Genomic DNA, 91,982 nt, shown 5'->3' on the forward strand with positions numbered 1-91,982 from the left:
CGGCTGTCACAGGGCGACGGCTGTCACAGGGCGACGGCTGTCACAGGGCGACGGCTGTCACAGGGCGACGGCGCGCGGGCGGTACGGCTCCGCCAGGAAGCCGACCTCCTTGTCCGTGAGATCCACCTCCACCGCCGCCACGGCGTCGTCCACATGCCCGGCCCTGGTCGCGCCGATGATCGGGGCGGCCACCCCGGGCTGCTTGAGCAGCCACGACAGCGCCACGCTCGCCGGGGCCACACCGCGCTCCCGGGCCACCTCGGCGACCCGGTCGAGGATCCGGGAGTCGTTCTCGGCGTCGCCGTAGAGGGCGCCGATGCGCGGGTCGCTCCCGGCGCGCGCGGTGCCCTGCTCCTCCTGCCTGCCCGCACGGGCGAGCAGGCCCCGGGCCAGCGGGCTCCACGGGATCATCCCCACACCCTGGTCGAGGCAGAGCGGCACCATTTCCCGCTCTTCCTCCCGATAGAGAAGATTGTAATGATTCTGCATCGCTGCGAATTTTGTCCAGCCGTTGGTCTCGGCGACGTGCTGGGCCTTGGCGAACTGCCAGGCGCTCATGCTGGAGGCGCCCAGATAGCGGGCCTTGCCGGCGCGGACGACGTCGTGCAGGGCCTGCATGGTCTCCTCGATCGGGGTGTCGGGGTCCCAGCGGTGGATCTGGTAGAGATCCACGTGATCGGTGCCCAGGCGGCGCAGTGAGGCGTCGATGGCCGACATGATGTGCTTGCGCGACAGGCCCCGGTCGTTGGCGGCGCCGCCCTTCTTCGAACCCGGGCCGACGGGGAAGAAGACCTTGGTGGCCAGCACGTAGTCGTCGCGCTGGGCGAAGATCTTCGACAGCAGACGGCCGGTGACCTCCTCGCTGCTGCCGGCCGAGTAGGTGTCGGCGGTGTCGAAGAACGTCACCCCCGCCTCGGCCGCCTTACGCACGATCGGCTCGGCCGCCTCCTCGTCGAGGATCCACTCACTGCCCCGGGCCGGGTCTCCGTAGCTCATCATGCCCAGGCAGATCCGCGACACCTTCAACCCGGTGGACCCCAGGCGCGTGTACTCCATGGTGAAACCTCCCGTAAATCCCCTACGCCAGCCCACCCTACGACCGGCACTTCAGACGGAGATCACGGGGGAGGGGGACCACCCACTATCGTCCCAGTTTCTCTGCGCTAGATATGATCGATTGGTTATATTGCGGCGATGAGCTGGGAGATCGTTCTGCATCCGGAGGTGGAGGCGTGGTATCTGGCGATCTGCGGCAGCGACCCCCGGACTGCCGATCTGATCCAAGACGCCATCGACCAACTCGCGGAGGAGGGGCCGACGGCACGGCGGCCGCTGGTTGACCGGTTGTGTGGAAGCCGCTATCACAACATGAAAGAGCTGCGGCCGCCGTCGTCGGGCAACAGCGAGGTCCGGATCATCTTCGCCTTCGACCCCGCTCGGAAAGCCGTCTTCCTGGTAGCCGGTGACAAGGCGGGCAACTGGGAACGGCGGTACCACCGGGCGATTCCGCTGGCGGACGAGCGGTTCGAAGAGCACCTGATCGCGTTGAAGGGGGGAGGGCCGATGAGCGGCGGATATTCCACATGGGCCGACGTCAAGGCGAAGGCGCGGGCGCTCGACCCACGTTCGGACGCCGAGCGGGCGGCAGGACAGGAGGCCGCCCGTCAGCGGCGAGAGGCGTATGTCCGCGGTCACCAGCTCGCGGAGATGCGTAAGGCCGCCGGAGTCACCCAGGTGGAGCTCGCCGAAGTCCTGGGGGTGACACAGGCGCGGGTCTCCAAGATCGAGAGTGGCGAGGTGTCGGGCCTCGACGTCATACGTGCCTACGTCACGGCGCTCGGGGGCACGGTCGACCTTGTCGCGACCCTGGGTGACCGTACCTGGAAAGTCGCCTGACAAGGACGACCCAAAGGCGTGAGGTTACGCAGGGTTGCGGGGCGGTGAGTGCATGGGCACGGCTACCAGGGCCACTTCTCACCAAGCGCCGCTCCGGGAGCCCTACGGCAGGCACGCGCCGACTACCGGGCCGGGCAAGCCCGCTCGATCCTCGTTCTTCCCGCCCTGAGCGGGGATGCGGGGGAAGCTCCAGCACCGGAAGCGGGGCGGCAGCTCTGTCTTCTCCGTAGAGCGCTGCCGCACCTGACTCCTGACACCCTGTCCTTGCCGTGACCGCCAGAGTTACGGCCGCTCAGCGGCGGTCTTGATCGAGCCGAGCCAGCGCGTCAGCTCGGCATGCAGTTTCGCGCTGTTGTAGAAGAACCCGAGCAGGGTGCCGGCCATGGACTCCTCGGTTCGCAGGAGCGTGGTTCCGTCCTGCCGGGTGGTGATGAGGTGGCGGTGCGCGGCGCGCGAGCCCATCGTGCTGCCGGTCCAGGTGATCTCGCGGAGCGGTTCGACGACGGCGAACCGGGAGGTGATGGCGGTACGGCCGTTGACCCAGGTGAACGGCGTATCCACCGTGACGTCGCCGTCGCCCGCGATGCGCACGTCGTGGATGGCCTGGTCGAATGCCGACCATGCGGTGGGGTCGGCGAGCAGGCCCCAGACCCGCTCGGCCGGTGCGTCGATCACCACCTCGTGCGCGGAGCGAATGGGCGCCTCCTCGTCGATCCGGTGCCGCTTGGCGTAGTCGTTGTGCAGCTCATCCAGCGACGGTCCGCGGTAGCGAATCTCCCGCAACATCTGGGCCCCTTATATGTGATCACGAACGGGCTGGGCGTTCGCCAGCCGTTTACTCCGTCCACTCTCGTCAAGACCCTGGCTTGGATCAACGTAGACTTCACGCCCGTGCCGATAACGCACGGATTATGACTAGAGGCGGGGCTTGTGGAACTTCGAGACATCGAGATCTTCCTGACGCTGGCCGAGGAGCTGCATTTCGGCCGGGCGGCCGAACGCCTGCACGTGTCCCAGGCCCGTATCAGCCAAGCCATCAGTCAGCAGGAACGCCGGCTGGGCGGGGAGCTGTTCGACCGCTCCAACCGCCGCCAGACTCGCCTCACCCCGCTGGGCCGGCAACTCCGCGACGACCTTCAACCGATCTACACGAGCCTGAACGACAGCTTGGAACGTGCGCGAATGGCCGCCGAAGGCATCGCCGGTGTGCTCACGCTCGGCAGCATGGGCCCGCAGGGCTGGATGATCCGCGAGATCGTCGATCGGTTCCGCAGCCGACGTCCGGCCGTCCGGTTCGTGCATCGCGAACTCAACGTCGTCGACCCGCTCACATCGCTTCGGGCCGGTGAGGTCGACGTGGCCCATCTGTGGCTGCCGGTCGGCGAATCCGACATCATCACCGGTCCGGTCACCCACACCTCACCGGTCGTCGTCGTCATGGCCGCCACCCATCCGTACGCCGGCCGGGAATCGCTGAGCCTGGAGGACTACGGAGACCTGACCTTCATGGGACACCGATCACCGATCCCGGCATCGATGGAAGAGGTGTTCCAACCCTTCCAGACCCCGTCCGGGCGCCCGGTCGCCCGCGGCCCGGTCATCTCCAACTGGGAGGACGAGCTCAAGGTCATCAGCACCGGACAAGCCGTCGGCGCCGCCGCCGCCGAGGCCACCCGCTTCTATCCCCGGCCGGACCTCGCCTATGTCCCCGTGACCGATGCCCCGCCCGTTCGATGGGCCTTCGCCTGGCGTGCCACTGACACCAACCCGCTCATCCGCGCTCTCGCCGAGGCCGTCGACACCCTGCCGCGTCCGGGCTCGCGACGCTGAAGTTCATCCTGCTACGCCGAGTCCCGAAGCACCCGTCACAGGTAGTCCCGCCAGAAGGACCGACCGCTGGCCGCAGCCGGAGAGGCCGAACGACCGTTGCCGGCCGCCGTGAGCGCCTATCGCCTCGGCCACGTGTTCGTCCGTCTCCGCGAGCCGACGAGCACCGGGAGCGGGACTGCTCGTTGTGATCACGCTCCCGCGCCAGGGTATGGCGGGAAACGAAGATGCCGGGCCTTCGCCGGGGCGCGCGTACGGCACTGGCGGGGCCGTTTCCGCGGCCCGGCGAAGGCGTCCGTCATGGGTCGTGATCTGGTGTGGTGATCGGCGGGCGCGATGCCGCCGGTAGAACGCCGCCGGCGGTCAGCTTGCGACGGCCTTCCAGGTCCAGGTGAGTCCGTAGGACGCGCTCAGCGCCAGCAGACCCGGGCCGACAGCGCCGAGGTTGAGGAAGCGGCCCTGCGCGTCGTACTGGCCCACCGCCGTCAGTTGCGAGGCATGCCTGTCGGACGGCGGGGTGCAGAACATGTAGCCGCCGTCATTGGGACGGAATTCGTTCAGCGTGAGCTGGTTGCCGTCGCCGACCGCGGGGTTGGTGGCCGTGGAATTGACATACAGTCCCTTATGGACCAGGTAGTAGCAGTAATAATCCTCGGTCTTGTCGGCGTATATGGGCATGAACTCTTCTTCGGAATCGTCGCTGTCGGGTTCGAGCGCCACCGGCGTGCCGGGTTCCGGATCGGAGTCCTGTACGGTCATGGCCGATCCCGCGCCGGTGACGATCTCATCGACGTCCAGCGCCTCGTTCTCGGCGTCCTGAAGGAACCAGCGCTGGTCGGGATCGAATTCGTCGGCGAGGTCACGACCCACCAGTTCTTCGCCGTCAGCGCGATCCAGGGCGGTCAACGCCTGGCCGGTGGCCTTGTTCAGCAATATCCAGGTGCCGTCTCCCATGTCGAGCAATCGCCACAGCTGGGAGTCGCCGTCATCGGAGCCCTGGAGAATCGCCGGCGCGTCGGCGAGTCCGGATTCCTGGCCCAGATAGGTACGCGTGAAGCTGTGCAGCACGCGATAGTGTCCCGGGTCGTCACCGGCGGCCAGGAACCGGAAATTGTGCGCGCTCTGCTCGGACCGGGCGAACGTCCTGGTCTTGAGGCGACTGCTGCCGGGCCGCGTCCCCGCACCCGAAGGGTAGGGAGAGCGGGTGCTGGAGGCGCTTCTGAGATTCTGCGTTGTTCGCGGAACGGCCTTCGCCTGCCGCGCCGGTTGGGACGTCGTGCACCGCTGGTCCTCGGTGAGATAGGAGAAGTCGTATTCGACGGGAAGGTGGTCCGACATTTCGAAGTCGGTCATCGGCGTCCCGAACCCGTACCCCCTGTAGAGCGCCGGGGTGACGCCGTTCTGGGTGACGGCGTAGTCGATGGTGCGTCCCGTGACGGGCCGGGTGGGCCCGCTCGCGGGCAGTACGTCGAAATGGCGGGAGTCGTCGCCGAGGGCGGTCAACAATCCTGTCTGCCCGTAAGCCTCCATATTGAAGTCGCCGAGGACCACCCAGGGCAGCGGTTGCCCGTTCGGGCCGGCGGTCTGCATATGACTCCTGATGTTCCGCAGCATCGTGACGTTGTCCGTGCCGCCTGCTGCGGCCCCGTGCCAGGTGAAGTAGACGACCCCGCAATAGTTGACGCCGAGCGCGGGACGGGACTTGCCCTCGTGAACGCCGTTCCGGGTCGCTCCGGGGACGACGAATATCTCGTCCCTCTGGACACTTCTCCGCGTCCAGACGGCCAGATTGATCTTCTCCGGGTTGCCGGAACCGGTGTCGACGTTCGTGTTCAGCCAGTAGAGGTAACCTCCGCCGCGGCCTCCACTGGTTCGGCTGAGCCAGATCTCCTCGACGGGAGGCGTGTTCGTGCTGCCGTCGCGCATCCTCTTGACGTAGTCGGTCTGCGCGATCGTGTCTTTGCCCCAATAGTGCCGGTCGATGGGATAGCCGGTCTCCTGCAGGGCCAGGATGTCGTTCTCTCTGGGAGGACTCTCCCGGGTGTGCAAAGCGGGCAGCGCGGTCGCGTACCTGTCGCCCTGTTGTTGAGAGGACGCGCCGGCCATGTTCCAGGTGGCCGCCTTGATCTCGACGAGCTTCGGGTCGCGTGGGGGAAGCTCGCCGCCGGTGTCGCGGAGGAACAGCGACTGCCGGTGTCCCACGTCGAGGGCGGCCACTCCGTTGCCCTGGTAGTTCAGGGTCTCTCGTCCGGTCCAGTCCGTGATCGCCTGCCCGTTCTGGCTCAGGGGCAGGAACGCGCGTGGGTCGGAGTCGTCCGATCCGAACTGGAAGGCGGTGCCGGTCTGGGCGCCGTACGGCCTGTACGGCTCGAACGGGCCGCCGGCGGTGGTCTGCTTGCTCAGCGTGTTGTCATAGAAGACGTTCTGCGGCCCGGAGGAGCCGGCCCACTTGCCCGCCTTGGGGCCGGCCGCCCACCAGATCGGATACCAGGTGCCCGCGTCGATCTCGCCGCCCTCGCCACCGCAGTTGGCGGAGCAACTGGCCGAGCGGTGCTCGTAGGGGACTCGCACCGTGTTCTGCTCGAACAGATTGTCGTGCTCCCAGCCGCCGTGCAGGTTCAGGTCGGAGTCGAGGTCGTTGCGGAAGGCGACGTTGCCGCCCGCCGACCACTGGAAGGTGAAGTGGCGCAGGTTGCGGCTGAGGTTGTGCGCCCACAACGAGTCCCATACACGGCTGCCACGCACGTAGCCGTTGCCGCCCTTGCCCTTGTTCCAGGCGCCGTCGAAGCTGTTGCGCTCGATCTGCAGGTTGCGCGCCACCTCGGTGACGATCGGGTGTGAGCCGGTCATCGTGGCCTTGAGCCCGCGCGCCCAGCTGTTCGCCGCCCACTTGAACACGATGCCGTGCATGGCGTACTCGGGCGCCAGGTTGCCGTAGTTGTGCACGGCCTGCTCGGGAGTGAGCGAGTACGTCTCCTGGCCGCTGATCTTCGGCAGGCCGTTCATGTCCTGGGTGAAGGAGAAGTCCTCGAATCCGACACCCTCGACCACCTTCAGCGGCGTGACCTTGCTGGCGTACAGGCCGCCGCCGTTCAGCGGTTCGGAGCCGTCCGATTCGGAATCCACCGGCAGGTCCCACCTCAGCGGCCGATCCAGCGTGATCGTCTTGGCCGTGGCGTCCATACGGCTGAGCCGGAACATCTCCTGCCGCATGTGAAGCGCCTCGATCATGCTCTGATCGGTGATGCCCTGCTGCGCGTAGAACTTCCTGCTGTTGGCCGCGCCCACCCAGACATAGCCGCCGGGCCTGAACCTGGTCATGTCGGCCTTCGCGTCCAGCCGCACGACCGTGCCCCCCGCTCGTGCCGAGAAGCCCGGGTCATCGGCCGCGGCGGCCACCTTGAAGCCGGAGGCCCAGTGCTGGTTGACGCTGCCCTCGTAGAGGTCTTTGCGCATGGGCAGGCTGGAGGCCAGCTCCCAGTCGTCCTTGTACCGGGTCGCCACCTCCCGGGTCTGGACGCGGAACATGCCACGCCCTGGCCAGATCCAGCCACCGTTGCCGATGTCGGGGGCGGTGCCGGCAATCATGCTCTCCTGGTCCCACCGGCCGTTGATCACCTGGTCGTAGCGGGTCTGGAGGCCGGGCCTGAACACCAGCCGGGTGCCGTCGTCGCCGGAGCCCTTGCCACGTACGATCAGAAATCCGGCATCTACGTAGATCTGCCGGGTGATGTCGATCCGGCCTGCTGGTAGCTCGATGAGCGAGAGCCGGTTGAAGTTGGCGTTCGGCGAGCAGTCGCTCTTGATGTGGTCGATCGCCTTCTGCAGTCCGGCGGTGTCGTCGGTCCCGTCGTCCGCCGTCACCCTGTAGGAGGAGGCGAGCTCTTCCGGCGAGATATGGCAGGAGGCGTCGTCGGTCAAATCCGTATCGCCCTCAGGCAGCTTCTGGCCGCCTCGGTATCCGGCGCGGGACCAGTCCGGTAGTCCGGCCGGCGGGGCTGTTCGGTTGGTGTTACTCAGGTCGGGGCCGGACGCTCCAGGCCCGGCCCACGGCGGGTCCTCCGCCGTGACAGGTGCGGTCACGGACGTCGGGGAGGCGGACGCCCCCCATGCCGCCGGGGTGATGCCCGGCGACGATAACGAGAGCAGCAGGACGCACGCCATGGCCGCCGCTGGTCGGACCATTCTCACGTGATCTCTCCGAGAAGGACGCGGACGCCGGGAGCCGGCGTCGGTGACGATGACGTCGTCCGGCTGCGTGTTCGCCGGCTTCACCACTGCGGGGCCGACGGCGTGGGCATCGCCGCGAAGTCGTAGACCTTCTTCCACAGCACGCCGCTCTTGCCGCCGGCCGAACCGTTGATGACGTAGTAGAGATCGGTACCGGCCACCACGGCCAGCGGGGTCCTGCCGGGTGAGAGCGCGAAGCTGTTCTCCTCGTAGTAGCCGCTCCACCCGCCGTCGCGCGAGATCATGTAACTGCCGATGGTGTTGTCACGGTCCTCGGTGATGGTGATGACCCCGTAGCCGCTTCGGGAGAGCGCGACGGACGGGCCGTTCCTCGTGTAGCCCGGGGTGCCTGTCGCATAGACCCGGAACGGATTCGTCCAGTTGCCGGTCCCGTACCGCTGCCGCGACATGTACACGTAGTTGTCGGTGCCCGTGAAGGCGAGCACGACCTGGTTCCAGGGAGCGGGGTCGGCGTTGGTGCCCACCTGGGCGGCCAGTCCCGGGGCGTCCTTGCTCCGCGCGCCCGGCACGACGCTGGGTGAGCTGTAGGTGCCGGTGTCGCCGTTGTAGTACATCGTCCAGATGTCGTCGGTGGACTGGCTGTTCCAGGCGAGCATGAAGGAGTTGCCGGGGAGCGCGGCAGCCGCCACGGGCTCTGTGTCGGTGGTGCGCGTGTCGTTGGGGATCCTGGTCCAGCCGGGCAGGGTGGCGGGTAGCTGGTAGCTCGGGCTGAGCTGGACGCGGTGCTGGTAGACGTGGCCCTCGGTGCCGGTGTGGAAGATCCGGAAGTTGCCGCGGCCCCCGTCGTCCGTCCAGATCACCCGCGGAGGCGTCCATGTCTGCGCGTTGGGCAGCGAGTAGGCGGGCCCGTTGTTCAACGAGATCCAGATGGAGTCGTTGTCCGCGCCGCGCCAGGCGTGCAGGATGTTGCCGCGGTCGTCGCGCGCCTCTCCCGGAGTGGACCTGCTGGTGATCTGCCCGCCGGCGTAGGTCACCGGCTGCCAGTCGGACCCCTCGCCGGGGAAGCCCCAGGAGCTGATCGAGGCGCCGCCGTCGTCGGCCGAGGCCGGCGCCGTCATTCCACCGGCAGAGGCGATCAGCGACACGGCCGCGATGAACGACCTCTTCTTGATGAACATCTCTTCTCCCGCATCGTCTCTCGAATCGACGACCATCGCGCCGTTGGCCCGGCGGTGACTCATGGACCGTCGTTACAGAGACAAAGTGCGGGGGGCCGCTCGTGACATGACGCTCGTCACATCACCATCCCGCTCGCGGGCGACGGCGGGCCGCGGATCCTCAAACCGTGAGCGCCGCGCCTTCGAGCAGCGTGGTGCGGATCTGCTTGCGTGATGCGATGCCGAGCTTCGCGAAGACCTTGCGCAGATGCCATTCGACGGTGTGCGGGCTGATGAAGAGCTGAGCGCCGATCTCGGGGTTCGTCAGCCCGTCGCCGGCCAGGCGCGCTATCTGCGCCTCCTGGGCGGTGAGAGTGGCGCGTGCCTCGACGGTGCGCTTGCGTACCGTCTCACCGGTGGCCTGGAGCTCGCGCCGGGCGCGTTCCGCGAACGCCTCGGCCCCCATGTCGCCGAGCAGCTCGTATGCGATGCCCAGCTGCTCGCGTGCGTCGAGGCGGCGGTTCTCCCGGCGCAGCCACTCGCCGTAGAGCAGCCGGGTGCGGGCGAGCGTCGTCCGGACCTCGGTGCGGCCGAGCCGCTCGATCGCCTCACGGTAGAGAACGTCGGCGTCCGCTCCGTCGCTCACCTGGGCCCGTACGCACGCCGAGGTCCCGAGGGCCCAGTCGGTGCCGCTGGCTCGGGCCATCCTGTCGAGTCGCCAGGCGACCTCGGCCGCCCGGGCGGGCCTCCCGCTCCGGACGGCGGCCTCGACGAGTTCGACCGTGGACCTGATGGCCGTCCCGCCGAGCTCCTGCGGATGCTCGAAGGCTCGCTCGGCGGCGACGTACGCCTCCTCATACCGGCCGAGGCCGTTGCAGAGCACCGCGCTCGCCCATTGGGTGGCGGTCACCACCTTGCCTTCCCCCTGAATGACCGGGTCTCGCATGATCGCTGCGCTCACCTGACGTGTCGCGGCCTCTCGTCCTCTCCACGGCTCGAGTATCAGGGCCGCGTACTGGGCCAGGTAGCGGCTGCCCGTCACCTCGCCGATCGTCACCGCCTCGGCGACCAGCGCGTCGGCCAGGGCGAACTCACCGGCGAGGACCCTGTTCGACACGAGCATGTGGAGGGCTGAGGGCAGCACCGACAGTGCGCCCGCCTCGCGTGCCAGATCGACCAGCCTCGCGGAGAGCACCGACCAACTGTCGAAGTCCCAGACGTTATGGGCCATCCGGGACGCGAACGGCAGCCAGCCAAGGCCCTGTTCCCTGGAGACCCCTTCGGCGCGGAAGGACTCCAGGGCCCGCAGCACCATCGGCACGCCCGCGGCGGAACCCTCTGTGAGCGCCACGCCCACGCCGTTCAGGAGCAGGTCGTTGCGCTCCGGCGGCGGCCCCGGCGGTGCGGCGAGCAGCGCCTCGGCGATGTCCGCCACCTGGGCGCCGCTCGGCAGCCGGCCCGCGTTCATGGCCGCGTTCAACGTGTCGCGGTAGGTCTCGCGGGCCAGCCCGGCGTCCAGCGGTGCCAGGCGCTCACCGGCTCTAAGCAGCAGCGGGAAGGCGGAACCGGCGCTTTTGGAGGCGAATGCGATCTGACCGCGCAGCAGGCCGGCCTGAGCGAGTTCGCGTTCGTCCAGAGGGCTGAGTTCGGCCGCGTCCAGCAGTTCGAGCGCGGCGTCGTACCCGCCGGCCTGGTATTTGGCCCGGGCCGCCGCCAAGGCCCTGGCGCCGCGGCGCGCGGGATCGGGGGTCAGCTCGGCTGCCCGCTCGCGGAACGCCGCCGCCGCGGCGACTCCGCCGCGCGCCTGCGCCCGATCGGCCGAGCGCTCCAACTCGGCGGCCACCGTCTCGTCGGGGCCGGCCGTCGCGTTGGCGAGGTGCCACGCCCGGCGATCGGGGTCCGCTTGGGGATCGGTCGCGTCGGCCAGCGCCCGGTGGACGTCCTGCCGGTCCTGCGGGGACGCGACGCGGTAGGCCGCTGATCGCATGAGCGGATGGCGGAAACGCACCCGCGTACCGATAGCGATCAGCTCCGCCGCCTCGGCTGGCGACGCGGCGGACATTTCGATGCCCAGCAACTCCGCCGCGCGAGTCAGCAGGGTCACATCCCCGACCGGCTCGGCCGCCGCGATGAGCAGCAGCCGCTGTGTCTCGGCCGGCAACGACCGGACCCGCCCCAGGAAGCCCTGCTCTATCTGACTGGCCAGCGGTCGTGCGTCGGGCCGCCCGAATCCACCCGCTAGCTCCGCCGGCGCCAGCCCCCGGGGCAGTTCGAGCAGGGCCAGCGGGTTTCCCTGCGTCTCGACGACGATCCGGTCCCGGACCTGCTCGTCGAGCCGTCCAGGAGTCACGGAGTCCAGCAGGGCGCGGGCGTCGCTGTCGCTCAACCGTCCCACGTCGAGCTGGGGCAGCCCCTTCAGCTCCTGTCCGAGGTGGTGCTCGCGCACCGCGAACACCAGCCCGATCGGCTCCGCGAGCAGGCGCCGCGCGACGAAGGCGAGGGTCTGCGCGGAGACCTGGTCGAGCCACTGCGCGTCATCGACGAGGCAGACCAGCGGCCCTTTTTCGGCTACGTCGGCGAGCAGGCTGAGCACCGCGAGCCCGACCAGGAAGCGGTCCGGAGGAGTTCCCGCGCTCAGTCCGAACGCCGTCCCGAGCGCGTCGCGTTGCGGGCCCGGCAGGCGACCCAGATGCTCCAGGAACGGGGAGCACAGCTGATGCAGCCCGCCGAAGGCCAGCTCCATCTCGGATTCCACACCGGTCGCTCTGATGATCCGGCAGCCGGACGCGCTGTCCCGCACGTACTCCAGCAGCGCAGTCTTGCCGATGCCGGCCTCGCCGCGCAGAACCAGGGCCGAGCTGCGGCCGTCCTGCACCGTCGCCACGAGCCGATCCAGCGTCTCGCACTCTGGCTGCCGCCCGCGAAGTTGCGACCCGGGACCTCTGCTTGCCATGGCACTGCCCCCGACGATCATCTGTTCGTTGCCCCATGACTGCCGAACATGGGGAGAAACCGGCGCTAATTCCTAGATGGACCCGTAACCTACCGTTCTGCCATTAAGCCCAGCAATCTGCTGGTGACACCGGCCGCAGGGTGAGCCGGGCGGTCGCGGAGCATCCCACTGTCCGAAGCGCCTCCGCTGCCCCGACGCCCGCCACGGTGCGGGCCAGGGTACCGACCACGGTGTTCCCAGGGCGCGATGGAGCAGCACGGGTAGCGACCGTGATCGCAGTGGCATCACCGGATGCCAGCTGTCGAACGGAGCCGCCATCGTGACCATGAGCCTGTTGGAGTCGTACGAAGACCACGCAGAGCAGACCCATGACCGGTCGATCACACGTGGGTACGGAGACGATTCGGCGTTCGTCAGCGCCGCGCCCCGGCTTCTCACGATCGGTCTGCGCGTCCTGCAGGACGTGGGCGAAGCCGAGGACGTGGTGCAGGAGACGTGGCTGCGTTGGGCCCGTGTCGATCGGTCGGTCGTCATCAGTCCGCCGGCGTTCCTCGCGCTGACCACCACGAGGCTCGCCATCAACGTCGCCCGGTCCGCCCGCAGGCGCCGAGAGACCTCCGCCGGCTCCTGGCTCCCCGAGACGGCGGACCTCGCCGCCGGACCCGAGACGGCAGCCGAACGACGAGAGGCGGTCGACACTGCGATCCGGCTGCTGCTGGAGAGGCTGACACCCGCCGAACGAGCCGTCTATCTCCTGCGCACGGCCTTCGACTACCCCTACCGCCAGATCTCCGATCTCCTCCACCTTGGCGAAGACCATGCGCGGCAACTCCTGCGACGCGCCCGCAACCACCTCGCCGCCGAGCGACGCCACCAGGTGAGCACCACCGCGCACCGGCGCCTCGTGCGGACGTTCGTCGCCGCCGCCCAGTCCGGCGACCTCGCCGAGCTGGAAGAAGTGCTCGCCGCCGACATCGTCCGCTGAGTTCGATCGCTGTTGCGGCGATCTGTCACAGATCACGACGCCGCCCGGTCTTTCGGGTGAATCGGACGCCGAAAGAGCGACAGGAGCGTGAGTGTGCCCTCGACCATGACCATCATCCGGATCCGGGTTCCAGATGCTCACTCCACTGGTCGACGCGGACTCCGTCATCCCCCGCACTGCCGTGGCAGGGTACGTCGGCGCCGTCGTGTTGTCGCCGCTCGCGACGCCGTGGATCGGGGTGGCCCCCGTGGTCGCGCTGGTCGCGGCCGCCCGCGTCGCGCTGGTCGCCGTCGCCATCTGGGCGGCACGTAGCTGAAGGAGCACCATGTACGCGTCAGAGAACAGAATCGCCACGTCCGTCCTGGTCATCGGGACCGGAGGGGCCGGGCTGCGGGCGGCCATCGAACTCGCCGAGCGCGGGGTGGATGTCCTCGCGGTCGGCAAACGGCCGAAGGCGGACGCACACACCTCGCTCGCGGCAGGCGGCATCAACGCGGCCCTCGCCACGATGGACCCCGAGGACACCTGGCAGCAACACGCGGCCGACACTCTCAAGGAGAGTTACCTGCTGGCCAACCCCGAGACGGTGCGCATCGTCACCGAGGGGGCCGCGCGTGGCATCGAGGACCTCGTGCGGTACGGCATGCCGTTCGCACGCGAGCGGGACGGGCGGATCTCCCAGCGCTTCTTCGGCGCCCACACCTTCCGGCGCACCTCGTACGCCGGGGACTACACCGGACTCGAGATCCAGCGCACGCTGATCAACCGGGCGGCCCGGCTCGACGTCCGCGTCCTCGACACGGTGTACATCACGCGGATTCTCGTGCGCGACAACGTGGTCTTCGGCGCGTACGGGTTCGACCTGACCGACGGCGGCCGCTACGTCATCCATGCCGATGCGGTGATCCTGGCCGCGGGCGGCCACACCCGGATCTGGCGGCGCACTTCCTCCCGGCGTGATGAGAACACCGGCGACTCCTTCCGCTTGGCCGTCCTGGCCGGCTGCCGCATCCGCGACCCCGAGCTGGTGCAGTTCCACCCCTCTGGTCTCATCGCGCCGGAGAACGCGGCGGGCACGCTCGTCTCCGAGGCGGCACGGGGCGAGGGCGGGGTCCTGCGCAACCGGCTCGGCGAGCGGTTCATGTCCCGGTATGACCCGGAGCGGATGGAGTTGTCCACGCGCGATCGGGTCGCGCTGGCCGCGTACACAGAGATCAAGGAGGGTCGCGGCACCCCGGACGGCGGCGTGTGGCTGGACGTGTCGCATCTGCCGCGCGAGACGATCATGACGCGGCTGCCTCGCGTCCACCGGACGCTCCTGGAACTGCAGATGCTCGACATCACCAAGGAGCCGATCGAGGTCGCGCCGACCGCGCACTACTCGATGGGCGGCGTCTGGGTACGCTCCGAGGACCACGGCACGGGCGTCGAGGGCCTGTACGCGATCGGGGAGGCGGCCAGCGGCCTGCACGGTGCCAACCGCCTGGGCGGCAACTCCCTCATCGAGCTCCTCGTCTTCGGCCGCATCGTCGGCCAGGCGGCGGCGGAGTATTCCGCGGGTCTCGACGCGCAGCGCCGCTCCACCGAGGCGCTCGCCGCAGCGCGGGAGGAAGTGGACGAGCTCCTGTCCGCCGACGGCCCGGAGAACGTGCGGTCGCTGCAGCGAGCGCTCCGCGACATCATGACGGAGCACGCCGGAGTGGTACGCGACGAGGGTGGCCTGCGAAAAGGCCTCGCCGAGCTGGCCGCGGTCGAGGCGCGCATCAGCGGGATGGGCGTGCACCCGGACATCGCCGGCTTCCAGGACCTGGCCCACGCCTTCGACCTGAAGTCCGCGGCGCTCGCCGCGCGCGCGACCATCGAAACCGCGATCGAGCGCCGCGAGACCCGCGGCTGCCACAACCGCTCCGACCACCCGGAACTCGACCCCGCACTGCAGGTCAACCTCGTGTGGTCCGGCCCCGGATCGGTGGAGCGGGAGAGCATCCCGCCGATTCCCGACGAGATCGCGGCGCTCATGCGCGAGATCTCAACCGTGGGAAAGCTCGTCGAATAGCCGGATCTTGTCACAAATGCCGAGGCTGCCCGGTCTTAGCTGGTGATCGGACCACATGGGCGCGGGAGTCGGCGGGCCGGCGGGCCGAGCGGTTCGGGGTCCGGCCAATCCTGATCGAGTCGATGCCGACCGCCGGCCAGATCGCCGTGTAGATCCCCTGGAGGAGACATGAGCACCCCGAACAGTGAGAACGAGTTCCTGTACGAGCTCCACGTCGAGATCGAGGAGGAGCTGATCATCGCCGAGGCCGGCCACCCGGAAGAGAAGGTGGGGCAGCCGGTCACCGAGTGGCTGTACGACCCGACGGACGTCGAGCGCGAGAAGATCGCTCTGCGGGGGCTGCGCAACGCGGTCGAGGTGCTGGAGGACGGCTCGCGGCCGGGTGACGACGTTGCCTGAACCGCGGATCGGCACGCTCGGCAGCCTGCGTGAGCACCTGCAGTGGGCGATCGAGCTGGAGCACGCGACGCTGCCGCCGTACCTGACGGCGCTGTACTCGTTGGATCCGGAGCGTAATCCGGTGGCTGTGGAGGTGGTGAGCGGCGTCTTCGTGGAGGAGATGCTGCATCTGGCGCTGGCGGCGAACCTGCTCAACGCCGTCGGCGGCACGCCGCGTCTGGACATGGCGGAGATGTTGCCGCCGCACCCGCGCAAGCTGCCTCACGGTGATCTGGAGGTGTCGCTGGTGCCGTTCGGCGTGGAGGCGCTGGAGATGTTCTTGCGCCTGGAACAGCCTGCACCGCCCGGCGCGCCGCCGGAGGACGACGACTACGAGACGATCGGGCAGTTCTACGCCGCGATCGAGCAGGGATTGCGCTACCTGTGCGAAACGCTCGGTGAGAAGGAGGTGTTCTGCGGCGACCCGGCCCGGCAGGTGAGCGGCGCCCACTTCCGCCACACCGGCGGCAGGCTCATCGCCGTCACCGACCTCGCCTCCGCGCTGGACGCGCTTGAAGAGATCGTCGAGCAGGGAGAGGGTACCGCCCGCGGCGAGGTCTGGGACGGTGACCAGGACGAGGTCGCCCATTACTACCGTTTCATGGAGCTGAAGCTCGGCCGTCGCTACCGGCGCGGGGACACCCCTGAGTCCGGGCCCACCGGTGAAAAGCTCTCGGTGGATCTCACCGGGGTGTTCCCCATGACGCCCGACCCCGCGGACCGCGCCGCGCGGGAGGAGTTCAACCACACCTACTGCGCCATCCTCCATCTGCTGGAGCTGGCCTTCAACGGCAGCCCCAGGATGCTCGCCGTCGCCACCGGCCAGATGTACGCGCTCAAGGCCCAGGCACAGGGGCTGATGCGGCGGGGCGGCCTCACCTTCGAGTACGTCCCGCCTGAGCTGCGCCACTGGAGCGCGGGCGACCACCAGCGGATCGTCGTGCTCCGGGACGGGCCGTACGTCGTGTACGGTCGCGTCCCCCTGCGGCGCAAGCGGAAGATCGTCTCCGCCGAGCAGAAGAACGCGCTCACCTGGAAGACCGGCGAGCCGCTGGAGACCGAGGAAACCTATGCGCTGTGCCGCTGCGGCCGTTCGGGCGCCAAGCCGTTCTGCGACGGGACTCACGCCGTGATCGGTTTTGACGGCACGGAGGCCGCGCCGCTGCGGCCCTACCAGGAGTTGCAGCATGTGCACGACGGCGTCGGCATCTCCGCGCAGCGGGTGGGCGAGCTGTGCGTGCACGCCGCCTTCTGCATCGGCCGGACCAGGCCCATCGCCAAGATGCTCGACGACACCGCGGACAGCGACGTGCGCTCCGACGTCATGGGCCGCATCGATCACTGCCCCTCCGGCTCCTACAGCTATGCCCTCGAACGCGGCGGCGAGACGATCGAGGCCGACCTTCCGCGCGCCGTCTCGGTGCTGGAGGAGGAGGACGGGCTGGCCGGCGCGCTGTGGGTGACCGGTGGAATCCCCGTCACCCGATCGGACGGCCTGCCGCTGGAGACCAGGAACCGGATGACGCTGTGCCGTTGCGGTCACTCCGGCAACAAACCGCTCTGCGACGGCACCCATCGTGAGATCGGCTTTCACGAGTGAACAACCAGAGAGGCAATCCTATGAACCAACCAGTCGTTCTCCTCGTCCACGGCGCCTTCGCCGAGTCGGCCAGCTGGAACCGCGTCATTCAGCGCCTGCGGGGCAACCAGCTCACCACGGTCGCCGTCGCCAACCCACTGCGCGGCGTGGAGGGCGACGCCACCTACCTGCGGGACGTGATCGACGGCATCGGCGGCCCTGTCGTCCTGGTCGGCCATTCCTACGGCGGCATGGTGATCAGCCAGGCGGCGGCGGGCAACCCGGCCGTGCATGCCCTGGTCTACGTCGCCGCCTTCGCCCCCGAGCCCGGCGAGAGCGCGCTGCTGCTGTCGAGCAAGTTCGAGGGCAGCACGCTCGGCCAGGCGCTGCAGGCCTACCCGGTGGCTTCCGGCGGCAACGAGTTCCGCATCGACCCCGCCAAGTTCCATCGCCAGTTCTGTGCGGACCTCGACACCGAGGAGGCCGCGCTGATGGCCGCGACCCAGCGGCCGGTGACCGAGCGCGCCCTGTCCGACGGGCTCGCCGTCGACGAGGCGCCCTGGCGCACCGTCCCGTCCTGGTTCGTCCATGGCGACAATGACCTCAACATCCCGGCCGCCGCACTGCGCTTCATGGCCGAGCGCGCGGACTCGCGCGGCACCCGCGAGATCGCCGGCGCCTCCCACGCGCTCGCGGCCTCCCAGGCCGACGCCGTGACAGCGACCATCCTCGACGCTGCGGACCACGCGCGAGGCTGACGAACCCCTGTTCAGGCCGACGGGCGAATCGATGTGGGGCACATGAACACGGAATCCCTGGAACAGGCGGACGCTCTCGATCGGGCGGCGTCCGCCTTCGTCGAGCTGCGCCCGCGGCTGTTCGGCATCGCCTACCGGATGCTGGGCAGCGCGGCCGAGGCCGAGGACATCGTCCAGGAGGTGTGGCTGCGCTGGCAGGACACCGACCGCGAGACCATCGAGAACCCGTCGGCCTTCCTGGCGCTGGTCACCACCCGGCTGGCCATCAACCTGGCGCGGTCGGCGCGCGTGCGGCGGGAGTCCTACATCGGCCCCTGGCTGCCGGAACCCGTGGACACCAGTCTCGACCCCACTGTCGGCGCCGAACGCGGCGAAGCGCTGGAGCTGGCCTTTCTGCTCCTGCTGGAGAAGCTCAACCCCACCGAGCGCGCCGCTTACGTCCTGCGCGAGGCCTTCGACTACCCCTATCCGCAGATAGCGGAGATCCTGCGGCTCACCCCGGTCAATGTCAGGCAGATCGTGAGCCGTGCCCGCAGGCGCGTGACCGCCGTCCGCCACGAGCCCATCGACAGGCTCCAGCACCGGCGCCTCCTGGAGACGTTCCTCGACGCCGCCCAGACGGGAAATGTCGGCGCCTTGGAGAAGCTCTTCGCCGCCGACGTCGTCAGTTCCTCCGACGGAGACGGCATCAGGGGATCGGCCAAGTTCCCCGTGCTGGGCAACGAGCGGGTGGCCAGGTTCGTGGTCGCGTTCTCGCCGCGGTTCTGGCCGGGCACCGCCATCACGTGGGTCGAGATGAACGGGCTGCCAGGCGTGCTCGTCACCCGGGACGGCAGTGGCGTCGCCCTGCTCGCCATCGAGGCATCCAGGGAGGGGATCCACCACCTGTTGTGGATCCTCAACCCGGCCAAGATCGAGGCTTTCGAGCGGTCTCGCAGCCGCTTTGTCACAACGTAACGGGCTGTCCGGTCTTATCTGCCGGCAATGAAGGAGGCGGCAGACCATGACCGAGGCGGGCGCCGAGTCGCTGGCGGAGATGCTCGACGAACGGCAGCACCTGCTCGAGATCGCTCTGTGCATGTTCGGCTCGGACACCACGGCCGACCACGTCGTCCAGGAGACCTATCGCCGCTGGTACGCCCTCGACCAGGAGGAGCGCGCCGCCATCGCGGTGCCGCGCGCCTGGCTGACGCGGACAGCGGGAAGCATCTGCCTGGAGCTCCTCGCCGACCCCGACCCCGGCCCCGACCCCGGCCACGTGCCCGGCGGACGGGTGACCCGGGCCCAGCCCGTGCCGTACCCGGCCTCGCGCCAGGCCGAGTACGGCCCGGAGACGCTCGCCAGGCACGAGCGGGTGGCCCGCGGGTTCGCCGCGGCCTGCCAGGCGGGCGACGCCGAGGCGCTGCGGGAGGTCCTGGCGGCCGACGCGATCGTCGTCAGCGATGGCGGCGGCAAGGTGCGCGTCGCCGTACGGCCGACTTACGGTGCGGACGCGGTCGCGCGGGTCGTCACGGCGCTGCTGATCGACCAGCCAGGAACCGAGCCGGCCATCGGGTCGGTGAACGGCAGGACGGGGCTCGTGCTGCGACGGGCGGGCAAGGCCGTGGCGGTGGTCAGCGTGAGCGTGGCCGGAGCCGAGGTCACGGCGGTATGGATCATCCTGAACCCCGACAAACTCCAGCGTTGGCACTGAAGGGCATACCGGCGGCAGCTCCTCCCACGGGCGGCCCAGTGGCCACGCGGCCCGCCGTTTTTGGAGATGCAGATCATCAGGCTCGTCGCCGGCGGCGCCACCACCGAGCAGGTCGCTGATCGGCTTCACCTGTCACCGCACACGGTCAGCACGCACCTCTGGCACGCCTTCACCAAGCTCGGGATCGGCTCGCGCGTCGAGCTCACCAGGCTCCTCCTCGAACACGAGGCCACCTGTCACAACCGAGAGGGCTGCCTTGTCTTAGCTGACGACAGGGGCGCACCACAGCGCCCAGAGAGCCAGAAGGGTGCCAGCAATGAAAATCGTGGTGATCGGCGGGACCGGGCTCATCGGGTCGAAGCTGGTGAAGAAGCTGGGCGGGCATGGCCACGAGGCCGTGGCCGCGTCGCCGAACACCGGCGTCAACACGCTGACCGGGGAGGGCCTGGCCGAGGTGTTGAAGGGCGCCGAGGTCGTGATCGACGTGTCGAACTCGCCCTCGTTCGAGCGCGAGGCCGTCATGAAGTTCTTCCAGACCTCCACCGGCAACCTGCTGGCGGCCGAGGCGGCCGCGGGGGTGGGCCATCACGTGGCGGTGTCGATCGTGGGGACCGAGCGGATGCCGGAGAACGGCTACTTCGCGGCGAAGATCGCCCAGGAGAAGCTGATCGAGAAGTCGGCCATCCCGTTCTCGCTGGTGCACTCCACCCAGTTCTTCGAGTTCGCTCGCGGCATCGCCGACGAGGGCACGGTCGACGGCAAGGTGCACATCGCGCCGGTGCTGTTCCAGCCGATCGCGGGCGACGACGTGGCCCAGGCCGTCGGCAGGACCGCGGTGGGGACGCCGCTGAACGGCCGGATCGAGATCGCCGGACCGACCCAGTACAAGATGGACGAGTTCTTCCGCAAGGCGCTGGCCGCCTGGGGCGACACCCGCGAGGTCGTCGTCGACCCGCAGGCGCGCTACTTCGGCAGCGTGCTCGGTGAGCGGTCGCTGGTGCCCGCTGACGGTGCGCAACTCGGCACCATCACTTACAAAGACTGGCTCGACCAGTCCAACGCGAAGTAGGGCGGGGCGATGGACAAGCCGCGATCGACCGCGTGGCAGACGGCGTTGACCGTGCTGCAGGAGGCGCAGCCTCCGTTCATCCCTGAGGGCGCGCACGCGATGACCGTGGTCATCGAGTACCCGCCCGGAGACCCTGGCGCGCCGCCGCACCGCCACCCGGGTCCCGCCTTCGGCGTCGTTCTCGAGGGCGAGATGCTGATGGAGCTGGAGGGAGAGCCGGAGCGGGTGATCCGCGCCGGCGAGGCGTTCTGGGAGCCGGGTGGTGACGTCATCCACTACCAGGACGGCAACAATCGCGACGATGTCCCGGTACGGTTCACGGTCACCATGCTGTGCGAGCCGGGCAAGCCGATGTTCACGCTGGTGGAAGAGGCCGAGCTGGCCCAGCGCAAGGACCGCCGCGCGCCACGCCCGTCCTGAACCCCGGCGAAGTATCCGCAGTGTGACGGCACCGGCTGCCGTCGTCTCTGCCTGATCCCAGGATCGAACCAGGCCGCCGGCCCACCGGTCGGCGGCCCGATCCGCCATGCCGACAACCCGAGGTATGACACGAATGAACCACGAACGACCGGTTCGGATCGGCACGCTCGGCAGCCTGCGTGAGCACCTGCAGTGGGCGATCGAGCTGGAGCACGCGACGCTGCCGCCGTACCTGACGGCGCTGTACTCGTTGGATCCGGAGCGTAATCCGGTGGCTGTGGAGGTGGTGAGCGGCGTCTTCGTGGAGGAGATGCTGCATCTGGCGCTGGCGGCGAACCTGCTCAACGCCGTCGGCGGCACGCCGCGTCTGGACATGGCGGAGATGTTGCCGCCGCACCCGCGCAAGCTGCCTCACGGTGATCTGGAGGTGTCGCTGGTGCCGTTCGGCGTGGAGGCGCTGGAGATGTTCTTGCGCCTGGAACAGCCTGCACCGCCCGGCGCGCCGCCGGAGGACGACGACTACGAGACGATCGGGCAGTTCTACGCCGCGATCGAGCAGGGATTGCGCTACCTGTGCGAAACGCTCGGTGAGAAGGAGGTGTTCTGCGGCGACCCGGCCCGGCAGGTGAGCGGCGCCCACTTCCGCCACACCGGCGGATCGCTGTTCGCCGTCGAGGATCTGGAGTCCGCGCTCGGCGCGCTGAAGGAGATCGTCGAGCAGGGGGAAGGCAATGCCCGCGGCGAGGTCTGGGACGGTGACCGGGACGTCCTCCACCCCGAGCGGAAAGAGGTCGCCCACTACTATCGCTTTCAGGAGCTCAAGCTCGGCCGCCGTTACCAGCGGGGCGACACCCCGAAGACCGGCCCGACCGGGGAGAAGGTCGGCGTCGACCCGGACGGCGTGCTACCGATGACACCCAACCCGCGGCCCGCCGAGCCGGGCAGTGCCGTACGGGCGGCGCAGGATCTGTTCGACACCACCTACAGCACCCTGCTGAACCTGCTGGAACAGGCATTCAACGGCGACCCGAAGCGGCTCACGGACGCCACCCGCACCATGTTCACGCTCAGGGCCCAGGCGCAGGCCCTGATGGCGTTGCCCGGTGGCGCCGGTCCCACCTTCGCCTACGTGCCTCGCGAAGCACGTAACTGCTCCGTAGCGAAAGAAGGCGCGGCATGAACGGGCACACCCTCGAGCCCGCCGCGTGGGAACCGGCGCGGGTCATCTCGAACCGGTGGGGGAGCGGGGTCAGGCGGCCAGGGTGAACTTCCCGCGTGAAGCGAACCGCTTGTCGTAGTGATTCTGCATCGCTGCGAACTTCGTCCAGTCGTTGGTCTCGGCGATGTGCTGGGCCTTGGCGAACTGCCAGGCGCTCATGCTGGAGGCGCCCAGATAGCGGGCCTTGCCGGCGCCGCCCTTCTTCGAACCCGGGCCGACGGGGAAGAAGACCTTGGTGGCCAGCACGTAGTCGTCCCGGTCGGTGAAGATCTTCGACAACGGGCGGCCGGTGACCTCCTCGCTGCTGCCCCGCGAGTAGACGTCGGCGGTGTCGTCCGGCTCGGCGGCCGCGACCGATCGTGGGTTCGTCGGCTGCGCCAGGTTCGGGTCGGACCAGTCCGGGCCTGGGGCCGGTGCTCTGAGGGTGTCGCAGAAGGGCGGAACCCGCCAAAGCATTTACATAAACTATGAATATAAAACTGTTATGCTTCGAGCATGAGTCGTCAAGACACCGCTCCTGGCGCGTCCGCCGCCATCGGGGCGGCCCTCTACGGCCTGGCCACCAGGGCCGCGAGACGCCTTCCCCGGGACATGAGCCTGACGTCCGCCGCCACCCTGGCCACCCTGGACCGGACCGGCCCGCGGCGCATCACCGATCTGGCCGCGGTCGAGGGCGTCACCCAGCCCGCGATGACCGCCCTGATCCGGGTGATGGAGGAGTCCGGCCTGGTCGAGCGGCGGGGCGACGCGTCCGACAAGCGGGTCACGCTGGTGTGCCTGACCGAGGCCGGCGCCTCCTACGTCCGGACGCGGCGCCAGGCGGGCGTCCACGCGTTCGAGCGGTTGATCGGCGAGCTCACCGGCGACGAGGTCGAGGCGCTGGTGGCGGCCCTTCCGGCGCTGAAGCATCTGGCGGAGCTCGAAAGCCAGGACCGCGAAGGGCCGAAGCAGTGACCGGGCAGCCGGTCGGCGGGGCCGCGGCGAAGGTGTTCCCGGTGGCGCGTTCCGAGACGCGGCTGCTGGTCCCCGCCCTGATGTTCATCGCTCTGGTCGTGGCGGCGGTCGCCAGCCTCGGGACGCCGCTCATCACCAGCGTGGCGACCTCGTTCCACGTCTCGCTCGGCAGCGCGCAGTGGACGCTGACCGTCGCGCTGCTCAGCGGCGCCGTCGCCACGCCGGTCCTGGGCCGGCTCGGAGCCGGCCCGCACCGGCGGGCCGCGATCCTCGCCACGCTGGCGGTCGTCGTCGCCGGCAGTGCGCTCACCGTGCTGCCGCTGCCGTTCGCGTGGCTGCTGGCCGGCAGGGCGGCCCAGGGCGTCGGGCTCGGTCTGACGGCGCTGATGATGGGCGTGGCCCGGGACCACCTCCCCGAGGAGCGCAGCGCGGCCGTGATCGCCCTGATCTCGGTGGTATCGATCATCGGGGCCGGCGTCGGCTACCCGCTGGCCGCACTGCTCGCCGAGCTCGGCGGGGTACGGGCCGCCTACGGCCTCGGCCTGGTCGTCACCGCCGCCGCCCTCCTGACCGCGTGGCGCTCCATGCCCGAAGCCCCCGAAGGCCGCTCCGCCCGCGTGGACGTGGCAGGCGCGGTCGTCCTGGCCGCTGCGCTGCTCCTGGTGCTGTTCCTCGCCGGCGAACGGAATCTGTGGAGCCGGCACCTCGCCGTGGCGACGGGCCTCGCCGTCGTCGCGGTGGTGCTGCTCTGCGTCTGGGCCGTCATCGAGCTGCGCAGCACGACGCCCCTGGTCGATGTGCGGGCGGTGCGGCACCCGGCGGTCGCCGGGGCGAACCTCGCCATGTTCGTCGGCGGGATCGGCATGTACCTCCTGCTCACGCTCATCACCCGGTACGCGCAGACGCCGCACGGCGCCGGCTACGGCTTCGGGCTGACGACCTTCGTCGCCGGGCTGGTCCTCATCCCGTTCTCGGTGCTGGGGTTCGTCGCCGGCAAGCTCACGCCGCGAGTCCGGACGCGGATCGCCGACCCCCTGCTCCTGGCCGGCAGCGCAGTCGTGGTCGGCGGCGGGTTCGCCCTGTTCGCGGCGGCCCGGTCGGACCTGGCCGAACTGTTCGCGGCGATGGGCGTGCTCGGCTTCGGGGTCGGCGGCTTCTCGGCCGCGATGCCCGGCGTCATCCTGGCCGTCACCCCCAAGAGCGAGACGTCGAGCGCCATGAGCTTCAACTACGTCGTCCGCAGCGTCGGGTACTCCCTGGGCAGCGCCGTCGGCGGCCTGATCCTCGCCGCGGGCACCGGCCCCGGCCACCTCTTCCCCGACGACGGCGCCTACACCACCGCGGCGCTGGTCGGCATCGGCGCCATGGCGATCACGACGCTGACAAGCCTCGCTCTCGCCCGCCGGCGCTCGTCCGAGACCAACCCGTAAGCCAGATGCACTCGTCGGTGAGCGCGAGGAAGTGCAGGCCGTGGCGCTTGTGCTTCCCCGAATGGTTCTTGCGGTCGTCCTTGCCGCTGCGGTGGCGGGTGGGGATGAGAGTGCCGTCGATCAGCACGGCCTCCCCGCCGCGTCCGGCGACCTTGACCAGGGCGCGGTCCAGGCGCGGTGGAGTCGCATCGGCAGGACCGGGCGTCAGAACGACCGGGGAGTCTGCCTGAAACTTACAGCGGCGTCCGTCGCGGACCAGCGGTTCGAGCACGTCGTCTCCCTTTTCCGTTGACGCGCTCCCGCCTCCTTCTTAGCGTGAGGCCCTCCGCCGCGTTCGTTTGTTAGCGCTAACAATAAGGCGCAGGCGAAAGTCCGGCCCGGCGGTTCAGGTCTAGTGATGGGACGTTCCATGACACTGAGCATCGCGTCCGATGGTCACTCATCAGGGTCATCGCGGAGCAACCGGTCGTTGCGCCGGTTGCTGGTCGCCCTCGTGGTGACCGCGCTCACCGCAGTGGCGGCCCTCGTCCCCGCGTCGTCGGCCAAGGCCGCCACCAACCAGTTCCGAGGCATGAACTGGGCCGTGCTGGGTGACAACTTCAGCACCGGCGCGCTCGTCGTGCAGGGCCTGAGCAAGTCCGACAGCAACGCGACGGTACGGGCCAAGGCCAACGCCCTCTACGACAACATGGAATACGTCATGGGGGTCAACACCGTCCGGTTGCCCATCAACACCCACACCGTGGCCGACACGACCTGGTGGAACTCCTACCGCGGCGCCATCGACGCCGCCGCCGACCGTGGATTCAAGGTCATCCTGGCCTACTGGGAGGACGGCGCGGCCTCCGGCGGCAGGATCACGAACCTCGCCGCGTGGAACGCGATGTGGTCCAGCGTGATCAACACCTACGGCTCGAACGGCAACGTCTACTTCGAGCCGATGAACGAGCCGCACGGCTACACCTCGGCGGAATGGCGCAACGTAGCGGCGAACTGGCTCGGCTCCCACCCCTCGGCGGTGCCCGGCCGGGTGCTCATCGGCGGCACCGGCTTCAGCCAGGACCTGCGGGACATCTGCAACGACAGCCGCTTCAACTCGACGCTGCTGTCCTTCCACTACTACGCCTTCTTCTACGGCGCGATGACCTACGACGCCTTCCGGAGCCACATTCAGACGCGTCTGGGCGACTGCGCCTCCCGCGCGGTCGCGACCGAGTTCGGCGCGCCGATGGCCACCGGCCTCAACTACGGCGACGCGAACAGCACCGACAACTTCGTGCGCTACCTCCGCGCCGTGGCCCAGGTCATGCGGGACAACCAGATGGGCGGCACCTACTGGCCCGCCCTCGGCGGCAAGGTAACCGCAGGTCTCGGCTACGACCACTACTCGATGTACGCTCTGGGCGGCAGCGGCACCAACCTCACCCTGGCCATCCGCAACCAGTCCGGCGCCGACCGGGTCCGTTACGGCTGGGGCGACACCGTCCGCGACTCCACCCCTTCGCCGCAGCCGGAGACGTTCTACCGGATCGACGCGCGCCACAGCGGCAAGGCCATGGACGTCCAGCAGGCGAGCACCGACAACGGTGCGCGCGTCGACCAGTACACCTACGGCGGCAACCCATGGCAGCAGTGGCGGTTCCAGGACGCCGGCAGCGGCTACTGGCGCATCGTCAGCCGCCACAGCGGGAAGTGTCTCGATGTGGTGGGCGCTTCGACCGCCGACGGCGCCGAGCTCATCCAGTACACCTGTGGCACCGGCGCCAACCAGCAGTTCCAGATGGTCGCAGGCGGCGGCTACTTCCAGCTCCAGGCACGACACAGCGGCAAATGCGTGGACGTACCGTCCGCGTCGACCGCGGACGGTGTGATCCTCAAGCAGTATCCGTGCAACGGCGGCACCAACCAGCAGTGGTCGCGCACGGCCGTCTGACGGTCGTCTCGATCGGGTGAGGAGAGTCCTCGCCGGGTCGGCTCTTCCGTGACGGCCGTCATGTCTTCGGCGGACGCCGGCACCCCGGGCGGAGAACGCTGGGGTGCCGGCGCCCGCGGGCACGACGTTCAGGCGATCGTCACGTCACAGCTCGGACGCGTAGATCCGCGTCGTCCGGCCCTGGTACGTCGCCTCACGTTCAAGGGCCAGCCCGATCTTCTCGGCGACGCGCTGCGAAGGAACGTTGTCCGGGTTGATGATCGCGATGAGCCGGTCGAGCCCGAGGACGTCCCGGGCGTGGTCGCGGCATGCCGTCGCCGCCTCGGTCGCGTAGCCGTTGCCGTGGAGTTCCGCCCGCAGGAGGTACCCGATCTCGGTGTGGACCGTACCTTCGACGTTCTGCAGGGTCAGGCCGCAGTTCCCGGCGAACTCGCCGTTGCTTCGGAGCGTGACCAGCCAGAGGCCGTGACCGTGTTCCCGGTAACCGCGCTGGTTCCACTCGATCCAGCGCAGGGCCTCGTCCCGGCTCATCGGCTGCGGATAGTGGCGCATGACCTCGTCGTCGCCCAGGAGCGCGGCCATGTCGTCCAGATCGGCGGCGGTCATCTCCCGGAAGGCCAGACGCCGCGTCGGCCCGGGAATTCGACGGTCCAAGCTCTCACGACTCCTTCTGAGCGGTCCAACCGGCGGGCCGGTCGCATGCCCGCCGACGCGGGGGATACGGGGATCAAAGGATCCTACTGCCGGCGTCGCGTTCGGACGGGAGCCGCCGTACCAGGAGATAGGTCCGGTGGCTGGGGTGCTCGTGTCCGGGGTGTGGCGCCCGGTCGAGCCGTGCGGTGAGGGTGAGGCCCGCCTGGGCGAGGGCCGCCGTCTCGGCGACCGGGTCGAGGAACCGGAAGGTGAGATCGACGGGGTGGTCCCACCATTCGGTGAGGTGGCTGGCCTGTCCGGGACGGGTGTCGTCGTCGCCGGTGTGGAAGGCGAGGAGCGCATGGCCCGCGGGGCGCAGCACCCGGGCGAACTCCGTGTAGGCGGCGGCCCGTTCGGACGGGCTCAGGTGGATCACGGCGTACCAGCACAGGATGCCGCTCACCGACCGCGAGCGGATCGGCAGCGCGGTCATGTCCGCCGCGGCGAACGGCAGGGCGGTGGCGCGGTGCGCGACGGCGCACATGGCGGGCGACAGGTCGGCTCCGAAGGTACGGGCTCCACGGCGGGCCAGGTGGGCCGTCGCCTGGCCCGGACCGCAGCCGACATCCACGACCGGCCCGTCCGAGGTCAGTTCGGCGAAGGCGTCCAGCAGGGCGCGGTCGAGGGGCTTGCCCTCGAGCTCGTCGCCGATCTCGGCGGCGTACCGTTCGGCCACCGTGTCGTAGCTGCGGCGTGTCACGGCGGACGCCGCCGCACGGGGGCGCGGTGCCGTCATGCCCGGCTCCGGCCGGGCCGTACGGGCGCCTCGGCCCCGATCGGAGCGGACCCGGCGGCGGGTGAGCCGACATCTCCGGAGCCGACGCCGTCGGAACCCACACTGCCGGAACCCACATCGCCGGAGCCGACGCCGCCGGAACCCGCACTGTCAGAGCCGGTGCCGCCGGCACCGGCACTCAGCCGGCTCCGGGCCAGGTCCCGCGCCGCCTGCGCCGGGGTGCGGCCATGGCGCTCGGCGGTGTCCAGCAGGTCGCCGACGGTGTCCTCGATGGCGTCGACCCGCGCGCGGGCCTCCTCCGCGCCGACCTGGTGGAGTTCGGTGCTGACGGCGTTGATGACCCCGCCCGCGCCGGCGACGAAGTCCGGCACCCAGATGATGCCCCGCCGGTGCAGCAGTTCGGCGACATCCGGCGTGGCGAGCTGGTTGTTCGCCGGTCCCACCACGGCACGGCAGCGGAGTTCGGTCGCGGTCCGCCCGGTCAGGACGGAACCGAGGGCCGCGGGGACCAGTATGTCCACGTCCGCGGAGAGGATGTCGTCGGGAGCCCGCCAGGCGGCCCCGAGTTCGTCACCGAGTCTCCGCTTGTCCGGGTCGATGTCGGTCACCGTCAGGACCGCTCCCTCGGCGGCCAGCAGACGCGCGAGGCCGGCGCCGACACGGCCCAGGCCGACGACGGCGACGCTGCGGCCGTTCAGTTCCGGGGAGCCGTACAGCCGTCGGCTGACGGCCCGTAGCGCGGCGAGCGCCCCCAGCGCGGTGTGCGGTGACGAATCGCCGCTGCCGCCCAGGTGAGCCGGACGGCAGAACACGTGCGGGGTGGTCTGCCCGATCACCGCCATGTCGTCGGGGCCGGTCCCGACGTCCGGGCCGGTGGCGTACACGCCGCCCAGCGAGTCGATGACGTCCGCCACGTCGCGCAGCACGTCGCGGCGCTCGCCGTCCCCGAGTTCCCGTCTCTCCGGCAGGGCCACGACGGTCTTTCCGCCGCCGCAGGGCAGCCCGGCCACGGCGAACTTCGATGTCATCGCCGCCGACAGGCGAAGGGCGTCGGTCAGGCCGTCCCGCCAGTCGGGGTAGTGCCAGAGGCGGAGGCCGCCGGCCGCCGGGCCGAGCGTCGTCGAGTGGACGGCCACGATCACCGGCAGCCGGGAGCGCCGGCCGGTGCGGATCGCGACCTGCTCATGATCGAACATGGGTTCATCAGTCCTTCGTTCGCCGTGTTGGATGGCACCATGCTGGACGAATGACTCCCGTTCCGGGAGATTGATCGAACGTTTGGCTGAAATAAACTACGGTGGCCGACCATGGATGAACTTGATTCGGAGATCGTACGGCTTCTCCAGACAGATGCGCGGCAGTCCAACCGCGAACTCGCCCGGCAGTTGGGCATCGCCCCCTCGACCTGCCTGGAGCGGGTCCGGGCGCTCCACCGCCAGGGCGTCATCCGCGGCTACCACGCCGACATCGATCTCGTCGCCCTCAACCGCGGCGTTCAGGCGCTCGTCTCGGTTCAGGTGCGCCCCCTCAGCCGTGCCGTCATCGACGCCTTCAAGGATTTCGCCAGCGGCCTGCCGGAAGTCCTCCACACCTTCGTGCTCTCCGGAGGCGACGACTTCCTGCTGCACGTCGCCGTACAGGACCTCGACCACCTGCACGCCTTCCTCATGGACCGGCTCAGCAAGCGCGGCGAGATCATCGGCTTCCGCACCTCGGTCATCTTCCGGCAGGTGAGCAACAGCGCCCCCTCACGGCTTCCCGTGTCCGGCTAGGGACGGCTCCTCCGGCTGACGGCCCGGTCGATACTTAGCCCTTGCGCTAACCATGGCGCCCTGCAATGCTTAGCCGCATGGCACAGTATTCGGCGCAGCTGGACGGCGTGTTCATCGCCCTCGCCGACCCGACCCGGCGCGCCGTCGTCCGGCGCCTCGGCCGCGGGCCCACGAGCGTCGGCGACCTCGCCCGCGAGTTCCCCATGACCCTTCCCTCGTTCATGAAGCACGTGCGGACCCTCGAGTCGAACGGGCTCATCCGCACGGTCAAGTCGGGCCGGGTGCGCACCTGCATGCTCAACCGGGAACGGCTCGCCCTCCTGGACGACTGGCTCGCGGAGCAGCGCCGGATCTGGGAGCTGCGCACCGACCGCCTCGAACAGTTCGTCACCGATCCCGAGGAGAACACCCAGTGAACCCCGACCTCGACCTCGCCCTGGAGCGGGTCATCCGCGCCCCACGCGCCACCGTATGGGCCGCCTGGACCGACCCGTCCCGGCTTGAGCGGTGGTGGGTGCCGGCTCCGTCCCGCTGCCGCGTGGACCGCCTGGACCTGTGGCCCGGAGGCGCGTTCGTGACGCGGATGAGCGACGACGGGTCGGAGTTCGTCCCGCATCTGGACGCGTGTTTCCTCGCCGTCGACGAACTCGAGCGGCTCGTGTTCACCACCGCCATCGACAGCAGCTGGCGTCCCGCGAACGCCGGCCCGATCACGATGACCGCCACGATCACGCTGGCCGACCACCCGGACGGCACGGACTACCGGGCGATCGTCCGGCACGGCGATCCGGAGACCCGCGCCCATCACGAGAAGGCCGGCTTCGCCGAGGGCTGGGGTACGGTCGCCGGCCAACTGGCCGCCTTCACCGAAGGGACGGCCGCGCGATGAAGATCACCATCACCCGGTTCGTCACACTCGACGGCGTCAGCCAGGGGCCGGGCTCGCCGGACGAGGACACCACCGACGGGTTCGCCCGCGGCGGCTGGCTCGTGCCCCACATCGACGCGGCGTTCGTCCGGCGCACCTCCGACTGGCTCGACCTCGCCGACGGCCTGCTGCTCGGCCGGCGCACCTACGAGGCGTTCGCCCGCGACTGGCCGGAGATCACAGACCCGGCCGACCCCTTCACCGGGCGGATGAACACGCTGCCCAAGTACGTCGTGTCGAACACCCTCACCGAGTGCACCTGGCACCCCGCGACCGTGCTCAGGGGCGACCCGGTCCGGGCCGTCGCCGAGTTGAAGGCGCGTCCGGGGCGAGAGCTCCAGATCCACGGCAGTGCCCGCCTGGGCGACGCGCTGCTGTCGGCGGGCCTGATCGACACGCTCCGCCTCGTGGTCGCGCCCACGGTGCTCTGGACCGGACGGCGCTTCTCGGCCGGGCCGGGCGCCGCGTCCGGTCTCCGCCTGGTCCGCCACGACGCCACGCCCGCCGGTCTGCTGTTCCTCGAATACGCGACCACGGGAGAAGCGCCACGGGGCGAGTACGAGGGGGTCGCCGCCTTCGTCTGACGGAACGCCGGGGCCCGGGTGGCCCGGAGGCGCCGGCCGACATGACAGGCTCCGGTCGCCGGCGCCGCGGCGGATGAGGAGGAAGGCCCTCCGCCTAGCCGATGTCGACCACCCGCGCCCACGAGGGCGGCCTGTCCGGCACGTGGACGGGATCGCTCTCGTCCGACGGCCCGACCCGGGAGAACAGCCCCACCACCATGCGGCACGCGGGCCGTTCCCGCGGCCACGGGGTCTGTCCGTCGGTCAGGACCACGACGACGTCCGGCCGCGGGCTCGTCCGCAGCGCCCTGGCGATGCCCGCACGCAGGTCCGTGCCGCCGCCGCCCACCAGCGTCATCCCCTCCGCCCGGCACAGCGGCCGCACGACCCGGGCCGCCGCGTCGCAGGACAGCACGCCGACCAGGTCGCGCCGGCCGCCCACGGCGCGGACGATCGCGGAGACCTCCAGCAACGCGCTCCCCAGTTCGGCGTCGCTGACCGACCCGGAGGTGTCGATGACCACGCCGACCCGCGGCGGCCTGCGCCGCAGGCTCGGCAGGACGACGCCGGGCAGGCCGGCCGAGCGCCGCGACGGCCTGCCGTAGGTGTGGTCCTCACCCACGCCGGGTCCCGACACCGCCGAGCGGATGGCCGTGCCGAGCAGTTCCCGCCACGGCTGCGGCGGGTGGAACGCCTCCTCCGCCCACCGCCGCCACCCCTTCGGCGCGTTCCCCGGACGGGCGTTGATGCCCTGCGCCACCCGGAACCGGACCGCCTCCCGCTCGTGGTCGCGGAGCCCGTCCGCGCCCTCCGGCCCGAGGTCCCACTCCCGGTCGAGTCCGTCGGCGCCGCTGCCGCAGTCCAGCCAGACCAGACCCTGCGTGTACGGCCCGAGCCGGAACATGCGCAGGTAGTCCTCCATGAGCTCGCCTTCGGGCAGCCCCAGCGTCTTCGGCCGGACGGCGTCCTCGGGCCAGGCCAGGCCGTCGCCGTACACGTCGTCGTTGATCTCCATGTCGGCGGCGATGTTCATCCGCAGCCGCTCTCCCCGCCCCGTCAGCTCCCGTCGCCGGGCGACCCGGTCGCTGCGGCCGTGGTGGTCGCGCAGCAGGTGGGAGACCTCGTGCACCCACACGCTCGCGAGCTCCTCGACGGGGGTCCGCGCGACGAACGCCGGGGAGACGTAACACCGCCAGTGCCGGTCCACGGCCATCGTGGGCACCGACCGCGACTCCACCGGACGCAGCGCGAACAGCGCCGTCGCCAGATAGGGCCGGGCCCTCGCGGCGTACAACCGGGCGGTGAAGAGCTTCTCGAGGTCCATCAGCCCGCCACCCGCGCCGCGACCTCGTCCGCCTTCCTGCCCAGGGAGACCACCCCGGCGAGCCTCTCGATCGCGGCCGGGACCTCCCAGTCCGCGCGGCGCAGCGCGGCGAGCGTGGATGCGGGCACGACCACCAGGTCCGGGGCGCCGGTCTCCACCGCCCGCACCAGCAGCGCCCACGCGGCGTCCCACCGCTCCTTGTCCGGCCGCTTCCGCACGGCCGCTACCACACCGTCGAGTACGGCCTGGCGCAGGTCGCCCCGCCGGGGCAGCTCGGCCGCCGCCGGGTCGGCCAGCAGCGTCTCGGGGTCGGGAAGGTCCATCCGATCCATGGCGGCGAGCAGCTCCAGTCCGGGCCCGTCTCCCACCGTGCCCCTGACCAGCATGGACAGCACGTCCTTGGACGCGTCGGCCGCGGTGGCGAAGGCGGTCAGGAACAACGCCATCTCCCAGCTGCGAGGCGAGGGCCACGGGCCGCCCCGGTGCGCCTCGTTGCCCGGCAGCCGGTGCACGAGGTCGGGACGCGCGGTGAGGAGCCCGCACACCGCGCGCCGGGCGAACGCCACCGCCCCGGGCAGCCGCTCCGGGTCGAGCCACGGCAGGCTCGCGCGCGGCCAGGTCCCGCCGAGGCCGCGTACGACGACGTCGTGGTCGTGACGCCACTGCAGGTGGACGAACCGGTTGGCGAGCGGCGGGCTCAGCTCCCAGCCGTCGGCGGCGGAGGAACGCGGGTTGGCGGCCGCCACGATCCGGACACCCGCCGGGAGCCGCAGGGCCCCGACCCGCCGTTCCAGGACCAGGCGGAGCAGGGCGGCCTGTACGGCGGGCGGCGCCGTGGACAGCTCGTCCAGGAAGAGCAGGCCCCGGCCGGCGTGAGCCAGACGCACGGCCCAGTCCGGCGGCGCCATCGGGACGCCCTGCACGGCGGGGTCGTCACCGACCACCGGCAGGCCGGAGAAGTCGGACGGCTCGTGCACGCTGGCGATCACCGTGGTGAGCGGCAGGCCGAGCGTCTCGGCGAGTTGCTGCAGCGCCGCGGTCTTGCCGATCCCCGGTTCCCCCCACAGCAGGACGGGCAGGTCGGCCGCCACCGCCAGGGTCAGGGCGTCCAGCTGCGTGTCGGCACGCGGCTCCGTGGTGGTGTCGTGGAGCAGGGACAGCAGGTCGCCGGCGACGTCGAGGCGCGAGGCGTGAACAGAAGAAAGCATGATGAATCACCTTTGAGGTCTGAGAAACGAGATCTGGAAACGGGGTCTGAGAAACGGAGGCTGAGAAACGAGGTCCCGGAAAGGAGGTCCCGGAAAGGAGGTCCGGGAAGGTGTCAGCGGAACGTGGCGTGGCGCGGGCGCGCACGGCCCTTGTGGGAGTGGCGGTCCGGTCGCCCGGCCGGTCCCGGCCCCGGTTCGAGCCCGGCGCGGAACAGCCCGTGGTCGATCCGCCGCCGCGCCGCCTCCTCCAGCACGTCGCGCAGCGCGCCCTCGGGCAGCCGCGCACCGGGTCCGAGGAGACCGTCGACGGTGGCCTGAGCTCCGGCGGCGTCGCCGTGCTCCAGCCGCGCGCGGACGTCGAGGAGGCACTCCGGGGAGCGGTGGGCCTCCTCGATCAGCCGCAGACAGGGCAGCGGGGTGCCGGTCAGCTCGGCCAGCAGCCTCTCGCGCCGGATCTCGGCCGCGTCGTGGTCCAGGGCGACCAGGACGCCGTCCACGAGCGCGATCCGGTGCCGGGCGCCACGGCACTCGACCGTCCGCGGCCCGTTCCGGTCGCGGTGACCGGGCGGCGCGGCGTCCGGTGAACGGCCGGGTACGAGCGCCGCCGCGACGAGCGGGTGCAGCCCGCCGGCCCCGATCAGCCCGGCACGCAGCAACGCCAGGTCGGGCAGCACCCAGGTCGCCGCGTCGGGCAGGATCGGCGGCGCTGGTCCTTCGCCGCCGTCCCGGGACGCGTCCACGTCGAGGAGCACCTGACGCCGCCCGCCGACCCGGACGGCGACCGTACCCCCGTCCCACCCTTTGGCGCGGAGCAGCAGCCGGGCCTCGTCCGGCCACCGGTCGACGGCCCAGCCCCGCGAGTGCGGCGCCGTCTCGGAACGGATGCGCAGCTCACCGGCCCGGCGCGCGTCCCACAGGTGGCGATGCAGGTCGAGACGGAAGCGTCGATTCGGACGGGGGTGGGGATGCGGATGAGGTCCGGGCCGGGAACCGTCCCAGAGCGCCAGGCTGATCCGCTGTCCGGCGTCCGCCCAGGCCGGCGGGGTCCTGGCCACGAGGTGAAGCGTGTCGTCCCCGTTGTGGTACCGGGCCAGCGAGACGGTCAGGCCCGGACGCAACAGGCCGTCGGGGGCGATCCTCGGCATGTGCCAGCGCAGCAGGTCGGGTGCCAGGTGGCGGAGGTCGGTCCGGAGACGGGCGGCCGGTTCCCGGCCGTGGAGGCGCGCCGTACGGCGCAGGTCGAGATCGACGTCCACGTGCGCCGCGGCGCACGCCGCCGCCCAGTCGCCGACGCTGCGGCGGGCGGTCGCCGACTCGATCATGGGGGGCGGCACGGCGAACTCGCGCACGCGCAGCCAGAGGGGAAGGCGGGGATCCTCGTTCGAGGTCGAGTGCGGCATCAGCACTCACCTTGCGCGAACGGGGCCCCCAATCTGATGTATGAGGTGGTCATCGTGATCAGCGTAGCGTCTTCCGGCCCGCGCGAGAAGAGCGCCTGCGGGGCGCGCGGACGCCCTGTGCCCGCCTTCCGGGAAGGACGTCCCGGGAAGGACGTCGCGCGTAGGCTGGCCGTATGACGTCTGCCTTCGAGGTGCATGTGACGGCCGGCACGCGCGAGGAGGCGGAGAGGATCTGCGCCGCCGCGGTGAACGACCGCGTCGCGGCGTGCGCGCAGATCATCGGGCCGATCACCTCCCTCTACCGGTGGGAGGGGAGAGTGGAGCTGAGCGAGGAGTTCCTGATCCTTCTGAAGACCGGCGGTGACCGTCTGGACGAGCTCGTCTCCCTCGTCAAGGGCGCGCACTCCTACGAGACACCGGAGATCGTCGCCGTCCCCATCGAAGGCGGGCTGCCGGACTACCTGAACTGGATCGCGAGAGAGACGGCGGATCGACCCCAGGTGTATTGACCACGAGCGTTGTCGACGGTGGCCGGGGTGGTTCTGTCCTTTGCCTCCGGCTGTGGCCCGGCTCTCGTGCGGTCAGCCGGCGGAGACGGCCTCAGCGGGGTCTGTCTCGTCCGCGACCGCGTAGGGGGTGTCCTTAGGGCCGCGGAAGGCGATGCAGACGAGTAGGGCGACGCCGAGTGCGGTGCCGAATTCGCGGGTGACGTAGTTGAGGGCGGAAGCGGCGCCCTGCTTCTCGCGTGGCAGGGAGGCCGTGATGGCCTCCGTGGACGGGGTCGTCGACAGGCCCATGCCGACGCCCATGGCGAGCAGACCGGGCAGGACGGAGAGGTGGCCGCCGCTGACGGAGACGAACAGGGCCATGAGCGCCATGCCGACGCCGGCCAGTCCGCCCGGCGCCGCGCCGTGTATCAGAGGGCGGGAGTTTCGCCCTGGGCTGCGGCGAGGGCCGCGTCGGTGTCCGTCGTGGCCAGCAGGCGGTTGATGTGGGCGCCGGCCAGGGCACCGGCCGCTGCGGAAGCGCCGACCTGGGCGGCGAGGTCGGTGGCGTTGCCGGCCACCCACACGCCCGGCACCTCGGTGGTGCCGGCCGTACCGGAGGCGAAGCGGCGGCCCATGTTGTCGGGCAGGTCCTCCACCGGCAGCTTCAGACCGTCCAGTCCTTCGACGCGGGCTTCCACCCGGGTGGCGACTGCGAGGACGCGGCGGGCCACGACCTGGCCGTCGGTCAGGCGCACGCCGGCGAGGGTGCCGTCCTCGTTGTCGATGACCTCCTGGACCGGGGTGTCGACGATGCGGATGTCGCGGGCGGCGAAGCGGGCGCGGGTGGCCTCATCCAGGTCACCGCCCTGGGTGAAATAGGTCAGGTCCTCGGTCAGCTGCCGGAACAGGAGTGCGTGGCCGATGGAGGCCGGGCCGGTTGCCAGGATGCCGATGGGCTCGTCGCGGACCTCCCAGCCGTGGCAGTACGGGCAGTGCACCACACCGTGGCCCCAGTGCTCGGCGAGGCCGGGGACCTCGGGCAGTACGTCCTTGAGGCCGGTGGCCACCAGGACCCGGCGCGCGGCCACGATGTGACCGTCGGCCAGGGTGACGGTGAACCGCAGATCTCCGTCCGTCGACGGGGCGGCGGGCTCGGCCGAGGCCACCTCACCGAGGACGACGCGCCCTCCGTACCGGCGCACCTGCTCCCGGCCCCGCCGAAGGATCTCAGAGGGCGGGGTGCCGTCCAGAACGATGAAACCGTGCATGGCCTTGGCCGGCGCGTTGCGCGGGGAACCGCTGTCGATCACGACGACCGAGCGGCGGGAGCGGGCGAGCATCAGCGCACCGTTCAGCCCCGCGGCGCCCCCACCGATCACCACCACGTCGACGGTCCCATCGGGGAGTGCGTCACTCGCGTACGGAGAAGTCGTCACAGCCATGGCTTTCTGCCTTTCCTCGTGCACCGGTCCAGACGTTGCGGACCATCTACACGCGACGCTAAGCCCGGTATGCTGCCAAGGCATACAATGTTGCCCATGACGCAAGAAGATGGGGATCTGGACGGCCTCGTACGCAAACGCATTCGCGCCTTGCGGGTGGCGCAGGGCTGGTCTCTGGAGGAGTTGGCCTCCCGCTCCCACCTCAGCCAGTCCTCACTGAGCCGCATCGAGAACGGCCAGCGCCGCCTCGCACTGGATCAGCTGGTCACCCTCGCCCGCGCCCTGGACACCACGCTGGATCAGCTCGTGGAGACCGCCGCCGACGACATCGTCACCAGCCCGACGATCGACAGCGCGCACGGCCGGATGCGCTGGACCGTCAAGGCCGACCCCGGGGTGAGCGTGGTGCGCCAGCGCATGACCGAACCTCCCCCCGAGAACCAGGCGCGCATGCGTGCGCACCCGGGGCGCGAATGGCTCGTCGTACTGTCCGGCACCGCGATCCTCATGCTCGGCCACCGCCGCTTCCGCCTGGAGACCAACCAGGCCGCCGAATTCCCCACGATGATGCCGCACGCGATCGGCGCCGAGGGCGGGCCCTGCGAGATCCTGGGCATCTTCGACCGCGACGCCCGCCGCGGCCACCAGAGCGACAGCGGCGACGACGTCCAGGGCGCTCCCGAATGATCGTGCGGGCCGCACGACGGCCCCCACGGCGGTGACCTCTTGCGCGTCGGGCAGCACCCCCGACCACTATCTTGCGTAAATGGGGACGCGCCGTGCCGCAGACGCATATTCGTCTTAGTGTGAAGAGCATGAACCACGCACACACGCACACCCCCCGCCACGGCGCGTCCCACGGCCACCACCACGAGCAAACAGAGGGCCAGGCGGAGATCCTCGACCTGGACGCCGAAGTACTCGCCGAGCACACCGCCTCCATCACCGCATGGCTGCCGCTGCAGAGCGACCCACACCACATCGTGGACCTGGGCTGCGGCACGGGCGCGGGCACCTTCGCCCTCCTCGACCGCTTCCCCGACGCGCACGTCACCGCCGTCGACACCTCCGCCGAACACCTTCAGCGCCTGCGCACCAAGGCGTGCACCCTCGGCGTCCAGGAGCGCGTACGCACCGTGCAAGCCGACCTCGACGAAGCCGCCTGGCCCGACCTCGGCTCACCGGACCTGGTCTGGGCATCGGCCTCGATGCACCACATGGCCCACCCTGACCGCGCACTGCGCGCCGTCCACGACACGCTCGCGCCCGGCGGCCTGTTCGCCGTCGTCGAACTGGCCGGCCACCCCCGCTTCCTGCCCGCGGACGCCCCCGCAGAACGGCCCGGCCTGGAAGAGCGCGTCCACGCCGCAGCCGACCGCCTCCAAGCCGAACACATGCCCCACCGCGGTGCCGACTGGGGTCCGATGCTGACCGCCGCCGGATTCGCCATCGAGGGCGAACGCACCATCGTCGTGAACCTCGACGGCACCCGCAGCGAAGCGATCGGCCGCTACGCCACCGGTGTCCTGCAGCGCATCCGCAGCGTCATCGCGGACAGACTCTCCTCCGAGGACCTCACCGCGCTCGACCGACTCCTCGACACCGGCAGCCCGCACAGCATCCTGCGCCGCGACGACCTGACGGTACGCACCGAGCGCACCGTCTGGGCCGTCCGCCGTAATTGACCACGGATGGTTCCTCCCGCCATCGTCCCTCCGATGGCGCGACGGCGACCGGCCGGGCCGAGGTCAAGGGCTGGTGAGGATGACGAGGCGCTGGGTCGCGCGGGTCATCGCGACGTAGCGGTCGACCGCCCCCTCGACGCCCTCGCCGAACCTCTCCGGGTCGACGAGGACGACCAGGTCGAACTCCAGGCCCTTCGCCAGCTCCGGGGTCAGCGACCGCACGCGGGACGTCGCCCGGAACGCCGGGTCGCCGATGACGCAGGCGATGCCGTCGGCGTGCTCGGCGAGCCAGGCGTCGAGGACCGCGTCCAGTTCCGAGGCGGGTCCGTGGACGACGGGGACGCCGCCGCTGCGGATGGAGGTCGGCACGTTGGCGTCCGGGAGCGCGGCCCGGATGACCGGCTCGGCCTCCGCCATGATCTCCTCCGGCGTCCGGTAGTTGACGGTCAGGGAGGCCAGGCTGATCCGGTCGAGCCCGACCCGCTCCAGGCGTTCCCGCCACGACTCGGTGAACCCGTGCCTGGCCTGGGCGCGGTCGCCGACGATGGTGAAGCTCCGCGACGGGCAGCGCAGCAGCAGCATCTGCCACTCGGCGTCGGTGAGCTCCTGGGCCTCGTCCACGACGACGTGCGCGAACGGGCCGGCGAGCAGGTCCGGATCGGCTCCGGGCAGCGCGGCCTCGTCGACCAGGGCGTTCTGCAGGTCCTGCCCGCGCAGCATCGACATCGTGAGCATCTCGGAGTCGTCGGACTCGATCAGGTCGTCGACGACCCGGTCCATGCGCTCGCGCTGGGCGGCGACGGCGGCGTCGCGCCGGCGCCTGCGCAGTGACGTCTCCGGGTCGCCGAGCCGCTGCCGTGCCGCGTCCAGAAGCGGCAGGTCGGACACCGTCCACGCCTGGGCGTCCTCACGCTGGAGCCTGCGGATGTCCTCGGGGCCGAGCCAGGGCGCGCACAGCCGCAGGTAGGCGGGCACCGTCCACAGGTCTCCGACGAGGTCGGCCGCGTCGATCAGCGGCCACGCGCGGTTGAAGACGGTGAGCAGCTCCCTGTCCTGGTTCAGGGCCCGGCGGACGAGGTCGGCCGAGACGTCGTCGTCGTGCCTGTCCACCAGGATCGTGAGCAGCTCCTCCCAGATCACGTCGCGCGCCTCGTTGTGCGGGGTGCCGGGATCCGGCGCGCCGAACGCCTCGGCCCAGTCCTCGGCCCTGAGCCGGATGTCGGCCCAGGGGGTCGTGACCGTCATCCCCTTGGCTGGCGGATTCTCGTAGAACCGTACGGCCGGCTCGATCGCCCTCACCAGGTCCGCGGACGACTTCAGGCGGGCCGCCTCCGGGTCGGCCTCGGCCACCGCCGTGGCCCCCTCGGCGACGAGGTCGCGCAGCGTGCACGTCTGCACGCCCTCCTCCCCGAGGCTGGGCAGCACATCGGCGACGTAGGCCAGGTACGGCTGGTGCGGGCCGACGAACAGCACGCCGCCCCGGTCGTGACCGAGGCGGGGATCGGAGTAGAGGAGGTAGGCGGAGCGGTGCAGCGCGACGACGGTCTTGCCCGTGCCCGGACCGCCGTCGACGACGAGGGCGCCGCGCGATCCCGCGCGGATGATGGCGTCCTGGTCGGCCTGGATGGTGCCGAGCACGTCCCGCATCCGCGCCGACCGGTCGGTGCCCAGGCTGGCGATGAAGGCGGACTGGTCGTCGAGCGCGGCGTGCCCTTCGAGCCCGTCCGGGGTGAACACCTCCTCCCAGTAGTCGCTGACCCGGCCGCGGGTCCAGCGGTACCTGCGGCGGCTCGCCAGGCCCATCGGGTTGGCGTGGGTGGCTCCGAAGAACGGCTCGGCGGCGGGGGAGCGCCAGTCGAGCAGCAGCCGGCGGCCCGCCCGGTCGGTGAGACCGAGCCGCCCGACGTACACGGGCTCGGCGTCGTCCGCGCCGACCATGCGCCCGAGGCACAGGTCCAGGCCGAAGCGGCGCAGCAGGCGCAGGCGGCCGGACAGGCGGTGGATCTCCAGGTCCCGCTCCAGCGCCTCCCTGCCCTCGCCGCCGGGCGCCCTGCGCGCGGCGTCGAGGCGGCCGGACAGGTCGGCGATCGTCTGCTCCAGGCTCTCGGCGATGGCCGCGAAGTGCTTCTCATCGGCGCCGATCAGCTCCGGGCCGGCCTTGGGGGCGAGGTGGCCGGGAAGGTCGAACGCGCTGGTGGCCAGCGGTTTCATGCGTCTGCTCCGATCTGGTGGTCGTGTGCGGCCGTCACGCACGGCGGGGCGTCCGGACTCCGGATTCCGGCCCGGTGGTCCGGGCGTGGTTCACGCGGACACAAGCCCGCCTCTCCCGGCCGGCCCGGTTACGGCGGCACGGCGACGTCCAGGAACGCCTCCGGCTCCCACCAGTGGTTCGACGTCCTCGCGCGACCCGTACGCCGACGACAACACCCGCATTCCGCGTCCCCCGTCTCCGCAGCTCCCGGCCCCCGGTCGGCGACCAGGGCCCGGCCTCGGCGGACGATTCTGCGGCATGACCGGGGTCTTGTGGCAAGCCCCCGGGTGCGCTATACGTTAGGAGTGGCGGGGAGCACGTGTTCCCCCTCCCTCTCGTCCCCTCGCCCTCCGCGATGGGCGGACGACCTCCTCATGACCCGTGAACCGGCCGTGTACGGCGACGCCGCCGGCCCGGACGGGCGATCCCGGCGGGCGACCCCCCACTCGCGGCGGTGGGGCATCATGAGCGGACCACCGGGAACAACGCCGTCCACCTCTCACGGGGAAGCATGGGGATCGAGGGATCGTTCTGGCGCGCCATCGCGGTCTACCGCGTCGCGTCCCTGGGCTACGCCGCGCTCCTGCTGGCGAGCGCCGGAGGCTACCGGCATCCCGTCGCGGGCTGGTCCGTCATCGGCCTGATGGCCGCCTGGACCGCCGTCACCACCGTCGCGTACTCGACCAGGAGGAGCCGCCCCCTGCTGGTGGCGGACGTCGTGGTCACCCTCGGCTGCATGCTGGCCTCGCCGTACGTGCAGGGGACGGGCGCCGGACCGGCGGGCGTGCTGCCGATCACGGCGACCTGGGTCGCCGGACCCGTACTCGCCTGGGCCGTCTACGGCGGGCGGCGGGCCGGCGCGCTCACCGCGGTCGTGCTGGCGCTGGGCGACCTGTGGCTGCGCGGCCTGGGCGCGGCCGACGTCTCCGTCCCCGTCAACGGAGCCGTGCTGCTGGTCCTCGCCGGGACCGTCCTCGGCCACGTGACCCGGCTCACCCGGCAGGCGGAGGAACGGCTGCAACGGGCCGCCGAGATGGAGGCCGCGGGCCGGGAACGCGAACGGCTCGCCCGCGGCATCCACGACTCCGTCCTCCAGGTGCTGGCGCTGGTGCAGCGCCGCGGGCTGGAGATCGGCGGGGAGGCGGCCGAGCTGGGGCGGCTGGCGGGGGAGCAGGAGGCGGCGCTGCGCGAGATGGTCCGCGGCGGCCCGGACCCGGCCGGGCGGGACGGCTCGGGCCTCGTGGACGTGGGGGCCGGTCTGCGCCGGTACACCACGAGGACGGTCACCGTGTCGGCGCCCGCGACCCCGCTGCTCCTCCCCGCCGGTCAGGCCCGCGAGGTCATTGCGGCCGTGGGCGCGGCGCTCGACAACGTCCGCAGGCACTGCGGCGACGACGCGCGGGCCTGGGTCCTCGCCGAGGACGACGGCGTCTCGGTGACCGTCACGGTGCGCGACGAGGGCCCCGGCATCCCTCCGGGCCGGCTCTCCGAGGCGGAGGCGGAAGGCCGGCTCGGCGTCGCACAGTCCATCCGGGGCCGGATCACCGGCATCGGCGGCGCCGTCGGCATCACGTCGGCGCCCGGCCAGGGAACCGAGATCGAGATGGCCGTCCCCGCCTCCGCCCCCGGGTAGGCGCGCACATCTCGGGCGCCCGCGTGCGCCGGGCCCCGTACCCGGACCTTGTACTCCGGGCGATGCGCGCACCGGCGCCGCGGGCCGGTCTACAGTTGCGGCATGGTCGGCGCTCCGCGGGTAATGGTGGTGGATGATCATCCGATGTGGCGGGACGCGGTCGCCCGCGACCTGGAGGACGCCCGGTACGAGGTGGTGGCGACCACGGGGGAGGGCCGCCAGGCGCTCCGCGTCGCCGCCGCCGTACGGCCCGACGTGGTGGTCCTCGACCTGAGGCTTCCCGACCTGCCCGGGGTGGAGGTGGCCAGAGGATTGGCCGCGTCCGACCACCCGCCCCGCGTGCTGGTGCTGTCGGCGAGCGGCGAGCACGAGGACGTGCTGGAGGCGGTCAAGGCCGGAGCCTCCGGCTACCTGGTCAAGTCCGCGAGCCGCGAGGAGTTCCTCGACGCCGTCCGGCGCACGGCCGAGGGGGAACCGGTCTTCACCCCCGGCCTGGCCGGCCTGGTGCTCGGCGAGTACCGCCGCCTGGCGACGCGCGGACCCGCGGGCGACGAGCCGCGCCTCACCGACCGGGAGACCGAGGTGCTGCGCCTCGTCGCGAAGGGTCTGTCCTACCGGCAGATCGCCGAACGGCTGGTGATCAGCCATCGCACCGTGCAGAACCACGTGCAGAACACCCTCAACAAGCTCCAGCTCCACAACCGGGTCGATCTCGTCCGTTACGCGATCGAACGGGGACTCGACGAGGCGTAGGGCGGGCCCGGCGGGCCGGGCCGAGGCGAAACGGCGCGAGGCGCGGCGCGGACGCCGGGACGGCTCAGGGCCGCCGGGGTGATCCGGAGCCGGCGGGGCGGCTCACAGGGCGTCGACCTTGTAGGGGTCGTGCTCGGAGAGCAGCTTGTCGAGGCGGGCCTGGTCGACGCGGCTCGACATGCTGTCGAACTCCTGCCGGTCGCGCACGCACTTGGCCAGGACGAACGCCGACGTCACCGTGTACAGCACGGACACCGCGAGGAAGGCGCGGACCCACGAGCTGACCGGCAGGTAGAAGACGCCGAGCGTCGTGCTGCCGAGCGCCACACCGAAGGAGATGACGCACTGCGCGAAGTAGGCGGAGGTCATGACGGGCTGGATTGGCTTGGTCATGCCCCCAGGATCCGGCACCGGCCGGGCGCGCGCCTGAGTACGCCTACCCAACCCGCCTGAGCACGCGAACCCAGGCGACGCGCCGGACGGGCTACATCCGGGTTCGCGTGTACGCGTGCAACGCGTCGCGGACGAACCTCGCCCCGGCGGCGTCGCCGTACATGCCGGTGAAGCGGGGGTCGTCGACGTACATGTCCCCCAGGCAGTTCACCATCTCGATCGAGCGCTCCCGGTCGCCCTCCGCCGTGGGGGTGCCCGGGATCCGGCTCAGCCACCGGACATGCCGGGCGGCCAGCGTCTGAGCGTGTTCCGACGCCGGAGAGACCCCGGCCCTCACCGCGGCGACCCACGCGGCGACGAGGTCCTCGGCGGCCTGCTTCCAGGCCCGCTGCTGGTCGAGGGTCTTGCCATGCCACCAGTCGTTGCTCACCCGGAACACGCGCTCGCCCCAGCGCGAGATCACCTCGTCCTTGTGGCGGTCGTTGAACCCTGCCAACATGACGTCCATCTGCGGTTCCGCCCCCGCCCGCAGGGCTTCGAGGGTGTGACGCGCGGACCGGATCTGCCGTTCGATGCGGTCCCGCTCCTCCTCCAGCGCGGCGATGTGCGCGCGGATCCCGTCGCACGTGTCCACCTCGTCCGCCAGGACCTCGGCGATGGCCGGCAGACCCATGCCGAGCCGGCGCATGAACAGGATCCGCTGCAGCCGGGCGACCGCGACCGGGTCGTAGTAGCGGTACCCGTTCGCGCCGATCCGGGACGGGGCCAAGAGCCCGACGCGGTCGTAATGGCGCAGGGTGCGGCTGGTGACGCCGGCCCTCGCCGCGAGTTCCTGGATCGTCCACTCCATCGTCCCAGTGTCACCCACCGTCTCCCGCTGTCACCGTCCGCCGCCCGCTGTCACCCGTGACGGAGCGTGGCGGCGATGATCTCCGAGCTGTCGGCGTGCAGGGCCTGCGCCGCCGTCTGCCCGGTCGCCGCCAGGTAGGTGTCGACCAGCCGGTTGCCCGCGGCGTACCCGGCGCCCATCGGCAGTCCCACCGGGGTGACACCGAGGTGCTCGGCGCCGGGGTCGCCATGCACCCAGGCGGTGAAGTTGTGCATGCCCGTCACGTCGAGCCCGGTGAGGACCTTGGCGAAGACCTCGTCGTCGTGCAGGTGCGGCACGCCGATGCGGGCGGGGCCGAGCTCGTCCCCGTAGAGCTGGCGGGCGAAGGCGTCGGCCAGGCCCTCGCCGACGATGTGCTCGCCGACCGTGACGGTCATCGGGTCCCACACCACCCCGCCCGGACTCCATCGCAGGTTGTGGTTGAGTTCGTGCACGACGGTGGCCTCCAGCCGCTCCATGTTCTCGGGGAAGGGCCAGAGCGTGATGGCGATGTTGCCCGAGATGCCGCCGAACCCGGTCAATCCCAGGCAGGGACCCATGAAGTGCTTGTCAGCCGGATCGCCGAGGACGAACAGCACGGTGATGTCCGGGGCCTCCAGTCCCGGCGTCGCCTCCAGCAGTACGGTCAGAGCGTCGTCGAGCGCGCGTTGCATCCGCTCCCAGGCCCCGGCCGCCGCCAGGGTTTCGAGCGCGTCGAGGCAACGCTCCTCGTCGCGGTCGATGGGGAACCCGGACGATTGGAAGTGCACCGCGACCAGGTCGAGTTCGCCGGGGTGGTGACGGTACATGCCCCTGTTGGCCTCCAGCATCGAACGCAGCAGGCCGGCGCGCTTCGCGCTCGGGGCCAGGAGGATCCGCTTCATTGCGGAGTAGGTGTCAAGAACGGTGATCGACATGGCCGCGATGCTAGAAGTTGACGCAGCGTCAAGGTCAAACCGGAGATTCCCTCCCCTGAGGCGCGACCGGCGAAGGCGTCGCGGGCGTCTTCCACCTCCGCCGGGTCACCAGCAGTGACGTGCTCTATGGGTTCCTCCTGTCCGCCTGGTCCCTGGGCTCACTGACGCTCCTCGCCACCGTCCACGCCGTCTGGGGCGTACGGGGATCCTCCGGGGAGGCGGGGCGCCTGCCGCGGAACCGGGGAGTGAGGACCGCCTCCGCGCGGTCAGTCCCCGGCGGGCCGGTAGACGGCGATGATCACGCCGGTGCCGGTCGTCGCGGACTCGACCAGCCGGAACGCGGAGAGGTCCGGGCCCGAGCCGGGGAACAGCCGGCGGCCCGATCCCAGCGTCAGCGGGTGGATCAGCAGGACGAGCTCGTCGACGAGGCCGCGCGGCATCAGCGACCTGACCAGCACCCCGCTGCCGAACACCACCAGGTTCTCCTCCGTCCCGTGGTCGTCCGCCGGGAGTGGTCCCGGCTCTCACCCACTACACGAACGGCGGGCCGCCGGATCGACGGCGCGGGGCTCCTCGGGAGGAATCCGTTCCGTCCCAGGGGATCACGCCGGGGCCGCCATCGGCTGGGACGTGTTCTCACCGGCGGCGCCGTGTGGCTCAGACCTCCGGGAGGGAGGAGTCCGGCGTCCAGGGGTCCGGTGCCGTGACGGACCAGCGTTCATGGTCGCGCCAGGCCCCGTCGATGTAGAGGTAGGCGGGAGACAGCCCTTCGTAGCGGAAGCCCAGGCGCCGCGCCAGGGCCAGGGACGCCTCGTTCGCCGGCTGGATGTTGGCCTCCAGCCGGTGGAGCCGCAGTTCGGTGAAGGCGTGCCGCAGGACGGCGGTGAGCCCCTCGGTCATGTATCCCCGACCGGCCGACGGGGCGAAGGCCGCGTAGCCGAGGGACGCGCCCTGGTAGCGGCCCCGGATGATCGAGTTGATGTTGACCATGCCGGCGGCCGCGCCGCTCTCCCGGACCCGGATCAGGAAGCCCAGGTTGACGCCGTCGTCGAAGCGGCGCATCCAGGTCCGGAACTCCTCCGCGGTCGCGGGCAGCCGCATCCACGGCCGGTGCAGCCCGGCGCTGGCCCGCACGAGCGAGCAGAACTCGTCCTGGTCGGAGAGGGTGAGCGGGCGCAGTTCGACCCGTGATGGCATTTCGGACATGGACCAACGCTAGGGCCTGCCGCGAGCGGCCGTACCGCCCGAATGATCCGTCCGAGGCGATCTGACCGCCGCGAGCGCGAGTACGCCTCAGGAGCCGCACAGCCAGCCGGTGGCCGCGCTCACCGTCACGGTGTACTCGCCCGCGTCCCCTTCCGGAGGGCGGGAGACGAAGAGTCCCAGCTCCAGCCCGCCGGTGGTCCTGGTGAAGCACAGCCCCGCCGAGCCGTCGCCCCCGCCGTACGGCCTCCAGCGGCCCTTCGCCGCCGCCTCCCGGTAGAAGGACGCCACCTCGCCCCATGCCCCCCGGAACCGGTAGGTCTGGTCGGCGTACGGGATCGCGTCGTCGTTCTCGCACTCCGCGTGGGGTCTTCCCCGGGGTTCCGCGGCGACGGGGTGCGCGGTGAGGATCGGGTGGGCGGCCAGGGCGGCGGCGAGGCGATCCTCATCGGCCTGACATCCGTAGTACAGCGCGATCCAGGCGAACGGCCAGAGCACGACCGCGGCCCCCGCGACGAGGGCGGCCACCAGGACGATGGAGACCGGGGAGGTTTTCACCGCGTGAGGTCCCGCCTTCCTCGCCGTTGCCCCATCGGCTCCGGGGAGAGGACCGTCCCCTGCCGGGCGGGCCCCCGGGGAGGATCGAAGCAGAGACCCGTGGCGTCCCCGTGCACGCGATGTGGAGATCCGGTGCACGTCCCCGGCGGCCCCTCGTCTGACTCTTCACCCGGGGGCCGCCGTTTCTGCACACTCCTGTCCTAGGTTGCGGTCATGCGAGGCGGGCGGGAAGAGCAGGGGTTCGAGGGATGGCTGCGGGATTTCCGGGCCGAGGCCGTACGGCGCGAGCGTGACGGAGACCCCGACTGGGCGCGGGGCGCTCGCCTCGACCGATGGATGCTGCGCAGCCTGCAGCGCTTCCAGGTCGGCGAGGACGGCGACGGCGCGAACCTGACGGCCAAGGCGGCGGAGGCGGGCGACGAGGTGTACGCCGAGGCGGTGCGCCTGTTCGTCGCCGAGGAGCGCGACCACGCGCGGATGCTGGCGGCGCTGCTCGCCGCCGCCGGCGCCCCGACCATCGCCGGCCACTGGAGCGACGTCGTCTTCGTACGGCTGCGCCGCGTGCTGGGGCTCCGGCTGGAGCTGATGGTGCTGATGGTCGCGGAGGTGGTCGCCCTCCGGTACTACCGGGCGGTGCGCGACGGGAGCCGGGACCGGCTCGCCTCGGACGTGGCCGGGCGGATCCTGGCCGACGAGCTGCGCCACGTGCCGTTCCACCGCGATCGACTGCGCGAGTCGTTCCGGCCCCTGCCGGGGGCGGTCCGGGTGGCCGCGCGCCTGGCCTGGTGGACGCTGACGCTGGGCGCGTGCGCCGTCGTCGTCTGGGACCACGGGCCGGCCCTGCGCCGCCTCGGGGTGACGAGGACGGCCTTCGCCGCCGACGTCACCGGCCTGTTCGCCACCGTGACCGGGGAGGTGTTCGGGGCCGGAGGCAGACCCCGCCGGAGGGGTCCGGTGCCACCGGCCGGAAGCCATCGGGTTCCGGTTCCCCGTCCGGGCGGCCTGCCTGGGGCACCGTGAACTCCGGCGCGGAGGTTCCGCCCTTCAGGCGGTGAGGCGGTCAGAGCCAGCCGAACCGGAGCCGGTGCGGGTCCCGGCCGGCGGGGAAGGTGCGCTCGTAGAACGCCTCCTTCAGTCCGCCGGCGAACGCCGAGGCCGCCAGCACGGGGGCAATGTTGATCATGAACATCACCATCGTCGTCAACTGGGATCCGAGGAACCGCGCGATCAGCCGTCCGGCGGGGGTGAATGAGAGGACGGCGTGGGCCGCCAGGGCGGCCGCCGTGACGGACGCCGTCCAGTACGCCGCCTTGTGCAGCGCGTTGAGCTGTTCGATGAGGCCGTTCAGGCGGGCGGCCATGTCGGAGGCGAAGTCGGCCAGGTCTATCCCGCCCCTGATGAAGGAGAAGATCCGCTCGTCGGCGACGTTCCTGGCCGCACCGCTCCAGTCGCCCGCGGCGAGCTCGTGGATGGCGGCCAGGTCACTGCCGAAGATCTGCCTGGCCCTGCGGGCGATCTCATCCCACCCGAGCGCCGCCCGGTTGAGGTCGGCGTCGGACGGGACGGCCAGTAGCTCCCAGACGACCCCTGCGGTCAATGCCATCAGCGAGAACCGCCGCGCGAAGCGCAGGACGCCGGTCGTCGATCTGCTGAGCACCGCCGACTGCGACTTGACGACGACCATTCCGCCCTTGCGGTCGATGTACCAGGTGTGACCCGGCGGCGCCGGGGACCGGCCGGACACCAGGGCGTCGCGGACGATCGGGTTCTTGGCGCGGAGGTAGGGCGACGCCTTGCGGGCCTGGCGCGACTCCAGCGTCAGCCGTCGCCATTCGGGGTAGCGCCTCAGCGCCCAGGAGTCCACGCCCAGTCCCAGGAGGCCCGCGCCGAGCAGTCCCCGGTGCAGCCAGCTTCCGTCGCTGTCGCTGCCGGCGTCGCCGGGCGGTCCCGCCGGAGAGGACGGCTGCTCCCTGAAACGCCCCGAGGCGTCGGGCGCCCAGCCGACCGTGTAGAGGAGCTCCTGCACCCGAGGGCTCTCCGCGTTCAGGTATCCCCTGTCGGTCTCGGCCGCGAGTTCGGAGATCCGCCGTCCCTCCTTGACGGCGAAGTCCAGCTCATCGTGCCAGGCGTTGCGGTACTTCTCGTACGACCTCCGCCCCATCTCGGCCCCCCACCCGAACGCGCCCTCCGGCAGGGCGCACTCCGTCTCCAGGATCCGCCGGATGTCGTTCAGCTGCTCGTCGATGGAGTCCAGGTCCACGGCGGCGCGCGCCATCGTGCCGTGCCGGTACCCGTAGCCGTTCGAAGCGACCATTCCATGCCTCTCTCGCGCATGCGGCCCGGACCATTGGGGATGTCCACCGGGCGGTCCGCGGAGTCTCAAGATCATATTGGAGGGGCGGGACGTACGCCGCGTTTTCCGCATACGGCCTCGGCGCGGGCCACGATCACCGTGCCGCCGTTCTCGCGGTGGGTCACGTGGGTCACCGGTCGGGCGCCCGTGTGACGCCGGTCACTTCGCCTCCGCCGGGCAGGCGGGGAGCGGGGACACGAACCGCCTGCCGTACCGCCGGGTCGCCGCGGCCGGTCCGCGCCGCCAGCGACTCACGGGCGGCGGTCACGTGACGGGCCACGTCGGCGACGGGCGCGGACCGTCCTCGCTCGCCCCCGGCGACGCACCACGGACATCGGCCGGGTGATCTGACGGGACGCGCGCAGTCGTCGCATTCGGCGGCCGGGCGCGCGGCGACGGGTGCGGAGGCGGACACCGGCGCGGGCATCCTGGTACGCAGCCGGTACAGGATGATCCCTACGGGAGACCGCAGGAATCCGGTGGGCAGCCCCGATGTCACGGCGGCCCGGATCGCGGCGGCGTCGGCTCCGCGTGCGAACCACTCGTCGACGAGCGCGGCCACCTTCGGGGCGTTCTCGGTGCGCACCCTGAGGCGGGCGTCCACGTTCTGGAATGACGCGATGACCGCACTGCTGACCGTATTAGTCGGAATTTTCGATATACCATTTCCTGTTGCCGCTTTTGGCGAATAATGGCAATTGTCCGTATCGTTTTCGGCCCTGATGTCCGGTGGCCTGTCCGGGGTAGGGGGTTTTTCTTTTTCCCAGTCATTAGCCCCTTCAGGGGACGTGACCGCCGCACCGGGGGCCGGTGTGCCGGTGGCCGGTACGGCGGTCACCGGCGTCACCTGCGTCGCCTGTGCGACGTCACGCTGCGGGGTGTCGTAGACGGTCGTCTCGGTGCGGATCCGCCCGGTCGCCGGGTCGCGGATCGTGCGGCGCACGTAGTATCCGCAGGCGACGAGTTCGTTCAGGGCCTTGGAGACGCCGCGTCGGCCCAGGCCGGGATGCTGGTCGGCGAGGGTGTGGGCGTCCTGCCGCGCCCCCTCGGGCAGGGAGAGCAGGAAGACGAGGATGCCCCGGGCGGTGAAGGAAAGACGGCGATCCCTGAGAACGGAGTTGGGTATCCGGGTGTAGGAGCCGTCAATCTTGCTATGCTGAACCCGCATTGGAGTTATGTCCTCCGGTGCCACGTCCCGGGGGTGTTGCCAGCACCCGCCGGGACTTTTTCCGATTTCCGGGAGAACCATAACCCCGCGCACGGGCGTTCGTGGCGTTTACCGTGTCTTTCCTTCGCCGAGTACGTCATCGTCAGATGGATGAAACGGAAATGCGTTATCGAATGCGGCGAACGCTGTCGGCCTCACAGCGACCGCTCAGGTGTTCTGTGCCGTCGCCGGCAGCGTTCGCCGCATGCGATCACGGTCTCCAACCCTGGTTTCGACCGTGCCGGGGTCAGTGGTCCGGGGGCGGGGAGAAGCGGCGGGTCCAGGACGCGGCTCCGGCGATCACGGTCTCCACGGGGGCGATGTGCGGGAACCACGTCCGTTCCCATTCCAGCGACACCCAGCCGTCGTATCCCCGCTCGCGCAGCAGCCTTCCCGCCTCCTCCAGCGGGACCGTCCCCTCGCCCAGCGGCACCGGCGTCAGGTCGGGGGCGGCGTCCTTGATCTGGACGTAGGCCAGGTGATCACCGAGGGCGGTGAGGGTGGCCGCCGGGTCCTCGCCGTGCCGCCAGGGGTGGAGCAGGTCCCAGATCGCGCCGGTGGCCTCCGGCTCGCCGGCCGCCTCCAGCAGCCGCGCCACGGCCGCGCCGGTGGGCAGCGCGTCGTGCGTCTCCACCAGCACCCGCACGCCCAGCCGCCGCGCTTCGACCGCGACCGTCCGGAGCCGCCGTGCCCCGGCCGCCGTGTCCTCCCCTTTGGGGAACACCCGTACGGCGGGGGCCCCGAGGTCGGCGGCGAGGAGCAGGTCGGCCGCCAGCGCCTCGACCACCGGGCCGTCGTCCCCGGGCGCGCATACGCCGGTGTATCCGGCCAGGGCGGAGATCTCCAGCCCGGCGGCGGCCAGCGCGGCCCGCACCCCGGGCCGGCCGGAGGGCGGACCGTTCCGTTCCGCCCTCCGGGGCAGGCCGGCGTGGACGCCGGTGTCGGGGTGCAGCCGCAGCTCCAGCCCGGCGCAGCCGTGCGCCGCCGCCGTCTCGATCGCCTCGGGCAGGCCCGCGCCGGGCATGCCCAGCGTGCTGACGGACAGCCTCACCGCGCGCCCTCCCGGAGGACCGCGTCCCCGGGTCCGCCGGCCGTGCTCCCCGGGATCGGCACCGGCGTACGGCGGGCCGCCGAGGCGTAGGCCGCCAGCACGACCGCGAGGACGTGCCGCCCGTGCGTCCCGGTGACCGCCGGTTCCCGGCCGGTCCGCACCGCCCCGGCGAAGTCGGCGAGCTGGACGGAGAAGGCCGCGGGAACATCGTCGGGGCCGGGCCGGTGCAGCCAGGTCGTCACGCCGTCGCGGTGCAGCGCCGTACCGGTGTGGGGGGAGATCGACAGCGTGCCGCGCTCACCGACGACGACGACCTCGTCGTGCGGGGCGGGCGGGCCGGTGGAGGTCACCGTGATCTGCGCGGCCAGCCCGCCCGACAGCGCCAGCCTGACCAGCGCGTCGGTCTCCACGGGGGGGACGCCCGGTGGACACCCCGGCGCGCCGTCCGCGAGGCCGGCCGGCGGCCCGTCCGCCGCGCCCGTGCCGCGCGCCGTACCGGCGCCGTTCGCGGAGCCGGAGCCGGAGCCGGCGGCGGCCGGGCGGGTGGTGGGCAGGGAGCTGCTCAGCGAGGCCTCCACCCGTTCGACCCGCCGGCCGGACAGCCACACCAGCCGGTCCACGCTGTGCGCGCCGATGTTGATGAGCACCCCTCCGCCGGACAGCTCGGGGTCGAGGAACCAGCCGGGCCGCGAACCGGGCCGGTAGTCGGAGCCGCGCCGGTCGGACACCATCAGCGGTTCGCCGATCTCCCCGGCTTCCAGGGCCGCCATCGCCGCGGCCTTGTCGGGCAGGAAGCGCTGGACGTGCCCGACGGCCAGCCGTACCCCGGCGGCGGCGCAGGCGGCGATCATCAGGTCGCAGTCGGCGAGCGAGGTGGCCATCGGCTTCTCCACCAGGACGTGCAACCCGGCGGCGGCCGCGTCGCACACGATCTCGGTGTGCAGCGCGTGCGGGGTGGCGACCACCACCGCGTCCACCTCGCCCGAGGAGATCAGCTCGCGGTGGCCGGCGTACACCGGTGCGCCGTGGGGCGCGGCGACGCGGCGCGCGGCCTCCGGGTCCACGTCGCACACCGCGCCCACCCGCACGCCGGGCACCCGCGGCGCCGCCTCGGCGTGCAGCACGCCGACGGCGCCCGCGCCGACCAGTCCCAGCCGGAGGTCAGTCATCGGTGGTCTCCCTCGGGTAGGCGCCGCACGACCGGCGCACGACGACGCCGGGGCGCAACCGTATCTGGTGGCGGGGCAGGTCGGGCTCGCCCAGGCGGCGGAGCAGGAGCTCGGCCGCCTGACGGCCGAGATGCCGCTTGGGCGGGGAGACGGCGGTGAGCGGCACCTCAGCCAGTTCGGCGATCTCGTCGTCGTAGGAGACGACGGCCAGGTCGCCCGGTACGGCCAGGCCCGCCCGCCGGGCGGCGGACACCACCATGATGGCCTCGCGGTCGCCGAAGCAGACGACGGCCGTGGCGCCCTCGGCCACGACCCGGCGCACCTGCGCGTCGGCGACGCCGGGGTTCCACTCGTCGTACGGGACGGAGAACGGCTCGGAGGCCCGCAGGCGGAGGTCCGCCACGGCGGCGGCGAAGCCCCGGCGGACCGGGGCGCTGGTGGGGTTCCCCGAGCGTGACAGCAGGACGAGGCGGGTGTGGCCGAGCGAGGCCAGGTGGCGCACGGCCGCGAACGCCCCGGCCACGTGGTCGGTGCGGACGTGCTCGCTGGGGTCGTCGCCGTCGTCCAGGCCGCGCTCGATCAGCACGGTGGGCACCGGCAGGGCGGCGAGGCGGCGGACGAGCGCGGCGGGGTCGGCGCTGCCCAGCAGGGTGGGGACGACGAGGAGGCCGTCCACCCCGGAGTCGAGCATGCGCCGCAGCGCGGCGGCCTCCTCCTCGGGCCGGTAGCGGGAGCAGGTCAGCAGCAGCCGCGCCCCGGCGGCGGTCAGCACCTCCTCGACGCCCTCCAGCACCTTGGGGTAGTACAGGGCGGTGTCCGGCACGACCACGCCGATCATCGCGGCCCCGCCGTGGACGGTCATGGTCCGGGGGACCGCGAAGGTTCCCGCGCCCTGCCGCCGGATCACCAGCCCCTCGGCGACGAGTTCGTCCACCGCGCGGCGGACGGTGGTGAGGCTGACCCGGTGCGCCCTGGCGAGCTCCTGTTCGGTGGGCAGTTTCGCGCCGCCCGCCCAGACGCCCGAGCGGATCGCGGTGCGCAGGTCGGTGGCGAGTTTGCGGAACTTCAGCTCCCGTGAGTCGGGCACGGCGTCACCCGCCGCCCGGTGCGGTGCCGGGGCCGGACGGTCTTCGGAACGGGGGGCCGCCGGGTGCCCGGCGGCGGGGGAGAGGGTGGTCCAACGGGTACTCCTGCGGGATCCGGCCCCCTTCCTCGAAGGAGAGGGGGGAGGACATGGGCCCCCTCGGAGGGGAGAGGGGGATGACGGCATCTTGATCATGGAGTCATGTCGCAGTCAACGGATGATTCAAAGAGGAATCCGGTAAATCCCGGGTGACCGGGCTGCGGTCCACGCCAAATCCGGAAAAGTCGGCGATTAGTTCTTTATTCATCTGTTTTTCCTCCCATTGGATACGGCCAGTCCGATCCCAGGGAGGAACCCGTGGTGGAGATCACTCGCAGGACCGCGCTCCGGGCCGGCGCGGCGGGCATGGCCGGAACCGTGCTCCCGCTCACCGGCGCGACGCCCGGCCGGGCGGCCGCCCGCGACGCCGTACCCGGGGTCCCCGGGGTCTCCGGAGACCCCGGGGACCTGGAACGGCGCGCCCTGGCCATGGACCCGCCGGTCTTCCTGCTGGAGACCGCCGTCCCGCCGCAGTTCACCGCCGGGCCGGGCTCGGCCCTCACGATCAGCGACCGGGCCTCGATCTGCGGGGACCACTCGCTCCGCTGGGAGCACGGCGGCCGCTCCACGGTCACCGTCCGGGCGCCCCTGCGTTTCGCCCCCGACCCCTACCGGCCGCTGGACGACCAGGCGTGGCAGGGCACCGTGGACGCCTTCTCCGTCTGGATCTTCAACGAGACGCCGGTGGACGACGTGGTCCGCTTCGAGTTCGGCCGCGGCGACCGCACCGACGCCTGGTTCGAGTTCCGGCTCGGCTTCACCGGCTGGCGGACGGCCTGGGTGCGTTACGACTACGACATGCGCGGCCGGCCGCACCCCGGCATGGACACCCTGCGGATCATCGCGCCCCGCCGCGCCGGGGTCCTCCACCTCGACCTGCTCATCCCGAACGCGCCGCTGCGGCCCGACGCCCCCTGCCGCGACGCCCAGGTGCCGGACATCGCCGCCGAGGGCGACGACTACGACGCCCAGCACTGGCAGGCGCTGTACCTGTTCGACCGGTTGCTGGCCCGCGCCCCGATGGACGCCTCCCCGCCCTCGGAGCGGGAGACCGCCTCCCTGCGCGCCCTCACCGCCCGCTACCGGGACGAGTACCTCCTGACGCCGGTGAAGGTGGACGACGCCTCGGTCGCCGCGCTCACCGCCCAGGTCACCGCGTACGGCGTGCCCGAGGCGACCGCGACCGGGAAGGGCCGCCCGGTCTTCTCCTACCAGACGCAGATCCACCCCGCCGGGATCGCCGCCGAGCTGAAGGCGTTCATCGACCCGGTCGCGCTGGGCTCCTACACCGACCTCATGCGGAACCTGGCGCTGGCCCACGCCTCGGCCGGACCGGCGCACCGTACGGCGCTCGCGGCCCTCTACGTCCGCATGATCGCCCACCTGAGGGACCAGGGCTGGACGCGGGGGAGCTGCCAGGGCACCGTCCACCACCTCGGCTACAACGTCCGGGGCTACTACGACTCCGTGTACCTGATGGGGGACGTCCTGCGGGAGGCCGGGCTGTTCGAGGGGGTCCGCGCGGACCTGACGTGGCTGTGCGGGTTCGGCCGGGTCTTCCGCGACCGGAGGCACCGCCAGGCCCACTGCAGCGTCATGGACATCCTCAACACCACCCTGCGCGGCATGCTCGCCGCCGCGCTGCTGCGCGACACCGAGGCCGAGCGCGTGGCCTGGCTGCGGGCGCTGCTCGACTGGCTGGACCAGGCGCTGCTCCCCACCGCGGGCATCCAGGACGGCCTCAAGGTGGACGGGGCCGTCTTCCACCACGTCGGCTTCTTCCCCGACTACGTGCGCGACGGCTTCACCGGGCTGGCCCCGCTGGTCTACGTGCTCAGCGGCGGATCCTTCCGCCTCGCCGACGAGCCGCACGCCTGGCTCAAGCGGGCGCTGCTGGCCATGCGCGTCTACGCCAACAGGAACCACTGGCCCATCTCCATCAGCGGGCGCAACCCCAGCGGGCTGACCGCCCTGTCGCCGACGCCGTACCAGTGGATGGCGATCTCCGGCACCCCCGGCGGGGCCGGCGACGTGGACCCCGAACTCGCCGCCGCCTTCCTGCGGCTGCTGCCCGCCGCGCCGACCGCGGCGCAGCGGAAGGTCGCCGAACGGCTCGCCGCCCGCGGCGTCACCGCCGAGGCCGCCCCCACCGGCAACTGGGCGATCAACTACGCGGCCCTGGCCGTCCACCGGCGCGACGAGTGGCAGGTCACGGTGCGCGGGCACAACCGGTACCTGTGGAGCACCGAGATCTACGAGGGCGCCAACTGGTACGGCCGCTACAACACCTACGGGCAGATCCAGGTGCTGCACCGGGGCGACCCCGTCGGCAACGCCGCCAGCGGCTACGTCCAGCAGGGCTGGGACTGGAACCGCCGGCCCGGCGCCACGACCGTGCACCTGCCGCTGGACGAGCTGAAGGGCGACCTGACCGGGGCCATCGAGGAGATGCTGCTCACCGACTCCCGGTTCGGCGGGGCGCACACCATCGACGGCCGCGACGGCATGTTCGCCATGGAACTGCGCGAGCACCCCAAGTACGAGGGCTCGCACCGCGCGCTGAAGTCGGTCTTCCTGTTCGACGACCGGATCGTGGCCGTCGGCACCGGCATCGGCAACGACTCCCGGCACGAGACCGAGACCACGCTCTTCCAGACCCACCTGGCCGCCCGGACGGACCCCACCCACGTCGGCGCCGCCGAACCCGTCACGGCCTTCCCCCACACGGCGGCCCCGGACGCCGCGCCGCGCTGGCTGCTGGACGACAAGGGCATCGGCTACCACCTGGCCCCCGGGCAGCGGATCGGCCTGACCCGCTCGGCCCAGACCTCCCGCGACAACGCGACCGAGGCCCCGACCACCGGCGACTTCGCCACCGCCTGGATCAGGCACGGCGTCTCACCCCGCGACGCGAGGTACGAGTACGCGATGGTCATCGGCGCCACCCCCGAGCGGATGGCCGCCTTCGCCGCCGCGATGGACGACCCGGAGGCCGCGCCGTACACCGTGCTGCGCGCCGACACGACCGCGCACGTGGTGCGCGACCGGGCCACCGGGATCACCGGCTACGCGGTCTTCAGGCCGCTGGGGGACGGCGAGGGGCCCGTGCGCGAGGTGGACACGCCCTCCATGGTGCTCGTCAGGGCCGACGGGGACGACGGGCTGACACTGGCGGTGTGCGACCCCGACCTGCGGCTCTACGGCGGGATCGACCCCGACCAGTACGAGCGCGGCCGGTACGTCGGCCACTACAGCCCCTGGTCGCGGCCCTGGCTGACCAGCCCGAGCCACCCGCACCTGATGCGGGTGACGCTGCGGGGACGCTGGCGCGCCGACGGTGACCAGCCGTGCGAGGCGCGGGTGCGGGGCGAGGCGACCGCGGTGCGGTTCGAGACCGTCGACGGCCAGCCGGTGCAGGTGCGTCTGCGCCGGGCCTGACCGGGGCCGGGCAGGGCCGCGCGGAGCGCGACGGCGTTCGTCGATCACCCCGGGCCGGATCGGGGAGGGGGATCACGGACGCCGGTCAGGCGGGGTCGGTCCCGGCGGGCAGCAGGACGCGGAAGACCGTACGGCCCGGCCGGCTGTCCACGCCGGCGGTCCCGCCGTGCGCGGTGACCACGGCCCTGACGATGGCCAGGCCCAGGCCCGTGCCGCCCGAGGCGCGGGAGCGCGCCTTGTCGGCCCGGACGAACCGCTCGAACAGGTCGTCCCGGATCTCCTCCGGGATGCCCGGCCCGTCGTCGGCCACGGTCAGCTCGACCCGCCCGGGATCGGGGCCGGAGCCGCCGGGGCCGCCGGATCCTTCCGAGCCGGGCGCGGACGGGACGGCGCGGACCGACACGGTGACCGTGGTGCCCGGCGGGGTGTGCGAGCGCGCGTTGCCCAGCAGGTTGGCGACGACCTGGTGGATCCGGTCGGCGTCGCCGACGATCGTGACCGGCTCCTCCGGGAGCTCCAGCCGCCAGCGGTGACCCGGCGCGGAGACCCGCGCGTCGCCGGTCGCGTCGATCACCACGCGCGTCAGGTCCACCGGGTCGCGGGCCAGCGGCCTGCCCGCGTCGAGCCTGGCCAGCAGCAGCAGGTCGTCGACGAGCTTGCCCATCCGGGAGGACTCGGCGTCGATCCGCTCCAGCGAGTGCCGCACCTCCGGCGACACCTCGCCCGGGTCGCGCCGGGCCAGCTCGGCGTGGGCCCGTACGGTCGCCAGGGGGGTGCGCAGCTCGTGGCTGGCGTCCGCGGCGAACGTCCGCATCCGCTGCTCGCTGGCGTGCCGCCGGGCGAGGGCCTCGCCGACGTGGCCCAGCATGCGGTTGAACGCCGCCCCGACCTGGCCCACCTCGGTCCGCGGGTCCTCGTCCGGAACCCGGTCGGGCAGCGCCACCTCGCCACTGGACAGCGGGAGCGTGCTGACCCGCCGGGCCGTGGCCGCCACCCGCTCCAGCGGGCGCAGCGACAGCCGTACCCAGACCGTGCCCGCCACCCCGGCGAAGACCATGGCGGCGGCGTACATCACGATCTCGATGAACTGCAGGCGGTGCACCATGGCGTTGACGTCCTCCATCGGCAGGCCGTTGACCAGGACGTCGCCGTCCTCGCCGTCGACGGCCATGACGCGGTAGTCGTCCAGCGCCGACAGCTCCACGCTGTGGCCGTGGCCGTCCCTGGGCACCGACGCCAGGACGGTCGCGTCGTCGGCAGACAGGCCCCGGCCGGGCCGCGGGTCGTCCTCGCCCGGCACGACCACGGCGGCGTCGGTCATCCGGCCGTCCACCAGGCGGACGCCCAGCGTGCCGGGGGGTTGCCCGCGGCTGTCGCCGTACCCGCCGTAGCCGCCGCGTTCCCTGCGGTGCTCCAGGGTGGCGGCGAACCTGCCGACCGTCACCGACAGCTGCTGGTCGAGGCGGTTCACCATGAACCGCTCCATCGCCAGGGAGGTCACCGCGCCGACCCCGGCGCAGACCAGCGTGATCAGCACCAGCACCCCGGCGACCAGCCGGGCCCGGATGGTGTGCGGCACGGGGAGCCTCACGGCCGCGGCGCGCGCCGGACGGAGTCTCATGGCCGCAGCACGTATCCCACGCCCCGCACGGTGTGGATCAGCGGCGGGCGGCCCGCGTCGATCTTCTTGCGCAGGTAGCTGATGTACAGCTCCACGACGTGCGCCTGGCCGCCGAAGTCGTAGGACCAGACCTCGTCGAGGATCCGCGCCTTGCTGAGCACCCGGCGCGGGTTGAGCATGAGGAGGCGCAGCAGCTCGAACTCGGTCGGCGTCAGCTCGATCAGTTCCCCGCTCCGGGTCACCTCGCGCGCGTCCTCGTCCATCACCAGGTCTCCCACGGCCAGCCGGTCGCCCTCGGCTGAGACCCGCGCCATGCCGGCGCGGCGCAGCAGGCCGCGCAGCCGGGCCAGGACCTCCTCCAGGCTGAACGGCTTGGTCACGTAGTCGTCCCCGCCCGCGGTGATCCCGGCCACCCGGTCCTCCACGGCGTCCCTGGCGGTCAGGAACAGCACGCACACGTGCGGCGACTCCGCGCGCAGCCGGCGCAGCACCTCCAGGCCGTCGATGTCGGGCAGCATGACGTCGAGCAGCACCGCGTCGGGACGGAACCCGCGGGCGGCGGCCACCGCGGCCGCGCCGCCGGTGGCGCCGCGCACCTCCCAGCCCTCGCGGCGCAGGACGGCGCAGAGCACCTCGACCAGGTCGGGCTCGTCGTCGACGACGAGGACGCGGACGGGGGCGCCGTCGGGTCTCAGGAGCGCGGGAGAGCCGCCGGACGAGGGGAGACCGCCGGAGGCGGGGTCATGGGAGGTCGCGTGCATGGTGGTACCAGGGTCCTCCCCGTCGTCCGTGCGGATCCTCTGACCCGCCTATGAGAATCCTATGAATCGTCAGCGTATGGACGGGTTCAGAGGAAAACGAGAGGTTCCGGGGGCACGGTGGATCACGCTCGACGAGAGGAGACACATCCGTGGCCACCACCTTCGCCGGAACGGGCCGGACCGCCGCCGGACCACCCCGGGCCGTCCCCGCCGGAGGCGTCCGCGCGCGTCCGGAGGCCGTCCTGGCGGCCATCGCCGCCGGGACGCTCGCCGTACTGGTCCTGTGGTGGGTGAACACGCCCGCCGTCGCCGGCCTGGACGGCTGGCTGACCGAGGCGGGCCGCGTCACCGGCCTGCTCGCCGGGTACGCGATCGCGGTGCTGCTGGCGCTGATGGCCCGCGTCCCCGCCCTGGAACGGGGGGTCGGGTCCGACAAGCTGGCCCGCTGGCACTCCATGGGCGGCCGCTACGTCGTCGGGCTGGCGGTCGCGCACGCGCTGCTGATCACCTGGGGCTACGCGGTGACCGAGGGCACCGACGTGGTCAGCGAGACGGTGACGCTGAACCTCACCTACCCGGACATGCTCAAGGCCACCGTGGCGCTGCTGCTCCTGGTCGGCGTCGGCGTCGTCTCCGCCCGCGCCGTCCGGCCCAGGATGCGCTACGAGACCTGGTTCCACCTGCACTTCTACACCTACCTCGCGGCCTGGCTGGCGTTCGGGCACCAGCTCGCCACCGGAGAGGAGTTCATCGGGTCGGCCCCTGTCCGGGCCGCCTGGTACGCCCTGTACCTCTCCGTCGCCGCGCTGCTCCTGTGGTACCGCTTCCTCACCCCGGTACGGCAGGCGTTCCGGCACCGCCTCCGGGTCGCCCGGATCACGCCCGAGGCCCCCGGGGTCGTCTCCGTCCACGTCACCGGGCGGAACCTGGACCGGTTGCGGGCCGAACCCGGCCAGTTCTTCCGGTGGCGGTTCCTGACCCGGGACCTGTGGTGGTCGCCCAACCCCTACTCGCTGTCGGCCCCGCCCACCGGCGACGGGCTGCGGATCACCGTCAAGGACCTCGGCGACCAGAGCCGCCGGATCGCCCGGCTGCGCCCCGGCACCCGCGTGGTGGCCGAGGGCCCCTACGGGGCGTTCACCGCGTCCCGCCGCCGCAGGCGCAAGGTGCTGCTCGTCGCCGGGGGAGTGGGCATCACCCCGGTGCGCGCGCTGTTCGAGTCGATCCCGGCGGCCCCCGGCGACCTGACCCTCCTCTACCGTGCCCGGACCCCCGGCGACCTGGTGTTCCGCGCGGAGCTAGAGGAGATCGCCGCCCGCCGCGGCGCGGTGATGCACTCCTGCCTCGGTCCCCGGAGCGGGATCGGCGACGCGTTCGCGCCCGCCAGGCTCCGCGGGCTCGTCCCGGACCTCCCCGGCCACGAGGTCTACGTCTGCGGGCCCGCCGGTCTGACCGCCGAGGTGGTGTCGGCGCTGCGCGCCGCCGGGGTGCCGAAGCGGCACATCCACCACGAGGCGTTCGAGTTCTGAGCGCCGGGCCGCCGAAGCGGATCCGAATCACCCGGCGCGTCCCGAAGCCGCTTCCGAGCACCGGGTCGCCGAAGCCGTCCCGAAGCACCCGGCATATCCCGAAGCCGTCCCGAAGCACGTCACACCACTAAGGAACACATATGCGCAGAGCGATCGCGGCGGTCCTCGCCACCGCCGTCGGCCTGGTCCTCCTCCTGTCGTTCAAACCCCACGAGGTGGCGACGACCGCCCAGCGGCCCGCCGCGGTGTCGCGCGACGGCTCCGGAACCGGCGCCGGCTCCTCCGGTTCCGGAACCGGAGGCGACACGGACGGCGGGTCCCGCCGGTCGCCGGGCGGCTTCGGCCGGTTCGGCGGCGATGACGACGACGACGGTTTCGGCGGCGACCGGGGCGGAGAGGGCGGCGGGAACGGCCGGACCTCGGCGGACCAGGGCTCCTGGACCGGGCCGGGCGCCACCGCCGGGGCCGCCGCCGGCGACAGGACGGTGGCCGGCGACGCGGCCGACACCCGCTGGGGCCCGGTGCAGGTGGAACTGGTGCTCTCCGGCGGGAAGATGGCCGGGATCAAGGTGCTCCAGGCGCCGATGGGCAACCACCGCGACATCGCGATCAACGACGAGGCGCTGCCGATCCTCAACGAGGCGGCGCTCTCGGCGCAGTCCGCCGACATCGACACCGTCTCGGGCGCCACCTACACCAGCGACGGCTACATCCGCTCGCTGCAGAGCGCCCTGGACAAGGCGGGCCTGTGACGACCGGCCCGCGCCGTCCCGGCGTCCCGGCCACGGCTCCCCGGGCCGGGGACCGGCGCGTCTTCCTCCCCGGCGGCCCGCACGCCACCCCCGGCGCGCACCCGGGTGACTCCGCCGGGGAGCGCTCGGCGGCGGTCCGGCACGTCGAGCACATGATGGGCACGGTCTTCTCCTTCGACGTACGGCCCCCGTACGGCGCCGGGGACGCGGGAACCGCCGGGGAAGCCGTCGCCGAGGCCGTGGCGTGGCTGCGCCGGGTCGACGAGGTCTTCTCGACCTACCGGCCCGGCAGCTTCGTCAGCCGCCTGGACCGCGGGGAGATCGGCCCGGCCGACTGCCCGCCGGAGGTCGCCGAGGTCCTCGGCCTGTGCGAGGCGGTGGCCGAGACCTCCCGTGGATACTTCACGGCACGGCCCGGGGGCCGCCTCGACCCCTCCGGCCTGGTGAAGGGCTGGGCGATCGAGCGGGCGTCGCGCATCCTCACCCGGGCGGGCGCGGTGAACCACTGTGTGAACGGCGGCGGCGACGTCCAGCTCGCCGGTACGGCCGCGCCCGGCCGCCCGTGGCGGGTCGGCGTCGCCCACCCGCTGCGCTCCGGCGAACTCGCCACCGTCGTCACCGGCAGCGACTCCCCGGCCGGTGTCATGGGCCCACCGGCGAGCGGTCTCACGGGTTCCGTGGGGAACGGCCTCACGGACGTCACGGTGAGCGGGCTCGCCGTGGCGACCTCCGGCACGGCCGAACGCGGCGCGCACATCGTCGACCCGCGCACCGGCCGCCCCGCCGCAGGGCTGGTCTCCGTCACCCTGGTGGGCGAGAGCCTGACCCTGGTCGACGCCTACGCCACGGCCGCCTTCGCCATGGGCGGCGCGGCCCGCGAATGGGTGGAGGGCCTCGACGGGGTGGAGGCGTTCGCGGTCACCGCCTCCGGCGGCACCTGGCGCACCCCGGGCTTCCCGGGCCCCGCGCCGCCCGCCGTACGGTGACCCGCGCCGCCTGCCGTACGGTGACCCGTGTCGCCCGCCGTACAGGGGTCCATGCGGCCCGCCGTGCCGGGCGGGGGTGTTCGGCGGCCGGGCGGTATCTCCGCCGGCGGCCGGGTAGCGACCCCGATGCGAGGACGCGCCGGCGCCCGGCCGGTGCGGGGACGGAGGGGACACCGTGCCGCAGTGGGCCGAGGCGGGACTGTGGGGGCTGGTCGCCGGAGGCGCCCTGGTCATCGGGGCGGCGATCGCCTGGACGGTACGGGTGCCGCCCAAGGTGATCGCCTCGATCATGGCCTTCGGGGCGGGAGTGCTGATCTCCGCGCTCGCGTTCGACCTCGTCGACGAGGCCGAACGCTCCGGGGGGCTGGTCCCGGCCATGAGCGGGTTCCTCGCCGGGGCGGTGGCCTACGTCGCGGCCAACGCCCTGCTGTCCCGGCACGGCGCCCGGCACCGCAAGCGCTCCGGGGACCAGCAGGCGGGCGAGAGCGGGTCGCCGGGCAGCGGCGCCGCCATCGCCATCGGGGCCCTGCTCGACGGCATCCCCGAGTCCGTCGTCCTCGGCCTGTCGCTGCTGCACGGCGGCGAGGTCGGCGTCGCGGTGCTGGCCGCGATCTTCATCTCCAACGTCCCCGAGGGACTCTCCAGCGCCGCGGGCATGAAGCGGGCCGGCCGCGGCGCGCGGTACGTCTTCGGCGTCTGGGGCGGCATCGCGCTTGCCAGCGCCGCGGCGGCCTGCGTCGGCTACCTCACCCTGCAGAGCGCCTCCCCGGCCCTCATCGCGGTCATCACCGCAGTCGCCGCCGGAGCCATCCTCGCCATGATCGCCGACACCATGATCCCCGAGGCGTTCGAGCGCACCCACGTCCTCACCGGGCTCATCACCACCGTCGGCTTCCTCACCGCCTTCGTCATCGAACGCCTCTGACGCCGGTGGACGGGGCGTCCACGGCGTGGTTAGGATGCGGTCCATGTCAAGCCCCGAGGCGTCAAGACGCTAGCCACCGGTTGTTCGGTGGCCGACCGTGATCCCGTGCCGAAGCGCCGTCGCGTCCGAGACGCCGCGCTTCCCCGCCGTATCCGCCGCTGAGCCTCCGCCGTACGGGCTTTCCCCTCCGGGTTCCGCATCGCCGTAACCACCGTCGCGGTCACGCGCGGTGATGCCCCCTGCCCGAGCGTCCTTCCGGGCCCTTCCGGGTTCCTCCACGCGGTGTCCCCGCGCGCCCGGCCGCCTCGCCGCTCCGAGCGGCGCCGGCCGTGGCCGTCGCGGCGGCTCTCCGCGTCCTCATCACCCCGGAGTCGTCTCGAAGCCGCCTCGGAGCCGTTCCGGAACCACTCCGGAACGGCTCCGAAGCCGCCCCGAGTGACCCCGGACATTCCAACCACGAAACGGTTGTGAGTTCTCGTATGCCAATCGTCATCTACATGCTCGGGCTGGCGGTCTTCGCCCAGGGGACGTCCGAGTTCATGCTGTCGGGGCTCATCCCCGAGATCGCCGACGACCTCGGGGTCTCCGTCCCGGCCGCCGGAACGCTGACCTCGGCCTTCGCCGCAGGGATGATCGTCGGCGCGCCGCTGACGGCCGTCCTCAGCCTGCGGTGGCCGAGACGGCGGGCGCTGCTCGTCTTCCTGGTCGTCTTCACGCTCGTGCACGTCGCCGGAGCGGTCACCACCGACTTCGGCGTCCTGCTGGCCACCCGGGTCGTCGCGGCGCTGGCCAACGCCGGGTTCCTGGCCGTGGGCCTCGCGACGGCGGCGGACCTGGCCGGGCCCGCCGCCAAGGGCCGCGCCACCGCGGTCCTGCTGGGCGGCGTCACCCTCGCGTGCGTCGCGGGGGTGCCCGCCGGCGCGGTGCTCGGCCAGGCGTGGGGCTGGCGCTCGGCGTTCTGGGCGGTGGCCGCCGTCTCGGTGCCGGCCGTCTTCGCGATCCTGCGCTCGGTCCCGGCGGCGCCGGCGGACGCGGCCGCGCCCGGCGCGCGGCGGGAACTGCGGGCGCTGCGCCGTCCCCGGCTGCTGGTGACCCTGTCGCTTGCCGCGCTCGTGAACGGCGCGACCTTCTGCGCCTTCACCTATCTGGCTCCGCTGGTCACCGACGTCGGCGGGTTCGGGCCGGGGTGGGTCCCGGTCTTCCTGGCGCTGTTCGGCCTGGGGTCGTTCGCCGGGGTGACCGCCGGAGGCCGCATGTCGGACGAGCGGCCGGCGCGGCTGCTGGTGCCCGGCGGCGTGGCCCTGCTGGGCGGCTGGTCGCTGCTCATGGCGACCGCGGACGAGGCGGCCTGGGCGTTCGCGCTCGTCTTCGTCCAGGGCGCGCTGTCCTTCGCCGTCGGCTCCACACTGATCACCCGGGTGCTCTACGAGGCCGTCGAGGCGCCCTCCCTGGGCGGCGCGTTCGCGACCGCCGCCCTCAACGTGGGCGCGGCCGCGGGTCCCGTGCTGGGCGGCGCCGCCATCGGCGCGGGCCTCGGCTACCGGTCCCCGCTGGGGGCGAGCGCGCTGCTCGTGGCGCTGGCGTTCGTCACGGCGGGCGCCGCCTGGGCCGTACGGCGCCTCCGGGCCGGCGGCGGGTCGCCCGGCCGGGACGATTCCGGCGATCTTCGTGGTCTCCGGGCGCGCCAGGGCGGAGAATCCCCGTCATGAGCTCATCGCGCCACGACCATCCGCTGCCCTCCGCCCGCGTCGAGGAGGTCTCCGACGGCGTCCACGCCTACATCCAGCCCGACGGAAGCTGGTGGATCAACAACACCGGCTTCCTCGTCGGGCGGCACGGGGTGATCTGCGTGGACTCCTGCGCCACCGAGCGGCGCACCCTGGCCTACCGCGAGGCGATCAGGTCGGTCACCGCCCTGCCGGTGACGACGCTGGTCAACACCCACCACCACGGCGACCACACCTTCGGCAACTTCGCCTTCCCCGAGGCGACGATCGTCGGGCACGAAGGGACCCGGGAGATGATCCTCGCCGAGGGGATCCCGGCGTACCGGACGATGGCCTGGACGGCGGTCGACTGGGGCCGGTCGGAGGTCAGCCCGCCCTTCCTGACCTACGCCGACGGCGTCACCCTGTACTCCGACGAGCTGCGCTGCGAGGTCCGCCACGTCGGCCGTCCCGCGCACACCACCAACGACTCGATCGTGTGGATCCCCGAGCGGTCGCTGCTGTTCGCCGGCGACCTGGTGTTCAACGGGGGCACGCCGTTCGTGATGATGGGGTCGGTGACGGGGGCCATCGAGACGCTGGACGAGCTGGAGAAGCTGGGCGCGCGGACGATCGTGCCGGGGCACGGCGACGTGTGCGGCCCGGAGGTGATCGGCCGGGTGCGGGACTACCTGCGGTTCGTGATGGCCACCGCCGAGCTGGGCCGTTCGGCGGGCCTGACGCCGCTGGAGGCGGCGCGGGAGACCGACCTCGGCGAGTACGGCGGGCTGCTCGACCCCGAGCGGATCGTCGGCAACCTGCACCGGGCCTACGCCGAGCTGGACGGCCTGCCCCGGGGCGAGCCGATCGACCTCACCGCCGCGATGACGGACATGCTCGCCTACAACGGCGGCCGGCCGCTGACCTGCCTGGCCTGACCGCTCGCGTCCCCGGGGCCGCGGAGCCCGGTGTCCTCTCCGGTGACACCGGCCCGCGACCCGCCCCGCGTCCCCGGGCCGGTGGGCCCGCCCCGGGGACGCGGGGTCACCCCGCGACGGCCTACGCCAGGTGACGCGACCACCATTCGAGGACGGCCTCGAACCGCTGCAGGCGGTGCCGGGGACGGCCGCTGCGGGTGAGCTCGTGGCCCTCGCCGGGGAAGAGCAGGAACTCCGCCGGGACGCCGTTGCGGCGCAGGGCGACGTACATCCGCTGGGCCTGCTCGACGGGGCAGCGCCAGTCCTCCTCGGAGTGGACCACGGCGAACGGGATGCTGATCTTGTCGGCGTGGTGGAGCGGGCTCATCGCGCGCTGGACCTCGGGGTCGGGGCCGCAGTAGGCGTCGGCGAAGAACCAGCCGATGTCGGAGGAGCCGGTGAAGGAGTCCCAGGCGTTGACCGCCCGCTCGCTCCAGGCGGCCCTGAACCGCTCCCCGTGGTGGGCGGCCAGCCAGCTCGTCATGAACCCGCCGTAGGAGCCGCCCATCACGCCCACCCGGTCGGCGTCGCACTCGGGCCGCTCCAGCGCCGCGTCCAGCAGGGCGAGGACGTCGTCGACGTCCACGGTGCCGAAGGCGCCGACGACCGCCTGGCCGTGGGCCTGGCCGTACCCGCCCGAACCGCGCGGGTTGGGCAGGACCACCGCGTACCCGGCGCCGGCGTAGACCTGGGTCTCGTCGAAGAAACCCCAGCTGTGGTGGTGGAAGGGTCCGCCGTGCACGTTCAGCAGGACCGGGTGCGGCCCCTCGCCCTCGGGCAGGACGAGCCAGCCGTGCACCGGGTAGCCGTCGGGCGCCACCGCGGTGATCTCCTGGAGCGGGCGCATCCCGGCCAGCGGCCCGGAGAACTCGGCGAGCCTGCCCTCGGGGGTGACCACCTCGCCGGGGCACTCGGGCGTGGAGACCACCGCGACGATCCGCCCGCCGTGCGCGGTGAACGCCTTGACGGCCGCCCGCTCGCCGAGCACCCGGCCGAGCTTCTCCAGCGGCATGTCCTCGGCGGTCGCCGGGACGAGCAGCAGCTCGGTGGCGCCGCGCGTGCGCACCGCCACCAGGACGCCGTCCTCGACCGGTACGGGCTCCAGCGCCTCGCAGTCGACGGACTCCTCCTCGGTCATGCGCGTCCCGGTGGCCGGTTCGCCGCCGATCCGCAGCGGGGCGCGGTGGAGGCCGGTGTTGCGGGCGACGGCGTGGATGCCGGAGAAGGCGGTGCCGAGGTAGAGCACCTCCCCGCCGGGCAGCGCCACGGGGTGGTCCGCGCCGCCCTCGCTGCGCACCACGAGGGCGGGCGCGCCCCCCGCCGCCGGGACCGCGTACAGGTCGGTGTGCAGGCTGTCGCCGTCGAGGTCGCGGGGCGCGGAGACCAGCACGTGCTCGCCGTCGGGGGTCCAGGCGGGGGTGTCGACGTCGTACGGGCCGTCGGTCAGGCGCACCGGCTGGGGGATGTCGGCGAGGGCGTTGACCACGAACAGCGCCGAGCGCCGGTCGAAGGTGAAGCCCACGCCGTCGCGCCGGTAGTTCAGGCCGGTGATGCGGCGCGGCGCCTCGGCGGCGGCGTCCACGCCCTCCTCGGTGCCGTAGCGGCCCTCCTCCGGGGCCCGCGCGGCGAACGCGATCCGGCGGGAGTCGGGGGCCCAGACCGGCGCGCCGGCGCCGAGCGGCAGGTCGGTGACCGGGCGCGGCTCGCCACCGCGGGCGGGCATCACGTACAGCTGCGGCCGGCCGCCCTCCTTCGCCCGCAGGAAGGCCACCCAGGCGCCGTCGGGGGAGACGCGGGGGGCGGTGTCGAGGTCGCCGTGGGTGAAGGGGACGGGCGGGCCGTCCTGAGGCACCCGCCACAGGCCTCCGCGGTAGGCGTTGGCCCCCATGTCGGGGCGGGCGACGTCGACCAGGAGGAGGTCGTCGTGCATGGTGATGCTTCCGGGGACGTGCAGCAGGGCGAGGTCGTCAAGGCGCATGACCTGGGACGTTATCACCGCCATCGTCGCGTTTGGAGAACGCTGAGGTGGTTTGTCGGTGTCGTTAGGGAGCGAACGGGTCGATCATGGTGACACCGGGCACCGAGCCGATCGCGGCCAGAGCCGGCCCCGCCTCCTCCAGGCCGATCGTGCGGGTGATCAGCAGGTCGGGGCGGAGCAGCCCCGCGGTGACCGTCTCCAGCATCGCCGGGTAGGCGTGGGCGGCCATGCCGTGGCTGCCCAGCACCTCCAGCTCGTGGGCGATCACCCGCCCCATCGGCAGGGCGGTCAGGCCCGGGAGCAGGCCGACCTGGACGTGCCGGCCCCGCCGCCGCAGGCTCCCGATCGAGGAGGCGCACGTCCCGGGGCTGCCGAGAGCGTCGATCGAGACGTGCGCCCCGCCGCCGGTCACCTCCCGGACGCGCTCGGCCACGCCGCCGTCCTCCGGGACGACATCCCCCGGGACGGCGGCGGCCGGAGAGACGGGCCCCGGACCGGCGGACGGAGCCCCGCCTCCCGGGGCGGCGGCGACGCAGGCGGCGGCGCCGAACCGGGCGGCCAGCTCCAGCGCCCGAGGGGAGACGTCCACGGCGACCACCCGGGCCCCGGCCGAGGCGGCGATCATCACGGCGGACAGGCCGACGCCGCCGCAGCCGTGCACCGCCACCCACTCGCCGGGCCGTACCCGGCCCACCGAGACCACCGCGCGGAAGGCCGTGGCGAACCGGCAGCCCAGGCTCGCGGCGGCGGGGAAGGACACCGCCTCCGGCAACCCGACGAGGTTGACGTCCGCGTTCTCCAGCGCGACGTACTCGGCGAAGGAACCCCAGTGGGTGAATCCCGGCTGGGTCTGCCGCTCGCACACCTGCTGGTCGCCGGCGGCGCACGCCGGGCAGGAGCCGCAGGCGCAGACGAACGGGACCGTGACCCGGTCACCGGGCCGCCAGGAGCGCACGCCGTCACCCACCGCCGCCACGACCCCGGCCAGTTCGTGCCCGGGGACGTGCGGCAGGGCCCGGATGTCGTCGTCGTGGCCCTGCCAGCCGTGCCAGTCGCTGCGGCACAGCCCGGTCGCCGCCACCCGCACCACCACCCCGCCGGACGGCGGCGCCGGATCGGGCACCTTCCTGACCTCGAGATCGGCCCCGAAGGCGTCGAAGACCACGGCTCGCACCCGGCACACCTCTTTCCCGGCTTCCCCGGCTTCCCCGGCTTTCCCGTTTCCCGGCTTCCCCGGCCTTCCCGGCCGGCGGGTTCCGCACCGCCTCCCGGCCTGCGGTTCCCGCGCCGCGTCCGCGGCACTCGCAGGATGCCACGCGGTCGGCCGCGCGTCCCACCCGCCCCCGCCCCCGCCCCCGCCCCCGCCGCGGGCCGCGCCTTCGGTCCGGCCGTCCCCGCCCCGCTTGTCCCCGGCCCGTGATCCGGCTCCCGGACCGTCCACGTCACCGGGCCTCCTGCCCCTCCCGTCGCGGACTGTGATCCATCCCCCACCCGCTCGCCTGATTAGAAGCCCCCACCTGGGAGAGTAGGAGGGGGTCACGAGGACCAACTGATCGGATGGTGCGATGGGCCGGCAACTCGACAAGGACCGGTTCTCCGAGGTGGAGTTCATCCGCTTCGGCGAGCGGCTGGCGGAACAGGTGGCCACGTTGCGTGAGACGCTGGCCCGGCCCGGCTTCGGGGAGGGCCCGCTGACCGTCGGCGCCGAGCTGGAGCTGTTCCTCACCACCCCCGACGGCAGGCCGCTCCAGCGCAACCGGGAGGTGCGCGAGGCCGCGTCCGACGACCGGCTGGTGTCGGAGCTGGGCCGGTTCAACCTGGAGGTCAACCTGACCCCGCTGCCGCTCGCCGGGCGGCCCTTCACCGCGATGGCCGCCGAGCTGCGCGAGACCATGGACATGGTGGACAAGGCCGCGGCGACGCAGGGCGGCCGGTCCGTGGCGATCGGGATCCTGCCCTCCCTCAGCGAGTTCGACTTCACCCACGAGGCGCTCAGCGACGAGGCCCGCTACCGGGCGATGACCCGGGGCATGCGCCGGCTGCGCGCCGAGCCGTTCCGGGTGCGCATCAGCGGCGCCGAGGAGCTGGAGCTGGAGGTCGAGGGCGTCATCCTGGAGAGCGCCAACACCTCCTGGCAGGTCCACCTGCGTACGGCCCCGGCCGACTTCGCCCGCGTCTACAACGCCGCCCAGCTCGCCATCGGCCCGGTCCTCGCTGTCAGCGGCAACTCGCCCGGCTTCCTGGGCAGGCGGCTGTGGGAGGAGACCAGGATCGCCCTGTTCGAGGAGGCGGCCGACGACCGCGACGTCGAGCGGCTCGACCGCAGGGACCGGCGGGTGGCCTTCGGCTCGGGGTGGGTCGGCGGCGCCGAGGAGCTGTTCGAGGCGTGCGTCCGCGAGTACGAGCCGGTGGTGCCGGTGCTCACCGACGCCCGGGACGCGGTGGGCGAGGCCCCGGAACTGGCCGAGCTGCGGCTGCACCAGGGCATGGTGTGGCTGTGGAACCGGCCCGTCTACGACCCGGCCGACGGCGGCCACCTGCGGGTGGAGATGCGGGCCCTGCCCGCCGGGCCGACCCCCGCCGACATGGTGGCCAACACCGCCTTCATGCTCGGCCTCACCCTGGCGATGGCCGAGGAACCGGTGCACGAGACGCCCTTCGCCGACGCCTACCGCAACTTCTACCGCGGCGCGATCAGCGGCCTGGACGCCCCGATGGCCTGGCCGGGCCGGGACGGAGAGGTCCCCGCGCACCGGCTCGTCGAGGACCTGCTGCCCATGGCGGCGGACGGCCTGGTGCGGGCCGGCGTGGACGCGCAGGAGGCGGAGCGGGCGCTCGACGTCATCCGGGAACGCGCCGGGCGGCGCCGTACCGGTGCGGTCTGGCAGCGCGAGAAGCTCGCCGAGCTGGGCACCGACCCGGCGGCGCGGGCGCGCCTGGTGACCCGTTACCAGGAGCTGGCGCTGACCGGGGAGCCGGTGCACACCTGGCCGCTTTGAGGACCTCCGCGAACCGGGCGGACCTCCGTTCCGTGCTCGGCATGTCAGGCATGGGCTGATTCACCGCCTCATCGGGCTCCTGAATGATCCGTATATCGGCATACTCGTGAACTCCACGTCTCGACCCGCCGGGCCCGGCGGCGACCGGAGGAGGAGCGACCCCGATGAGTGCGATGAAGACCACGGCCGTGAAGCCGTTCGAGCTGAGGCGCAACGACGGCGACCTGCCGGCCGGCGCCCGCGCGCTGGGCGAGCGGCTCGGCCGTGTGCCCCTCGCCACCGCCCTGGCCAAGGCCAACAGGGTCGCCGTCAGGAAGGGGGCGTCCGGCGCCGGGGCGTTCTCCGGCATGAAGCCCCGGCCGGTGGACTGGTACTGCTTCGACGACGCCGACAACGCCGTCACCGACTGGTACCCGCAGGGCCTGACCAGTTCCTCCGACGCCGGGGCCCGCGGTGACGTGTTCGTGGTGAGCTGGTACTTCAAGCCGCAGAACGCGCCCGAGCGCGGCATCCGGCTGTCCTTCCTCGACACCGCGACGCTGCGCTACCGGCACGTCCTGCTCGTGACGGCCAAGCCCGACGGCGGGATCGCCCCCATCGACATCCACGCCGGCGGCGTCGCCTGGTACGGGGACCTGCTGTACGTCGCCGACACCGGCCGCGGCCTGCGCGTCTTCGACACCCGGCACATCTACGAGGTGAACGGCGACTCCAAGACCACCATCGGCAGGAAGGGAGCGACCTACAACGCCTTCGGCTACCGCTACGTGATGCCGCAGACCGGCGCCTGGGCCGCGACGGGCGACGCCCGGTTCTCCTTCGCCTCCGTCGACCGGACGGGCCCGGTGCACACCCTGATCGGCGGCGAGTACGTCGACGCCCCCGGCACGCCCGGCAGGGTGGCCCGCTGGCCGCTGGAGCCCGGCGGCCCGCTGCGCGCCGACGCGGGCGGCGTCGCCGCGGCCCAGGACGCCTACGTGCTGCCCGAGCCCAGGATCCAGGGCGCGCTCTCCCACGGCGGCACCTGGTATCTCAGCCAGGCGGCCGGCTCGACGCGCAACGGCGTCCTGATCGTGGTCGGCGACACGGTCGCCAGGCGGCCCTACCCGGTGGGCCCGGAGGACCTCACCTGCGTCCGCGAGCGCGGGACGCTGTGGAGCGTGACCGAGTTCGCACGCCGCCGCGCGGTGTACGGCGTGCCGCTCTGACTCAGTGCAGGGAGCCGCCGACCAGGCGCAGGTCGCCCTCCATGAACGAGGCGGCGGTCACGATCGCGGCCAGCGCCTCGGCGACCAGCGCGGGCGGCATGGACGGCGCGGCCCGGTCGAGGACCTGCCCGGGGGCGAACGGCACGTGCACGAACCCGCCGCGGATGTCGGGCCGCTCCGTGGCGATCAGGTGCATCAGGCCGTAGAAGAGGTGGTTGCAGACGAACGTCCCGGCGCTCTGCGACACGCTCGCCGGGACCCCCACCGCCCGGGCCGCGGCCACGCACGCCTTCACCGGCAGCGTGGCGAAGTAGGCGGCGGGCCCGCCGCGCACCACCGGCTCGTCGATCGGCTGCCGCCCGGCGTTGTCAGGGATGCGGGCGTCGTCGAGGTTGACGGCCACCCGCTCGACCGTCACGTCGGCCCGGCCGCCGGCCTGCCCGACGCAGACGACCACCCGGGGGTCGTGCTCGGCGACGGCCTCCCGCAGCCGATCCACCGCCGCGCCGAACACGCACGGCACCTGTACGGCCCGCACCCCGGGGACGAGTCGGACCGCCTCCCACGAGGGGTTGACGGTGTCGCCGTCGAACGGCTCGAAACCGGTGAGCAGGACGGTCATCGGCGGGCCTCCGGCACGGAGCAGGCGGGGGTACCGCCGGGCAGGCGGCCCCGGTTGGCGGACACGAGCCGGTAGCCCCACCCCGCCGCCCGCCGCAGCAGGGGGAGCCGCATCAGGGAGCCCGCGACGCTCCAGGGCGGTCCCGCGCAGATCAGCAGCCTGGCGACGGCCTGCGCCCCGCCGTACAGCCTGCCGTCCTCCGCCCACAGCACCTCGTGCTCGGCGCGCTCCCGGGTGGCGCCGAGCGCGGCCAGGTCGGCCGTCTGCAGGGGTACGGCGCGGGCCCGGAGACCGATCCGGCGCTCGGCGAACCGGACGCAGGAGGTGCAGAAGCCGCAGTCGCCGTCGTAGACCAGTATCGGTTGTTCCGTCATGCGGTGACCATACCCACACGAATCACCCGAGAACGGGCGGGAGGTTCCCGGGTGGGCCGCGGAGTCACCCGAGAACGGACGGCCCGTCCCCGGGCGGGCCGTCGAGATGCCGGAACGCCTCATGGGCCGAACGGACGCTGTCGCGCAGCGCCCGCTCCAGCCGCCCGGCGTCCCCGGCCAGCCGGTCGATCTCCGGAACGGCCGCCGAGTCGGCGCCGGTCTCGGCCAGGAGCTCCTCGTAGCGGGGGAGCCGCTCCCGCAGCTGCTCGATCTGCTCGTGGGCGCGCAGCGCCCGCTCGGCCTCGGTCACGTGGCGGGCGTAACGTTCCAGGGCCTCGACGCGGGCGACGACGGCGGCCTCGCTGGCGGCCAGCGCCCGCTCCAGCGGCGCCATGGCGGCGGCCACCTCCGGGGTGCTGCCGCCGTACAGCAGGTCGCGGTGCTCGCCGCGCAGCGCCGACAGCTTGGCCAGCAGCCGGGCGATCTGCCACTCCTCGGCGGGCAGCATCACCGAGTTGCGCACGTCGTCGAGCATGCCCAGGGCGTTGATCCGCGAGCGCATGACGGTGTCGACGGCCCGCCCGGCCCGCTCCAGCAGCGGTCCGGCGGCGTCGTCGAAGTCCTCCGGCAGGAGGTAGCGGCCCTCGTACCAGTGGGCGTGCCGGGAGATCTCGTAGTCGCCGGCGTCGCCGTCCTCGTCACCCTCGCCGGCATCGGGGAACTGCTGGGCGGCGATCGTGCCGATCAGCGCCACGAAGGCGAGCATCCCGATCAGGAAGAAGGGGATCCGCCCGATGTTCATGGCGAGCAGGCCCAGCAGGACGCCCGACAGGATGACGATGCGGACCTTGGGCGCGATGCCCCTGCGGTCCTCGCGGACCGGTACGGGAGCGGGCTGCCAGCCGGCCCTGACCCTGGAGAGCAGCCGGGCGTTCCGGCGGAACAGTTCCGCGACCTCCGCCGGCACCTCCGGGTCGACTACCACCCGCTGCACGGGCTCACCCCCTTCGCACGGTTGGGAATCGTCTCCTCCTTCTCAGCCTTCGAGGTACCGGAACGCCTCGTGGGCGGAGCGGACGCTGTCGCGCAGCGCCTGCTGCAGCCGGGCGGCGTCCTCGCTCAGCGTGCCGATCTCCGGTGCGGAGAAGCGGGAGGCGCCCGTCTCCGCGACGAGCTGCTCGTACTCCGGCAGGTAGGCGAGCAGGGCCTCGATCTGCCCCCGCGACGCCAGCGCGTGGTCGGCCCGCGCCACGTGGCGGGCGTAGCGCTCCAGGGCCTCGACGCGGGCGACGACGGCGGCCTCGCTGGCGGCCAGCGCCCGCTCCAGCGGCGCCATGGCGGCGGCCACCTCCGGCGTCCGGCCGCCGCGGGCCAGGTGCCGGTGCCTGGCCCGCAGGGCCGACAGCTTGGTCAGCAGCCGGGCGATCTCCCATTCCTCGGCCGGCAGCATCACCGAGTTGCGCACGCTGTCGAGCATGCCCAGGGCGTTGACCCGCGCGCCCATGATGCGGTCGATCGCCTTCTGCACCCGGCCGAGCAGGGCCCGCGAGGGGAGGTCGAAGTCCTCCAGGACCAGGAAGCGGCCCTGGTGGAACCGCGAGTGCCGGTACAGCACGCGCTCCGTCGAGTCGGCCGGCAGGGGCTTCCTGGCGAGGTAGACGCAGGCGAGGACGATCAGGTAGACGGTGCCGAGGGTGCCCAGGAACACCCCTGGAGCGCCGACGAGCAGCGTGACGAGGACCGTCAGGAACGTCAGCACCCCGAGGGACACCAGGACGGGGACCGGGAAGTGGGGACCGCTCGGTTCGGGGTTCCAGCCGGCCCGGTAGCGGGAGAGCAGCGGGCCGTTCCGTCGCATGAGGTCGGCGACGTTCGCGGGCACCTCCGGGTCGACCACCACACGCAGCACAGGCTCGCCCCTTTCGCGATGGTCAAAAGAGCATAAGCGATGAATAGATTCCGGGTTATGTCCCGATGCTGCCTCCTGTCGCCGCCCGGCGCGTACCGGAAACGCGGGAAGCCCGGAAACGGGAGGCGGGGAAAGAGCGGCCGGAGGGGGAGGCCGCGAGGGCGGGTGGAGCGGAACACCCGAGGTGGGACGGCCGGAAGCGGTGCTCCGGCGGCGGCGCCGCGGGCGGGCCCGCCGGAACCGGTTCCCGGAACGAGGGATGCCGGGACGCGCCCGGAACGGCGTGCCCAGGGGTGGGCGACCGGCGGCGGGAGCGGCCCGGAAACGAAGAGATCCCCGGGTCCTGGACCCGGGGATCTCTGTCGGTGGACGATACTGGGATTGAACCAGTGACCTCTTCCGTGTCAGGGAAGCGCTCTCCCGCTGAGCTAATCGTCCTTGGAATATCAGAGCGGAAGACGGGATTCGAACCCGCGACCCTCACCTTGGCAAGGTGATGCTCTACCACTGAGCCACTTCCGCGTGCTCCCCGGCCTGTCGACCGGGGCACGTGCGCCACTTTACCGGATCCTCACGGGTCCGGCGTCCGTGCGCCGAGGTGGAGACGGGATTTGAACCCGTGTACACGGCTTTGCAGGCCGTTGCCTCGCCTCTCGGCCACTCCACCAGCCGGACCCCGGGGGGTCCGCCGAGCGGAAGACGGGATTCGAACCCGCGACCCTCACCTTGGCAAGGTGATGCTCTACCACTGAGCCACTTCCGCGTGCTCCCCGGCCTGTCGACCGGGGCACGAGAAAACTCTAGCGCCTCCCGAGCGTGCTCGCGCGCAACCGGAGACAACCAGGGGTCGATCGGGGGGCGGGAAGGGGGTCCGGGCGGACCTCGGCCGGGCGTCACCGGCCTCCCCGCGCATCGGGTACGGCTCCTCGGCCGGGCGTGGCTCCCGGCTGAGCATGATCTCCCGGCCGGGCGCGGCTCCTCAGCCGGGTACCACCGTGACGTCCGCCGCCCTGACGAACATGACCCGGTGGCCGAACTGGATCTGGTGGTAGCGGGTCCGGCCCGTGACGACGCGGTGGGACGCCGGGGAGAATCCGCCCGTGTGGAAATAGGACGCGCGGCAGGTCAGGCCGAGGCTGTAGAACTGCCCGGCCGGGAGGGTGTACTGCAGGGGGGCCGGCTGCTGCACCGGTATGCCCGGCGGGTAGGCCGACGCCTCCGGGTAGGCCCTGCCGTACACCTTGACGGAGGCGAGACCCGGGCGGGGCGTCACCAGGGGGCCGGAGGCGGGCACGGACCTGCGGGCGCCCGCCGGGTCGTAGAACCAGGCCCGCTGCCCGAGGTACCAGATCGCGGTCCAGTCGCCCCGGCGGCCGGCGAAGGCGTAGCGCTGGCCGGTGGAGGCCCGCCCCGCGTGGTCGTACACGCTGTAGGTGGACTCCCCGGTGGGGTGCTTACCGGCGTCGCGGACCAGCGGTGAGGCGGGGGAGGGGCGGACGTGCAGCCAGACCGTGCCGGACCCGCGGCGGCACCGGCCCGACTTGGTGCAGCCGCTGAAGAAGGACGTGTTGGCGGCGTAGTCGGGCTTGATCATCACCGAGCGCGCCGCGTGCGCCGGGCGTGACGCGGCCGCCGCCGAGACGAGGGAGACCTCCCGGCCGCGTACGCCGGTCAGCGGGCTGCCGAGCAGCGTGAAGTAGTGGTCCCAGTCCCAGTAGGGGCCGGGGTCCTCGTGCATGCCCTGCACGGTCGCCGGGGTGGCGCCGGGCACGTTGTCGTGGCCGAGGATGTGCGCCCGGTCTAAGGGGACGTCGTACTTGCGGGCGAGGTAGCGGACCAGGCGGGCCGAGGCCCGGTACATCGCCTCGGTGTACCAGGCGCCCCCCTTGGCGAGGTAGCCCTCGTGCTCCAGGCCGATGGAGCGGGAGTTGAAGTACCAGTTGCCCGCGTGCCAGCCGACGTCCCCGGCCCGCAGGTGCTGGGCGATGTGGCCGTCGCTCGAGCGCAGGGTGAAGTGCCAGCTCACGTACGTGGGGTCCTTGACCAGCCGGGTCATGACGTCGTAGGGCGACTCCCCGTCGTGGATGACGATGTAGTCGATCGGGCGGGTCCCCGGGTAGCGGTCGTGGTTGCCGTGTCCGCCCTTCTTCAGCCGCCGGTAGGCGGCCGGGATCCACTCGCAGGCCAGGGCGGGCGGGCAGTCGGGGGCGGCGGCCGCCGTCGCGGCGGGCAGCCCGGTCTCCCCGGGCCCCCGTTCCGGCGCGGCGGAGGGGTCGGCGGGCAGGACCACCCGCTCGCCGTCGTCGGTCACCCGCGCGGCGCCGGAGCGGATCGTCGCGTACACCTCGTCGGCGAACATCGCCGCGGTCCCGGCGTCCGTGGCGCCGGAGTAGCGGGCGACCGCGCCGTACCAGCCCGCCGGGTCCGCCCCGGGCCGCGCGCCGGCGCGTCGCTGGTGGTCGGCCAGCAGCGCGGCGCCGCCCAGGATGTTGGCGGAGGGGTCACGCCGGAGCTCGGCGGGGGCGAGACCGGTCAGCTCCGCGGCCCGGTGCAGGGTGTCGGCGGGCGGTACTGCCGGCGGCACGGCGGTCCGCTCGCCCCCGGCGGCCTCCCGGACCGTGCCGCCGGAGGGCCCCGCGGTGTCCCGGGCCGCGCCGCCGGAGGGTCCGGTGGTGCTCCGGGCCGTGTCTCCCGCGTCTCCCGTGTCTCCCGAGGGGCTCGCGCCGCCGGACGGACGTGCGGGGCGCGCGCCGGCCGGGACGCCCGCGGAGGGGTCGACCAGGTGCATCGGGCCGTACCCCGCCGACACGCTGGGCAGGCCGTTGTGGGTGTCCCACCGGGACTCCAGGTAGGAGACCGCCAGCAGCACGCTCTCCGGCACGCCGTACCTCAGCGCGGCCTGGGCGAAGGCCGCCTGGCGGCCGGCCGGGGACGAGGCTCCCGCGGGAGGGGGCGGGGCCAGCAGGGTCAGGGCGGCAAAGACGGTGGGGCCCGTCAGACGGCGCATGGTGTTCCTCCGGCCAGTTGACTACCCAGCGTTATGAGAGACTACTCACCGTCCCAGGGTGCGGGCGTCGTACGGCATAAGGGGGGATCTCTGCCCGGAAGCGGGCAGGAAAATTGGTAATTGACGTTGGTTATGCGTATGGTCCTGCCCTGTGGCCACGGCATGGCAGCCCCATGAGGAGCTGATTACCCATCTGGTCCGGACGAGCTCCCTCGGTCCGGGCGAGGCGGCGCGGGTCGTGGCGGACGTGCTGGCCTACTTCTCCGAGCCCGTCGAGGAGTTCGTCCGGCGTCGTCACGCCGAGCTCAAGGCCAAGGGGATGGTCAACGACCAGATCTTCCCCCGGATCGCCGCCGAGCTGCCCGCCCGCCGTGTCGCGGCACCCCAGCTCACCCTGCGCCAGCTGCGCCGGATCGTCTACGGGTAAGGAGTGCGACACATGTGCGGGATCGTGGCCTATGTGGGGCCGAAGGACGCGGCGCCGATTCTTCTGGAGGGCCTCGCGCGGCTGGAGTATCGCGGCTACGACTCGGCGGGGCTGGTGGTCTCCAACAGGGGCCTGAAGACGCGCAAGGTCAAGGGCCGGGTGGGCGACCTGGCCGCCGTGGTGCCCGCGCGTTTCAAGGGCACCCTGGGCATCGGGCACACCCGCTGGGCCACCCACGGCGCGCCCAGCGACGCCAACGCCCACCCCCACCTTTCCACCGACGAGCGCGTCGCGGTCGTGCACAACGGCGTCATCGAGAACGCCGACGAGCTGCGCGCCAAACTGGAGGCCGACGGCGCGGTCTTCGTCTCCGAGACCGACACCGAGGTGCTGGCGCACCTGATCGCCCGCACCGTCGAGGAGTCCGACTCGCTGGAGGAGGCGGTCCGCACCGCGCTCAAGCGGATCGTCGGCACCTACGGCATCGCGGTGATCGACGCCCGGCGGCTCGGCGAGGTGGTCGTGGCCCGCAACGGCAGCCCGATCGTGCTGGGCATCGGCGAGAAGGAGATGTTCGCCGCCTCCGACGTCGCGGCCCTGGTCCGCTACACCCGCCAGGTGGTCCACCTGGAGGACGGCGAGCTCGCGGTGCTGCGGGCCGACGGCTTCACCACCTTCGGCGGCGACGCGCGGGAGACCGCCAAGGAGCCGCTGACCGTCGACTGGGAGGCCGGGCACTACGACACCGGCGGCTACGAGCACTACCTGCTCAAGGAGATCTCCGAGCAGCCCGAGACGGTGGCCCGCACGCTGCGCGGCCGCCTCGACGACCGCTTCCACATCGCCCACCTGGGCGGCCTCAACATGGACGCGCGGGAGAGCCGGTCGTTCCGCCGCGTGAAGATCATCGGCTGCGGGTCCGCCTACTACTCCGGCCAGATCGGCGCCCAGCTCATCGAGGAGCTGGCGCGCATCCCGGCCGACGCCGAGCCGGCCAGCGAGTTCCGCTACCGCAGCCCCGTGGTGGAGCCCGACACCCTGTACGTGGCGATCAGCCAGTCGGGGGAGACCTACGACACCCTCGCCGCCGTCCAGGAGCTCAAGCGCAAGGGCGGGCGGGTGCTCGGCATCGTCAACACCGTGGGCAGCGCGATCGCCCGCGAGTGCGACGGCGGCCTGTACCTGCACGCGGGTCCCGAGGTGTCGGTGGCCAGCACCAAGGCGTTCACCTCGACCGCGGTGGCGTTCGCGCTGCTCGCGCTGCACCTGGGCCGGGTACGCGACCTGTCCCCGGCCGACGGCCGCCGCGTCTGCGAGGGCCTGCGGCGGCTGCCCGGCCAGATCGAGGAGATCCTCGCGCTGGAACCCCAGATCAAGGAGCTGGCGGCCAAGTACGCCGATACGGCGAGCATGATGTTCGTGGGCCGGGTCCGCGGCTACCCGGTGGCCCGCGAGGGCGCGCAGAAGCTCAAGGAGATCTCCTACGTGCACGCCGAGGCCTACCCGGCCAGCGAGCTCAAGCACGGGCCGCTGGCGCTGATCGGCCCGGAGACGCCGACCGTGGCGATCGTCCCCGACGACGAGCTGCTGGACAAGAACCTCACCACCCTGGGCGAGATCCGGGCGCGCGGCGGCCGGGTGCTCATGGTCGGGCACCGTACGGCGGACCCGAAGCTGGCCGACGACTGCGTGGTGGTGCCGAAGAACGAGATCGAGCTGGACCCGATCCTGCTGACGATCCCGCTCCAGCTGCTGGCCTACCACGCCGCCGTGGCGCTGGGCCGCGACGTCGACAAGCCCCGTAACCTCGCCAAGAGCGTCACCGTGGAGTGAGCCTGCCGTCCCTCCTCCCGGCGAGACCGCCATATGTCACAGAAAGTGACATAGGTGTAACCTGAGGTATCGGGGGTCTCGGGGGGAGGGCGCGTCGTGCACCGCAGGCGGTTCTTCTCGTTCGCCGCCGGGCTCGCCGTCCTCGGCTGCTGCGGCGGCTGCGGCGGTCCGGACAGGCCGTTCACCGCCATGCTGACCCTCATCGTGCCCGCCGCCCGCGGGCACGGCTGGGATCCCCTCGCCCGCGGCATGGCGGCCGTCGCGGGCGCCGAGGGGCTGGCGCGGGCGGCCGGGGTGGAGAACCGTCCGGGCGGCCCGGCGGGCGCCGCCCTGGAGGCGCTCGCCTCCCATGGGGCGCCCTACGGATCGCCGTCCGGGACACCGTACGGGTCGCGGTCCGGGGCGCCGTCCGGGCCGTCGTCCCGTGAGCGGTCCGTCCGCGACCCGCTCTCCCGCGAGCCGTTCTCCCGGGATGGGAGGCTGCTCCTCGCCGGGATGCCCGCGGTGGCCGGGGCGGAGATCGCCGACACCGCCGCCGTGGTCGACTCCACCACCCCGCTGGCCCGGCTGGCCGGCGACTGGGCGGCCCTGATCGTCCTGCCCGGCTCCCGTCTGCGCTCCTTCGAGGACCTCGCCGCGTTGCTGCGCCGCGACCCGGGCGGGCTGGTGATGGGCGGGCGCCTGGAGGGCGGCTCCGACCACGTGCTCTACGGCATGATCGCCAAATGCCTCGGGGCGGACGCCCGGCTGCTGCAGTACGCCGGGTATCCCACCGCCGCCGACGCCGTCGAGGCGCTCCGCGACGGCCGGGTGGGCGCGATCCTGGGCTCGGCGCGCTCCTTCACGCGCGAGATCGCCGCCGGCCGCCTGCGGCCGCTGGTGGTCTCCTCCGCCGAGCGGCTCCCCGGGATCGACGCGCCGACGCTGATGGAGATGGACGTCCGGCTGGAGTACACCGACTGGTGCGGGGTGTTCGGCCCGCGGGGCATGAGCCCGGACGACCGGGACCGGGCCGTGGCCCTGTGCGACGCCCTCGACGCCTCGCCGCGCTGGCGGTCCCTGTGCGAGGCCGGGGGCTGGAGCCGGATCTACCTCAGCGGCGACGACTTCCGCCAGTGGCTGTCCGGCGAGACCGGCCGGGCCCGTGACGTGCTCCGTGATCTCGGTTTGCTCAAAGCCTTCGCCACAACCTGTTGGGGTAGTTGCGTCCGAAGCCACTACATGTAGGATCCTCGTCGTTGCCGGCTCGCCTTCCGCGTGAAGGCGAGGCAAGAGGGAACCCGGTGCGAATCCGGGGCTGCCCCGCAGCGGTGAACGGGAACGACCGCCGTCAGGAGCACTGGGCCATGCGCCCGGGAAGCGACGGCCAGTAGGCATGCGCCAGGCGCCCGTGAGTCCGAAGACCTGCCGGCGACGGGAAAGACGGGAGAAGGGGACCGGGCCGGGTGCCGGGGCCGCGTGAGGCGGCCCGGGGCGCGCGGCGCGGCCGCCTCTCCCGGCACAGATGTCCAGGGCCTCGAGGGTGGGCCCGCGGACGAGGCGGTCCGGCATGCCCGTGAACCGTTCTCCGACGCGTGCCCTTGACCCGGCGGGAGCCCTACGGGAAGAGCACCGAGCACGCCAGGAGGAAGCACGTGGCACCGATCGTGACCGAGGCAGCCGAGACAGCCGAGGGGACCGGGCAGGCACGCGAGGATCTGGCCGGCCGCCGGCTGGCCATCGAGGAGGCCGCCGCCCGGGTGGTCGCCGATCCGGAGAACTCCAGGGTCGCCGCCGGCCTGCTGGCCGGGCTGATCGCCGACGAGGCCGCCGCCCACGGCGTGCGGACCTTCGCCGGGTCCGTCGCCGCCGCCCACGCCGCCGGGCTGCTGCAGGACGGCCTGGCCGCCTTCGTCGCGGCGCACGCCGCCGAGCTGGACGGCCTCGTCGACGACGCCGCCGACGCCCGGTTCGAGTACTTCGGCCTGCGCACGGTCTACGACCGCTACCTGCTGCGCCACCCCGAGACCCGCGGCGTGCTGGAGCGCCCGCAGCACTTCTTCCTGCGGGTGGCGTGCGGCCTGTCGGAGACGGTGGAGGAGGCCGCCGAGCTGTACCGCCTCATGTCCACCCTGTCCTACCTGCCCAGCTCGCCCACCCTGTTCAACTCCGGCTCCCGCCGCCCCCAGCTGTCCTCCTGCTTCCTGCTCGACTCGCCCCGCGACGAGCTGGAGGCGATCTACGAGCGGTACGGGCAGATCGCGCGGCTGTCGAAGTACGCCGGGGGCATCGGCGTCTCCTGGACCCGGATCCGCTCACGCGGCTCGCTGATCCGCGGCACCAACGGCCACTCCAACGGCGTCGTGCCGTGGCTGCGCACCCTGGACTCGAGCGTCGCCGCGGTCAACCAGGGCGGCCGCCGCAAGGGCGCGGCCTGCGTCTACCTGGAGACCTGGCACGCCGACATCGAGGACTTCCTGGAGCTGCGCGACAACACAGGTGAGGAGTCGCGCCGCACGCACAACCTCAACCTCGCCAACTGGATCCCCGACGAGTTCATGCGCCGTGTCGAGGCCGACGGCACCTGGTCGCTGTTCGACCCCAAGGAGGTCCCGTACCTCACCGACCTGTACGGCGAGGCGTTCGACGCGGCCTACCGCGCCGCCGAGGCCGAGGGCCGGTACGTCCGCCAGGTCCCGGCCCGCGCCTTGTACGGCCGGATGATGCGCACCCTCGCCCAGACCGGCAACGGCTGGATGACCTTCAAGGACGCCGCCAACCGCACCTCCAACCAGACGGCCCTCCCCGGGAACGTCATCCACCTGTCGAACCTCTGCACCGAGATCCTGGAGGTCACCGGCGACGCCGAGACCGCCGTGTGCAACCTCGGGTCGATCAACCTGGCCGCCCACCTCGACGGCGGGCGGATGGACTGGGAGCGGCTGCGCTCCACCGTCCGCACCGCCGTAGGGTTCCTGGACCGCACGATCGACCTGGGCTTCTACCCGACCCCCGAGGCCGAGGCCGCCAACCGCAGGTGGCGGCCGATCGGGCTGGGCGTGATGGGCCTGGCCGACGTGTTCTTCACGCTGCGGCTGCCGTTCGACTCCCCGGAGGCGCTGGAGCTGTCCACCCGGATCTCCGAGGAGATCGCGCTCGCCGCCTACGCCACCTCCTCCGACCTGGCCGTCGAGCGGGGCCGCCACCCCTCCTACGACGAGACCCGCGCCGCCCGCGGCGTGCTGCACCCCGACCACTACGGCGCCGGACGGTCGGCGGAGTGGGCGGCGCTGCGGGCCAGGATCGCCGGGACGGGCCTGCGCAACTCGCTCATGGTCGCGATCGCGCCCACCGCGACCATCGCCTCCATCGCCGGCTGCTACGAGTGCATCGAGCCACAGGTCTCCAACGTCTTCAAGCGCGAGACCCTCTCGGGGGAGTTCCTCCAGGTCAACCGCTACCTGGTCCGCGACCTCACCGAGCGCGGCCTGTGGACCCCGCAGGTCCGCGACGCGATCAAGCGGGCCGACGGCTCGGTCCAGGACGTCCCCGGCGTCCCCGGCGACCTGAAGGCGCTCTACCGCACCGCCTGGGAACTGCCGCAGAAGGCGCTCATCGACCTGGCCGCCGCGCGCATGCCGTACATCGACCAGTCGCAGTCGCTGAACCTCTTCATGGCCACGCCGACCATCGGCAAGCTCTCCTCGATGTACGCCTACGCCTGGAAGTCCGGGCTGAAGACGACCTACTACCTGCGGTCCCGCCCGGCGACCCGGATCGCGCAGACCACCGTGGCCCGCGCCGCCGCCTCCGACGCCTCCGACGCCTCCGTTCCGGAGGCCGTCGCCTGCTCGCTGGAGAACCCCGAGTACTGCGAGGCCTGCCAGTAGGGACCGCCCCGGCTCCCCGTCCCGTCCCACCCGAACCTCTTCACCCGGAACCCACGGAGGGCTCTCCCGATGCTGCTCGACCCCGGAATGGACCTCACGCTGCGCCCCATGCGCTACCCGGACTTCTACGAGCGCTACCGCGCCGCGATCCGCAACACCTGGACCGTCGAGGAGGTGGACCTCTCCTCAGACCTGCCCGATCTCGCCAGGATGACGGCCGAGGAACGCCACCTGATCAACCGGCTCGTCGCCTTCTTCGCCACCGGCGACTCGATCGTGGCCAACAACCTGGTCCTCAACCTCTACCGGCACGTCAACGCCCCCGAGGCGCGGCTGTACCTCAGCAGGCAGCTCTTCGAGGAGGCGGTGCACGTCCAGTTCTACCTGACCCTGCTGGACACCTACCTGCCCGACCACGACGAGCGGGTGCGCGCCTTCGCCGCGGTCGAGCACATCCCCTCGATCCGGGACAAGGCCGAGTTCTGCTTCCGGTGGATCGACTCTCTCGGCGGGCTGGACCGCCTGGAGACGCGCGAGGACCGGCGGGCGTTCCTGCTCAACCTGATCTGCTTCGCGGCGTGCATCGAGGGGCTGTTCTTCTACGGCGCCTTCGCCTACGTCTACTGGTTCCGCTCCCGCGGCCTGCTGGGCGGCCTGGCCACCGGCACGAACTGGGTGTTCCGCGACGAGTCCATGCACATGGAGTTCGCCTTCTCCGTGGTGGACACCGTACGGGCCGAGGAGCCCGGACTGTTCGACGACGAGCTGGGCGAGCAGGTCACCCGGATGCTGGAGGAGGCGGTGGCCGCCGAGCTGGCCTTCGCCGCCGACCTGTGCGGCGACGGGCTGCCCGGAATGGAGGCGGAGCGGATGCGGCAGTACCTTGAGTACGTGGCCGACCAGCGCCTGGTCCGGCTCGGGTTGCCCGTCCGGTACGGCACCGCCAACCCCTTCGCCTTCATGGAACTGCAGGACGTACAGGAACTCGCCAACTTCTTCGAGCGGCGGGTTTCGGCCTACCAGATAGCCGTTGAGGGGAACGTCACATTCGACGAAGCCTTCTGAATACGCGGCGGGCCCGCGGGCAACCCCCCATGGGGGATCGACGACGGGAGGAAAGCCGATCTTGTCCAGATGGATCATCATGCTCATCACGGTGTCCGCCGCCGCCGCCGCGGTGGAGGTGGTGCGCCGCGTGCTGCGGTCGCGGCTGATCGGGGAGAGATGGGTCCTCGCCGGTCCGCTCGTGCACCGCTGTGCCTGGCCCGCTCTGACCACGGCGGTCGTCGTGGCCGCCAAGACCGTCTACGTTCCGAGCATGGCCGAGGGATCGTTCGCCGACGGCATCGAGCAGGTGCTCAGCCTGGCCATGATCGGCGTCGTCTCCTGGCTGGTCATCGAGGCCGCCTACGCGGTCACCGACGTGGTGCTGGACCGGCTGGTGACCGTCCAGGGCGAGCGCAACCGGCGGGCCCGCCGCATCCGCACCCAGATCACCCTGGTCCGGCGGGTGGCCTCCGCGGTGATCATCGTGGTGGCGCTGGGCGCGATGCTCTTCACCTTCCCCCAGGTGCGCGCGCTCGGCGCCGGACTGCTGGCCTCCGCCGGAATCGCCGGTGTGATCGTCGGCGTCGCCGCCCAGTCGACCCTGGGCAACATGCTCGCCGGGCTGCAGCTCGCCTTCAGCGACGCGCTCCGGCTCGACGACGTCGTGGTGGTCGAGGACGAGTGGGGCCGCATCGAGGAGCTCAGCCTCACCTACGTGGTGCTGCACCTGTGGGACGAGCGCAGGCTGGTGTTGCCGGTCTCCTACTTCACCACCAACCCCTTCGAGAACTGGACCCGCCACAGCAGCCGGGTGATCGGCGCGGTGATGCTCCGTGTCGACTGGTCGGTCCCGGTGGACGAACTGCGCACCGAGCTGTACCACGTCCTGCGCGAGCATCCGCTGTGGGACCAGAAGGACTGGGTCCTCCAGGTCGTCGACACCCTGCCCAACGGCCTGGTGGAACTGCGCGCGCTGATGAGCGCCGCCGACTCGCCCAGCGCCTGGGACCTCAAGTGCGACATCCGCGAGCACATGGTCAGGTTCATCCAGGAGAAGTACCCCGACTCGCTGCCCCGCTTCCGGGTGGACGACCGCGCCGCCTGACCGGCCGCGGCACCGCGACCCCGGGGTCCCGTACGGCAGGCTTCCCGTATGGCCGGGCCCGGCCGTACGGTGGGCCCCTACGCGGCCGGGCCTGGCCGCAGCACCCGGGCGGCCCCGGAGATCAGCGCGGTCGCCAGGATCCACCCGGACACGATCAGGGTCCAGGCCAGCCACCGCGTCCAGCCCACCGGCTCCCAGGCACCCCGCTGCTCGAAGACGCTCACCGGGACCAGCAGGTCGAGGGTGTAGGTGAACGGCTGGAAGACCCGGACCTCCTCGGGGTCGATCTTCACCGGAGGCATGGCGCCGAAGGCCACCGTCCCCGCGGTCAGCAGCACCGCCGCCCACAGGGCGGCCAGCCAGGGGCGGTAGCCGTACCCGACGACGAGGTCGAGCAGCCCGCCCCACGCCCGCCCGGCCGGCCGGAGCGTGCCGCGCCGGCCGCGCTGCTTGGCCAGCAGCACCCGGCGCGCGTCCGGCTCGTGGCCGATCCGCCGGTACCACGCCGCGAGCTGCTCGTACGGCTGGGGACGGTGGCCGTCCGGGTCCCGGTTCACCCACGACAATCGCTCGGCCACGTCCCACGGACCCCGCAGGGCCTCGTAGACCAGCCCGTTGAGGTGGACCCCGCCGGGATAGGCCTCCGGCCGGTCGAGCAGGACGCCGATCCGCGAGTAGGCCAGGTTGACCTCCCCCTCGATCCCGGCCGGCATCAGGATCAGCTCGTCCATCTGGGCGTGGCTGAGGTGCAGCACCCGGCCGGGGGCCTTCAGCACCGCGCCGGAGAAGGAGAGCGTGCCGCCGACGCGCGCGCCGCGCATCCGGATCGTGCCGGTCGCGGTGAACCCGGCGCTGAACTCCACGGTCCCGCACTCCAGCATGTCGGCCTCCACCGCGTATGGGCCGGTCGCGGTGACGGCGGCCCCCCGCAGGTAGATGCCGCCGCGGAGCCTGGCCCCGACGAGCCGCAGGCCGCCGGTGACATGCGTGTCCCGCAGGAACGTCGCGCCGGTGACGGTGAGGCCGCCGGCCCACAGGGCACACCGGGCCTGGTCGGCCTCCCGCCCGTACGGGCCACCCTCACTCCTCTCGTACGGTTCCCGCGGCCGCCCGCCGTCCCGCCTGGAGTGCTCACCCTGAGCCGACAGGCGCATCCTGGACAGCCTGAGCTGGCCGTTCACCTGGGCGTCGTCCATGCGGATCCCGCTGCGGACCCGGGAGCCGTCGAGGTCGAACAGGCCGTTGACCGTGCACCGGCCGGCTCGAACGCGTTCCAGATCGCATCCCTGTAACCGCACACCGGCGGCGGTGGCGTCGGTGAGGGAGATGATCCCGGACAGGCGGCAGCCGATCAGGTGCAGTTTGCCGGTGAGGACGGCGTCCGACAGGTCGAGCTCCCCCGTCACCCGCGCCCCCGCCAGCCGCAGTCCGGCGGTCCCGCCCGGCTCGGCCTGCCGGGCGCCGCGCAGCAGCGACGCCAGGACCTCCGCGCGGACCGTCCGCTCCGGCCCCCACCCGCCGCCGTTCGCCGGGTCGTCCTCCTCCGGGTCGCCGGTGCGCAGATCCACCCAGGCGCCCGTGGGGTAGGCGTTCCATACCCGGCGCTCGGCCGGGCTCAGCCTGCGGAACGACCGTGCCGGTCTCATCGAGGCCCTCCTCGCGGGTCCGCGCCCCTCCCCGGCGGGCGGCGCCGCGCCGGTTCCGGGACGGTCCGCCGTCATGATCGGGGAACGTCCCGGGAGAATCTACAACGTGCGGATATCCGATGGTTTCCAGCTGACCACCGGCGACCATGTCGCCACCCTCCGGATCGACCGGCCCGAGAGGCGCAACGCGATGAGCGCGGACATGTGGCGGGTGCTGCCGGACCTGCTCGCGCCGCTGGCCGCCGACCCCGGCGTGCGGGTCCTCGTGCTGACCGGCGCGGGCGGCACCTTCTGCTCGGGGGCGGACATCTCCGAGATCGCCGGTCTGGCCGACGGCGACGACGACACCGGGCTCACCGTCGCCGCCGAACGGGCGCTGACCGCCTTCCCCAAGCCGGTGATCGCGATGATCGAGGGGTTCTGCGTCGGCGGCGGCTGCCAGCTCGCCGTCGCCTGCGACCTGCGGGTGGCCGCCGAGGGCAGCCGCTTCGGCGTCACCCCGGCCCGGCTCGGGATCGTCTACCCGGTCAGTTCCACCCGCCGCCTGGTGGACCTCATCGGACCGCCCGCCGCCAAGTTCCTGCTCTACTCCGCCGAGCTCATCGACGCCGGCCGGGCGCTGCGCACCGGCCTGGTGGACGAGGTCGTCGCCCCCGGCGAGCTGGCCGGACGGGTGTACGGCCTGGCCAGGACCCTGGCCGCCAACTCCCGGCTGACCCTGGCCGCCACCAAGGAGATCGTGGAGGGCCGGGCCGGTGAGGCGCGGGTCCGCGAATGGCAGCGGGCCGCGCGCGAGGAGTCCGCGGAAGGGGTCGCCGCCTTCCTGGAACGCCGCCCGCCCCGCTTCACCTGGACCCCGCCGGGACCCGGCGCCGTCCCCGGCGATGCCCGGGACGGCGTCTCCGGCGGCGGCCCGGACTGAGCCTCGGAGGGTGTCTCCGGTGATGTCCCCGGCGGCCTCTCGAACGGCTTCTCCGGCGACGCCTACTCGGGGGACATGACCTCGTAGAGGTTGCCGGAGTCGTCGCGGAAGAACAGGCCGCGCGGGCACAGCGGATGGTCGACGCGGCCGTTGACGGGGTCGGCGGGGTGGCTGCCGTACGGCACGCCGCGCTCCCGGAGCCGGAACAGGATCGCGTCGAACGTGGCCGGGTCCACGTCGAAGGCCAGGTGGTGTCCCTCGGGCTCCTCGACGGTCATGTAGTCGAGGGTGAGGGAGTCGTTGACCCGGACGGGCGCGAAGTGGCCGCGCGTCCCGGCCGGGGGCAGGCACGCAAGGCCCATGACGTCGGCGAAGAACCGGGCCGCGCGTTCGTTGTCGCGGGCGGGGACGATGGTGTGGTTCAACGTGACGGTCACTTCGCGCCCTCCTCGGCGGAGCCTGGACGGGCCAGCGCGCCGTGCACGAACACGTCCACGAGTTCGGCGACGTCCGGCGCGGTGTCGCCGGCCGGTCGCCTGCTCCCGGCGAACGTCAGGTCCATGAACAGCGCGGCCAGCCGTTCCGGGGGAAGGCGCAGCGCCTCGCGGTCCGGCTCGAACAGCTCGGTCAGCGCCTCGCGGGTCCGCCGGAGGGACGCCTCCCGGCCGCCCGGGGCGTGCGGCCCGCCCGGCCGGCCGGCGGCCGTCCCGTCGGCGGGTTCCCGGTCCGCGGCACCGGCCGGTGCGTCCGTACGGTCCCCGCCCGTGTCGTCGGCCGGTGCATTCGTACGGTCCCCGGCGGGGGAGGGGCGCCGGTCGCGGGACGACCGGTGGCCCGAGGCGTGCAGGGCGCCGAGGACCGTGCCGATCCGCGTCAGGTGGGCCCGCATGGCCTCGGCCGCCTCGGTCAGGCGGACGGCGAGCGGCTGGTCGAGCGGGACGGCGGCGAGCTGTTCCAGCACGTGGTCGGGGCGGAGCGCCTCGGCCACGCAGGCGTCCAACAGCTCGTCCTTGTCGGCGAACACCCGGAAGATCGTGGCCTCGCCGATCCCGGCGGTCCTGGCGATCTGGCTGGTGGTGACGGCGGTGCCGTACTCGGCGACCAGCGGGAGGGCGGCGAGCACGATCATCTCCCGCCGCCGCTCGGGGCTCATTCCCGGCGCTCTGCGCCGGGGGGATGTGGTTTCCATGCCTCTCACGGTATGGAGTGAGTGCTCACTCCGTCAATGGGAATTCGTGAACGGACTCTCATGGGGAAGGTGCGATGATGCCGGACGATGCGGAGATGTTCCGCGACATCGGCGTTTCGGAGAACTTTTCATATACCCGGTTCCGCGTGTCGCCGTCCCCGGGGGAGATTCCTCATCCCGCCCCGATTTCCTGCGGAAACGGTTCTCCGAACACGCCCCGTGACGGCCGGTCACCCTCCATGATGTCCCCTGCGAGGACTCGTCCCCTGCTTCCGATCCTCGCCGGCGCGACGCGCCTACGCTGTTCACCACACCCCCGAGGAGAGAACCCATGGCGACACTGAAGGCACGAGTGAGCCGGCTGGAGGAGGAGTTCATGCTGCTCAGCAGCGAATGCGGAAGAACGGCCTCGGGCCGGGCCTACGACGCGCTGACCCCCGTCTACACCAAGCTCGATGTGATGAGCGAGTGCCTCGGCGGGGTGGAGCATCGGGTCATCGGCCTCGGCTTCGGCATGACCCGCCTGGACACCAAGGTCCTGAACCTGGAGATCGAAACCGAGAAGCTCGGTAAGAAGGTGTCGGAGCTGGACGCCAAGGTCACGGGCCTTGGCGTAAGCGTGTCGAACCTGGGCACCAGGGTCCTCGCGCTGGACGTCAAGGTGTCTGAGGTGGACGCCAAGGTCGACCAGCTCCGCGATGAGATGCGTGCCAGGTTCGCCGGCGTCGACGAGCGCATCGACGGGCTGGATGCCCGTATGGACGGGCTGGATGCCCGTATGGACGGGCTGGATGCCCGTATGGACGGGCTGGATGC

The 91,982-nt window shown here is 72.2% G+C and carries 81 protein-coding genes, 4 tRNA genes, 2 pseudogenes and 1 riboswitch; of the genes and pseudogenes, 44 read left to right on the plus strand and 43 right to left on the minus strand.

Annotated elements, in window-relative coordinates; genetic code table 11:
• Nucleotides 1-57: 57 nt before the first annotated feature.
• Nucleotides 58-1,056, minus strand: coding sequence for an aldo/keto reductase (locus AB0D67_RS17850; RefSeq protein ID WP_362936114.1), 999 nt, complete (start codon nucleotides 1,054-1,056; stop codon nucleotides 58-60).
• 138 nt (nucleotides 1,057-1,194) lie between these two features.
• On the opposite strand from AB0D67_RS17850, the gene AB0D67_RS17855 reads away from it, so the two are divergent.
• Nucleotides 1,195-1,896 carry a type II toxin-antitoxin system RelE/ParE family toxin gene (locus tag AB0D67_RS17855; protein WP_362936117.1) on the plus strand — a complete coding sequence of 234 codons (702 nt, stop codon included), beginning with the start codon at nucleotides 1,195-1,197 and terminating at the stop codon, nucleotides 1,894-1,896.
• 282 nt (nucleotides 1,897-2,178) lie between these two features.
• Here the strand turns inward: AB0D67_RS17855 and AB0D67_RS17860 are convergent, their stop codons facing one another.
• Nucleotides 2,179-2,682, minus strand: a complete 504-nt coding sequence (locus AB0D67_RS17860) for an SRPBCC family protein (protein ID WP_362936119.1) — start codon at nucleotides 2,680-2,682, stop codon at nucleotides 2,179-2,181.
• A gap of 144 nt (nucleotides 2,683-2,826) precedes the next feature.
• Here AB0D67_RS17860 and AB0D67_RS17865 point away from each other — a divergent pair, with 144 nt between their 5' ends.
• Complete coding sequence (locus AB0D67_RS17865; RefSeq protein WP_362936122.1) at nucleotides 2,827-3,726, plus strand: LysR family transcriptional regulator; 900 nt, start codon at nucleotides 2,827-2,829, stop codon at nucleotides 3,724-3,726.
• 360 nt (nucleotides 3,727-4,086) lie between these two features.
• Here the strand turns inward: AB0D67_RS17865 and AB0D67_RS17870 are convergent, their stop codons facing one another.
• From AB0D67_RS17870 to AB0D67_RS17880, 3 genes are all read right to left on the minus strand, one after another.
• On the minus strand, nucleotides 4,087-7,587 hold the full coding sequence (locus AB0D67_RS17870) for an RICIN domain-containing protein (protein ID WP_362936125.1): 3,501 nt from the start codon (nucleotides 7,585-7,587) through the stop codon (nucleotides 4,087-4,089).
• 407 nt (nucleotides 7,588-7,994) lie between these two features.
• Entirely contained in the window at nucleotides 7,995-9,092 is a 1,098-nt protein-coding gene (locus AB0D67_RS17875) for a hypothetical protein (RefSeq protein ID WP_362936128.1), read from the minus strand.
• 160 nt (nucleotides 9,093-9,252) lie between these two features.
• On the minus strand, nucleotides 9,253-12,045 hold the full coding sequence (locus AB0D67_RS17880) for an AAA family ATPase (protein ID WP_362936131.1): 2,793 nt from the start codon (nucleotides 12,043-12,045) through the stop codon (nucleotides 9,253-9,255).
• 304 nt (nucleotides 12,046-12,349) lie between these two features.
• Between AB0D67_RS17880 and AB0D67_RS17885 the strand changes: the two genes are divergently transcribed.
• The 12 genes and pseudogenes from AB0D67_RS17885 to AB0D67_RS17940 all read left to right on the plus strand — a co-directional run bounded on the left by AB0D67_RS17885 (nucleotide 12,350) and on the right by AB0D67_RS17940 (nucleotide 22,202).
• Nucleotides 12,350-13,009, plus strand: coding sequence for a sigma-70 family RNA polymerase sigma factor (locus AB0D67_RS17885; protein ID WP_362936365.1), 660 nt, complete (start codon nucleotides 12,350-12,352; stop codon nucleotides 13,007-13,009).
• Nucleotides 13,010-13,142: 133 nt separating this feature from the next.
• Nucleotides 13,143-13,325, plus strand: coding sequence for a hypothetical protein (locus AB0D67_RS17890; RefSeq protein WP_362936134.1), 183 nt, complete (start codon nucleotides 13,143-13,145; stop codon nucleotides 13,323-13,325).
• A 9-nt stretch (nucleotides 13,326-13,334) separates the two neighbouring features.
• The gene (locus AB0D67_RS17895) at nucleotides 13,335-15,065 is read left to right on the plus strand and encodes an FAD-dependent oxidoreductase (RefSeq protein WP_362936137.1); all 1,731 of its coding nucleotides are present in this window, start codon (nucleotides 13,335-13,337) and stop codon (nucleotides 15,063-15,065) included.
• Nucleotides 15,066-15,233: 168 nt separating this feature from the next.
• Nucleotides 15,234-15,464, plus strand: a complete 231-nt coding sequence (locus tag AB0D67_RS17900) for a hypothetical protein (protein WP_362936140.1) — start codon at nucleotides 15,234-15,236, stop codon at nucleotides 15,462-15,464.
• The gene (locus tag AB0D67_RS17905) at nucleotides 15,448-17,103 is read left to right on the plus strand and encodes a ferritin-like domain-containing protein (protein ID WP_362936143.1); all 1,656 of its coding nucleotides are present in this window, start codon (nucleotides 15,448-15,450) and stop codon (nucleotides 17,101-17,103) included. The genes AB0D67_RS17900 and AB0D67_RS17905 overlap by 17 nt, the downstream gene beginning before the upstream one ends.
• Nucleotides 17,104-17,123: 20 nt before the next feature.
• Nucleotides 17,124-17,840, plus strand: coding sequence for an alpha/beta hydrolase (locus tag AB0D67_RS17910; protein WP_362936146.1), 717 nt, complete (start codon nucleotides 17,124-17,126; stop codon nucleotides 17,838-17,840).
• 42 nt (nucleotides 17,841-17,882) lie between these two features.
• The gene (locus tag AB0D67_RS17915) at nucleotides 17,883-18,797 is read left to right on the plus strand and encodes an RNA polymerase sigma-70 factor (protein WP_362936149.1); all 915 of its coding nucleotides are present in this window, start codon (nucleotides 17,883-17,885) and stop codon (nucleotides 18,795-18,797) included.
• A gap of 46 nt (nucleotides 18,798-18,843) precedes the next feature.
• The gene (locus AB0D67_RS17920) at nucleotides 18,844-19,533 is read left to right on the plus strand and encodes a hypothetical protein (protein WP_362936152.1); all 690 of its coding nucleotides are present in this window, start codon (nucleotides 18,844-18,846) and stop codon (nucleotides 19,531-19,533) included.
• A gap of 66 nt (nucleotides 19,534-19,599) precedes the next feature.
• Nucleotides 19,600-19,734 (plus strand): annotated as a pseudogene (locus AB0D67_RS17925) (helix-turn-helix transcriptional regulator); the annotation flags it as partial.
• A 115-nt stretch (nucleotides 19,735-19,849) separates the two neighbouring features.
• Nucleotides 19,850-20,602 (plus strand): SDR family oxidoreductase, encoded by a 753-nt coding sequence (locus AB0D67_RS17930; RefSeq protein WP_362936156.1) that lies wholly within the window; start codon nucleotides 19,850-19,852, stop codon nucleotides 20,600-20,602.
• Nucleotides 20,603-20,611: 9 nt separating this feature from the next.
• Nucleotides 20,612-21,022, plus strand: coding sequence for a cupin domain-containing protein (locus AB0D67_RS17935; RefSeq protein ID WP_225289041.1), 411 nt, complete (start codon nucleotides 20,612-20,614; stop codon nucleotides 21,020-21,022).
• Nucleotides 21,023-21,155: 133 nt separating this feature from the next.
• Entirely contained in the window at nucleotides 21,156-22,202 is a 1,047-nt protein-coding gene (locus AB0D67_RS17940) for a ferritin-like protein (protein WP_362936160.1), read from the plus strand.
• Nucleotides 22,203-22,271: 69 nt separating this feature from the next.
• Here the strand turns inward: AB0D67_RS17940 and AB0D67_RS17945 are convergent, their stop codons facing one another.
• On the minus strand, nucleotides 22,272-22,697 hold the full coding sequence (locus tag AB0D67_RS17945) for an aldo/keto reductase (RefSeq protein WP_362936163.1): 426 nt from the start codon (nucleotides 22,695-22,697) through the stop codon (nucleotides 22,272-22,274).
• A 39-nt stretch (nucleotides 22,698-22,736) separates the two neighbouring features.
• Here AB0D67_RS17945 and AB0D67_RS17950 point away from each other — a divergent pair, with 39 nt between their 5' ends.
• Both AB0D67_RS17950 and AB0D67_RS17955 read left to right on the plus strand, forming a co-directional pair.
• A complete protein-coding gene (locus AB0D67_RS17950; protein WP_362936166.1) occupies nucleotides 22,737-23,195 on the plus strand; it encodes a MarR family transcriptional regulator in 459 nt (152 codons plus the stop codon).
• Between the two features lie 41 nt (nucleotides 23,196-23,236).
• Nucleotides 23,237-24,625: an MFS transporter gene (locus AB0D67_RS17955; RefSeq protein WP_362936169.1), complete on the plus strand. Its 1,389-nt coding sequence runs from the start codon at nucleotides 23,237-23,239 to the stop codon at nucleotides 24,623-24,625.
• Here AB0D67_RS17955 and AB0D67_RS17960 read toward each other — a convergent pair.
• Nucleotides 24,567-24,896, minus strand: a complete 330-nt coding sequence (locus AB0D67_RS17960; RefSeq protein ID WP_362936172.1) for a hypothetical protein — start codon at nucleotides 24,894-24,896, stop codon at nucleotides 24,567-24,569. The two genes, AB0D67_RS17955 and AB0D67_RS17960, sit on opposite strands and share 59 nt — an antisense overlap.
• A gap of 198 nt (nucleotides 24,897-25,094) precedes the next feature.
• Between AB0D67_RS17960 and AB0D67_RS17965 the strand changes: the two genes are divergently transcribed.
• On the plus strand, nucleotides 25,095-26,558 hold the full coding sequence (locus AB0D67_RS17965; RefSeq protein WP_362936175.1) for an RICIN domain-containing protein: 1,464 nt from the start codon (nucleotides 25,095-25,097) through the stop codon (nucleotides 26,556-26,558).
• Nucleotides 26,559-26,702: 144 nt separating this feature from the next.
• Here the strand turns inward: AB0D67_RS17965 and AB0D67_RS17970 are convergent, their stop codons facing one another.
• The 3 genes from AB0D67_RS17970 to AB0D67_RS17980 form a co-directional block, all read right to left on the minus strand.
• The gene (locus AB0D67_RS17970; protein WP_362936178.1) at nucleotides 26,703-27,212 is read right to left on the minus strand and encodes a GNAT family N-acetyltransferase; all 510 of its coding nucleotides are present in this window, start codon (nucleotides 27,210-27,212) and stop codon (nucleotides 26,703-26,705) included.
• A 73-nt stretch (nucleotides 27,213-27,285) separates the two neighbouring features.
• On the minus strand, nucleotides 27,286-27,987 hold the full coding sequence (locus AB0D67_RS17975) for a class I SAM-dependent methyltransferase (RefSeq protein ID WP_362936181.1): 702 nt from the start codon (nucleotides 27,985-27,987) through the stop codon (nucleotides 27,286-27,288).
• On the minus strand, nucleotides 27,984-29,183 hold the full coding sequence (locus tag AB0D67_RS17980; protein ID WP_362936184.1) for a Glu/Leu/Phe/Val dehydrogenase dimerization domain-containing protein: 1,200 nt from the start codon (nucleotides 29,181-29,183) through the stop codon (nucleotides 27,984-27,986). The genes AB0D67_RS17975 and AB0D67_RS17980 overlap by 4 nt, the downstream gene beginning before the upstream one ends.
• Nucleotides 29,184-29,294: 111 nt before the next feature.
• Here AB0D67_RS17980 and AB0D67_RS17985 point away from each other — a divergent pair, with 111 nt between their 5' ends.
• From AB0D67_RS17985 to AB0D67_RS18000, 4 genes are all read left to right on the plus strand, one after another.
• Nucleotides 29,295-29,759 carry an Lrp/AsnC family transcriptional regulator gene (locus tag AB0D67_RS17985; protein ID WP_362936187.1) on the plus strand — a complete coding sequence of 155 codons (465 nt, stop codon included), beginning with the start codon at nucleotides 29,295-29,297 and terminating at the stop codon, nucleotides 29,757-29,759.
• A 77-nt stretch (nucleotides 29,760-29,836) separates the two neighbouring features.
• A complete protein-coding gene (locus tag AB0D67_RS17990) occupies nucleotides 29,837-30,175 on the plus strand; it encodes a metalloregulator ArsR/SmtB family transcription factor (RefSeq protein ID WP_362936190.1) in 339 nt (112 codons plus the stop codon).
• Nucleotides 30,172-30,648 carry an SRPBCC domain-containing protein gene (locus tag AB0D67_RS17995; RefSeq protein ID WP_362936193.1) on the plus strand — a complete coding sequence of 159 codons (477 nt, stop codon included), beginning with the start codon at nucleotides 30,172-30,174 and terminating at the stop codon, nucleotides 30,646-30,648. Before AB0D67_RS17990 ends, AB0D67_RS17995 begins: the two co-directional genes overlap by 4 nt.
• Nucleotides 30,645-31,271, plus strand: coding sequence for a dihydrofolate reductase family protein (locus AB0D67_RS18000; protein WP_362936196.1), 627 nt, complete (start codon nucleotides 30,645-30,647; stop codon nucleotides 31,269-31,271). The genes AB0D67_RS17995 and AB0D67_RS18000 overlap by 4 nt, the downstream gene beginning before the upstream one ends.
• Nucleotides 31,272-31,365: 94 nt before the next feature.
• Here the strand turns inward: AB0D67_RS18000 and AB0D67_RS18005 are convergent, their stop codons facing one another.
• The 3 genes from AB0D67_RS18005 to AB0D67_RS18015 all read right to left on the minus strand — a co-directional run bounded on the left by AB0D67_RS18005 (nucleotide 31,366) and on the right by AB0D67_RS18015 (nucleotide 35,182).
• Complete coding sequence (locus AB0D67_RS18005; protein ID WP_362936199.1) at nucleotides 31,366-32,574, minus strand: VWA-like domain-containing protein; 1,209 nt, start codon at nucleotides 32,572-32,574, stop codon at nucleotides 31,366-31,368.
• A complete protein-coding gene (locus tag AB0D67_RS18010) occupies nucleotides 32,574-33,782 on the minus strand; it encodes a MoxR family ATPase (RefSeq protein ID WP_362936202.1) in 1,209 nt (402 codons plus the stop codon). The genes AB0D67_RS18005 and AB0D67_RS18010 overlap by 1 nt, the downstream gene beginning before the upstream one ends.
• Nucleotides 33,783-33,895: 113 nt before the next feature.
• Nucleotides 33,896-35,182: a hypothetical protein gene (locus AB0D67_RS18015; protein ID WP_362936205.1), complete on the minus strand. Its 1,287-nt coding sequence runs from the start codon at nucleotides 35,180-35,182 to the stop codon at nucleotides 33,896-33,898.
• A gap of 173 nt (nucleotides 35,183-35,355) precedes the next feature.
• Here AB0D67_RS18015 and cutA point away from each other — a divergent pair, with 173 nt between their 5' ends.
• Nucleotides 35,356-35,691: a divalent-cation tolerance protein CutA gene (gene cutA, locus AB0D67_RS18020; RefSeq protein WP_362936208.1), complete on the plus strand. Its 336-nt coding sequence runs from the start codon at nucleotides 35,356-35,358 to the stop codon at nucleotides 35,689-35,691.
• A 72-nt stretch (nucleotides 35,692-35,763) separates the two neighbouring features.
• Here cutA and AB0D67_RS18025 read toward each other — a convergent pair whose 3' ends face one another.
• Both AB0D67_RS18025 and AB0D67_RS18030 read right to left on the minus strand, forming a co-directional pair.
• Nucleotides 35,764-36,060: a hypothetical protein gene (locus tag AB0D67_RS18025; protein ID WP_362936211.1), complete on the minus strand. Its 297-nt coding sequence runs from the start codon at nucleotides 36,058-36,060 to the stop codon at nucleotides 35,764-35,766.
• 38 nt (nucleotides 36,061-36,098) lie between these two features.
• Entirely contained in the window at nucleotides 36,099-37,112 is a 1,014-nt protein-coding gene (locus AB0D67_RS18030) for an NAD(P)/FAD-dependent oxidoreductase (RefSeq protein WP_362936214.1), read from the minus strand.
• Nucleotides 37,113-37,208: 96 nt separating this feature from the next.
• Between AB0D67_RS18030 and AB0D67_RS18035 the strand changes: the two genes are divergently transcribed.
• A complete protein-coding gene (locus AB0D67_RS18035) occupies nucleotides 37,209-37,799 on the plus strand; it encodes an XRE family transcriptional regulator (protein WP_362936217.1) in 591 nt (196 codons plus the stop codon).
• 128 nt (nucleotides 37,800-37,927) lie between these two features.
• Nucleotides 37,928-38,797 carry a class I SAM-dependent methyltransferase gene (locus AB0D67_RS18040; RefSeq protein ID WP_362936220.1) on the plus strand — a complete coding sequence of 290 codons (870 nt, stop codon included), beginning with the start codon at nucleotides 37,928-37,930 and terminating at the stop codon, nucleotides 38,795-38,797.
• A gap of 63 nt (nucleotides 38,798-38,860) precedes the next feature.
• Here AB0D67_RS18040 and helR read toward each other — a convergent pair whose 3' ends face one another.
• Entirely contained in the window at nucleotides 38,861-41,008 is a 2,148-nt protein-coding gene (gene helR / locus AB0D67_RS18045) for an RNA polymerase recycling motor ATPase HelR (protein ID WP_362936223.1), read from the minus strand.
• A 551-nt stretch (nucleotides 41,009-41,559) separates the two neighbouring features.
• Between helR and AB0D67_RS18050 the strand changes: the two genes are divergently transcribed.
• Both AB0D67_RS18050 and AB0D67_RS18055 read left to right on the plus strand, forming a co-directional pair.
• The gene (locus AB0D67_RS18050; RefSeq protein ID WP_362936226.1) at nucleotides 41,560-42,681 is read left to right on the plus strand and encodes a DUF5931 domain-containing protein; all 1,122 of its coding nucleotides are present in this window, start codon (nucleotides 41,560-41,562) and stop codon (nucleotides 42,679-42,681) included.
• Between the two features lie 102 nt (nucleotides 42,682-42,783).
• Nucleotides 42,784-43,434 (plus strand): response regulator transcription factor, encoded by a 651-nt coding sequence (locus AB0D67_RS18055; protein WP_362936229.1) that lies wholly within the window; start codon nucleotides 42,784-42,786, stop codon nucleotides 43,432-43,434.
• A gap of 102 nt (nucleotides 43,435-43,536) precedes the next feature.
• Here the strand turns inward: AB0D67_RS18055 and AB0D67_RS18060 are convergent, their stop codons facing one another.
• The 6 genes from AB0D67_RS18060 to AB0D67_RS18085 form a co-directional block, all read right to left on the minus strand.
• Nucleotides 43,537-43,827 carry a YiaA/YiaB family inner membrane protein gene (locus AB0D67_RS18060; RefSeq protein ID WP_362936232.1) on the minus strand — a complete coding sequence of 97 codons (291 nt, stop codon included), beginning with the start codon at nucleotides 43,825-43,827 and terminating at the stop codon, nucleotides 43,537-43,539.
• 91 nt (nucleotides 43,828-43,918) lie between these two features.
• Nucleotides 43,919-44,677, minus strand: coding sequence for a MerR family transcriptional regulator (locus tag AB0D67_RS18065; RefSeq protein ID WP_362936235.1), 759 nt, complete (start codon nucleotides 44,675-44,677; stop codon nucleotides 43,919-43,921).
• Nucleotides 44,678-44,727: 50 nt separating this feature from the next.
• Nucleotides 44,728-45,612: a DUF2268 domain-containing putative Zn-dependent protease gene (locus AB0D67_RS18070; RefSeq protein WP_362936238.1), complete on the minus strand. Its 885-nt coding sequence runs from the start codon at nucleotides 45,610-45,612 to the stop codon at nucleotides 44,728-44,730.
• Between the two features lie 266 nt (nucleotides 45,613-45,878).
• A complete protein-coding gene (locus AB0D67_RS18075) occupies nucleotides 45,879-46,088 on the minus strand; it encodes a dihydrofolate reductase family protein (protein ID WP_362936241.1) in 210 nt (69 codons plus the stop codon).
• A gap of 181 nt (nucleotides 46,089-46,269) precedes the next feature.
• A complete protein-coding gene (locus AB0D67_RS18080) occupies nucleotides 46,270-46,818 on the minus strand; it encodes a GNAT family N-acetyltransferase (protein ID WP_362936244.1) in 549 nt (182 codons plus the stop codon).
• Nucleotides 46,819-46,905: 87 nt separating this feature from the next.
• A complete protein-coding gene (locus AB0D67_RS18085) occupies nucleotides 46,906-47,373 on the minus strand; it encodes a hypothetical protein (protein ID WP_362936247.1) in 468 nt (155 codons plus the stop codon).
• 213 nt (nucleotides 47,374-47,586) lie between these two features.
• On the opposite strand from AB0D67_RS18085, the gene AB0D67_RS18090 reads away from it, so the two are divergent.
• On the plus strand, nucleotides 47,587-48,393 hold the full coding sequence (locus AB0D67_RS18090; RefSeq protein WP_362936250.1) for a ferritin-like domain-containing protein: 807 nt from the start codon (nucleotides 47,587-47,589) through the stop codon (nucleotides 48,391-48,393).
• Between the two features lie 40 nt (nucleotides 48,394-48,433).
• Here the strand turns inward: AB0D67_RS18090 and AB0D67_RS18095 are convergent, their stop codons facing one another.
• The 5 genes from AB0D67_RS18095 to AB0D67_RS18115 form a co-directional block, all read right to left on the minus strand.
• A complete protein-coding gene (locus tag AB0D67_RS18095) occupies nucleotides 48,434-49,687 on the minus strand; it encodes a hypothetical protein (RefSeq protein WP_362936253.1) in 1,254 nt (417 codons plus the stop codon).
• Nucleotides 49,688-49,856: 169 nt separating this feature from the next.
• A complete protein-coding gene (locus AB0D67_RS18100) occupies nucleotides 49,857-50,894 on the minus strand; it encodes a hypothetical protein (protein WP_362936257.1) in 1,038 nt (345 codons plus the stop codon).
• 286 nt (nucleotides 50,895-51,180) lie between these two features.
• A complete protein-coding gene (locus AB0D67_RS18105) occupies nucleotides 51,181-51,984 on the minus strand; it encodes a sugar phosphate isomerase/epimerase (RefSeq protein WP_362936260.1) in 804 nt (267 codons plus the stop codon).
• The gene (locus AB0D67_RS18110) at nucleotides 51,981-53,153 is read right to left on the minus strand and encodes a Gfo/Idh/MocA family oxidoreductase (protein ID WP_362936263.1); all 1,173 of its coding nucleotides are present in this window, start codon (nucleotides 53,151-53,153) and stop codon (nucleotides 51,981-51,983) included. The genes AB0D67_RS18105 and AB0D67_RS18110 overlap by 4 nt, the downstream gene beginning before the upstream one ends.
• On the minus strand, nucleotides 53,146-54,240 hold the full coding sequence (locus tag AB0D67_RS18115; protein WP_362936266.1) for a substrate-binding domain-containing protein: 1,095 nt from the start codon (nucleotides 54,238-54,240) through the stop codon (nucleotides 53,146-53,148). Before AB0D67_RS18115 ends, AB0D67_RS18110 begins: the two co-directional genes overlap by 8 nt.
• 354 nt (nucleotides 54,241-54,594) lie before the next feature.
• Between AB0D67_RS18115 and AB0D67_RS18120 the strand changes: the two genes are divergently transcribed.
• A complete protein-coding gene (locus tag AB0D67_RS18120) occupies nucleotides 54,595-57,774 on the plus strand; it encodes a chondroitinase family polysaccharide lyase (RefSeq protein ID WP_362936269.1) in 3,180 nt (1,059 codons plus the stop codon).
• An 85-nt stretch (nucleotides 57,775-57,859) separates the two neighbouring features.
• Here AB0D67_RS18120 and AB0D67_RS18125 read toward each other — a convergent pair whose 3' ends face one another.
• Nucleotides 57,860-59,353 (minus strand): HAMP domain-containing sensor histidine kinase, encoded by a 1,494-nt coding sequence (locus tag AB0D67_RS18125; RefSeq protein ID WP_362936272.1) that lies wholly within the window; start codon nucleotides 59,351-59,353, stop codon nucleotides 57,860-57,862.
• Nucleotides 59,354-59,391: 38 nt separating this feature from the next.
• Nucleotides 59,392-60,156 (minus strand): response regulator transcription factor, encoded by a 765-nt coding sequence (locus AB0D67_RS18130; protein ID WP_362936274.1) that lies wholly within the window; start codon nucleotides 60,154-60,156, stop codon nucleotides 59,392-59,394.
• 149 nt (nucleotides 60,157-60,305) lie between these two features.
• Here AB0D67_RS18130 and AB0D67_RS18135 point away from each other — a divergent pair, with 149 nt between their 5' ends.
• The 6 genes from AB0D67_RS18135 to AB0D67_RS18160 all read left to right on the plus strand — a co-directional run bounded on the left by AB0D67_RS18135 (nucleotide 60,306) and on the right by AB0D67_RS18160 (nucleotide 66,992).
• Nucleotides 60,306-61,685: a ferredoxin reductase family protein gene (locus AB0D67_RS18135; RefSeq protein ID WP_362936277.1), complete on the plus strand. Its 1,380-nt coding sequence runs from the start codon at nucleotides 60,306-60,308 to the stop codon at nucleotides 61,683-61,685.
• 140 nt (nucleotides 61,686-61,825) lie between these two features.
• Nucleotides 61,826-62,437: an FMN-binding protein gene (locus AB0D67_RS18140; protein ID WP_362936280.1), complete on the plus strand. Its 612-nt coding sequence runs from the start codon at nucleotides 61,826-61,828 to the stop codon at nucleotides 62,435-62,437.
• Nucleotides 62,434-63,423 carry an FAD:protein FMN transferase gene (locus AB0D67_RS18145; RefSeq protein WP_362936283.1) on the plus strand — a complete coding sequence of 330 codons (990 nt, stop codon included), beginning with the start codon at nucleotides 62,434-62,436 and terminating at the stop codon, nucleotides 63,421-63,423. The genes AB0D67_RS18140 and AB0D67_RS18145 overlap by 4 nt, the downstream gene beginning before the upstream one ends.
• 175 nt (nucleotides 63,424-63,598) lie before the next feature.
• Nucleotides 63,599-64,348: a ZIP family zinc transporter gene (locus AB0D67_RS18150; protein ID WP_362936286.1), complete on the plus strand. Its 750-nt coding sequence runs from the start codon at nucleotides 63,599-63,601 to the stop codon at nucleotides 64,346-64,348.
• Between the two features lie 479 nt (nucleotides 64,349-64,827).
• Nucleotides 64,828-66,057: a Cmx/CmrA family chloramphenicol efflux MFS transporter gene (locus tag AB0D67_RS18155; RefSeq protein WP_362936289.1), complete on the plus strand. Its 1,230-nt coding sequence runs from the start codon at nucleotides 64,828-64,830 to the stop codon at nucleotides 66,055-66,057.
• Complete coding sequence (locus AB0D67_RS18160) at nucleotides 66,054-66,992, plus strand: MBL fold metallo-hydrolase (RefSeq protein ID WP_362936292.1); 939 nt, start codon at nucleotides 66,054-66,056, stop codon at nucleotides 66,990-66,992. The genes AB0D67_RS18155 and AB0D67_RS18160 overlap by 4 nt, the downstream gene beginning before the upstream one ends.
• A gap of 121 nt (nucleotides 66,993-67,113) precedes the next feature.
• On the opposite strand, the gene AB0D67_RS18165 is transcribed toward AB0D67_RS18160, so the two are convergent.
• Both AB0D67_RS18165 and AB0D67_RS18170 read right to left on the minus strand, forming a co-directional pair.
• Complete coding sequence (locus AB0D67_RS18165) at nucleotides 67,114-69,009, minus strand: S9 family peptidase (RefSeq protein WP_362936295.1); 1,896 nt, start codon at nucleotides 69,007-69,009, stop codon at nucleotides 67,114-67,116.
• A gap of 64 nt (nucleotides 69,010-69,073) precedes the next feature.
• Nucleotides 69,074-70,183 (minus strand): zinc-dependent alcohol dehydrogenase family protein, encoded by a 1,110-nt coding sequence (locus AB0D67_RS18170; RefSeq protein ID WP_362936298.1) that lies wholly within the window; start codon nucleotides 70,181-70,183, stop codon nucleotides 69,074-69,076.
• Between the two features lie 391 nt (nucleotides 70,184-70,574).
• Between AB0D67_RS18170 and AB0D67_RS18175 the strand changes: the two genes are divergently transcribed.
• Both AB0D67_RS18175 and AB0D67_RS18180 read left to right on the plus strand, forming a co-directional pair.
• Nucleotides 70,575-72,008 (plus strand): glutamate--cysteine ligase, encoded by a 1,434-nt coding sequence (locus tag AB0D67_RS18175; RefSeq protein WP_362936301.1) that lies wholly within the window; start codon nucleotides 70,575-70,577, stop codon nucleotides 72,006-72,008.
• Between the two features lie 164 nt (nucleotides 72,009-72,172).
• Complete coding sequence (locus AB0D67_RS18180) at nucleotides 72,173-73,216, plus strand: hypothetical protein (protein ID WP_362936304.1); 1,044 nt, start codon at nucleotides 72,173-72,175, stop codon at nucleotides 73,214-73,216.
• A gap of 1 nt (nucleotide 73,217) precedes the next feature.
• Here the strand turns inward: AB0D67_RS18180 and pcp are convergent, their stop codons facing one another.
• The 9 genes from pcp to AB0D67_RS18225 all read right to left on the minus strand — a co-directional run bounded on the left by pcp (nucleotide 73,218) and on the right by AB0D67_RS18225 (nucleotide 79,128).
• A complete protein-coding gene (gene pcp / locus AB0D67_RS18185) occupies nucleotides 73,218-73,838 on the minus strand; it encodes a pyroglutamyl-peptidase I (RefSeq protein WP_362936307.1) in 621 nt (206 codons plus the stop codon).
• Entirely contained in the window at nucleotides 73,835-74,212 is a 378-nt protein-coding gene (locus AB0D67_RS18190) for a DUF393 domain-containing protein (RefSeq protein WP_362936310.1), read from the minus strand. Before AB0D67_RS18190 ends, pcp begins: the two co-directional genes overlap by 4 nt.
• 64 nt (nucleotides 74,213-74,276) lie before the next feature.
• Entirely contained in the window at nucleotides 74,277-75,206 is a 930-nt protein-coding gene (locus AB0D67_RS18195; RefSeq protein WP_362936313.1) for a hypothetical protein, read from the minus strand.
• Between the two features lie 42 nt (nucleotides 75,207-75,248).
• The gene (locus tag AB0D67_RS18200; protein ID WP_362936316.1) at nucleotides 75,249-76,121 is read right to left on the minus strand and encodes a hypothetical protein; all 873 of its coding nucleotides are present in this window, start codon (nucleotides 76,119-76,121) and stop codon (nucleotides 75,249-75,251) included.
• 366 nt (nucleotides 76,122-76,487) lie between these two features.
• Nucleotides 76,488-76,559 (minus strand) — tRNA-Val (locus AB0D67_RS18205).
• 12 nt (nucleotides 76,560-76,571) lie between these two features.
• Nucleotides 76,572-76,643 (minus strand) — tRNA-Gly (locus tag AB0D67_RS18210).
• A gap of 74 nt (nucleotides 76,644-76,717) precedes the next feature.
• A tRNA-Cys gene (locus AB0D67_RS18215) sits at nucleotides 76,718-76,788 on the minus strand.
• A 24-nt stretch (nucleotides 76,789-76,812) separates the two neighbouring features.
• Nucleotides 76,813-76,884 (minus strand) — tRNA-Gly (locus AB0D67_RS18220).
• Between the two features lie 216 nt (nucleotides 76,885-77,100).
• The gene (locus AB0D67_RS18225; RefSeq protein WP_362936319.1) at nucleotides 77,101-79,128 is read right to left on the minus strand and encodes an N-acetylmuramoyl-L-alanine amidase; all 2,028 of its coding nucleotides are present in this window, start codon (nucleotides 79,126-79,128) and stop codon (nucleotides 77,101-77,103) included.
• 151 nt (nucleotides 79,129-79,279) lie between these two features.
• Between AB0D67_RS18225 and AB0D67_RS18230 the strand changes: the two genes are divergently transcribed.
• From AB0D67_RS18230 to AB0D67_RS18255, 6 genes are all read left to right on the plus strand, one after another.
• Nucleotides 79,280-79,555: a hypothetical protein gene (locus AB0D67_RS18230; protein WP_362936322.1), complete on the plus strand. Its 276-nt coding sequence runs from the start codon at nucleotides 79,280-79,282 to the stop codon at nucleotides 79,553-79,555.
• Nucleotides 79,556-79,567: 12 nt separating this feature from the next.
• Nucleotides 79,568-81,388, plus strand: a complete 1,821-nt coding sequence (gene glmS / locus AB0D67_RS18235) for a glutamine--fructose-6-phosphate transaminase (isomerizing) (RefSeq protein WP_362936325.1) — start codon at nucleotides 79,568-79,570, stop codon at nucleotides 81,386-81,388.
• A gap of 96 nt (nucleotides 81,389-81,484) precedes the next feature.
• On the plus strand, nucleotides 81,485-82,615 hold the full coding sequence (locus AB0D67_RS18240) for a tripartite tricarboxylate transporter substrate-binding protein (RefSeq protein ID WP_362936328.1): 1,131 nt from the start codon (nucleotides 81,485-81,487) through the stop codon (nucleotides 82,613-82,615).
• A riboswitch (cobalamin riboswitch) is annotated at nucleotides 82,614-82,815 on the plus strand. (Overlaps the previous gene by 2 nt.)
• A gap of 207 nt (nucleotides 82,816-83,022) precedes the next feature.
• Nucleotides 83,023-85,257, plus strand: a complete 2,235-nt coding sequence (locus AB0D67_RS18245; RefSeq protein ID WP_362936331.1) for a ribonucleoside-diphosphate reductase subunit alpha — start codon at nucleotides 83,023-83,025, stop codon at nucleotides 85,255-85,257.
• Nucleotides 85,258-85,326: 69 nt separating this feature from the next.
• Nucleotides 85,327-86,322 (plus strand): ribonucleotide-diphosphate reductase subunit beta, encoded by a 996-nt coding sequence (locus AB0D67_RS18250; protein WP_362936334.1) that lies wholly within the window; start codon nucleotides 85,327-85,329, stop codon nucleotides 86,320-86,322.
• 61 nt (nucleotides 86,323-86,383) lie between these two features.
• Nucleotides 86,384-87,409, plus strand: coding sequence for a mechanosensitive ion channel domain-containing protein (locus tag AB0D67_RS18255; RefSeq protein WP_362936337.1), 1,026 nt, complete (start codon nucleotides 86,384-86,386; stop codon nucleotides 87,407-87,409).
• A 77-nt stretch (nucleotides 87,410-87,486) separates the two neighbouring features.
• Here AB0D67_RS18255 and AB0D67_RS18260 read toward each other — a convergent pair whose 3' ends face one another.
• Nucleotides 87,487-89,055: a hypothetical protein gene (locus AB0D67_RS18260; RefSeq protein ID WP_362936340.1), complete on the minus strand. Its 1,569-nt coding sequence runs from the start codon at nucleotides 89,053-89,055 to the stop codon at nucleotides 87,487-87,489.
• A gap of 106 nt (nucleotides 89,056-89,161) precedes the next feature.
• Between AB0D67_RS18260 and AB0D67_RS18265 the strand changes: the two genes are divergently transcribed.
• Nucleotides 89,162-89,977 (plus strand): enoyl-CoA hydratase-related protein, encoded by an 816-nt coding sequence (locus tag AB0D67_RS18265; protein ID WP_362936343.1) that lies wholly within the window; start codon nucleotides 89,162-89,164, stop codon nucleotides 89,975-89,977.
• 62 nt (nucleotides 89,978-90,039) lie between these two features.
• On the opposite strand, the gene AB0D67_RS18270 is transcribed toward AB0D67_RS18265, so the two are convergent.
• Entirely contained in the window at nucleotides 90,040-90,414 is a 375-nt protein-coding gene (locus AB0D67_RS18270; protein WP_362936347.1) for a VOC family protein, read from the minus strand.
• Entirely contained in the window at nucleotides 90,411-91,166 is a 756-nt protein-coding gene (locus AB0D67_RS18275; protein WP_362936350.1) for a TetR family transcriptional regulator, read from the minus strand. The genes AB0D67_RS18270 and AB0D67_RS18275 overlap by 4 nt, the downstream gene beginning before the upstream one ends.
• A gap of 331 nt (nucleotides 91,167-91,497) precedes the next feature.
• Here AB0D67_RS18275 and AB0D67_RS18280 point away from each other — a divergent pair.
• Nucleotides 91,498-91,982, plus strand: a pseudogene (locus AB0D67_RS18280) (hypothetical protein); the annotation flags it as partial.

The organism is Streptosporangium sp. NPDC048047, from assembly GCF_040653115.1.
In the GTDB taxonomy this organism is placed as follows: Bacteria; Actinomycetota; Actinomycetes; order Streptosporangiales; family Streptosporangiaceae; genus Streptosporangium.

Excerpts from the sequence above, each read along its gene's own strand:
- cutA (WP_362936208.1), top strand. The coding sequence starts at position 35,356 with ATGACGTCTGCCTTCGAGGTGCATGTGACGGCCGGCACGCGCGAGGAG.
- AB0D67_RS18165 (WP_362936295.1), bottom strand. The coding sequence starts at position 69,009 with ATGCGCCTTGACGACCTCGCCCTGCTGCACGTCCCCGGAAGCATCACC.
- AB0D67_RS18140 (WP_362936280.1), top strand. The coding sequence starts at position 61,826 with ATGCGCAGAGCGATCGCGGCGGTCCTCGCCACCGCCGTCGGCCTGGTC.
- AB0D67_RS17920 (WP_362936152.1), top strand. The coding sequence starts at position 18,844 with ATGACCGAGGCGGGCGCCGAGTCGCTGGCGGAGATGCTCGACGAACGG.
- AB0D67_RS18225 (WP_362936319.1), bottom strand. The coding sequence starts at position 79,128 with ATGCGCCGTCTGACGGGCCCCACCGTCTTTGCCGCCCTGACCCTGCTG.
- AB0D67_RS18035 (WP_362936217.1), top strand. The coding sequence starts at position 37,209 with ATGACGCAAGAAGATGGGGATCTGGACGGCCTCGTACGCAAACGCATT.
- AB0D67_RS18175 (WP_362936301.1), top strand. The coding sequence starts at position 70,575 with ATGGGCCGGCAACTCGACAAGGACCGGTTCTCCGAGGTGGAGTTCATC.
- AB0D67_RS17895 (WP_362936137.1), top strand. The coding sequence starts at position 13,335 with ATGTACGCGTCAGAGAACAGAATCGCCACGTCCGTCCTGGTCATCGGG.
- AB0D67_RS17885 (WP_362936365.1), top strand. The coding sequence starts at position 12,350 with ATGAGCCTGTTGGAGTCGTACGAAGACCACGCAGAGCAGACCCATGAC.
- AB0D67_RS17855 (WP_362936117.1), top strand. The coding sequence starts at position 1,195 with ATGAGCTGGGAGATCGTTCTGCATCCGGAGGTGGAGGCGTGGTATCTG.
- AB0D67_RS18160 (WP_362936292.1), top strand. The coding sequence starts at position 66,054 with ATGAGCTCATCGCGCCACGACCATCCGCTGCCCTCCGCCCGCGTCGAG.
- AB0D67_RS18030 (WP_362936214.1), bottom strand. The coding sequence starts at position 37,112 with ATGGCTGTGACGACTTCTCCGTACGCGAGTGACGCACTCCCCGATGGG.
- AB0D67_RS18155 (WP_362936289.1), top strand. The coding sequence starts at position 64,828 with ATGCCAATCGTCATCTACATGCTCGGGCTGGCGGTCTTCGCCCAGGGG.
- AB0D67_RS18180 (WP_362936304.1), top strand. The coding sequence starts at position 72,173 with ATGAGTGCGATGAAGACCACGGCCGTGAAGCCGTTCGAGCTGAGGCGC.
- AB0D67_RS18000 (WP_362936196.1), top strand. The coding sequence starts at position 30,645 with ATGAAGATCACCATCACCCGGTTCGTCACACTCGACGGCGTCAGCCAG.
- AB0D67_RS18005 (WP_362936199.1), bottom strand. The coding sequence starts at position 32,574 with ATGGACCTCGAGAAGCTCTTCACCGCCCGGTTGTACGCCGCGAGGGCC.
- AB0D67_RS17850 (WP_362936114.1), bottom strand. The coding sequence starts at position 1,056 with ATGGAGTACACGCGCCTGGGGTCCACCGGGTTGAAGGTGTCGCGGATC.
- AB0D67_RS18055 (WP_362936229.1), top strand. The coding sequence starts at position 42,784 with ATGGTCGGCGCTCCGCGGGTAATGGTGGTGGATGATCATCCGATGTGG.
- AB0D67_RS17950 (WP_362936166.1), top strand. The coding sequence starts at position 22,737 with ATGAGTCGTCAAGACACCGCTCCTGGCGCGTCCGCCGCCATCGGGGCG.
- AB0D67_RS17890 (WP_362936134.1), top strand. The coding sequence starts at position 13,143 with ATGCTCACTCCACTGGTCGACGCGGACTCCGTCATCCCCCGCACTGCC.
- AB0D67_RS17935 (WP_225289041.1), top strand. The coding sequence starts at position 20,612 with ATGGACAAGCCGCGATCGACCGCGTGGCAGACGGCGTTGACCGTGCTG.
- AB0D67_RS18070 (WP_362936238.1), bottom strand. The coding sequence starts at position 45,612 with ATGTCGATCACCGTTCTTGACACCTACTCCGCAATGAAGCGGATCCTC.
- AB0D67_RS18095 (WP_362936253.1), bottom strand. The coding sequence starts at position 49,687 with ATGGTCGCTTCGAACGGCTACGGGTACCGGCACGGCACGATGGCGCGC.
- AB0D67_RS17930 (WP_362936156.1), top strand. The coding sequence starts at position 19,850 with ATGAAAATCGTGGTGATCGGCGGGACCGGGCTCATCGGGTCGAAGCTG.
- pcp (WP_362936307.1), bottom strand. The coding sequence starts at position 73,838 with ATGACCGTCCTGCTCACCGGTTTCGAGCCGTTCGACGGCGACACCGTC.
- AB0D67_RS18100 (WP_362936257.1), bottom strand. The coding sequence starts at position 50,894 with ATGCGGGTTCAGCATAGCAAGATTGACGGCTCCTACACCCGGATACCC.
- helR (WP_362936223.1), bottom strand. The coding sequence starts at position 41,008 with ATGAAACCGCTGGCCACCAGCGCGTTCGACCTTCCCGGCCACCTCGCC.
- AB0D67_RS18060 (WP_362936232.1), bottom strand. The coding sequence starts at position 43,827 with ATGACCAAGCCAATCCAGCCCGTCATGACCTCCGCCTACTTCGCGCAG.
- AB0D67_RS18025 (WP_362936211.1), bottom strand. The coding sequence starts at position 36,060 with ATGGCGCTCATGGCCCTGTTCGTCTCCGTCAGCGGCGGCCACCTCTCC.
- AB0D67_RS18015 (WP_362936205.1), bottom strand. The coding sequence starts at position 35,182 with ATGCCGCACTCGACCTCGAACGAGGATCCCCGCCTTCCCCTCTGGCTG.
- AB0D67_RS18090 (WP_362936250.1), top strand. The coding sequence starts at position 47,587 with ATGCGAGGCGGGCGGGAAGAGCAGGGGTTCGAGGGATGGCTGCGGGAT.
- AB0D67_RS18050 (WP_362936226.1), top strand. The coding sequence starts at position 41,560 with ATGGGGATCGAGGGATCGTTCTGGCGCGCCATCGCGGTCTACCGCGTC.
- AB0D67_RS17910 (WP_362936146.1), top strand. The coding sequence starts at position 17,124 with ATGAACCAACCAGTCGTTCTCCTCGTCCACGGCGCCTTCGCCGAGTCG.
- AB0D67_RS18130 (WP_362936274.1), bottom strand. The coding sequence starts at position 60,156 with ATGCACGCGACCTCCCATGACCCCGCCTCCGGCGGTCTCCCCTCGTCC.
- AB0D67_RS17980 (WP_362936184.1), bottom strand. The coding sequence starts at position 29,183 with ATGTTCGATCATGAGCAGGTCGCGATCCGCACCGGCCGGCGCTCCCGG.
- AB0D67_RS18250 (WP_362936334.1), top strand. The coding sequence starts at position 85,327 with ATGCTGCTCGACCCCGGAATGGACCTCACGCTGCGCCCCATGCGCTAC.
- AB0D67_RS18080 (WP_362936244.1), bottom strand. The coding sequence starts at position 46,818 with ATGTCCGAAATGCCATCACGGGTCGAACTGCGCCCGCTCACCCTCTCC.
- AB0D67_RS18065 (WP_362936235.1), bottom strand. The coding sequence starts at position 44,677 with ATGGAGTGGACGATCCAGGAACTCGCGGCGAGGGCCGGCGTCACCAGC.
- AB0D67_RS18110 (WP_362936263.1), bottom strand. The coding sequence starts at position 53,153 with ATGACTGACCTCCGGCTGGGACTGGTCGGCGCGGGCGCCGTCGGCGTG.
- AB0D67_RS17860 (WP_362936119.1), bottom strand. The coding sequence starts at position 2,682 with ATGTTGCGGGAGATTCGCTACCGCGGACCGTCGCTGGATGAGCTGCAC.
- AB0D67_RS17875 (WP_362936128.1), bottom strand. The coding sequence starts at position 9,092 with ATGTTCATCAAGAAGAGGTCGTTCATCGCGGCCGTGTCGCTGATCGCC.
- AB0D67_RS17880 (WP_362936131.1), bottom strand. The coding sequence starts at position 12,045 with ATGATCGTCGGGGGCAGTGCCATGGCAAGCAGAGGTCCCGGGTCGCAA.
- AB0D67_RS18010 (WP_362936202.1), bottom strand. The coding sequence starts at position 33,782 with ATGCTTTCTTCTGTTCACGCCTCGCGCCTCGACGTCGCCGGCGACCTG.
- AB0D67_RS18190 (WP_362936310.1), bottom strand. The coding sequence starts at position 74,212 with ATGACGGAACAACCGATACTGGTCTACGACGGCGACTGCGGCTTCTGC.
- AB0D67_RS18275 (WP_362936350.1), bottom strand. The coding sequence starts at position 91,166 with ATGGAAACCACATCCCCCCGGCGCAGAGCGCCGGGAATGAGCCCCGAG.
- AB0D67_RS17915 (WP_362936149.1), top strand. The coding sequence starts at position 17,883 with ATGAACACGGAATCCCTGGAACAGGCGGACGCTCTCGATCGGGCGGCG.
- AB0D67_RS17945 (WP_362936163.1), bottom strand. The coding sequence starts at position 22,697 with ATGCTTTGGCGGGTTCCGCCCTTCTGCGACACCCTCAGAGCACCGGCC.
- glmS (WP_362936325.1), top strand. The coding sequence starts at position 79,568 with ATGTGCGGGATCGTGGCCTATGTGGGGCCGAAGGACGCGGCGCCGATT.
- AB0D67_RS18260 (WP_362936340.1), bottom strand. The coding sequence starts at position 89,055 with ATGAGACCGGCACGGTCGTTCCGCAGGCTGAGCCCGGCCGAGCGCCGG.
- AB0D67_RS17985 (WP_362936187.1), top strand. The coding sequence starts at position 29,295 with ATGGATGAACTTGATTCGGAGATCGTACGGCTTCTCCAGACAGATGCG.
- AB0D67_RS17975 (WP_362936181.1), bottom strand. The coding sequence starts at position 27,987 with ATGACGGCACCGCGCCCCCGTGCGGCGGCGTCCGCCGTGACACGCCGC.
- AB0D67_RS17900 (WP_362936140.1), top strand. The coding sequence starts at position 15,234 with ATGAGCACCCCGAACAGTGAGAACGAGTTCCTGTACGAGCTCCACGTC.
- AB0D67_RS17940 (WP_362936160.1), top strand. The coding sequence starts at position 21,156 with ATGAACCACGAACGACCGGTTCGGATCGGCACGCTCGGCAGCCTGCGT.
- AB0D67_RS17990 (WP_362936190.1), top strand. The coding sequence starts at position 29,837 with ATGGCACAGTATTCGGCGCAGCTGGACGGCGTGTTCATCGCCCTCGCC.
- AB0D67_RS18040 (WP_362936220.1), top strand. The coding sequence starts at position 37,928 with ATGAACCACGCACACACGCACACCCCCCGCCACGGCGCGTCCCACGGC.